This is a genomic window from Pseudomonas sp. IT-P395, assembly GCF_949767675.1.
Classification (GTDB): Bacteria; Pseudomonadota; Gammaproteobacteria; order Pseudomonadales; family Pseudomonadaceae; genus Aquipseudomonas.
Genome location: NZ_CATKPW010000058.1, coordinates 170121 through 285463, shown reverse-complemented (window position 1 = coordinate 285463; position 115343 = coordinate 170121). Strand labels below are relative to the sequence as shown.

The window sequence follows — 115343 nt, the reverse complement described above, 5'->3', positions numbered from 1 at the left end:
TGCAGGTGCAACCGCAGGTTTCCCTGAAACCGTTCAACAGTTTTGGCGTGGATGTTCGCGCGCAACTGTTCGCCGAGGCCCACAGCGACGCCGATGTCCGTGAGGCGTTGGCTTATGCGAAAACACATGACGTGCCAATGCTGGTGATCGGCGGTGGCAGCAACTTGCTGCTGACCGCAGATATCCCGGCGCTGGTGCTGCGCATGGCGACGCGGGGGATCCGCGTGGTCAGTGATGACGGCAATCGTGTGGTGATCGAAGCTGAAGCCGGCGAGCCTTGGCATCCCTTTGTGCAATACACGCTGGCGCAGGGTTTTTCCGGACTGGAAAACCTCAGCCTGATTCCCGGCACCGTCGGCGCTGCGCCAATGCAGAACATCGGTGCCTACGGTGTCGAGATCAAGGATGTGTTTGCCGGATTGACCGCGCTGGATCGCCAGACCGGCGAGCTGCGCGACTTCAGCCTCGAAGAGTGCAACTTTGCCTACCGCGACAGCCTGTTCAAGCAGCAGCCTGGGCGTTGGTTGATTCTGCGCGTGCGCTTCAAACTGGATCGCGTCGCGCATCTGCATCTGGAATACGGCCCGGTGCGTCAGCGCCTGACCGAGCAGGGTATCGAGCAGCCGACGCCAAGTGACGTCAGTCGCGCCATCTGCAGCATCCGCAGTGAAAAACTGCCGGACCCGGCGGTGCTTGGCAATGCCGGCAGCTTCTTCAAGAATCCGCTGGTGTCGGCGGCCGTCGTCGCGCAAATCAAAACGCAGCACCCGGACGTGGTGGCTTACGCGCAACCGGACGGGCAGATGAAACTGGCGGCGGGTTGGCTGATCGAGCGTGCCGGCTGGAAAGGTTTCCGTGAGGCCGATGCCGGCGTGCATAAATTGCAGGCGCTGGTGCTGGTCAACTACGGCGCGGCAACCGGTTTGCAACTGCTCGACCTCGCGCAACGCATCCAGAAAGACATTGCCGAACGTTTCGATGTCGAGCTGGAGATGGAGCCTAACCGCTATTGAGGCTACGCTTTCAAAAGCGCCATCCAAAGCCCTGCACTGATAAAAAAGTGCAGGGCTTTTTTGTTAACGCTGGGTTAACTTAGCGAGCTAACGATAACCGTCATTTGCTCCACCAAAGGCCCGGTGCAGACGTTCCCGTCGGCACGAGAGAGCCTGATTAGCCTGAGTCGATCTGCGTGAACCACACCGCTGATTTTCCGGCGGCAGATTGCTCGACCCCATAACCACTAAAAATATGCGGGCGTGCCCATGATTACCCTGAAGCTCAACGGTCAAGACTTTCCCCTCGATGTCACTGAAGACATGCCGCTGTTGTGGGCGATTCGTGATGTCGCCGGTTACAACGGCACCAAATTTGGCTGCGGCATGGGCCTGTGTGGCGCGTGCACCATTCATATCGATGGCTTGCCCGCGCGCAGTTGCATCACGCCGATCGGCTCGGTGGTCGGACAGAACGTCACCACCATCGATAACCTGCACGCCGACCCGGTGGGTCAGGTCGTCCAGCAAGCCTGGCTCGACACCGCTGTAGCCCAATGCGGTTTCTGTCAGGGCGGGCAAATCATGTCGGCCACCGCGTTGCTCAAGACCAACCCGAACCCGAGCGACGAGCAGATCGAAGAAGCCATGGTCGGCAATATTTGTCGCTGCGGCACCTACAACCGAATCAAAACCGCTATTCGTCAGGCCTCCACTCACTTGAAGGAGGCCAAGGCATGAGCCGTCTTCCGAATGATTTCGCCCTGAGCAATCTCAGCCGTCGCGGTTTTCTCAAAAGCGTCGGCGCCACCGGTGCGCTGGTGCTGGCGGCGAGTTGGGGCTGGCAGGATGCGTTGGCCGAGGACAAACCGAAACAGTTCGGCGCCGATGGCATGCCTAATGGCTGGATCGATGATCCGAAGGTCTACGTCAGCATCGCCGCTGACGGCACCGTCACCGTGGTCTGCAACCGTTCGGAAATGGGCCAGGGCGTGCGCACCAGTCTGACCATGGTCGTTGCCGACGAGTTGGAAGCCGACTGGGCGCACGTCAAAGTGCAACAGGCGCCGGGCGATGAAGTGCGTTTCGGTAACCAGGACACTGACGGTTCGCGCAGCATGCGTCATTGGTACGAGCCGATGCGTCGTTGTGGCGCGGCGGCGCGGACCATGCTCGAGCAAGCTGCCGCTGCGCAGTGGAAAGTGCCGGTCGGCGAATGCCACGCGCAGTTGCATAAAGTCATCCATAAACCGTCCGGCCGTGAACTGGGCTATGGCGAACTCGCCGCTGCCGCCAGTGCGTTGCCAGTGCCGGCGCGTGACAGTCTGCGCCTCAAGCAACCGTCGGAATTTCGCTACATCGGCAAGGAAGGCAGCAAAGCCATCGACGGTGACGACATCGTCAACGGTCGTGCCGTGTACGGCGCCGATGTGCATTTCGATGGCATGTTGTACGCGACCATCGCCCGTCCGGCGGTGTACGGCGGCAAGGTCAAATCGCTGGATGACAGCGCCGCGCTGAAAGTCCCTGGCGTACTCAAAGTGCTGCAGATCGAAAGTCGCCCGTTGCCTTCGGAATTCCAACCGTTGGGCGGTGTGGCCGTGGTGGCCAGCAATACCTGGGCAGCGATCAAGGGCCGCGAGGCGCTGAAAATCGAATGGGACGATGGGCCGAACGCCAGTTATGACTCGATCGCCTATCGCAAGGAACTGGAAGCTGCGTCGCTGAAGCCTGGCAAAGTGGTGCGCAACACCGGCGATATCGACAAGGCCCTGAGCGGCGCCGCGAGTACGCTCGAAGCTTCGTATTACCTGCCGCACTTGGCGCAGGCACCGATGGAGCCCATGGTCGCCATCGCCCGTTACAAGGATGGCGTTTGCGAAGCGTGGGCGCCGAGTCAGGCGCCACAAGTCACCCGCGAACGCATCGCCGAGCGTCTTGGGCTGCCGTTCGACAATGTCACGTTCAATGTCACGCTGCTTGGCGGCGGTTTCGGCCGCAAGTCGAAACCGGACTTCGTCGTTGAAGCAGCGATTCTCGCCAAAGAGTTTCCCGGTAAAGCCGTGCGGGTGCAGTGGACGCGTGAAGATGACATCCACAACTCGTATTTCCACACTGTGTCTGCTGAGTACCTCAAGGCGGGCGTGGCCAAGGACGGTATGCCGTCCGGTTGGCTGCATCGCACCGTGGCACCGAGCATCACTGCGTTGTTCGCGCCGGGCATGAACCATGAAGCGGCATTCGAACTGGGTATGGGCTTCACCAATATGGCCTACGCGATTCCCAATGTGCGTCTGGAAAACCCCGAAGCCACCGTGCACACGCGAGTCGGCTGGTATCGCTCGGTGTCGAACATTCCCCATGGTTTCGCGATCCAGAGTTTCGTCGATGAGCTGGCGCACAAGGCCGGCGAAGATCCGCTCAAATACCAGATCAAACTGCTCGGCCCGGATCGCCAGATCGACCCGCGCACCTTGAGCGAAGAGTGGAACTACGGCGAATCGCCCGAGCGTTATCCAATCGATACCGGGCGCATGCGCACCGTGCTGGAAACCGCCGCGAAAGCAGCCGGTTGGGGACGCAAACTGCCGAAGGGCCGTGGTCTGGGTCTGGCGGTGCATTACAGCTTCGTCACCTATGTGGCGGCGGTGATTGAGGTTGAAGTAAAAGACGACGGTACGCTGATCGTGCACAAGGCTGACATTGCCGTGGACTGCGGGCCGCAGATCAACCCCGAGCGCATTCGTTCGCAGTTCGAAGGCGCTTGCGTGATGGGCTTGGGCAACGCGGTGCTGGGCGAAATCAGCTTCAAGGACGGCAAGGTGCAGCAGGACAACTTCCACATGTACGAAGTGGCGCGCATGTCGCTGGCGCCGAAGGAAGTCGCCGTGCATCTGGTGACACCGCCGGGCGACGTGCCGTTGGGCGGCGTCGGCGAACCGGGCGTACCACCGATTGCGCCGGCACTGTGCAATGCGATCTTCGCCGCCACCGGCAAGCGTATTCGCAATCTGCCGGTGCGTTATCAGTTGCAGGGCTGGCAGAAGGCAGAGGCGTAATGGACAGCGTCGACCTCAATGTCCTGCGCAGCGTCCTCGAATGGCGCCGCGCCGGGCAGCGGGTGGTGCTGTTCAGCGTGGTGCAGACCTGGGGCACTGCGCCCCGGGCGCCCGGCGCCATGCTCGCCTTGCGCGAGGATGGCGTGGTGATTGGTTCGGTGTCGGGCGGCTGCGTCGAGGATGACTTGATCGCCCGCCTGCACGATGGACGGATCGCCACCGATGGGCCGCCGGTGCAGTTGATTACTTATGGCGTCACGCGTGAAGAGGCGGCGCGCTTTGGCTTGCCTTGCGGCGGCACGTTGCGCCTGACCGAAGAGCGCGTCGGCGACCCTGCCTGGGTTGCCGAATTGCTGGCCCGTTGTGAGGCTCACGAGATCGTTGCTCGCGAACTGAACATCGAAACCGGCGAAGTGCTTCTGTCACCGGCGAGCAAAAGCGATGCGCTGGAATTCGATGGCAAAACCCTGCGCGCCATTTACGGTCCGCGCTGGCGTCTGCTGTTGATCGGCGCCGGCCAGTTGTCCCGCTACGTCGCGGACATGGCTCGACTGCTGGATTTCGAGGTATTGATCTGCGATCCGCGCACCGAGTTTGTCTACGGTTGGGAGGAGCATCACGGGCGTTTCGTCCCGGGCATGCCAGATGACGCGGTGCTGAGCATCCAGACCGATGAGCGCACGGCGATTGTCGCGCTGACTCACGATCCGCGTCTGGATGACATGGCATTGCTGACGGCGCTGGATTCGCCAGCCTTCTATGTTGGCGCGCTCGGCTCGCGGGTCAACAGTCAGAAACGTCGGGAGAATCTCGCTCAGCTAGGCTTGTCGGTAAAGGCGATCAATCGACTGCACGGGCCGATCGGCTTGCACATCGGCAGTCATTCGCCGGCGGAAATTGCCTTGTCGTTGTTGGCGGAAATCGTTGCAATCAAGAACGGCGTTGCGTTGAAGCAGAAGAAAACCCTGGAGGGCACATGAGTCGATCCATTGCAGTGATTGTGCTGGCGGCGGGCGAGGGCAGTCGCTTTCGCCAGGTGGCGGGTGCCGACAAGGACAAGTTGCTGGCGGACTGCTCCGGGCGGGATGGTGCGGTGCGTTCGGTGATCGAGCAGGTGCTGGTGAATCTGCCGGCCAGTCTGGACAAGCGCGTGCTGGTGACGACCGAGGCACGGCCGCAGGTGATGCGCATGGCGCAGGCTTATGGTTGTGACGTGGTCTCGATCGAATCGACCGGGATGGGTGACAGTATTGCCGCTGGCGTTGCCGCGTGCCCGGATGCTGATGGCTGGTTGATTGTGCTGGGGGATATGCCGTTTATCTTGCCGTCGAGTATTGAGCGTGTGGTCGCGGCGATTGCTGACGATGCGGTGAGTGTACCGGTGCAGGATGGCGAGTTTGGTCACCCTGTGGGGTTTGGTCGATCGTTTGGTCCGGGGTTGCAGGGGTTGAGCGGTGATCGTGGGGCCAGGCCGTTGTTCACGCAGGGCAGGGTGGTGGAGATTGCTGTCGATGATCCAGGCGTTCTGTGGGATATCGATGTGCCTGAGGCTTTGGTTTTTGCCTCGTCTTGAGATCTGTGTGAATTCCTTAGAGGCCCTCACCCTAACCCTCCCGAAACGTCGGACCGCCCAGAGGGAGAGGGGACTGACCGACGTGTTCTTTCGAGGTGCACCGACCCAGACTTCGAGTCGAGCACCGGCCTTGAAGTACACGGAGATCGGCTCCCTTTTCCCCTCGCCCCCTGGGGGTGGTCCGACGTTTCGGGAGGGCTGGGGTGAGGTGGGAATCTAGAATCCACCACAAAAAATCGATGCATAAAAAAGCCCCGCCTGAATAATCAGGCGGGGCTTTTTAACGGCTTTGGGAATTACACGAGAGGTTTAGGCTCGTGCTCTTTTTCCTCGGCCTCTTGGTGTTGCTCGACCGCGTCCTGAACGGAGCGTGGTGCTTCAGCGATCACCGCTTCAACTACCGCTTCTTCAGCGACCGGGGCAGGAACTGCCTCGACCACGGCAGCGACTGGAGCAGCTGCGGCAGCCAGTTCGGCTTCCTTCTGCAGACGCTCTTCTTCACGCTTGCGACGACGCACTTCACGTGGATCGTTCGGCGCGCGGCCGCTTGGCGTCAGAGCGCTGACCGGAGCCGGTGCTTCAACCACCGGGGCTGGCGCTTCGGCAACCACTGGCGCTTCGACAACGGGCGCTGGTTCAGCAACGACCACTGGCTCGGCAACCTTGGTTTCTTCAACTACTGGCGCTTCGAACACTGGCGCTTCAACAACCGGTGCTTCAACCACAGGCGCAGGCTTTTCAGCGGTTGCTGGTTCGGCAACCCAGTTGAAAGCGGTCTGCTCTTCGCGAACTTCACGCACGGTTTCAGTCACGGTTTCAGCGACGGTTTCAACCACCGGCTCGGCAACCACGGCTGGAGCTGGCTCTACCTGAGGCAAGGTTTCCTGAACCGGTGCCACTTCGACTTCCGGAGCAGCAACCACTTCTACCGGAGTGGTCGCTTCAACTACCGGCGCTTCCACTGGAGCGGTTTCCTGAACAGCAGCGGTGGCGCGTTCGGCTTGCTCGTGAGCTTGTGCTTCAGCCGGGGCGCTGATCACGGTGCTGGCAACAGCGGCGGTCACCGCCAGGCCAGCAGCCAGATCGGCAGTGCCTGGGCCTTCGCCGTTTTCGCCGGCTTCGGATTCTTCCGAACCTTCGATCACGTTGCCGTTGGCATCACGCTGACGCTCACGACGGTTGCTGCGACGACGCTGACCGCGCGAACGACGACGTGGACGATCGCCTTCGGCGTTCTCCGAACCGTCTTCCGGCAGTTGCTCTTCGTTGCTGTTCACTTCTTCTTCAGCGACGGCAGCAGCGGCCTGTTCGGCGCGTGGCTGACGCTCTTCACGCGGCGGACGCGGTGCGCGCTCTTCACGTGGCTGACGGGCCGGGCGCTCTTCAGCGGTAACAACTGCGGTGTCTGCAGTCACTGGAGCGGCGTCCAGTGGCTCGCGCAGTTCACGTACACGCTCTTCGCGCTCGCCACGTGGCTTGCGGTCTTCGCGCGGTGCACGTGGCGCACGTTCTTCACGCGGAGCACGTGGTGCGCGCTCTTCGCGGGCAACTGGTGCTTCGGTGCGGGCTTCACGAGGCTCGCGGACTTCACGGGCTTCGCGTGGCGCACGCTCTTCGCGCGGTTCACGTGGGGCGCGTTCTTCACGCGGTGCACGTTCTTCACGCGGTTTGCGCTCTTCATCGCGGCGACCATTACGGTTGCGGCTCTGCTGACGACCGTTGCGACGTTCTTCGTTACGGGCCGGGCGCTCGGTGGCTGGTTTTTCAACCACAACCGGAGCGGCTGGCTCTTCTTTGGTGGCGAACAGGCTGACCAGCGATTTCACCAGGCCTTTGAACAGGCTTGGCTCTGGCGCGGCAACTGGCGCCGGTGCCGGAGCAACAGGCGCGGCGGCTTCGGTCGGAACCGGAGCGTTGGCGCGGGCCGGAGCAGTCTTGACCGCAGCTTCCTGGCGAACCAGGGTGCGGGTCGCAGCGGCTGGCTGAACTTCTTCGACTTCAGCAGCGGCAGCAGCGATTTCGTAGCTGGACTGGTTGGTCGCGGCTTCCGGGCTGTCGTCACGCAGACGCTGAACTTCGAAGTGCGGCGTTTCGAGGTGATCGTTCGGCAGGATGACGATACGAGCGCGGGTGCGCAGTTCGATCTTGGTGATCGAGTTGCGTTTTTCGTTGAGCAGGAACGCGGCGACCGGGATCGGCACCTGAGCGCGCACTTCGGCAGTGCGGTCTTTCAGGGCTTCTTCTTCGATCAGGCGCAGGATCGCCAGCGACAGCGATTCAACGTCACGGATGATGCCGGTGCCGTTGCAACGCGGGCAGACGATGCCGCTGCTTTCGCCCAGGGATGGACGCAGGCGCTGACGGGACATTTCCAGCAGGCCGAAGCGCGAGATGCGGCCGATCTGCACGCGAGCGCGGTCGGCTTCCAGGCATTCGCGGACTTTCTCTTCCACGGCGCGCTGGTTCTTGGCAGGGGTCATGTCGATGAAGTCGATGACGATCAGGCCGCCGATGTCACGCAGGCGCAACTGACGGGCGATTTCTTCGGCGGCTTCAAGGTTGGTCTGCAGAGCGGTTTCTTCGATGTCGCTGCCTTTGGTGGCGCGCGCCGAGTTGATGTCGATGGACACCAGAGCTTCGGTCGGATCGATAACGATGGAGCCGCCGGAAGGCAGTTCAACGACGCGCTGGAAAGCGGTCTCGATCTGGCTTTCGATCTGGAAACGGTTGAACAGCGGCACGCTGTCTTCGTACAGCTTGATCTTGCTGGCGTACTGCGGCATCACCTGGCGGATGAAGGTCAGGGCTTCGTCCTGGGCTTCAACGCTGTCGATCAGCACTTCGCCGATGTCCTGGCGCAGGTAATCGCGGATGGCTCGGATGATCACGTTGCTTTCCTGGTAGATCAGGAAGGGCGCGGAGCGATCCAGCGAGGCTTCTTTGATGGCGGTCCACAGTTGCAGCAGGTAATCGAGGTCCCACTGCATTTCTTCGCTGCTGCGGCCCAGGCCGGCAGTGCGCACGATCAGACCCATGTCGGCTGGCGCAACCAGACCGTTCAGCGCTTCACGCAGTTCGTTGCGCTCTTCGCCTTCGATGCGACGGGAGATGCCGCCGGCACGCGGGTTGTTCGGCATCAGCACGAGGTAACGACCGGCCAGGCTGATGAAGGTGGTCAGGGCTGCGCCCTTGTTGCCACGTTCTTCTTTTTCGACCTGAACGATGACTTCCTGGCCTTCGCTCAGGACGTCCTTGATGTTGACGCGGCCTTCAGGGGCTTTCTTGAAGTATTCGCGGGAGATTTCTTTGAGGGGCAGGAAGCCGTGGCGCTCGGAGCCGAAATCGACAAAGGCAGCCTCAAGGCTTGGTTCGATGCGAGTGATGCGGCCTTTATAGATGTTGGCCTTCTTCTGCTCGCGTGCACCGGATTCGATGTCCAGGTCGTAGAGGCGTTGGCCATCTACCAGTGCAACACGCAACTCTTCGGGTTGAGTTGCGTTAATCAGCATTCTTTTCATGTAGTACCGTCGGTTTCCGGGCTGCCGGAAACGGCGTTCGGCACACACGACTTCTCACGGTCGGTGTCAGGTGCGTCGGGAGTGGTTGGCCATTCCCGTGTCCAGCGATATGCGGCCAATTGGGCCGATATAGCGACGTACGCGTCCTGCTTGCTGTGGCTACTTAAGCACTCAGTCAGGAGGAGGAATCAACCAGCGGCTGTGGACGAGATGAAGCGTCTTGATAAAGCCTATTGCTACACAGTCCAGCGGTTGTGCATCTCCACCCTACACGTATCCCTGATAATTCGGGTGCTGCCGCGCGCAGAATCCGCAGCGGGTTGGCATTTACCGTGAGCTCCGAAAGGGGAGGTCACGCATCATGGCTAATTCAGGCGTTGTTTCCGAAGCATTCGCTCGGGGTCATCTGCAGCTGACTGCACTTTGTGAACTGGCCTTGAATGTGTGCCTGCCAGGCGAGTAAAAACTCTGCTCGGCGGTGTAATTCAGGCCTCATGTCACCTGCGCTTGTTACAACTGCAAACTCCACCGTTACGTAGCGAAAGCCCCGTAGGACGGCCTCGCGTCCTGGTGAATTGCGTTGGTCAGGGCCGGTTTTTGACCGTGGTTCCGCTGTCCAGGCCGCTTTTGGCGGCGTTCGCGACTATAGCAGCAATGATTAAGTGCTTCAATTCCATAAAAATTGTTATCATCCGCGGCATGACAACTACTGCCCCTTCGACTCCAGGCGTTCAATTGCTTGAAGTCTCGCCGGAGTATGCCGGCCAACGAATCGACAACTTTCTCCTCGCCCGGCTCAAAGGCGTGCCCAAGACCTTGATTTACCGCATTTTGCGTAAAGGCGAAGTGCGCGTGAACAAGGGTAGGATCAAGCCCGAATACAAGCTGCAGGCCGGTGATATCGTGCGCGTGCCGCCCGTTCGCGTGCCTGAGCGTGACGAACCGGTGCCACTTGCACAGGGTTTGCTGCAGCGCCTGGAAGCCTCGATTGTCTTCGAAGACAAAGCCCTGATCGTGATCAACAAGCCCGCCGGCATTGCGGTTCACGGTGGCAGCGGCCTGAACTTCGGCGTGATCGAAGCCTTTCGTCAGTTGCGCCCCGATGCCAAGGAATTGGAACTGGTTCACCGTCTCGACCGTGACACCTCCGGCCTACTGATGATCGCGAAAAAGCGCAGCATGTTGCGTCACTTGCATGAGCAGTTGCGCGGCGATGGCGTCGACAAGCGGTACATGGCGCTGGTACGCGGCAACTGGGCGACTTCGATCAAGAAAGTCAGTGCGCCATTGCTCAAGAGTAATCTGCGTTCCGGCGAGCGCATGGTCGAAGTCAATGACGAGGGCAAAGAAGCCCTGACCATGTTCAAGGTGCTGCGCCGTTTCGGTGATTTCGCCACCATGGTCGAGGCTAAACCGGTTACCGGTCGTACTCACCAGATTCGCGTGCACACCTTGCATGCCGGCCATTGCATTGCTGGCGACAGCAAGTACGGCGATGAGGATTTCACCAAGGAAATCCGCGATCTGGGCGGCAAGCGCCTGTTCCTGCACGCCTACATGCTGACCGTGCCGCTGCCCGATGGCGGCAAGCTGACCTTGCAGGCGCCGGTCGATGAAATGTGGGCCAAGACCGTGGAGCGATTGAGTGCGCCCATCTGATTACAAACTGCTGATTTTCGATTGGGACGGCACGCTGGCCGACTCCATTCACCGGATTGTCGAGGCGATGCACTCGGCGTCCGGGCGCTCCGGTTTCGAGTTGCGCGATGACTTTGCCGTCAAAGGCATCATCGGTCTGGGTTTGCCCGAGGCGATTCGCACGCTGTATCCCGAGATCAGCGATGCCGAAATGACCCTGTTTCGCGAGTATTACGCCGATCACTACATCGCCGCGGAAGCCGTGCCTTCGCCGTTGTTCGAAGGCGTTGTCGAGTCGATGGCGTCCTTTCGCGAGCAGGGTTATCACCTGGCCGTCGCCACCGGCAAGAATCGTCGCGGGCTGGATCGGGTGCTCAAGGCCAATGGCTGGGAAGATTATTTCGATATCACCCGTGCTGCCGATGAAACTGCGAGCAAGCCGCATCCTCTGATGCTGGAGCAGATCCTTGCTCACTGCGGTGTGCGTGCGGAGCAGGCGCTGATGGTCGGCGATTCGTCCTTCGATCTGCTGATGGCGCGTAACGCAGGGATGGACTCGGTGGCGGTCAGTTATGGCGCGCAATCGATCGAATCGCTGCAGCAGTTCGAGCCGCGTCTGTCGATCGACCGTTTTTGTGAATTGCATGCCTGGCTGGAACAGCAGGCTTAATACGTTTTTGCTGGGGTGGATGGCATGACCGACGAATGGAAAGCACCGGCCAAGGCAAGTGCCGACGGCGGTGACGAGAAAAGCTGGAAGCTGTTGGAGAAGACCCTGCTGGCGGGTGTGCAGGAACAGCGTCGTTCGCGGCGTTGGGGGATTTTCTTCAAGCTGCTGACGTTTGTTTATCTGTTTGTGGCGCTGATTCTGTTCACGCCACTGATGGACATGGAAAAAAGCGCCACGCGCGGGTCGAACTACACCGCGCTGATCGACGTCACTGGCATGATTGCCGATAAAGAGCCGGCCAGCGCCGACAACATCGTCGGCAGTCTGCGGGCGGCGTTCGAGGACAAGAAGGTCAAGGGCGTGATCCTGCGGATCAACAGTCCTGGCGGCAGTCCGGTGCAGTCGGGTTATGTATATGACGAGATCAAACGTCTGCGCGGTCTGCACCCGGAGATCAAGGTGTATGCGGTGATTTCCGATCTGGGTGCGTCCGGTGCTTATTACATCGCCAGTGCGGCGGACCAGATCTACGCCGACAAGGCGAGTCTGGTTGGCTCCATTGGTGTGACGGCGGCGGGTTACGGCTTTGTCGGCACCATGGAGAAACTTGGCGTTGAGCGTCGCACGTACACCTCGGGCGAGCACAAGTCGTTCCTTGACCCGTTCCAGCCGCAGAAGCCTGAAGAAACGGCGTTCTGGCAAGGCGTGTTGGATACCACGCACAAGCAGTTCATCAACAGCGTCAAGCAGGGTCGTGGCGATCGTCTGAAAGACAAAGAGCATCCGGAGCTGTTTTCCGGGTTGGTCTGGTCGGGCGAGCAGGCGCTGCCACTGGGTTTGATTGACGGTCTGGGCAATGCCAGCTCGGTGGCGCGGGATGTGATTGGTGAGAAGGAGTTGGTGGACTTCACTGTTCAGGAGTCGCCGTTCGATCGCTTCTCGAAGAAGCTCGGTGCCAGTGTGGCTGAGCAGTTGGCGATGTGGATGGGTTTCCACGGGCCTTCGTTGCGTTAACAAATCACTGCATGAAAAAACCGGCCTTGATGGCCGGTTTTTTGTGGGTCAGGGAATCTGCACGCCTTCATCCAAAAGCATGTCGATCAGGCGAATCAGCGGCAAGCCGATCAGGCTGGTGGCATCCGGGCCTTCTGTGGACTGGAACAGGCTCACGCCGAGGCCTTCAGCCTTGAAACTGCCCGCGCAGTCGTAGGGCTGCTCGATGCGCAGATAGCGCTCAACGCGCGCCTGATCGAGTTGGCGCATATGGACAGTGAATGGCACACAATCGACCTGGCACTCGCCCGTCTGGCTATTGAGCAAGGCCAGGCCGGTCATAAATGTCACGCTGGCGCCGCTGGCGGCCATTAGTTGTTCGCGGGCTTTCTCGAACGTGTGCGGCTTGCCGATAATCTGCTCGCCAAGCACGGCAACCTGGTCTGAGCCAATGATCAGGTGAGCGGGGTGGCTGTCGGCCAGTGCCCGGGCTTTTTGTTCGGCGAGGCGCTTGACCAGTTCGATGGCTGACTCGCCCGGGCGATGGCTTTCATCGATATCCGGCGAGCTGCAGACGAACGGCAGGTGCAGGCGGGCGAGCAATTCACGACGATAAGTCGAGCTTGAAGCGAGTAATAAAGGCAGCATTCGCGTCTCCTGAGGCAGGTGCGAATTCTAGCGGAGGCACGCAAGTGACGGACAGGGCACAATTTCCTTTGACATGGGTGGGTGCATCCCTATAATGCTGCGCCTATGTTGAATGACCCGATTCCACCTCACGTTGACCCGCGCAAATTGGCTGATCGTGGCACCACCCTTCAAGGTGAAATGCTGCTGGCCGATTTGGAGAGACTCTGCGACCCGCTTTCCGACAATGTCGGTACGGTGCAGGCGAAATTCGTTTTTGAACGAGATGAACGTAAATCTGTGGTAATCCACAGCTTTATCGACACCGAGGTCAAAATGGTTTGCCAGCGTTGTCTTGAGCTGGTCACCCTGCCGATCCACAGCGAATGCAGTTATGCTGTGGTGAAAGAGGGTGCGAATACCCAGTCGTTGCCGAAAGGTTATGACGTGCTGGAACTGGGCGAAGATCCATTGGATCTGCAGTCACTGATCGAGGAGGAGCTTCTGCTCGCCTTGCCCATTGTGCCTGCTCATCATCCGGAAGAATGCCAGCAGCCGGCGGGTCTCGATGAGCCCGAACCGAGCGAGGACGAGTCAACGCGGTCCAACCCGTTCAGTGTATTGGCGCAGTTAAAGCGTGACCCAAACGTTTAGGAGTTAATCAATTATGGCTGTTCAGCAGAACAAAAAATCCCGCTCTGCCCGTGACATGCGCCGTTCGCACGACGCTCTCGAGGCTAGCACTCTGTCTGTAGAAAAAACCACTGGTGAAGTTCACCTGCGTCACCACGTATCGCCAGAAGGCGTATACCGTGGCCGTAAAGTGATCGACAAGGGCGCTGACGAGTAATCACTTGTCCGCTCAAGTCATCGCGATTGACGCAATGGGCGGGGACTTCGGTCCCCGCAGCATTGTTCAGGCCAGCCTTGCTTGCCTGTCTACTACGCCCTCGCTGCACCTGACCCTCGTCGGTCAACCCTCCCTTCTTGAAGAATTGATCAACGGCCAATCGGCTGCCGATCGCGCGCGCCTGACGATTGTTGCGGCCAGCGAAGTCATCACCATGGACGAAAAACCGACCCAGGCCTTGCGCGGCAAGCCGGATTCGTCGATGCGTGTTGCTCTCGAACTGGTGCGTGACGGCAAGGCTCAAGCGTGTGTCAGCGCCGGTAATACCGGTGCGTTGATGGCGCTGTCGCGGTTCGTTCTGAAAACGTTACCGGGTATTGACCGTCCGGCCATGGTTGCCGCGATTCCGACGCAGAAGGGTTTTTGCCAGTTGCTCGATCTGGGCGCCAATGTCGATTGCAGTGCCGAGCATTTGCTGCAGTTTGCGGTGATGGGCTCGGTGGCGGCGCAGACGCTGGGCATCCATCGCCCGCGTGTCGCGCTGCTGAACATCGGCACCGAAGACATCAAGGGCAATCAGCAGGTCAAACTGGCTGCGACACTGCTGCAAGCTGCTCGCGGTATCAACTACATCGGTTTTATCGAAGGCGACGGGTTGTATCGCGGAGAGGCTGACGTGGTGGTTTGCGATGGTTTTGTCGGCAATATCCTGCTGAAGTCCAGCGAAGGCCTGGCGACGATGATTGCTGCACGTATTGAAGCGTTGTTCAAAAAGAATCTGGCTTCCCGTGCGGTAGGGGCTTTGGCGTTGCCACTGATGAAGCGCTTGCAGGCGGATCTGGCGCCGGCGCGACATAACGGCGCAAGCTTTCTCGGTTTGCAGGGTATCGTCGTGAAAAGTCACGGTTCGGCCGGGGTCCAGGGCTTTCAGAGCGCGATTCAGCGTGCGCTGATCGAGATTCAGGAGAATCTTCCCGAACGCCTCCACGGTCGTCTGGAGGATTTGTTGTCTTAGGCGTTTTCGTCGGACAATGCTTAAATGTGACCGCCCGGTTCAAAGGGCCATCCAACTGTCAGTTTCTTGCGTCCCCCAGGGGGCGTCATTTTCCGACGACAAGATCATTAGGGGCTTGTTACATGTCTGCTTCCCTCGCATTCGTCTTTCCAGGACAGGGTTCGCAGTCCCTCGGCATGTTGGCCGAGCTGGGCGCGGAATATCCGTTGATCCTCGAAACGTTCAAAGAAGCTTCTGAGGCTCTGGGCTATGACCTGTGGGCACTGACCCAGCAGGGTCCGGAGGAGCTGCTCAATCAAACCGATAAAACCCAACCGGCCATTCTGACCGCTTCTATCGCCCTGTGGCGTCTGTGGCTGGCTGAAGGCGGAGCGCGTCCGGCATTCGTTGCCGGACACAGCCTGGGCGAATACAGCGCGCTGGTCGCTGCCGGCAGCCTGACACTGGCTGACGCGGTCAAGCTCGTTGAGCGTCGCGGTCAGTTGATGCAGGAAGCTGTTCCGGCCGGGCAGGGCGGCATGGCTGCCATTCTTGGTCTGGAAGATGCCGACGTGCTGGCAGCCTGCGCAGAAGCTGCGCAAGGCGAAGTCGTCAGCGCCGTCAACTTCAATTCGCCAGGCCAGGTGGTAATCGCCGGGGCCAAGGCTGCTGTCGAGCGCGCCATCGAAGGCTGCAAGGCGCGTGGTGCCAAGCGCGCCATGCCGTTGCCAGTGAGCGTGCCTTCGCACTGTGAACTGATGCGTCCGGCTGCCGAGCGCTTTGCTGAATCCATCGCCGCCATCGACTGGCAGGCGCCGCAGATCCCGGTCGTACAGAACGTCAGCGCGCAAGTGCCGGCCGATCTGGAAACCCTCAAGCGCGATCTGCTCGAACAACTCTATAAGCCAGTACGCTGGGTCGAGTCGGTACAGACTCTGGCCGCCAAGGGCGCGACCAATCTGGTCGAATGCGGCCCGGGCAAAGTGCTGGCCGGTCTGAACAAACGTTGCGCCGAAGGCGTCGCGACTTCCAACCTCAATACCCCAGACGCTTTCGCTGCCGCCCGTGCAGCGCAAGCCTGAATCAGGAGAAACTTGCATGAGTCTGCAAGGTAAAGTTGCGCTGGTCACCGGTGCAAGCCGTGGCATTGGCCAGGCCATCGCACTGGAACTGGGTCGTCAGGGCGCCATTGTCATTGGCACCGCGACCTCCGCTTCGGGCGCTGAGCGTATTGCTGCCACCCTGAAGGAAAACGGTATCCAGGGCACGGGCCTTGAGCTGAACGTCACCAGCGATGAATCGGTCAGCGCGGTGCTGGCAAGCATTCAGGAGCAGTTTGGTGCGCCAGTGGCGATCCTGGTCAATAATGCTGGCATCACCCGCGATAACCTGATGATGCGCATGAAAGACGATGAGTGGTACGACGTGATCGATACCAACCTGAACAGTCTATTCCGCCTGTCCAAGGGCGTTCTGCGCGGCATGACCAAAGCGCGTTGGGGCCGAATTATCAGTATTGGCTCGGTGGTGGGTGCCATGGGCAACGCAGGCCAAGTAAACTATGCAGCCGCCAAGGCCGGTCTGGAAGGTTTCAGCCGTGCATTGGCGCGTGAAGTCGGTTCGCGTTCGATTACGGTCAACTCGGTAACCCCAGGGTTTATCGACACCGATATGACGCGCGAGCTGCCCGAAGCACAGCGTGAAACCTTGCAGACGCAGATTCCGCTGGGTCGTCTGGGGCAAGCTCAAGAGATCGCGTCTGTGGTCGCATTTCTTGCATCCGACGGTGCGGCATACGTCACTGGGGCTACAATCCCGGTGAACGGTGGGATGTACATGTAAGTAAAATGTGACGGATTGCTTCAAAAAAATGTCATACGAGCTGTCTAAAATCCGTTATAAAGCTGCAATCTATTTATAGGCAGAGGGCCGCAGGGTTTGAGGAGTGAAGCTTTCAGTTGAAAAGCTGAAAAGTCTTTCTATACACTTACCCACTGGCCAGCTGCCTGAATTTGTCCATTAGGAGTGAAAACAAGGTATGAGCACCATCGAAGAGCGCGTCAAGAAAATCGTTGCCGAGCAACTGGGTGTTAAAGAAGAAGAAGTGGTCAACACTGCTTCCTTCGTTGAAGACCTGGGTGCCGACTCCCTTGACACCGTTGAGCTGGTGATGGCTCTGGAAGAGGAATTCGAGACCGAAATCCCTGACGAAGAAGCTGAAAAGATCACTACTGTACAAGCTGCAATCGACTACGTTACTAGCCACCAGGCGTAATAGTTTGTAATCGTTGTTTGCTGTCATGGAAAAACCGCACTGCCATCATGGCGTGCGGTTTTTTCTTTAGGCCTGATGCAAAATCGTCATTTGAAAAAGGAGAGTGCTGTGTCGCGTAGACGCGTCGTAGTCACCGGTATGGGTATGTTGTCGCCACTGGGCACGGATGTGCCGAGCAGTTGGCAGGGCATTCTGGCTGGCCGCAGTGGCATTGGTCTGATCGAACACACCGACCTTTCTGCCTATTCCACCCGCTTTGGCGGCTCGGTAAAGGGCTTCAATGTCGAGGAATACCTGTCGGTCAAGGAAGCGCGCAAGCTCGACCTGTTCATTCAGTACGGCCTCGCCGCAGGCTTTCAAGCCGTGCGCAACGCCGGTCTGGAAGTCACCGACGCCAACCGTGAACGCATTGGCGTGGCCATGGGTTCGGGTATCGGCGGTCTGACCAACATCGAAGAAACCAGCCGTACTCTGCATGAGACGGGTCCGCGTCGAATCTCGCCATTCTTCGTGCCAGGCTCGATCATCAATATGATTTCCGGTTTCCTGTCCATCCACCTGGGCGCACAGGGACCTAACTACGCCATCGCCACGGCGTGTACCACCGGTACGCACTGCATCGGCATGGCGGCGCGCAACATCATGTACGACGAAGCCGACGTGATGATCGCCGGCGGTGCCGAAATGGCTGCATGCGGTCTGGGCATGGGCGGCTTCGGCGCGTCCCGTGCACTGTCGACCCGCAACGACGAGCCAACCCGTGCCAGCCGTCCATGGGACAAGGGCCGTGATGGCTTCGTCCTTTCCGACGGTGCCGGTGCACTGGTTCTCGAAGAACTGGAGCACGCCAAGGCGCGTGGCGCGACCATCTACGCCGAGCTGATCGGCTTTGGCACCAGTGGCGATGCGTTCCACATGACTTCGCCACCCGCCGACGGTGCCGGTGCGGCACGCTGCATCACCAATGCGTTGCGCGATGCGAAGATCAACGTCGATCAAGTGCAGTACATCAACGCCCACGGCACTTCGACCCCGGCCGGCGACCTCGCCGAAGCCAACGCGATCAAGTCGGTGTTCGGTGACCACGCCTATAAGCTGGCAGTCAGCTCGACCAAATCGATGACCGGTCACCTGTTGGGTGCGGCGGGCGCAGTCGAGGCGATCTTCAGCGTGCTGGCGATCAACAGCCAGGTCGCACCGCCGACCATCAACCTCGATGAGCCGGACGAAGGCTGCGATCTCGATTTTGTGCCGCACACCGCGCGCAACATGGACATCGATGTCGTGCTGTCCAACTCCTTCGGTTTTGGCGGCACCAATGGCACCTTGGCATTCCGCCGGTTCGCAGGCTGATGGACAGTTGGGTCGACGGTCAACCGGCTGACGCTCTGTCGCTGAAAGATCGCGGCCTGGCTTACGGTGATGGTCTGTTCGAGACTATCGCTGTGCGTAGCGGCCAGCCGATCCTGCTGGATCGGCACCTGACGCGTCTGGCCGATGGCTGTTCGCGTCTGGCCATTGCGGCCGATATCGAGCTGATTCGCCATGAGCTGCTGAGTTATGCAGCAGCGATGGGCGAGGGTGTGCTCAAGCTCATCCTCAGCCGTGGCGACGGTTTGCGCGGTTATGCGCCCGACCCGGCGGCGCCGGGCCGACGCATTCTGCAAGGCAATCCTGCGGCGACTTATCCGGCTGTGCATGCTGAACAAGGCGTTCGCCTGTTTCCCTGCAACACGCGACTGTCCAAACAGCCGCTTCTCGCCGGACTCAAACATCTCAATCGATTGGAGCAGGTTCTCGCCCGTGCCGAATGGCAGGACAGCGAGCACGCCGAAGGCTTGATGCTGGATCAGGTCGGTCGAGTGATCGAGGGCGTGTTCAGCAATCTGTTTCTGGTAAGCGACGGTGTGCTGATAACGCCGGACCTCAAGCGTTGCGGTGTCGCTGGGGTGATGCGCGCCGAAATATTGTTTCAGGCCGAGTCATTGGCCATCCCCACGCAAATCGCCGATATCAGCCTCGAACAGCTGCAATGGGCTGATGAAGTGTTTGTCTGCAACAGTGTTTATGGTGTCTGGCCGGTACGCGCCTGTGCTGCACTGAGCTGGCCGGTTGGCCCGCTCACCCGTAAACTGCAAACCATTGCCCGCGCCCTACTGGATGCCTGATTTGTGAGACGTAAACTTTTGCTGCTGCTGGAAACCGGACTGGTTCTGGCAGGGCTGTTGCTGGGCGCTAGCGCCTGGAAGATTCACTCCGCACTGGAGCAGCCGCTGAACATCACGCAGGAAGAGCTGCTGGATGTGCCGAAAGGCTCGACACCGACCCGTACTTTCCTTTCACTTGAAACCGATGGCGTCATCAAGGACGCCTTCTGGCTGCGCGTCTATTGGCGCTTCAACCTCGCCGGTACACCGATCCACAGCGGTGAATACCGCATGCAGCCGGGGATGACCGTCAACGGTCTGATCGACTTGTGGAAGCGCGGTGAAGTGGTGCAGTACAGCCTGACGCTGGTCGAGGGCTGGAATTTCCATCAGGTGCGCGCGGCGTTGGCCAAGGATGACAAGGTCGAGCAGACCCTGAACGGTTTGAGCGACAGCGACGTCATGGCGAAGATTGGTCATAAGGGCTTGTTCCCGGAAGGCCGTTTCTTCCCTGATACCTACCGCTTTGTGCGCGGCATGTCCGATGCTGAGTTGTTGAAGAAAGCCTTTGATCGCCTTGATGAAGTGCTGGCGAAAGAATGGGAAAGTCGTTCTGCCGATGTGCCGTACACCGAACCTTATCAAGCGCTGATCATGGCGTCGCTGGTCGAGAAGGAAACCGGCGTGCCGCAGGAGCGTGGGCAGATTGCCGGTGTCTTTGTGCGTCGCCTGGCCTTGGGCATGCAACTGCAGACCGATCCGACCGTCATCTATGGTCTGGGCGATCGCTATACCGGCAAGTTGACCCGCGCGCATCTGAAAGAGCCGACGGCGTATAACACTTACGTGATCCCCGGCTTGCCGCCGACGCCGATCGCGATGGTTGGCCGCGAAGCGATTCACGCCGCATTGAACCCGGTAGACGGTACCAGCCTGTACTTTGTTGCGCGTGGTGACGGTAGTCATGTGTTCTCTGACGATCTCGATGCACATAACAATGCGGTGCGTGAGTACCAGCTCAAGCGCCGTGCCGATTACCGCTCCAGCCCTGCGCCGGCGCAAACGCCTGAAGCGGCTCCCGCTGCCGAGGATGCGATTCCTGCGGCATCTCCGGATGTAACACCGGAGTCGGTGCCACAGGTGGCACCACAGGAGCCAGCGCCAACTCCAGAAGCCGCCGCCCCACAAAACACGCAATGACTTTGATTAAGGACTGCCTGTGACTGGCTTGTTTATTACCCTGGAAGGCCCGGAAGGCGCCGGCAAAAGCACCAACCGCGAATACCTCGCCGAGCGCCTGCGCGCCGCCGGTATCGAAGTGGTGCTGACCCGTGAGCCCGGTGGCACGCCGCTGGCCGAGCGAATTCGCGAGGTGCTGCTGGCGCCGGCCGACGAAGTCATGAATCCGGATGCCGAACTGTTGCTGGTATTCGCCGCACGTGCCCAGCATCTGGCCGAAGTGATTCGCCCGGCCATGGCCCGAGGCGCGGTGGTCCTGTGCGATCGCTTTACCGATTCCACTTACGCCTATCAGGGCGGCGGTCGCGGCTTGTCACTGGAGCGCATCGCCGCGCTGGAAACCTTTGTGCAAGGTGATCTGCGCCCGGACCTGACGCTGATTTTTGATCTGCCGGTGGAAATCGGTCTGGCCCGCGCCAGTGCCCGCGGTCGTCTGGATCGTTTTGAATTGGAAGGTCGGGCTTTTTTCGAGGCCGTGCGTAGCGCTTTCCTCAAACGTGCCGAAGCCGATCCTGCGCGCTATGTGCGCATCGATGCCGGTCAGCCATTGGCCAAGGTTCAACAATCGCTGGATACCCTGATTCCGAATCTGCTGGAGCTGGCCCGTGGCTGAGGCCTACCCGTGGCAGGACAGCCTCTGGCAGCAACTGGCCGGGCGTAAGCAGCACGCACACGCCTATCTGCTGCATGGCCCGGCCGGGATCGGCAAGCGCGCACTGGCCGAGCGTCTGATGGCGAGTCTGTTGTGCCAGCGTCCGACGCCGGAAGCCTGCGGCGAGTGCAAATCCTGCCTGCTGCTCAAGGCCGGTAGTCACCCGGATAATTACATCCTCGAACCGGAAGAAGCCGACAAGGCCATCAAGGTCGATCAGGTGCGTGATCTGGTCAGCTTCGTGGTGCAGACCGCGCAACTGGGCGGGCGCAAAGTGGTGCTGATCGAGCCAGTCGAGGCGATGAACATCAACGCCGCCAACGCCTTGCTGAAAAGTCTTGAAGAGCCGTCCGGCGATACCGTGTTGTTGTTGGTCAGCCATCAGACCAGCCGTTTGCTGCCGACGATCAAGAGCCGCTGCGTGCAACAGGCCTGTCCGCTGCCGGGCGAGGCGATGAGCCTGCAATGGCTGGCCCAGGCGCTGCCCGATTGCTCTGAAGAAGAACGTGTCGAATTGCTGACGCTGGCGGCCGGCTCGCCGTTGATGGCGGTCAGTCTGCAGTCTCAGGGCGTGCGCGAGCAGCGTGCACAAGTGGTCGAAGGCGTGAAAAAACTGCTCAAGCAGCAGCAGTCGCCGACGCAACTGGCCGAAGAATGGAAAAGCATTCCGATGCTGCGTCTGTTCGACTGGTTCTGCGATTGGTCGAGCCTGATTCTGCGTTATCAACTGACTCAGGATGAAGCCGGCCTCGGTCTGACTGATATGCGCAAAGTCGTGCAGTACCTGGCGCAGAAAAGTGCGCAAGGTAAAGTCCTCGATATTCAGGACTGGATCCTCGCCCAGCGCCAGAAAGTCCTGAGCAAGGCCAACCTCAATCCGGCCTTGCTGCTGGAAGCGTTGTTGGTGCAATGGGCGGGATTGCCTGGTCAAAGATAAGAATGTGTACCTAGACTCTGAACATCAGCAGTGGAGGTCAACATGAATGAACCCGTCAGCCCGGGGCCGCGCAACGGCATTTTGTCCCTGACCATCAAGGACAAGTCAGTGCTCTACGCCGCCTACATGCCGTTCATCAAGAACGGTGGCCTGTTCATCCCGACCAACAAGAGTTACAGGTTGGGCGATGAGGTGTTCATGCTGCTCAACCTGATGGACGAGGCCGAGAAGATCCCGGTGGCCGGCAAGGTTGCGTGGATCACCCCGAAAGGGGCGCAAGGCAATCGCGCTGCCGGCGTCGGCGTACAGTTCAACGATGGCGACAATACCGCGCGCAGTCGCATCGAAACCCATCTGGCCGGAGCGCTTAAATCCGACCGTCCCACTCATACGATGTAAGTAGCCGTCTTTTTATGCTTGTAGATTCCCATTGTCACCTTGATCGCCTTGACCTCGCCGCCCATGACGGCTCGCTGGATGCCGCGATGGATGCGGCCCGTGGGCGCGGAGTAGGGCACTTCCTGTGTATCGGCGTGAGTGCGGACAACGCCGCTGACGTCAAAGCCCTGGCTGAGCGTTATGACGACGTTGATTGTTCGGTTGGCGTGCATCCGCTCGATGTGCAGCCGGGCGCTACGCCTGCGCTGGATTGGCTGTTGCACGAGCTCAACCACCCGAAAGTGGTGGCGATCGGTGAAACCGGTCTGGATTATCACTACGAGCCGGAAGCGGCCGAGCTGCAGCAAGAGTCATTCCGTCTGCACCTGCAAGCGGCGCAGCAGACCGGCAAACCGGTGATCATCCACACCCGTGGCGCCCGTGCCGACACCCTTGAGTTGCTGCGCGAAGCGGCGTTGCCGCAGGCCGGTGTGCTGCATTGCTTCACCGAAGACTGGGACATGGCCAAGGCTGCACTGGACATGGGTTATTACATTTCCTTGTCGGGCATTGTCACATTCCGCAATGCCGATGCGTTGCGTGATGTCGCGAGCAAGGTCCCGGCCGATCGTTTGCTGGTGGAAACCGACTCGCCGTATCTGGCGCCGATACCTTATCGCGGCAAGCCCAATCTGCCGCAGTACGTGCGCGAAGTGGCGGAATTCCTGGCCATGCTGCGCGGGGAAAACTACGAGCGTTTTGCCGAGCAGACCACCGAGAACTTCAAGCGTCTGTTCCCGCTGGCCTCCGTTAAATCTGCCGTGTAGGAGCTGCCGAAGGCTGCGATCTTTTGATCTTGATTTTGACAGGCAAAGGCAAAAGATCGCAGCCTGCGGCAGCTCCTACAGTTGTGATGTGCAGGTAGCTGCGCCAAGCGTTAAATCGCAGGCAAAAAAAACCCGGGTTCTGGGGGGTGAATCCGGGTTAAGACCATTAGGAGTAAAACAAAGGCACGCGGTCCCTTGGTACCTTTACCGGCGCGACACTTGGGGGAGATGTCGCCCGACAGTTCAAGTATTGATCAGTCTGGCGTGCAGTCCAGTTAGCCGGTCGGGGTTTTTAAACAAATTTGGAATACGTTCGCTTCAGTTGAGTTCTCATTGCGCCCAAAACGTTCTCAAAATGAACAAGAAACACAGATATGGTCGGATGATCCGTGCATTTTTGCGCAAGTTAGGCATAATACGCGGCTTCGAATTTTGACCCTTCAGACCTTTTCTTATGCACAAAGAACCTCGTAAGGTCCGTGAGTTTCGTCGCCGCGAGCAAGAAATTCTCGATACCGCGCTCAAGCTGTTCCTCGACCAAGGTGAAGACAGTGTCACCGTCGAGATGATTGCTGATGCCGTGGGTATCGGCAAAGGCACGATCTACAAGCACTTCAAATCCAAGGCCGAGATCTATCTGCGCCTGATGCTCGATTACGAGCGTGATTTGAACGAGCTGCTGCATTCGGCCGATGTCGACAAGGACAAGGAAGCGCTGTCCCGCGCCTACTTCGAATTCCGCATGCGCGACCCGCAGCGCTATCGCCTGTTCGACCGTCTCGAAGAGAAGGTCGTAAAAGGCAATCAGGTGCCGGAAATGGTCGAGGAGCTGCACAAGATTCGCGCCTCGAACTTCGAACGCCTGACCCTGCTGATCAAAGGGCGCATCAGCGAAGGCAAGCTCGAAGACGTGCCGCCGTACTTCCACTACTGCGCGTCCTGGGCGCTGGTGCACGGCGCTGTCGCGCTGTATCACTCGCCGTTCTGGAGCAATGTGCTGGAAGATCAGGAAGGTTTCTTCCAGTTCCTGATGGACATCGGCGTGCGCATGGGCAACAAGCGCAAGCGTGATCCGGAAACCCCAAGCAGCTGAGCCATTCAGCTGCCTTATTGCGCCATGATTTAGCTACATGACGCAGTACCGCAGGAATATACTCAGGCATAGGGCTTGCTAAAACTTGATTTGTGAGTCAAGTTTTAGCGGCTCGAAATTCTTTCGCCGGAGTGATCATGATCGTTGACCGTCAAGGCAGGCGTTTTCGCAATTTGCGGATCAGCCTGACCTCAGCCTGCAATTACGCGTGTACCTACTGCGTGCCTAACGGCAAGCGGCTGGTGGCTGCGCAGGATGAGCTGTCGGCTGAAGCCATGGCGCGTGGCGTGGCGTATCTGATCGAAGCCGCCGGTATCGAGCGTCTGCGCATCACTGGCGGCGAGCCGCTGGTCAGTCCCAAGCTCGAATCGTTCATGACCGCTGTCGGCAAGATGGGCCTGGAAGACATCAGCCTGACGACCAACGGTCAACTCCTCGCGAAGAAACTCCCGTTGCTGGTAGATGCCGGTCTGCGTCGGATCAACGTGTCCCTCGATACCCTCGACGCCGGTGCTTTCCGCAGCATCGCCCGTGGCGGCGATCTGGCCACCGTGCTGGATGGCATGGATCAGGCGAAAGCGGCGGGGATGAAGATCAAGGTCAACATGGTGCCGTTGCGCGGGCAGAACCTCGATCAGGTTATGCCGCTGCTCGATTACTGCCTGGAACGCGGATACGAACTGCGCTTCATCGAATTGATGCGCATGGGCCACCTAGCCAAGGACAACAATGCGTTCCTGCAACAGTTTGTCAGTCTGCAGCAGCTGTTGGAGCTGATTGGCGAACGTTATGAGTACGCACAAACCGATGCGCCCGTAGACGCCACCGCCGTGCGTTACGCAATTCCCGGTCTTGGCAACTTTGGGGTGATCGCCAACGAAAGCGTGCCGTTCTGCCGGACGTGCTCGCGGTTGCGCTTGTCGTCGACCGGTTGGCTGCATGGCTGTCTGTCGTCGAGCAACCGCCACTATGTTGGTGATCTGCTCGACAAGCCGCGTCATCAGGCACTGCCGGCGCTTCAGCGTTTGCTGGTCAAAGCGTTGGGCGATAAACAGGAAGTGGCGTTCTCGGGCGGTGCTACCGTCATGAAGATTATCGGCGGCTGAACTTCCTTCATCGCTAGCAGGCTAGCTCCCACAGGTTGAACGCATTCCAAATGTGGGAGTGAGCTTGCTCGCGAAGGCGATCCATCATTCGCCAAAAATCCCGAGCTGGCGCAAAAGCTGCATCCAACGGCCATTCGCCGGTTTTCCGTCACCGGCCTCTGGAGGAATAGGATGCGTAGCCTGGTTTTGCTGCTGGCCGTTTTGGCGCTTGGCGGCTGTATGACTGTCAGCGATATGGCCGAAGGCACTCGCTACCAAATGAGCGACGCAGGCTTGCTGGACCACAGCGATAGCCGCCGCGTGAACAACTTCCGCATTCAGCCGGACTCGTTTATCTACATCGCTCAAGGCGCGTTCGCACCGCCGGGTGGTTCTTACCCACGGCCGAACGTTGTGGCTGAAGAAGCCTTCAAAGGCTTCGTCGAATACTTCCCGATGGTCCGCCGTGCCCGTGCGCCGGAAGGCCTCGATCAGGCGATGGGCGAAGCTCGCGATGCTGGCGCGCACTATCTGCTGTACACCCGCTTCGCCAAGGCTGACGACCGCATCGGCAACTCCGATGAATGGCTCGATGAAGAAGCGGTTGATCGTCTCGGCATCGACGGCGGCGTGATTCAGATCATGTTGATCGAGACCAGCACCCAGTATTTGATTGATACTGCACGGATCAAGAGTCGTGGCGGTTTACTGACGTTCCACGACAGCAAGCCCGAAGACCTGATCGGCCCGCCGCTGGCCCAGTACGCGCGCAGTCTGTTGGGAGTCGGCGACCAATAATTCAAGGAGAACGCCATGAGTGGCCCGCAAAAAGCCAATGACCTGTTGGGACAGATCCCGAAAACCAAAGGCTTGCCGCCGGTGCACTTGTGGAACCCGGACTTCTGCGGCGACATCGACATGCGCATCGCTCGCGACGGCACCTGGTATTACCTGGGCACGCCGATCGGGCGTAAGCCGATGGTCAAATTGTTCTCCACGATCATGCGCCGCGACGGCGATGATTATTTCCTGATCACTCCGGTCGAGAAGGTCGGGATCAAGGTCGACGACGCGCCGTTTGTGGCGATTGCCGTCGAGGTTGAAGGCGAAGGGGAGGCGCAGCTGTTGCGCTTCACCACCAACGTCGAGGAAACCGCCGAAGCGGGGCCGGAGCATCCGATCCGCGTCGAGATTGATCCGACAACGCAAGAACCCGCGCCTTACGTGCATGTGCGTACCAACCTTGAAGCGCTGATCCACCGAAATGTGTTCTATCAACTGGTGGAACTGGCGGTCAGCCGCGAAATCGACGGGCAGCGTTGGCTCGGTGTGTGGAGTGGCGGCGAGTTCTTCCGCATCGGCCTCGAACCTTAAAAGATCGCAGCCTTCGGCAGCTCCTACATGGCGTACATCTGTAGGAGCTGCCGAAGGCTGCGATCTTTTTTTGTCGTTGACACCTAATCATATGATGATTAGCTTAATCACCCATCGCAATCCGCTTTGAGGTGTTCATGTCCAGCAGCTTTCACGCGTCGACGGTCGACTGGCTCGGCAGCTGGATCGCCGCTGGCCAAGTCAAACCCGGGCAGACCATCAAGGTCGAGGCCGATCTGGGCGAACAGCTCGGTGTCAGCCGCACCGTGATCCGCGAAGCAATCAAAACCCTCGTCGCCAAAGGCATGCTCGAAGTCGGGCCGAAAGTCGGCACGCGCGTATTGCCGGTGCGGCGCTGGAACCTGTTTGATCCGCAAGTCGTCGGTTGGCTGTCGCGCAACGGGCTGCCGGAAAACTTTGTCGATGACTTGCTCGACCTGCGCCGCACTATCGAACCCATGGCTGTGCGCTGGGCGTGTGAGCGGGCGACGCTGGACCAGATCGAAGCGGTGCAACTGGCCTATAACGCCCTCGAGCGCGCGGTCGACAGCGGCACCGATTACAACCGCGCCGACCAGTTCTTCCACGAATGCATTCTCGCCGCCAGCCACAATCAATTCATCGAACAAATGGTCCCGGCCCTCGGCGCATTGCTGGCGGTGTCGTTCGAAGTCTCCGCCGCTGACCCGGATGAACTGCGCCGTACGCTACCCATCCACAAGGACATGGCCGATGCCATCGCCGCCCGCGATTCTGCGCGCGGCGTGTGGGCGTGCATGACCCTGATCGACAACGCGGACTTGGCGATCAAACGCTTCTACCCGAAAGTCATGGCCGACAAAAAAGCCAGCTGAATACACAGATCCACTGTAGGAGTGAGCCTGCTCGCGATAGCGTCGTATCAGGCAAAGTAGCTTCGACTGGTCCACCGCGATCGCGAGCAGGCTCACTCCTACAGTAAAAACAAGAACAATGGAGACCGTTATATGCCGTGGACCGCCCTGACCCAACACCGCGCCCAACTCGGTGAAGGCCCGTTCTGGGACGCGCCGACCCAGGCGTTGTACTGGGTCGATATCGCCGGCAAACAGGCGCTGCGCTTGATCGGTCAGAACGTACAGATCTGGCAGATGCCTGAACACGTTTCCGCGTTCATCCCCTGCGCCAGCGGTGACGCACTGGTGACCCTGAGTAGCGGCGTCTATCGCCTCGATCTCGACTCCCCAGGCCTCGAACCGCGACTGACGCTGTTCTGCGTCGCCGACCCGCAACCCGGCAATCGCCCCAACGAAGCGCGCTGCGATGGCCAGGGTCGTTTGTGGCTCGGCACCATGCAAAACAACATCGGCGAGAACGGCGAAGATCTGCCGATCACCCGTCGTTCCGGTGGCCTGTTCCGCATTGATCCGGATAAACGTGTCACGCCATTGCTGCGCGGCCTGGGCATTCCCAACACGCTGCTGTGGAGCGACGACGGCACCACAGTCCTGTTCGGTGACAGTCTCGATGACACGCTGTATCGCTATTTTATTCACGCCGACGGCAACCTTGATGCTGCGCAAGTCTGGTACGGCCCCGACCAGCAGGGTGACCCGGACGGTTCTGCGATGGACGCCGAAGGCTACATCTGGAATGCCCGTTGGGACGGCAGTTGCCTGCTGCGGCTGACACCTGATGGCAAGGTCGAGCGCAAAATCGATCTGCCTGTCAGCCGCCCGACCAGTTGTGTATTCGGCGGTGAAGACCTGAAAACCCTGTTCATCACCAGCGCCCAGAGCCCGCACAACCATCCATTGGATGGCGCAGTTCTGTCGATGCGCGTGGATGTTGCAGGAAAACTCTGTACGCGGTTTGCGGATTAAATCCCAAAATATGGGATGCAAAATTATATATTGAGATTATTCTGCGGTCGGGTTTATAGTCGGCTCCAGCAGTAACACGCACTCACACTTAAAAAGAACAAAACAGGTGAAGTGATGCAGCGAATGTCTATCGCACTCCCGCGTGGAGTCCGCGTCTCGCAACGGCTCGATGCCGTCGGCCGCGCCTGCCTGTTTCGTTCAAACCGCCTTCCAGACCGGACACCGGCAGATGCCCGGTTTTTTTGTGCCTGCGAAACAGGAGTCCTGATCCATGGCTGAACCTCTTTCCCTGCCGCCGGTGCCCGCGCCGCCGAAGGGCGAGCGTCTGAAAAACAAGGTCGTGCTGCTGACCGGCGCCGCGCAAGGTATCGGCGAAGCCATCGTCGCGGCCTTCGCTTCGCAGCAAGCGAAACTGGTTATCAGTGATATCCAGGCCGAGAAAGTCGAGCAGGTTGCCGGCCATTGGCGTGAGCAGGGTTACGATGTGCAAGCGCTGAAGGCGGATGTCTCGCATCAGCCTGATCTGCACGCCATGGCCAAACGCGCCGTTGCGCTACACGGACGCATCGATGTGCTGGTCAACTGCGCCGGGGTCAATGTGTTCCGCGATCCGCTGCAAATGACCGAAGAAGACTGGCATCGTTGTTTCGCCATCGATCTGGACGGTGCCTGGTTCGGTTGTAAAGCGGTACTGCCGCAGATGATCGAACAGGGCATTGGCAGCATCATCAATATCGCGTCGACCCATTCCAGTCACATCATTCCCGGCTGCTTCCCGTACCCGGTGGCCAAACACGGTTTGCTCGGCCTGACCCGCGCACTTGGCATCGAGTACGCCGCGAAAGGCATTCGCGTCAACGCCATCGCCCCGGGCTATATCGAAACGCAACTGAACGTCGATTACTGGAACGGTTTCGCCGACCCGCACGCCGAGCGTCAGCGCGCCTTCGATCTGCATCCGCCGAAACGCATCGGTCAGCCGCTCGAAGTGGCGATGACGGCGGTGTTTCTGGCCAGCGATGAAGCACCGTTCATCAATGCGTCATGCATCACCATCGATGGTGGTCGCTCGGTGATGTACCACGACTGAGCACAGTGGCTTTCACGCGGATAAATCCGTTTGCAATCCAATCATCATACGATATGACTATTGTCAGAAGATTTTGCAGGAACACGCTTTAACGTTTTTCAAACATTGCTCAAAAAAAATAACAAGGAGTCAGCTTATGAAACGTCGTTTCGGGATTCGTACCCTGTGCAGTACCGCTCTGGCGGTCACCGCGTTCAGCCTGAGCAGTGCGCTGCTCGCTGCCGATACTGTGAAAATCGGTTTTCTGGTGAAACAGGCTGAAGAACCGTGGTTCCAGACCGAGTGGGCTTTCGCCGAGAAAGCCGCCAAGGACAAGGGCTTCGAACTGATCAAGATCGCCGTGCCGGATGGCGAGAAGACCCTCTCGGCGATCGACAGTCTGGCGGCCAACGGCGCCAAAGGCTTCGTGATCTGCCCGCCGGATGTCTCGCTCGGCCCGGCGATCATGGCCAAAGCCAAACTCAATGACCTGAAAGTGATTGCCGTCGACGACCGCTTTGTCGACGCCAACGGCAAGTTCATGGAAGACGTGCCGTACCTGGGCATGGCCGCGTTCGAAGTCGGCCAGAAGCAGGGCAACGCCATGGTCGCCGAAGCGAAGAAGCGTAACTGGGACTGGAAAGACACCTACGCGGTGGTCAACACCTACAACGAACTCGACACCGGCAAGAAACGCACCGACGGCTCGGTGAAATCCCTTGAAGACGCCGGCATGCCGAAAGATCACATTCTGTTCGCCGCACTGAAAACCCTCGATGTACCGGGCAGCATGGACGCCACCAACTCGGCTTTGGTGAAACTGCCGAGCGGCGCAAAAAACCTGATCATCGGCGGCATGAACGACAACACCGTGCTCGGCGGTGTGCGCGCCACTGAAGCGGCCGGTTTCGCCGCCGCCAACGTGATCGGCATCGGCATCAACGGCACCGACGCCATCGGCGAGCTGAAAAAGCCTAACAGCGGTTTCTTTGGCTCGATGCTGCCAAGCCCGCACATCGAAGGCTACAAAACCGCAGAGATGATGTTCGAGTGGGTCACCACCGGCAAAGAACCGCCGAAGTACACCGCCATGGACGACGTCACCCTGATCACCCGCGAGAACTTCAAGCAAGAGCTGGAAAAAATCGGCTTGTGGAACTGATGCAGCGACGGCCCGGGCAGCCGGGCCGTTTTTCGGTGTGAAGAGGTGGCTTTATGCACGCGCAAGTACAAACACAACAACACAGCTCCGGCGGCAGCCTGCGCTTCAACGGGATCGGCAAAACCTTTCCTGGCGTGAAAGCGCTGGACGCAATCAGCTTTGTCGCCCATCCCGGCCAGGTTCATGCCTTGATGGGCGAGAACGGCGCCGGCAAATCGACCCTGCTGAAAATCCTCGGCGGCGCTTACATCCCGAGCAGCGGCGAGTTGCAGATCGGCGAGCAGACCATGGCGTTCAAGTCGACGGCTGACAGTATCGGCAGCGGCGTCGCGGTGATTCACCAGGAGCTGCATCTGGTGCCGGAAATGACCGTCGCCGAAAACCTGTTTCTCGGCCATCTGCCGGCCAGTTTCGGTTTGATCAATCGCGGTGCCCTGCGCCAGCAAGCGTTGAATTGCCTGAAAGGTCTGGCGGATGAAATCGATCCGCAAACCAAGGTCGGACGCTTGTCCCTCGGCCAGCGACAACTGGTGGAAATCGCCAAAGCGCTGTCGCGCGGCGCCCATGTGATCGCTTTCGACGAACCGACCAGCAGCCTCTCGGCCCGTGAGATCGACCGCTTGATGGCGATCATCGGGCGCCTGCGTGACGAAGGCAAAGTCGTGCTTTACGTCTCGCATCGCATGGAAGAAGTGTTTCGCATCTGCGACGCGGTGACGGTGTTCAAGGACGGCCGCTACGTGCGCACCTTCGACGACATGAGCCAGTTGACCCACGATCAACTGGTGACCTGCATGGTCGGGCGCGACATTCAGGACATCTACGATTACCGCCATCGTCCACGCGGCGCCGTCGCGCTGAAGGTCGCCGGCCTGCTCGGCCCGGGCCTGCGCGAGCCGATCAGTTTCGAGGCGCACAAAGGCGAAATCCTTGGCTTGTTCGGACTGGTCGGGGCAGGGCGCACCGAGCTGTTTCGCCTGCTCAGTGGCCTTGAGCGCATGACGGCCGGACGCCTCGAACTGCGCGGTCACGAACTGAAGTTGCGCTCACCGCGCGATGCGATTGCCGCCGGGGTTCTGCTGTGCCCGGAAGATCGCAAGAAGGAGGGCATCATCCCGCTCGCCAGCGTTGCCGAGAACATCAACATCAGTGCCCGCGGCGCCAACTCTGGCCTCGGTTGCCTGATTCGCGGTTTGTGGGAAAAGGGCAACGCCGACAAACAGATCAAGGCGCTGAAGGTGAAAACCCCGCATGCCGGTCAGCAGATCAAATTTCTGTCCGGCGGCAATCAGCAGAAGGCCATTCTCGGTCGCTGGCTGTCGATGCCGATGAAGGTCCTGTTGCTCGACGAACCGACGCGCGGCATCGATATCGGTGCGAAAGCGGAGATCTACCAGATCATCCATAACCTCGCTGCCGAGGGTATTTCGGTGATCGTGGTGTCCAGCGACCTGATGGAAGTGATGGGCATTTCCGACCGCATTCTGGTGCTCTGTGAAGGCGCTCTGCGCGGCGAAATCAGCCGTGACCAGGCCAATGAATCCAACCTGCTGCAAATGGCTTTGCCGCGCCACCGCGCTGACGGCGTGGCGAACTGAGAGGTGACTATGATGACAACCCAAAACGAAACCCTGCCCAAAGAGCGCAAACCTTTGGACATGCGCCGCTTCCTCGATGACTGGGTCATGCTGCTGGCGGCGATCGGCATTTTCATTGCCTGCACGCTGCTGATCGACAACTTCCTTTCGCCGCTGAACATGCGTGGCCTGGGCCTGGCGATTTCCACCACCGGGATCGCCGCGTGCACGATGTTGTACTGCCTGGCGTCGGGGCACTTCGACTTGTCGGTGGGCTCGGTGATTGCCTGCGCCGGCGTGGTCGCGGCGGTGGTGATGCGCGACACCAACAGCGTGTTTCTCGGTGTCAGCGCGGCGTTGGTAATGGGCCTGATTGTCGGGCTGATCAATGGGATCGTGATCGCCAAGTTGCGGGTCAACGCCTTGATCACGACGTTGGCGACCATGCAGATTGTTCGCGGTCTGGCATACATTTTTGCCAACGGCAAAGCGGTGGGCGTGTCGCAGGAATCATTCTTCGTCTTCGGTAACGGCCAGCTGTTTGGCGTGCCGGTGCCGATTCTGATCACCATCGTCTGCTTTCTGTTTTTTGGCTGGCTGCTGAATTACACCACCTACGGGCGCAACACAATGGCCATCGGTGGTAATCAGGAAGCGGCGTTGCTCGCGGGTGTGAACGTTGATCGGACCAAGATCATTATCTTCGCCGTGCATGGGGTGATTGGTGCGTTGGCCGGGGTGATTCTGGCGTCGCGGATGACCTCGGGGCAGCCGATGATTGGTCAGGGTTTTGAGCTGACGGTGATCTCGGCTTGCGTGTTGGGCGGGGTGTCGTTGAGCGGCGGGATCGGCATGATCCGGCATGTGATTGCCGGGGTGTTGATTTTGGCGATCATCGAGAATGCGATGAACCTGAAGAACATTGATACCTTCTACCAATACGTTATCCGTGGATCGATCCTTTTGCTGGCCGTGGTCATCGACCGTCTGAAGCAACGCTAGAATCAAGAGCCCCTCACCCCAGCCCTCTCCCGGTGGGAGAGGGGGCCGACCGAGGTGTCTTGCGTAATCCGTCGACCTGAAAGTTCTCGTCGACTATGGATTCGGAAAAGCACTGTCGGGTGGATTGTGGATTCGGCAAAGCACTTTCAGGTCGGCGTACCTCTTGAGCATCCCCCATTCAGTCCCCTCTCCCTCCGGGAGAGGGCTAGGGTGAGGGGCTTTTGATTCTCCCGCCTTTCGTCACTATCCCCAAATATTCCTTGCCCGCCCGTGCCCGTTTCGGGTATCAATTTGTACATGATTAGACAGGTACGATTTGACAAGAAACAACGGGTGGTCGACGAACTCGTCCGGCGCATCGAGAGCGGCCTCATGGAGGACGGCTTTCTGTTGCCCGGCGAGCATCAGTTGGCTCAAGAATTCCAAGTCAGCCGAGGCACGCTGCGCGAAGCGCTGGCCGAACTGAAACGGCGTAACTACATCGCAACGCAAAGCGGCGTCGGTTCCATCGTCACTTTCGACGGTGTCGCCCTCGACCAGCGCAGCGGCTGGGCACAGGCCTTGGCCGATAGCGGGGCGATGATCAACACCGAAGTGCTGCGCCTGGAAGCCGTGACCCGGCCAGACCTGCTATCGCGGTTTGGCACTGACCAATTCATCACCCTCGACCGTCGCCGCCGCTCCAACGAAGGTACGCTGGTGTCCCTCGAACGCTCTTTGATGCCAGCGACCGGCGGCCTGGAAAGCCTGCCGCGCGTCGGCCTGATCGACAACTCCCTGACCATCACCCTGGCCGCGTACGGCTACATCGGCGAGCGCGGCGATCAATGGATCGGCGCCGAGCCGCTGAATGCCGAAGATGCTGAACTGCTCGGGCGCCCGGTCGGCACCGTTTTCCTCAAAGCGCTGCGCACTACCTACGACCGCCAGAACCGTTTCATGGAGCTGGTCGAAAGCCTGCTCGACCCGGTGCATTTCCGTCTGCACCTGCAATTTGGAGAATCGAAATGACCGCGCTCAACCGTGCCCTCGGCGCTTTCTATGGCCTGGCCCTCGGTGATGCGCTGGGCATGCCGACGCAATCGCTGAACCGCGAAACCATCAAGACCCGTTTCGGCCAGATCACCGATCTGCAGGACGCCGGTCCGTTGCAACCGATCGCCGCGAACATGCCCAAAGGTTCGATCACCGACGACACCGAACAGGCGATTCTGGTCGGCGAGTTGCTGATCGAAGGCAAGGGCCGCATCGAGCCGGCGATCCTCGCGCAACGCTTGATCGAGTGGGAAGCCGAGATGCAGGCCAAGGGCTCGCAGGATTTGCTCGGGCCGTCGACCAAGCGCGCCATTGAAATGATTCTCGCCGGCCATTCGCCGGAAGAAGCCGGGCGCTACGGCACCACCAACGGCGCGGCCATGCGCATCACGCCGGTGGGGATCGCGGCAGATGTTGCCGATCCTGAGCGCTTTATTGCGGCAGTGGTGCAGGCCTGTCAGGTGACCCACAACACCACGCTGGGGATTTCCAGTGCGGCGGCGGTAGCGGCGGTAGTGTCTGCTGGCATCAATGGCGTGGACTTGGGCGAGGCGCTCAACCTCGGCCAGCAAATCGCTCAGCAAGCCGAGGCGCACGGGCACTGGGTCGCCGGCGGGCGTATTGCCTCGCGGATCAGTTGGGCGCGCACCATCAGTGTTGATAGCGACAAGGCTTTACTGGCCGATCTGCTCTACGACGTGATCGGCACTTCGGTGGCGTCGCAGGAGTCGGTGGTGGTCTCGTTCGCACTGGCGCAGCAAGTGGCCGTCGGTGAGATGAGTGCGTTCGATGCGCTGTGCATGGCGGCGAGTCTGGGCGGCGACACTGACACCATCGCGGCGATTCTCGGGGCGATGCTGGGGGCCTGCCTGGGTCTTGAGTGTTGGCCTGGCGCGATGATCGAGACGGTGAAGGCCGTTAATCATCTGGAGCTTGAGCCGTTGGTGCAGGGGCTGTTGGCTTTGCGCTGATTGAACTGACGCCATCGCTGGCAAGCCAGCTCCCACAGGTTTTTGCTGTGAACACACTTTTGTGTACACCCCCGATCCCTGTGGGAGCTGGCTTGCCAGCGATAGGCGCAGCGCAATTTTCGAATTTTCAACCCGCAATGGATCGCGCAGACAGGCCGAGGAAGGCCGCGATGTCTTGTCGTTTTGCATCATTGCCACAACCACAAAAAAGGCAAACAGGAGCACCTTCATGAGTTCATCATCCGCCGGGCAAAGCGCCGGGCAACTGGAAACCCGCGGCATCGAGCCGGTGCCGGAAGCCGAGTGCAACGGCCATCCGCTGCAATTGTTCTGGGTCTGGTTCGCTGCCAACATCTCCATCCTCGGTCTGCCGCTGGGTGCCACGTTGGTCGCGTTTCGCGGGTTGGCGATCTGGCAGGCAATCATCGTCGCAATCATCGGTGCCGCCGGTTCGTTTGCCGTGGTCGGGATCATCTCGATTGCCGGCCGTCGTGGCCGCGCACCGAGCCTGACGTTGTCGCGAGCGATCTTCGGCGTGCGCGGCAATATCGGCCCGACACTGGTCTCGCTGATGTCGCGTCTGGGCTGGGAAACGGTCAACACCACCACCGCTGCATTCGTGCTGCTGTCGTTGTGCTCGATCCTGTTCGGCTCGCCGGTCGAAGCGAAAAGCGCGCCGATACTGACGCTGATCTTCATCGCCATTTTCGTTCTGCTGACCCTGTCGGTGTCCGGCCTCGGCCATGCGACCTTGCTGGTGATTCAGAAGTGGGCGACCTACGTCTTCGGTGCGCTGAACATTCTGGTCGGTGGCTTCCTCTGCGCGACCATCGACTGGAGCGCGGTGTTCAACGCCACGCCCGCGCCGATGAGCGCAATGATCATCGGTATCGGTACCATGGCTGCCGGCACCGGGATTGGTTGGGCCAATGCTGGCGCCGACATGTCGCGCTATCAGCATCGCAGCGTCAAGGCTGTGCGTCTGGTTGCGTCCGCCGCGTTCGGTGCGGGGATTCCGCTGGTGTTGCTGATCACCCTCGGCGGTTTGCTGTCGGTGGGCAATAACGATCTTGCTTCGGCGACTGACCCGATCGTGGCAATCCGCGACATGCTGCCAACCTGGATGGCGGTGCCGTACCTGATCACCGCATTCGGTGGCCTGTTGCTGTCGAACAACCTGTCGGTGTATTCCGCCGGTTTGACCACGCTGACCCTCGGCCTGAAGGTCAAACGCGTCTACGCGGTGGTGGTCGACATCGTTGCGATCTTCGCCGGTTCGATCTACTTCATGCTGATCGCCGACAGCTTCTACGGCCCGTTTATCACGTTCATTTCCCTGCTGGCGGTGCCGATCACCGCGTGGGTCGGGATCTTTGTCGTCGACTTGATTCACCGTCACTACTACAGCCCGAAAGACCTGCTCGACGTCAGCCCGAGCAGCGCCTATTGGTATCGCGGCGGCATCGAGTGGCGCGCGTTCGGCGCGTGGGCGATTGCCATCGTCCTCGGCTTCAGCTTCACCACCATCGGCACCACTGCCGAGAACGTCTGGTTCAAAGGCTTTCTGTCTGATTCGTGGCTGGGCCACAACGGCCTCGGCTGGATTGTGACCTTCGTCGTCGCTGGTGGGATTTACTTTGTACTGGGCGGGGCGAAAGATCGCCGCGCCACGCCAACCGAGAATGCTCATGCCTAAGATGTTGCACACCGGCCAGGTCATCATCGACCTGGTCATGGCCGTGGATAAACTGCCGCAGATTGGCGGTGACGTGCTCGCGCAGTCGGCCGGTTTCGAAGCCGGTGGCGGTTTCAATGTAATGGCAGCGGCGGTACGTAATGGCTTGCCGGTGGTTTATCTTGGCCGGCATGGCACCGGACGTTTCGGCGATCTGGCGCGTCAGGCGATGAATGCCGAGGGGATTCACATCGGCATCACCGAACCCGCAATGAAAGACACCGGTTTGTGTGTGGCGCTGACCGATGCGTCGGCCGAGCGCAGCTTTATTTCCTATATCGGCGCTGAAGGTGAAGTGACTGAAGAGGATTTGAACAGCGTCGCGGCCGAGGCGGGCGATTACGTTTATCTGAGCGGCTACAGCCTGCTCCACGAGGGTAAGGCGCAGGCGTTGCTCGATTGGACATTGGCGTTGCCGGCGACAATCAACGTGGTGTTCGATCCGGGCCCGTTGGTTGAATCACCGGACTCGCCGCTGATGAAAGCGTTGCTGCCGCGCATCGATGTGTGGACCAGCAACAGTGTTGAAGCGCTGCGGTTTACCGGCGCTGAGGATATTGGCGTGGCGCTGGATCGTCTCGCTGAGCATCTGCCCAACGAGGTGTTGATGGTGGTGCGCGACGGGCCGCAGGGTTGCTGGATTCAACAGGCCAACGAGCGTCGGCATGTGCCGGGGTTTGTCGTGAAAGCCGTGGACAGCAATGGCGCCGGTGATGCCCATGCCGGGGTGTTCGTCGCCGGATTGGCGCAGGGCTTGTCTGCCCATGAAGCAGCGCGGCGGGCGAATGCTGCAGCGGCGCTGGCGGTGACGCGCTGGGGGCCGGCGACTTCACCGGGTGCGACTGAAGTGGATGCGTTTTTCCGCGAGTCCGGCGGCGCCTGATCTACCGCCATCGCTGGCAAGCCAGCTCCCACAAGTTTTTTTGGTGAACACACATTTGTGTACACCCCGGTTCCTGTGGGAGCTGGCTTGCCAGCGATTAGGCCATCAGCCTCAAGTCAAAACTTGAATTGGCCGCTCGCCGCATCGGCAACGAGCGACCGCAGGACTACTGCAGATCCAGCTTGCGCGCCGCCTCAACGCCGGCGGCACTGAGCTTGATCGGCAGGTTCAACGAATGTTCGCCGGCCTCGTTGCAGGTCACATGACCATGGTGAATCAATCCGCGATCCTGCAGGGCGGCGAGGGCGCTGGCCACGACTTTCTCGCCCCGGTAATTGTCCAGCACCTCCTTGCCCAGACCACTCGGATGGGCGTGCAACAGACGGGTGAGGACTTCTTTTTCCAGGTTTTTATCGACGTTCATGGTTACCTCTTCATTGGATTGAATAGGACGCTCGCGTCGGCGAACTACTGGCCGGAGCCTTCGGAACCGGAGCCACCGGTGGTGGTTTTGGAACCGACGCCGGGGCCCGCGTTGTCTGGCGTGGCGGGGGCGTCGGGGGTGTTCATGCCGCCCTGACGACCCGGGTCACTGCCCTGAGTGCGCGGATCGGTGCCGGTGGCGGGCGGTTGATTGATCAACGGCACGCCCGAGCCATCGGTGTTCATGCCGGGGGCACTGTTGATGGCGGGTGCGCGGGGTGGGGTAGGATCGGTAGGGCCGGTGCCCGCAGCGGTGGCGGATGCGGCGAAAACCGCAGGGCAGAGCAGGGCGCTGAATATGAAAGCGGTCAACCTTGACGGGATCATAGGGCTTCTCCAGTGATTGGAATCCTTACCTGTCGTTGGTCTGCCCTCGGATTGGATTGGTGCCTGATGAACGACGAACGGTCTGGATTGCCTGCGCCGATTTCAGACTGATCCGTCGCCAGAGCAAGCGGCCAAGGGTGATCAGCCAGTTGGCCAACGCGACGAGCAATACCGTCAAAAGCAGCGTGCTCATGCCGTGCTCGACGATGATTTTCCCGGCCAATAGCGGGAAACCAAATACACCGATGAAGTACGAAAGACTGAACAGCAACAACGCCTGCGATGTGGTGCCGGCCGGTGCTTCGTTGGCGGCGAGGCCGTTGATCACCGAATAGGTCAGGCCATAACCGACGCCGAGCATCAGCGCCGCCAACAGATAGCTGAATCCGCTGTGCACACCGAACGCGAACAGCACAATCGAACCCAGCATCAGTCCCGACAGCAGGCACGATGCGCGTAATGGATCACGCTTGACGACATATCCCGAGATCAGCATCCGACTGCTGATCGCGGCACTCATGAAACCGAGAAAGAACAACGAATAATCCAGCGAGCGCGCCGCCGCGTAACTGGTCTGAAAACTCGACAGACCGCCGAATACGCAGCCGCCGAGACCAACCATGATGATCGCAAACAGCGCTCGTGAACCGAGCACTTGAGTGGTCGCTTGCCAGGTGATTCTCGCGGCAGACGTGGCTTGTGTGCTTTTCAATCGAGCACCGAGATGCCAGAACAGCAGCACACCGATCAGGCTTGCCAGCGCCGCCAGATAAAACGCCGAGGTCACTGGCAACCCCAAGGCACTGGCTGCACGCCCGAGTAATGGGCCGCTGCCAATGCCGGTCATCATGCTGCCCGAGAGCAGCGCGAACTACTTGGCCCGCTGCGCCGGCGTCACCAGACTGGCGACGATGATCGGCCCCAGGGTGTAGAAAACACCCCAGCCCAATCCCAGTAACAAACCGTAAAACAACAACAGATGACCAAACCCCGGCGTCAGCGCAAAGCCCAGACTCGCCGCGACCAGCAACAGCCCGAACAGTGCAATCGAGCGCGCCGCGCCGAGCCAGTCCGACAGATGCCCGGACATCAGCACCGCGACAAATGTACTGAGCATCGCCGCCGAAATCACACTGCCGGCATCGTGCTCATTGCCGCCGCGAGAGCCGATCAACAACGACAGCAAAAACGTCGAACCATAGGACAGCGACAGCAGATAACTGGCGAGACAGAACAGGCCGAACAGCTTGCCTGGCACGGGGGTTGGGGCTTGGGACATGACGCGGTTCCTTGACCGGAAAAATCAGCGTCGTCTGTTTAACATGTCGGGCCGGCGGGTTAGGTCTGAGCTTGGCGAAGTCAGGATCACTGCACGCCGGAGTAATGCTCAAGCGATGCCGATCTCCTCCTTGAATTGCTCCATGAAACCCTTCAGACGATGATGACGGACCTGCGCCAGACGCTGGCCGGCGGCAGTCTGGAAACCGTCGGCGAGGTGCAGCAGTTTGGTCTGAAAATGATCGAGGCAAAACCGCTTGTCGTCGTAGTCGCGCTGTTTCGCTTCGGGATCCTGCGGGTCGTACAGCGCCGAGCCCATGCGCCCGGCGATGTAGAACGTACGGGCGACGCCGAGCATGCCCAGCGAGTCGAGGCGGTCGGCGTCCTGGACGATTTTCGCTTCGAGGGTGCGCGGAGTGATGTTGGCGGAGAAGCTGTGGGCTTCGATGGCGTGGGCGACGGCCGCGATTTTTTCTTCGGGCCAGTTCAGATCGGCCAGCACTGACGAAGCTTTATCTGCCGCCAGCCGCGAAGCCTGCGAACGCAGCGGTGAATTCTTCTCGACGGACACGCAATCGTGCAAGAGCACGGCGGCCAACAGCACCTCAAGATCTCCACTTTCTTCTTCATGCAACGTACGCACGTTGTGCCAGACGCGCTGCAAGTGGGCGAGGTCGTGGGCGCCGTCGTCGGACGGCTCCAATGCATGCGGCAGCAACTCTGCTGCCAGTGCCTCCACGGGTGTAAAAAACTCACGGTTCATAAGCATCCTTTCAGATTGTCGAAGTCCCTGTGTGGGAGCGAGCCTGCTCGCGAATGCTGTCTGTCAATCAACAATGCAGCTGACTGAAAGGACGCTTTCGCGAGCAAGCCCCCACAGGGAACTGCAATGTTTGTAACAGTGCGCAGGGTAGTGTGTGTTTTGCCATGTGACGAGCGCCGCGCACGGCCTTAGTATGGCGTTTTCCTTTTCCGACAAGGCCCGTCCATGACGATCGAAATCCGCCCGGCGACCCCCAGCGATGCCCCGCAAATCCTCGCCTTCATCACTGAACTCGCCGATTTCGAAAAGGCCCGCCACGAAGTCATCGCCAGCGTTGCCGACATCGAACGCAGCCTGTTTGGCGAAGGCGCCACCGCCCACGGTTTGATCTGCCTGCGCGACGAGCTGCCAATCGGTTTTGCCGTGTTCTTCTTCAGCTACTCGACCTGGCTGGGCAGCAACTGCCTGTACCTCGAAGACCTCTACATCACCCCGGATCAACGCGGCGGCGGTGCCGGCAAAACCTTGTTGCGCCATCTGGCGAAAATCGCCTGCGACAACGACTGCGGCCGCTTCGAATGGAGCGTGCTCGACTGGAACACGCCGGCGATCGAATTCTACAAATCCCTCGGCGCGCAACCTCAGGAAGAGTGGGTGCGCTATCGCATGGATGGCAAGGTCTTGCGCGAGTTCGCCGAGGGCTGATCAACAATGATGGCGATTCAGTGTTAATTCGATTGTCGGTACCGCTCTAGTTCGGCATTCTACGCGCCATTTTTGCGCACTCACGGACGACACCTGCAATGCCTCTGGCACAATTTCTCCACGCCCGTGGAGCCTTCGCTGCGTCAACGAGTGACCGGCGATGAGCGGACTACGGGCGTCAATGCGTCTGTATGGCCTGGTGAAGAACTCAGGCTCAAGCGACAACCCCCAGCGTCAACCGGTCGATATTCTCTGTACGACGAACAGCACGGGTGGCACTGCCATTCGTGCGTTCGTGTCACGCCTTGATGCCGAGTTGATGAGCCGCAGTGCCGGGCTCGCCGATTACCGCGTGATACCGCTGCGCACCTTCGATCCGACGGCGTTTATCGACGCTCATCAAGGCTGGCTGACGCTGCACGTCTGTTGCGGTTTCGTCGCCCCTGTCGGGCATTCGCTGCTCAAGGACCGCGGGTTGATGCCGATGGGCTGGTACGTCTATTCCGAGATCGGCCAGTGGACGGCCCAGCATCATCTCGACCTCGGCGCACAGATGGCTGAACTGCTGCAATCGACTTACGAGCGTAATCACCTGCGCCACTACAACGCCTGGCTCAACGAACTCGACGACGCCTCGCCGGCTGAACTGGCATGGCAAACCGACGAAGCCTGGCGACACCTGCAAACCGCCGCATCACCCGCCAGCCGTGAGCATTGCCACGCCCTGTTCGACCCCGTCGACAACCGCTGGCGCTTCGCCGCGACCGACATCGATATTCATCAGCTGCACCCGGAACCTCTGAAGCAAGGAGCTTTGAATTGAGTGGTAAACCCGCTGCACGCGTCACCGACCCGACCGCCTGCCCATTGCCAGGCCATAGCACCAACCCGATTGTTTCCGGCTCGCCGAACGTCTTCTTCGACGGCCTCGCCGCCGCGCGCATGACCGATAAATCGGCGTGCGGCAGTCCGATTACCGGGGCCGTTTCCGGCACCGTTTTCATCAACGGCTTGAATGCCGCGACGCTCGACAGCACCGGCGGCCACGGCAATGTTGTGGTCGGTGGTTCGGGGACTGTGATTATTGGCCAGAGTGGCGGCGGGGCAGCGTTTAGCGGGTTGTTGCCGATGCCAGTGCATTTTACGGACAGGTTGCAAGTGGTTAATGAAGCAACTGGCGAGCCCGTGCCCGATCATCCCTATGTGATTCAACGGGGCGATGGCAGCATGGAACATGGGATCACCAATGAGCAGGGCTTTACTCATATGGTCAGCTCTCATTTGGCCGAAACCATAAAACTGTTTGTAGAGTGATCGAAATGGAAGTCGCAAACCCTGCACTCAAAGATTGCAAAAACGAGGTGGTGAGTCATGAGTTGACTTGCAAAACCGACCAGACTGTAAAAGCTGTGGCAATCAAAATCAAAAAAATCGTCGTGTTTTTCATCGGCGGTGCTGGAGACAAGGAACCGTATTATCAAGATCAACCACCTCACGGTAACGTAACCAGTGCGCAGGTTTTATTGCCTAAAAAATTCAGCGACGCGCAAATTGGAAAAATAAAGTCGGTGTACCTTAGTTATAAGGATGTGCGCGGCAAGAAAGACATAGAAAAGTATGTGCTGAGTTATCTGAAAGGTGATAAATCAATTTATATAAGTATCGTCGGTCACAGTCTGGGAGGATGGAACGGCGCTCATCTGGCAGCCATACTCAAAGAACAGGGATTTACGGTTAAGTCCTTGGTCACGCTTGATCCAGTGGGCGGCGGACTGGGTGTCTGGCTGATTTCAGACATTTACGCCACCACCCCGAAGCCTGGTGCAGAGTACTGGATCAATATATTGGCTGCACCGGCGAAACCCAATCAGTCCGATGATGTCGCCGAGATGGGAGAACGCTGGGTCATGAGCTCGGGTCCTGATATCAATAAAGCGGTAGACACCAACCACGAAGATGCAGGCGTAATGTTCAAGGCGAGGATTCTTGGCGAACAGTCCGCATGTGATCTCATCGCTGAAAAAATGATCAAATATCTGGAGTCTTGACATGCGAGTGTTGCTTGCAATTCTAGTTCTTTGTTTGTGTGCTTCGTGCGCAAAAAGAGTGCCATTACCAGAGACCGAAATTGAATTTGTTTCTGTTACCAAGTCTGGACACAGTGCTCTTCTGGATGTTCGCTTCAGTTCAATGACTGATCTGTTGCGATTCTTCGAGATCAATGCCGGCCAACATCAGGTCGGCAATGCCTTGATCTGTTCAATGGATGAGAGTGGCTTCTTCGAAACAAAACAGGACCTGACCCGGTATCTCGAAGGGGAGGTCGTCGCGGTATTAAATGAATCTGCTGCGGGGCCATATGTGTATTCGGCTGAGGTCTCTGCGGTGCATACACCGGACGGTGGAACGCTGAGTACGTACTTCAATAAAAAACAACTGTTGATGGTATTGAGCGCGCGTCAGGTCGTGGCATGTAAATTCAGGACTGCTGCCTACGCTTACGGTCCGTATTACTCAAAATCAATGAATATTCCTGCCAGTGTTTTCGTTCAGGCGATAGAGCGTCAGTAGTGATATTGATAACGGTGAATCACGGATCTGTTCGAGGAGAGTGGGTAGATGTGATCATCCCAAAATATGGGATGTAAAATTACATATTGAGATTTAGCGCCTGAGAGGTCTATAGTCCGTCGCACTCACTGCCAAAAACAAAACAGGTGAAGCGATGCTGGCGCAATTGATCGCGCTCGACTGGGGGACGACCTCATTACGTGCTTACAAACTCGCGACGGGCGGTGTGGTGCTGGAGCAGCGCGCGCTGTCGTCCGGGATCATGCAGCTGCCCAAGACCCCGCGAAACATCAACGGTGGCGAATGCACCGATGGTTTTGAATTGGCGTTCGACGAGGCGTGCGGCGACTGGCTCGATGCGCAGCCGGACCTGCCGGTGATTGCCTGCGGGATGGTCGGTAGTGCGCAGGGCTGGCGTGAAGCAGCCTACTGCGAGACGCCGGCGAACGTCGCCAATCTCGGAAATTCCCTACAAATAGTTGTCAGCCTGCGCGGCACCGTGGTGCATATCGTGCCGGGGGTGATCCAGCGTTCGCGTCTACCGAACGTGATGCGTGGCGAAGAAACCCAAGTGCTCGGTGTGCTGCAGAATCTGCCGATTGAGGCGGGTGCCGATCTGTTGATCGGTCTGCCGGGCAGTCACTCGAAATGGGTCGACGTGGTCGATGGCTGCATCACTCATTTCGATACCTTCATGACCGGTGAAGCGTTCGCCGTGCTCAGTGAACACAGCATTCTCGGTCGCACCCAAAAACACAGTGCGACATTCGATGCTCTGGCGTTTGACCGTGGCGTGCAGGTTGCGCAGTCTGCAGATGGCGAGCTCGGCGTGCTGTCGACCTTGTTCAGCGCCCGTACCCTGGGCCTGACCGGCGAACTCAGCCCGACCGCGCAGGCGGATTATCTGTCCGGCCTGATGATCGGCCATGAACTGGCGGCGCTCGCCACGGTTCAGCGACGTCGTCGCAACAACCCGAATCTCCCTTCGATCATCCTCATCGGCAACGCGCAACTCTGTGCGCGATACAGCCGTGCCCTCGATGCCTGCGGTTTCGCCAACGTGACGCTGGCCGAGCAGGCCACCGAGCGTGGCCTGTGGCAACTGGCGCTGGCCGCCGGACTGATCGATTCCTCATCCCGTTAACCCTGACTGGAGGCCTGACATGCTCAAGCAAGCATTGGCGCAAAACGGTCTGATCGCGATTCTGCGTGGCCTGCATCCGCAGGAAGCTGCCGCTGTCGGAGAAGTCCTGTATGCGGCCGGATTTCGCGTCATCGAAGTACCGCTCAATTCCCCTTCGCCGTACGAAAGTATCCGCATTTTGCGTACGACCTTGCCCGCCGATTGCCTGATTGGTGCCGGCACAGTGTTGACCCCGGAACAGGTCGAGTTGGTGAAAGAGGCCGGCGGGCAAGTGATCGTCATGCCGCACAGCGACGCCAAAGTGTTGCGCGCGGCGAAAGCGGCGGGGCTGTTCCTGTCGCCGGGCGTTGCCACACCGACCGAAGCGTTCGCGGCGCTGGCGGAGGGCGCGGACATTCTCAAGCTGTTCCCGGCCGAGCAGATGGGCCCGGCGGTCGTCAAAGCCTGGCTTGCGGTGTTGCCGGCGGGGACGGTGCTGGCGCCGGTCGGCGGTATCACGCCGGACAACATGCAGGCGTTTATCGACGCTGGCGTGAAGGGTTTCGGTCTCGGCTCCGGTCTGTTCAAACCAGGCATGACGGCGGAGCAGGTGGCGGTGAATGCCAAGGCCTACGTGGCCGCGTGGAAGGCCCTTCGCTAAGACTTTTTTGGCGCTGCGTGCGCTACATCTATAAGAGAGACAAAAAGATGAAAATCACCAAACTCACCACCTTCATCGTCCCGCCGCGCTGGTGCTTTCTCAAGGTCGAAACCGATGAGGGCGTGACCGGTTGGGGCGAGCCTGTGGTCGAAGGCCGCGCCCACACCGTTGCGGCTGCCGTCGAAGAATTGTCCGACTACCTGATCGGCAAAGACCCACGCAACATCGAAGACATCTGGACCGTGCTGTATCGCGGCGGTTTCTACCGTGGCGGCGCCATCCACATGAGCGCACTGGCCGGTATCGATCAGGCGCTGTGGGACATCAAGGGCAAGGCCCTCGGGGTGTCGGTGAGTGATCTGCTCGGTGGTCAGGTGCGCGACAAGATTCGTGTGTATTCATGGATCGGTGGTGACCGTCCAGCCGATACCGCGCGTGCGGCGAAAGAGGCGGTGAGCCGTGGTTTTACTGCGGTGAAAATGAACGGCACCGAAGAACTGCAATTCCTCGATACCTTCGAGAAAGTCGATCTGGCGCTGGCTAACGTTGCCGCCGTGCGTGACGCGGTCGGGCCGAACGTCGGTATCGGCGTCGACTTCCATGGCCGGGTGCACAAGCCGATGGCCAAGGTGCTGATGAAGGAACTCGATCCGTACAAATTGATGTTTATCGAAGAGCCGGTGCTCAGCGAAAACTACGAAGCGTTGAAAGAGCTGGCGCCGCTGACCAGCACGCCGATTGCTCTCGGTGAGCGGCTGTTCTCGCGTTGGGACTTTAAACGCGTGTTGAGCGAAGGCTACGTCGACATCATCCAACCGGATGCTTCCCACGCCGGCGGCATCACCGAAACCCGCAAGATCGCCAACATGGCCGAAGCCTACGACGTCGCGCTGGCGCTGCATTGCCCGCTGGGGCCGATTGCGCTGGCGGCGTGTTTGCAACTGGACGCGGCTTGTTACAACGCGTTTATCCAGGAGCAGAGCCTGGGCATCCATTACAACGAGAGCAATGACTTGCTCGACTACGTGAAGGATCCGCGGGTGTTCGATTACGACAAAGGTTTTGTGAAGATTCCGAACGGACCGGGCCTGGGTATCGAGATCAACGAGGAATACGTGATCGAGCGCGCGGCGGTCGGCCACCGCTGGCGCAACCCGATCTGGCGTCATGCCGATGGCAGCTTTGCCGAGTGGTGAGTACTGCCTGACACACCCGATGAGATCGTCCCCACGCTCTGCGTGGGAATGCCTCAATGGACGTTCTGCGTCCGCTTTGGGACGCAGAGCGTCCCGGGCTGCATTCCCACGCAGAGCGTGGGAACGATCAGGCCTCAGGCCGACCTCAATAAACATAAAAAGAGGCTCTCCCCATGCAACCGCAAACCCTCACCGGGCAGGCGTCTTTAGTCACGCCTAGCCGTAAGCGGTTTTTCATCATGGTGTTGCTGTTTATCACCGTGGTCATCAACTACCTCGACCGCAGCAACCTGTCGATTGCCGCACCCGCGCTGACCAGTGATCTGGGTATCGACCCGATTCACGTCGGCCTGATTTTCTCCGCGTTCGGCTGGACCTACGCCGCCATGCAGATCCCCGGCGGCTGGCTGGTTGATCGTGTGCCGCCGCGCATTCTTTACAGCGTCGCATTGCTGCTCTGGTCGATTGCTACGGTGATGCTCGGTTTCGCCGCCAGTTTCATTGCTTTGTTCGTATTGCGCATGGCGGTCGGAGCGCTGGAAGCGCCGGCCTATCCGATCAACAGCCGCGTGGTGACGACGTGGTTTCCCGAACGCGAGCGTGCCACGGCGATTGGTTTTTACACGTCGGGGCAGTTCGTCGGTCTGGCATTTCTGACCCCGGTACTCGCTTGGCTGCAACACGAATTTGGCTGGCACATGGTCTTCGTTGCCACCGGCGCGGTCGGCATCATCTGGGCAGCAATCTGGTACGCGGTGTATCGCGAGCCACGGGATTTCAAAGGCGCCAACGAAGCGGAAATCGACTTGATCCGCGAGGGCGGTGGCCTCGTTGATATTCAGCAGGAAACGGCCAAGGTCAAAGCCAAATTCAGCTGGACCGATCTCGGTATCGTTCTGACCAAACGCAAGTTGTGGGGCATCTACCTCGGCCAGTTCTGCCTGAACTCAACGTTGTGGTTTTTCCTGACGTGGTTCCCGACTTATCTGGTGAAGTATCGCGGCATGGACTTCATCAAGTCAGGCCTGTTGGCGTCGCTACCGTTTCTCGCCGCGTTCATTGGTGTGCTGTGTTCAGGGTTCTTTTCCGACTTCCTGATTCGTCGCGGCTACACCGTCGGCTTTGCGCGCAAGTTGCCGATCATTGGCGGGCTGCTGATTTCCACCTCGATCATCGGTGCCAACTTCGTTGAATCGACGCCGCTGGTGATTGCCTTTCTGGCGCTGGCCTTTTTTGGCAACGGCCTGGCTTCGATCACTTGGTCGCTGGTCTCGACCTTGGCACCGGCGCGTTTGCTCGGGCTGACCGGAGGAGTGTTCAACTTCATCGGCAACCTGTCGGCAATTGCCACGCCGATCGTCATCGGCTTCCTCGCCAGCGGCGATTCGTTCGCGCCGGCGATCACCTACATCGCGGTTCTCGCATTGATCGGTGCCTTGTCCTACGTGTTGCTGGTCGGCAAGGTCGAGCGTATCGAGTTGTAGTGGTCTGCGTCGGGCGACCATAATGCCGCCCGTTCCCTCGCTCAACGGTAAAAGGCTGGATATGCAGGAAGACGCTCCGGAAAAAACCAAGGACGCCGCGCCCACCGGCACGCAGACGCTATTGCGCGGCCTCGGTGTGGTGCAAGCGGTGGCCAGTGGCGCCCGCGATCTCAAGGAGATTGCCCGGCTGATCGGCACCACGCGCAGCACCACCCATCGTCTGGCCAGTTGTCTGGTCGATGAGCGCTATCTGCGCGTGGTGCCGCAAGTCGGTTATCTGCTCGGGCCGAAGCTGATCGAGCTGGGTTTTCAGGCCCGCGAAGAGTTGCCGCTGGTGACCTTGGCCGGGCCGTATCTGGACGAGTTGTCGGCGCTGACCGGCGATACCGTGCACCTGGGGATTCGTGAAGGCGATGAAGTGCTGTATCTGCTGAAGAATCCGGGGCGCAATGGCCCGGAAATGCGTTCGCGGGTCGGCCATCGCATGCCGCTGGCACGCACCGGGATCGGCAAGGCGTTGATGCTCGATGATTCGCCGAAAGATTGGCAACGGCTGTACGACATCAGTCTGCCGGCGGGTGGGAAAAGTCAGTTCTGGCCGCAGCATCCCCAGCAGTCCTGGGAACAGCTGGAGCAGCGCATGACCGAGTACGTCGCCGGCGGCTACGCCTTCGATCTGGAGGACAACGAACCGTCGATCCGCTGCGTGGCGGCGCCGATTCGCGATGCGAGCAAGGGCATCGTGGCGGCGATCAGTATCGCCAGCACCGTGCCGTACATGCCGCTGGAAAAAATGGCCGAGCTGATTCCCCTGATCAAAGGGGTCACAGCCCGGCTGTCGGCGGAACTCGGTCTGAAGATTTAAACCTTGAGCGTCGCCATGTCGATCACGAAACGGTACTTCACATCGCCGGCAATCATCCGGGCGTAAGCCTCGTTGATCTGGCGGATGTCGAGCATTTCGATGTCGCAGGTGATGTTGTGTTCGGCGCAGAAATCCAGCACTTCCTGGGTTTCAGCGACGCCACCGATCAACGAGCCGGCCAATACACGACGGCTCATCACCAGTTTGCCGGCGTGTACCGGTGGATCGATCGGCTCGATCAGACCGACCAGAATGTGCACGCCGTCGAAGCGCAGGGTGTCGAGGTACGGGTTGAGATCGTGCTGCACCGGAATGGTGTCGAGCAGGAAGTCGAAGTAACCGGCAGCGGCTTTCATCTGTTCGGCGTCGGTGGAAACGATCACATGATCGGCACCCTGACGGCGGCCTTCTTCAGCCTTGCTTGCCGAACGGGTGAACAGCGTCACTTCGGCGCCCATCGCTTTGGCGAACTTGATGCCCATGTGGCCCAGACCGCCCATGCCGAGAATCCCGACCTTGTCGCCAGCCTTGACGCCGTAGTGCTTGAGCGGCGAGTAGGTGGTGATGCCGGCGCAGAGGATCGGCGCGGCGCTGGCCAATGCGAGTTTTTCCGGGATGCGCACAACGAAGTGCTCGCTGACGACGATGCTGTCGGAATAACCGCCCATGGTGTTGCTGCCATCGACCCGATCCGGGGTGGCGTAGGTCATGGTCGGGCCTTCGAGGCAATATTGCTCAAGGTTCGACTGGCAGGCTTCGCAGGTGCGGCAAGAGTCGACCATGCAGCCAACCCCGACCAGATCGCCTACTTTGTGTTGGGTGACATTCGCACCAATCGCGGTGACTTTTCCGACGATCTCGTGGCCGGGCATCAACGGGTAAACGGCGATGCCCCATTCGTTGCGCGCTTGGTGGATGTCGGAGTGGCAGACGCCGCAATACAGAATCTCGATCGCTACGTCGTCGGCGCGCGGGCTGCGACGTTCGAACTTCATCGGGGCGAGGGGGGTGGTGGCCGATTGGGCGGCATAGCCGATGGCGGTGTACATGATGAACCTCGCGAAAGCAGTGACAGTTGAGGCGGCGCATTCTGGGCGTCGAGTGACGGTCCGGCCATGACGATTCCTCCGGGTCTCATGCCTAATCCTCCGGCATGCGGGTTTGATCGGTCGCATTGGCAAAAGGATCTGCCATGATGTTTTCATCCCCTGTTTTCGTGATTTTTTGTGAAGAACAATTCGATGCAATTGACCCGTCATCTTGATGCCAATGCCCGGCTGGTTTCGCTGATCGAACCGCTGGCGCTGCGCGATGGTTACAGTCAGACCGGGTTGCCCGGTGTGCAGGTGTTGCGCGCCAGTTGCGACGTCGCCCGCGGCCCGCACATTTATGAGCCGAGCCTTATGATCATCGCCCAAGGCAGCAAACTGGCGTTTCTGGGGCCGCGCACCATGGAGTACGGCGCCGGGCATTACCTTATTCAGGCGCTGCCGGTGCCGTTCGAGTGCGAGACGTTTGCCTTGCCGGATGCGCCGTTGCTCGGGGTGTCGGTGGCGATTGATCGGGTGTTGCTCGGTGAACTGGTGCTGGCCATGGGGCTGGCGCCGGGCCGGCACATCCCGGCGCAGACGCCGGAGTCGATGACCTCGGTGGTGCTCGACGATGACATGCGTGGCTGTGTCGAACGCTTGCTCAGTTGCCTGCACGATCCGCTGGAATGCCAGATTCTCGGGCCGGCGCGGGTGCGCGAGTTGTTGTTCACCGCGTTGCGCGGGCCGCAGGCCGATGTGTTGCGCGCGCTGGTCGAGCAGCAGGGGCAGTTCGCGCGGGTGGCGGCGTCGATCAGCCATCTGCATGCACATTACACCGAGCCACTGAATGTCGAGACCCTGGCCGGTTGCGCGAACATGAGCGTGTCGACCTTTCATGAGCACTTCAAACGCAGCACGTTGTTGTCGCCGGTGCAGTATTTGAAGCGCTTGCGTTTGTTGAAGGCGCAGACGTTGTTGGTCGCCGAAGGGCTGGGTGTGGCGCAGGTGGCGCATCGGGTGGGGTATCAGAGTACGTCGCAGTTCAGCCGTGAGTACAAGCGCTACTTTGAGCGCAGCCCGGGTGATGAGCGCGCTGCCTGAGGATTGACACAATCCCTGTGGGAGCTGGCTTGCCAGCGGTGAGGCCGGCACATTCAACATAGATGTCGCCTGATCCACCGCCATCGCTGGCAAGCCAGCTCCCACAGGGGGTGATGCGATGCACTAAATTTTGGGCAACAAAAAGGCCCCCAAATCGGGAGCCTTGATGTTCAGCGGGTCGACTTACATGTTCGGATAAGTCGGGCCACCAGCGCCTTCCGGCGTGACCCAGGTGATGTTCTGCGCAGGGTCCTTGATGTCACAGGTCTTGCAGTGCACGCAGTTCTGCGCATTGATCTGGAAGCGCTTCTCGCCGTCTTCCTTGGTGATCACTTCGTACACACCGGCCGGGCAGTAGCGCTGTGCCGGTTCGTCGTACAGCGGCAGGTTCTTGCTGATCGGGATGCTCGGGTCGGTCAGCTTCAAGTGGCAAGGTTGTTCTTCTTCATGGTTGGTACCGGAGATGAACACCGAGCTGAGCTTGTCGAAGCTGAGTTTACCGTCCGGCTTCGGATAATCGATCTTCTTGCAGTCGGCCGCGAGCTTGAGGCAAGCGTAATCCGGCTTGGTGTCGTGCAGGGTGAACGGCAGTTTGCCGCCGAAGATGTTTTGATCGAGCCAGTTGAAACCGCCGCCAACGATGGCGCCAAACTTGTGGATCGCCGGGCCGAAGTTGCGGCTGGCAAACAGTTCATCGTAGAGCCAGCTCTTCTTGAACGCGTCCACATAAGTGGTCAGCTCTTCAGTGCCGTCCTTTTCCGCGAACAGCGCGTCAGCCACCGATTCAGCGGCGAGCATGCCGGACTTCATCGCGGTGTGGCTGCCTTTGATCTTGGCGAAGTTCAGGGTGCCGAGGTCGCAACCGATCAGCGCGCCACCCTTGAAGACCATTTTCGGCAGCGAGTTCAGGCCACCTTTGCAGATCGCGCGGGCGCCGTAGCTGATGCGCTTGCCGCCTTCCAGATACTGCGCCAGCACCGGGTGATGCTTGAGGCGCTGGAACTCGTCGAACGGCGACAGGTAGGTGTTGCTGTAGGAAAGATCGACGATCAGACCAACCACCACTTGGTTGTTTTCCAGGTGATAAAGGAACGAACCGCCGGTGTTCTCGGTGCCCATGATGTCCAGCGGCCAACCGGCGGTGTGCACCACCAGGCCTGGCTGGTGTTTGGCCGGGTCGATCTCCCAGATTTCTTTCAGGCCGATGCCGTAGTGCTGAGCGTCGGCATCGCTGTCGAGGTTGTAGCGCTTGATCAGCTGCTTGCCGATGTGGCCACGGCAACCTTCGGCGAACAGCGTGTATTTGCCACGCAGTTCCATGCCCGGGGTGTACAGGCCTTCTTTCGGATTGCCTTCGCGGTCGACGCCCAGATCACCGGTGATGATCCCGCGCACCACGCCTTGCTCGTCGATCAGTGCTTCCTGAGCGGCGAAGCCCGGGTAGATTTCTACGCCGAGGTTCTCGGCCTGCTGGGCGAGCCAGCGGCAGAGGTTGCCGAGGGAAATAATGTAGTTGCCTTCGTTGTGCATGGTCTTGGGCACAAAGAAGTCAGGAATTTTCTGCGCGCTTTCGGCGTTTTTCAGGACAAAAATATCGTCGCGGGTGACCGGAGTGTTCAGCGGCGCGCCGAGTTCTTTCCAGTCCGGGAACAACTCGTTCAGAGCGCGTGGTTCGAACACGGCACCGGACAGGATGTGTGCGCCGACTTCGGAGCCTTTTTCGACCACGCAGACGCTGATTTCCTTACCGGCTTCGGCGGCCTTCTGCTTCAGACGGCAGGCGGCGGACAGGCCAGCGGGGCCGGCACCGACGATGACCACGTCGAATTCCATGTATTCGCGTTCCACAGGCTATCTCCTACTCAAGGCTCAACAGTTTTTTTTCTAATTTGGAGGTTTGATGTCGCATCCGCTATTCCTTTACGTTAACGTCAAGGGGAATATTGGAGAACAGACCTTTCTCTCTAGGCGGCGCATTATATCTACACCACTCCGAGCGTCCAATACAAACGTTTGTTTGAATCGGCTCCAGCCCAGAGAAATCAAAGAAGCGCGGCTTATGAATGGTCATTTTGCTGTATTGACCGGAATAGGCGTTCCGGTCAAGATACGGTCGGTTTTGCGCTCGTCGTAGGCAGACTGGCGGTTTCAAGAGCACGTCTAAAGGCAGGGCACAGGTGGTCGAGAGTGCTGCGCAGCGCAGTCTGGCGCGCAGTTTACACAGCGTGAGGATCAATGACTTGTCGGTCACCACTGACGAACGGTCGCACCCCCTTCACATCGTGGAATCACTTCGCACCCCGGTCGGCGTTTTTAGAGGTGCCCTTTTAGCCTGATGAGCATCAACCGCCAGGTTCGCCTAGGCGACTTTCTTTTCACCGGAGAGTAACGAGGAATCCATGAAGGTTCTTGTAGCTGTCAAACGCGTTGTGGATTACAACGTCAAGGTTCGCGTCAAGGCGGACAATTCCGGCGTCGATCTCGCCAACGTCAAGATGTCGATGAACCCGTTCTGCGAAATCGCAGTGGAAGAAGCCGTACGCCTGAAAGAGAAAGGTGTTGCGACTGAAATCGTCGTCGTCTCCATCGGCCCGACCACCGCTCAGGAGCAGCTGCGTACCGCACTGGCTCTGGGGGCCGACCGTGCCATCCTCGTCGAATCCGCTGAAGATCTGACCTCGCTCGCCGTGGCCAAGCTGCTCAAGGCTGTGGTCGACAAGGAACAGCCGCAACTGGTGATCCTTGGCAAACAGGCCATCGACAGCGACAACAACCAGACCGGCCAGATGCTCGCTGCACTGAGCGGCTACGGTCAGGGCACGTTCGCCTCGAAAGTCGAAGTCTCCGGCGACAGCGTTGCCGTGACTCGCGAAATCGACGGCGGCGCGCAGACTGTTTCGCTGAAACTGCCGGCAATCGTCACCACCGACCTGCGTTTGAACGAGCCGCGCTACGCGTCCCTGCCAAACATCATGAAAGCCAAGAAGAAGCCTCTCGAAGTGCTGACTCCGGACGCTTTGGGCGTTTCCACCGCCTCCACCAACAAGACCCTGAAAGTCGAAGCGCCGGCTGCACGCAGCGCAGGTATCAAGGTCAAGTCGGTGGCTGAACTGGTCGAGAAACTGAAAAACGAAGCGAAGGTAATCTAAATGACTATCTTGGTTATTGCTGAACACGACAACAAAGTGCTGGCCCCGGCCACACTGAACACCGTGGCTGCTGCGGCCAAAATCGGCGGCGACATCCACGTTCTGGTTGCCGGCCAAGGCGCTGGCGCCGTGGCTGAAGCCGCTGCGAAAATCGCAGGCGTGAGCAAAGTCCTCAACGCTGATAACGCCGCTTACGCGCATCAGCTGCCGGAAAACGTTGCTCCACTGGTAGCTGAGCTTGGCGCTGGTTACAGCCACATCCTGGCTGCCGCTACCTCCAACGGCAAAAACATCCTGCCGCGCGTTGCTGCGCAGCTCGACGTTGACCAGATCTCCGAGATCATCTCGGTTGAAAGCGCTGATACCTTCAAGCGTCCGATCTACGCCGGTAACGCCATCGCTACCGTGCAGTCCACCGCTGCGATCAAAGTGATCACCGTGCGTGCTACCGGTTTCGATCCGGTAGCTGCTGAAGGTGGTTCGGCTGCTGTTGAAGCCGTTGGCGCTGCACACGACGCGGGCACTTCGAGCTTCGTTGGCGAAGAACTGGCCAAATCCGATCGTCCAGAGCTGACCGCAGCCAAGATCGTCGTTTCCGGCGGCCGCGGCATGCAGAACGGCGACAACTTCAAACACCTGTACGCTCTGGCCGACAAGCTGGGCGCTGCGGTGGGTGCTTCGCGCGCCGCCGTCGACGCAGGTTTCGTACCGAACGACATGCAGGTCGGTCAGACCGGCAAGATCGTTGCGCCACAGCTGTACATCGCCGTCGGTATCTCCGGCGCGATCCAGCACCTGGCCGGTATGAAAGACTCCAAAGTGATCGTTGCGATCAACAAGGACGAAGAAGCGCCGATCTTCCAGGTGGCCGATTACGGCCTGGTGGCGGATCTGTTCGAAGCCGTACCTGAGCTGGAGAAGCTGGTCTAATCCAGCGGCTTCACTTATAAAGAGCCCGACCTTTTGGTCGGGCTTTTTTTTGTTTCGGATTTGAGTGGGAGCTTTTTGCCATGGATCTGCGCTGCGGATTGCATTACTCGGCATTGCTGGGATTGGCCCTGTTGTCAGGTTTGGCCACGGCCGCGGGCAAGTGCGAGCGCCTCGTCGTCACCGGCAGCCCGGATGCGCCGCCGTACCTGTGGCAGGACCCGCAGAATCCCAAGCAGTTGATCGGCGCCAGTGCCGACCTGTTGCAACAAGTCGCCAAAGACCTCGGCATCAAAGTCGAACTGCTCTACGCCGGCAAACGCTCGCAAGCCCTCGATGAAGTGCGCAGCGGGCGCATGGACATGCTGGCCGATGCGCCGCTGACCTTCAATGAACTGGAAAACTTCGACTACATCTATCCACCGCTGCTGGAAAACGACTATCTGGTGTGGACGCGTAAAGGCTCGACACTGGTCTATAGCGAGGCCAAAGACTTGCATGGCCACACCGGTGCGATGTCGGAAAAGTCTCGCATGACCCAGGCATTCGGCGTTTTCGCCGAGCAGAATCTGACCCTGACACGGACAGCCAACCTCACTCAGGCCCTGCAGAAATTGCTCCTCGGTGAAGTGGAATATGTACTCGCCGGCCGCTACTCAGGCATGGCCGCCGCGCAGGCATTGGGCATGACCAATGACCTGCTGGCGTTCGAGCACCCCGTCGACCGCCCGGGGCTGTTTCTTGCGGTTTCGCATAACTCGGCATGTAACGATCCGTGGTTGCGCGGACAGTTGGCCAAAAAGATGACAGAATTGCCCGCGTCCGGACTGACGGAAGCCGCGCTGCAACGCAACATCGAGCGCTGGAAGGCGCAGCAGCAACAGCCGCAACAACCCGTCAGTGCCCCAAAACAGTAGGGATTCTTAGTGAGTATTCGACCTCTTTTCGCGGCGATGGCCGTTCTGGCCCTGGCCGGTTGCGCGACCGATCCGGCACCCGTTGAACAAATGCGCCTGACCGAGCAAGCCATAATCCAGGCCAAGGCTGTCGGCGCCACTGCCGACGAAGTGCCGGAAATGAAACTGGCCGAAACCAAGTACAACCGCGCCAAAGGCAACATGGTGGACGAGTCCTACCGCAACGCGCGCATGCGTTCGGAACAGGCTGAACTGGATGCTCGTCTGGCCGAAGCCAAAGTGTTGACGCAAAAAAGTGAAGAACAGCTGAATGTGCTCAACACCCGCATCGTCCGTCTGCGCAAGCAACTGGGAGATGCCCAATGAGCCTCAAATCCAAAGTCCTCGGCGGTCTGATACTTGCCGGTTGCGCCAGCCTGTACGGCTGCGCCGGTCAACACAGCGAATCCGCACTGCAAGAGGCCAGCGCCGACTTCCAGAAGGTCAAGGAAGATTCCAACGTGCTGCGCATTGCGCCGAAAGACGTGATCCGTGCCGGTGAGTCGCTGGCCCGTGCTGATCGCCTGTCGACCTACTGGGGCAGCGGCTCCGACGTTGTGCATTACGCCTACCTGAGCCAGCGTTACAGCGAAATCGCCCGCGAGCACACCAATCAGGTGCTCAACGAAGAGCGCGCAGCCAAACTGGAGCTAGAGCGTCAGCGCTTGCAACTGGCCCTGCGTGAATCCAAGTTGCTCAGCGTGCAGCAGCAGGGCAAATGGCTGGAAGAACAGATCGTCGCACTGGCCACCACGCAGACCGACCGTGGTCTGGTAATGACCCTCGGTGATGTGCTGTTCGACACCGGTGAAGCGGAGCTGAAAAACTCGGCCAACCGCGTGGTGCTGAAGATCGTCCAGTTCCTGCAATTGAACCCGAAACGCGTGGTGCGTATCGAGGGGTACACCGACAGTACCGGTGGCAAACAGGAAAACCTCAAGTTGTCTCGTGATCGCGCGCAATCGGTCGCGGATGTGTTGATAGATCTGGGCATCGACGACAAGCGCATTCAGGTCGAAGGCTACGGCGACGAATACCCGGTGGACGCCAATGCTTCCGAGCGTGGGCGGGCGCAGAATCGTCGTGTGGAAATTGTCTTCTCCGATGAAAAAGGCCAGCTCGGCGCCGCCCGCTGAGGGCTGCGTCTCTGGAAAGCCCGGACTGTCATGCAGTGCCGGGCTTTTTTACGTCTGTCGAATAGCCCGCAAATCAGTACAGTCAGGGGCAGATACCGCACTGTATGGTCGAGTAATGTGACAACTGTCCCAGTACACTTCTAAACTGTTCCGGTATTGTTTCACACAAGAATAAAATGCCCGTGAAATCGAGTGCTGCGTCATGACCAATCTCTTGCTCTACCAACGTATTGCTCAGCAACTGGCCGAAGACATCCGCCGTGGCGTCTATCAACCGGGGGAGCGCGTGCCTTCGGTGCGCAAGATGAGTTCGCAGCTCAACGTCAGCCATGCGACGGTGTTGCAGGCTTACGCCAATCTCGAAGATCAGGGCTTGATTAGGGCGCGCCCGCAGTCCGGGTATTACGTGCACCAGACACCTGCACTGACGGCGCCGACGCCGGACATTGCCCGGGTCGAACGGCCAGGCTTGGTTACCCGCAGCAGCATCATTCAACAGGTGTTGGTCGAATCACGCCGAGAAGGCGTGTTTCCGCTCGGCGCGGCTGTGCCGAGTGTCGACTACTTGCCGGTGCGCGCACTGCATCAGCAACTGGCCAAGGTCACGCGCTTCCATAGCCCGCGTGCTTTCAGTTACATGTTCAGCCCCGGTTTTGAGCCGCTGCGCCGCCAGGTGGCGATCCGCATGCGCGATGCTGGTGTGGTGGTCGATCCGTCAGAAGTGGTGATCACCCATGGTTGTGTCGATGCCTTGCAGATGTCGTTGCGCGTACTGACCCGCCCGGGTGATCTGATCGCCGCCGAATCGCCGACCTATTACGGATTGCTGCAACTGGCCGATCTGCTCGGCCTGAAAGTCATCGAGATTCCGAGCGATCCCGCGACTGGCATGAGCCTCGAAGCCCTGCAACTGGCGGCCAACCAATGGTCGATCAAAGCGCTGGTGCTGACCACGCGGCTGAGCAATCCGCTGGGCGGCACCATGCCCGAAGAGCGGCAGAAACAGTTGCTGCGCCTGGCTTCTGATTTCGATATTCAGATTGTCGAAGATGATATCTATGGCGAACTGATGTTCGAGCAAGGCAAGACCAAAGCGCTCAAGGCGTATGACCGACTGGATCGGGTGATTTACTGCTCGAGTTTCTCCAAAACCTTGTCACCCGGTGTGCGCATCGGCTGGATGATCGCCGGCAAGTATCAGCAGGAAATCCAGCGCTTGCAGACCTTCAGCACCCATTCGGCGTGCAGCGTGACGCAGATGGCGATTGCCGCTTATCTGGAAAACGGCGGTTATGACCGGCATTTACGGTACATCCGCCAGGAATACCGGAAAAACCTCAGCGCCTTCCAGTTGGCGGTGCAGCAGTACTTCCCCGAAGGCACGCAAATGACCCGGCCCACGGGCGGTTTCATCCTTTGGGTGAGTCTGCCGGGCAGGGTCAATACGCAAGAATTGCATGTGCGTGCGTTGCAGCAGGGCATCAGTATTGCCCCGGGGCTGATCTTCAGTAATACCGAGCAGTTTAACCACTGTATTCGCCTGAACTGCGGGATTCCGTGGAATCGCGAGGCGGAGCGGGCGCTGATGACCCTGGGCATGCTGGCGACGCAACTGTGTCAGGAAACCGCTGGCGGATTCTGAACGAGCGGTGGGTGACGCTTGTCTTGTCGCGTCCAACAAGCGAGCATATGGCCCTCTGCCGTTAGTGTCGTTGGGTCCATGAAAGCGATTTTTCCTGCCGCTTGGGTGTTGCTGGGTTTGCTGATGATCGGTCATGCGCCTGGAGCCGTGGCCGCTGCAGTTCAGGAAAAACCGGCTGCGACGAGTGCCGCTAAAAAAGCCACGTCTGCGCCAAAGGCTGTTCCCGCCAAGAAAGCCCAGCAAAAAGTCATCAAGAAACGCAAGCCGATCGCTTCCAAATCGAAGCCTGCCAGCGAAGTGGTGAAAGCCAAGTTGCCGCCGGCAAAACTCGATTTGAGCCTGCCCAAGGACATGGTCCAGGAACTGAAGCCCAAGGGCACGGTTGAATTGCCCAAGCGCGAGCCGATCCTGCCGCAGATGTTTGGCGAGAAAAACAACGGATTCCAGCTCAACGGCCGCTTGCTCAGCAACGAAATGCAGTTGCAACTGCGCAACGAAGAGCGCCGCGAAGTCGAAGGCGCGGCGCTGGATTTCGAATTCAAACAGTAAAACCAGCCCATCTGTGACCCGCAGACCAGACGCTTTGTCGGAGACTGGTCAGTCATATTCAGTTATCGCTAAAAACCCCGGTTCCGGGAATTTGAAACAGCCGTTTTAGCGGTTACTCTGTTCCGCGTCCCTTTTACACATCGCCCGTCGCGAGGAATTGTTCGTCATGAAATGCCGTGAAGGCTGTGGCGCTTGCTGCATTGCCCCATCCATCAGTTCGCCGATTCCCGGCATGCCTGATGGCAAACCTGCCGGCGAACGTTGCGTGCAGCTTTCGGTCGAAAACCTGTGCAGCATTTTCGGCCGCCCGGAGCGCCCGGCAGTCTGTTCGGGCTTTGCTGCGGATGTCGAGGTCTGCGGCAGCAGCTCGGAAGAAGCGATCAGGCTGATCGGCTGGTGGGAGCAAATGACGGCGGCGTGATGTGTCAAACGAACGGAACTTCAACAATAAGGAATAAGACTATGGGTTCGCTGCATCGTATCGCTGTGTTGTGTGGTTTGACCGCTGTGCTGGCCACGTCCGTCGCTCAGGCTGAAGACTGGAAAGTCGCCAAGAACGAAGACGGTATCAAGATTTCCCTCAGTGAAGTGCCGGGTTCGGACTACAAGTCCTACCAGGGCGTTGCGCTGATGAAAACCACCGTCGCCAAACTGCGCGCACTGCAGGAAGATGTCTCCGGCGCGTGCGCCTGGATTCACGAGTGCAAGACCCAGAAACTGCTCAAGCACGAAGGCGATCAGAGCTGGACCTACACCCAGTTCAACACGCCTTGGCCAGTTACTCCGCGTGACTCGGTGCTGAAGGTGACCACCGTTGAAGGCGCCGATGGCAGCCTGACCCGCAATCTGGAAGGCTTGCCGACGTACATGCCGGAAGAAAAGGGCTTTGTCCGCGTTCAGCAGGTCAAAGGCTTCTGGAAGTTCGTGCCCAAGGGCGACCAGGTTGAAGTGACTTATCAGGTGCACACCGAGCCAGGCGGTAGCGTGCCGGCAATGGTGGCCAACAAGTTCGTCGTCGATGCGCCGTTCAACACCTTGAAAGCTCTGAAAGAACGCGCCGAGAAGTAATAAGCGCGCTCTACACAAAACGCCCCGACCGATACGGGGCGTTTTGTTTTCTCGCAATATTGTGTTTCCAGATATGCGTTGCACGAAATTTTCACAAAGTGTTCCTGACAATTCGCCCGCGCTGTTTGCACGCTTTCCCGGTTTGCCATGGCTCTAGATGAAAGTGTCTGGCGGCGGGGCAGTAATCAATGGCAATGGTGCAGGTGATCGTGCAACATTTGCGCACCGCGCACGCCCCGGGGTCTGGAATGACCAATAGAGGGCATGGCGCCGCTGTATTTTTTGCAACTTCAACTTCCAATGGGTCCTAAAACGACATGGCAAACCCGGACGCCCTGAATCAGCAGCGATCTTCTGCTCGCCTGCTGCAACCGACCGTCAAATCGCATCTGGCCTACACGCTGCTTTGCGCGCTGGTCATGATGGTGATGTTTTCCGTGCTGCGCCTCGCGCTGCTGGTCTACAACCGCGAGATGATCCTCGACACCCCGGCTTCGACCTTCCTCGAAGCCTTCGCCAACGGCCTGCGTTTCGACCTGCGCCTGGTGGTTTACGTGTGCATTCCGCTGGTGCTGGCACTGTTCAGTGCCCGCGCCATGGCCGCTCGCGGTTTCTTCCGCCTGTGGCTGACCATCGCCTCAAGCATCGCGCTGTTCCTTGGCCTGATGGAGATGGACTTCTATCGTGAGTTCCACCAGCGCCTCAATGGTCTGGTGTTCCAGTACGTGAAAGAAGACCCGAAAACCGTGATGAGCATGCTCTGGTACGGTTTCCCGGTGGTGCGCTACCTGTTGGCGTGGGGGATCGGCACCGTAATCCTGGCGCTCGCGTTCAAAGGCGCCGACCGTGCCACGCGTCCGCGCGGACCGTTCAGTGGCGGCAGCGTCAGCACCCGTCAAGTTGCGCCGTGGTACACCCGTCTTGCGGTGTTCGTGGTCTGCTTGCTGATTTGCGTGGTTGCCGCTCGTGGCACTCTGCGTCAAGGCCCGCCGATGCGTTGGGGTGACGTCTACACCACCGATTCCAACTTCGCCAACCAGCTTGGCCTCAACGCCACGCTGTCGCTGATCGAGGCTGCCAAGTCGCGCATGGGCGAAGATCGCGACAATATCTGGAAAGCGACGTTACCGCAGGAGCAAGCGCAGAAAGTCGTGCGCGATATGCTGCTGATGCCTGACGACAAACTGGTCGATGCCGATATTGCCGCCGTGCGCCGTGATTACACGCCGCCGGCCGACAAGACCCTGCCGATCAAGAACGTTGTAGTGATCCTGATGGAAAGCATGGCCGGTCACTCGGTCGGTGCATTGGGCGCGCCAGGCAACATCACGCCATACCTGGACAAACTGTCGAAGGAAGGTCTGCTGTTCGACCGCTTCTTCTCCAACGGTACGCACACCCATCAGGGCATGTTCGCGACCATGGCCTGCTTCCCCAACCTGCCAGGTTTCGAATACCTGATGCAGACCCCGGAAGGCAGCCACAAACTGTCCGGCTTGCCGCAGGTGCTCAGCGCCCGCAACTACGACGACGTATACGTCTACAACGGCGACTTCGCCTGGGACAACCAGTCGGGCTTTTTCAGCAACCAGGGCATGACCAACTTCGTTGGCCGTAACGACTTCGTCAACCCGGTGTTCTCCGATCCGACCTGGGGCGTGTCCGACCAGGACATGTTCGACCGTGGTCTGCAGGAGCTCAAGGCGCGGGAAAACGGCAAGCCGTTCTACGCGCTGCTGCAAACCCTGTCCAACCACACGCCGTACGCCTTGCCGACGCCATTGCCGGTCGAGCGCGTGACTGACCGTGGCAGCCTCAACGAACACTTGACCGCCATGCGCTACTCCGACTGGGCACTGGGTCAGTTCTTCGAGAAGGCGCGCAAAGAGCCGTACTTCAAGGAAACCCTGTTCGTCATCGTCGGCGACCACGGCTTCGGCAACGAGCGCCAGATCACCGAAATGGACCTGGGCCGCTTCAACGTACCGATGCTGATGATTGCACCGGGCATCCAGGAGAAGTTCGGTACCCGTGACCACACCGTGGGCACGCAGATCGACATCGTGCCGACCATCATGGGCCGTCTCGGTGGCGAAGTGCGTCATCAGTGCTGGGGCCGCGATTTGCTCAATCTGCCGGAAGGCGACACCGGTTTCGGTGTGATCAAACCGTCGGGCAGTGAGCAGACGACCGCCATCGTCACCGCCGACCAGATCCTGGTGTTGCCAAGAGACAAGGACATGGGGCCGAAGATGTGGCAGTACCAGCTAGGTGCCAACCCGCACGCCGAAGTCATTCCAAATGCACCGCGCACTGCCGAGTTGAAACTCAAACTCGAAGCGTTCCTGCAAACGGCGACCAAAAGCCTGATGGATAACACCGCTGGCGTCATTCACGGCAAACCGGATTGATCGCTCACTGCCAGTAAAATCCGCGCAATAAAAAGAGGCCCTGAACAGGGCCTCTTTTTTTTGCCGGTTACATCGTTATATCCGACCGAGTAACAGCAGCACCAACAGCACCACCAACACCACGCCGATAATGCCCGATGGACCGTAACCCCAACTTCTGGAGTGCGGGAAGACCGGCAGACCACCGATCAGCAACAGGATCAGGATAATGATAAGAATTGTGCCCATGTCGATTTCCTTGTTGATAGTGTTCGAGAAGTCTTGGTATTCAAGGGCGACTGGAGACTAAGTAATTCCAGACGGCTTACAAATTCCGACCGGTGCGCGTGAAAGAAAATTCAATGTTTTTTTAATGTATTTGGATTGCTTGTTTATTTCCTTTGAAGCACAAGATCAAAAGATCGCAGCCTTCGGCAGCTCCTACAGGAGTTCGATGCAGGAGCTGCCGAAGGCTGCGATCTTTTGATCTTGCATTCAGCAACTTGATGGAGCGTGGGCGCGCGCCGATCCTTCGCTACACTCGGCGCATCTTCCCCGGAACAACAAGGCTGTTTGCTATGCAAAATCGCATGATGATCACTGGTGCGGGCTCGGGCCTGGGTCGCGAAATCGCGCTGCGCTGGGCGCGTGAAGGCTGGCAACTGGCCTTGTCCGATGTCAGCGAACCCGGCCTGCAGGAAACCCTGAAAATGGTCCGCGAGGCCGGTGGCGACGGGTTCATTCAGCGCTGCGATGTGCGTGATTACAGCCAGCTCACCGCGTTCGCCCAGGCCTGCGAAGAGAAGCTCGGCGGCATCGACATCATCGTCAACAACGCCGGTGTTGCCTCGGGCGGTTTCTTCAGCGAGCTGTCGCTGGAAGACTGGGACTGGCAGATCGCGATCAACCTGATGGGCGTGGTCAAGGGCTGCAAGGCGTTCCTGCCGCTGCTGGAGCAAAGCAAAGGCAAGATTATCAACATCGCCTCGATGGCGGCATTGATGCAAGGCCCGGCCATGAGCAACTACAACGTGGCCAAGGCCGGGGTGGTGGCGTTGTCGGAAAGCTTGCTGATCGAGCTGGCGCAACAGGAAGTTGGCGTGCACGTGGTGTGTCCGTCGTTCTTCCAGACCAACTTGCTGGATTCGTTCCGTGGTCCCACCCCGGCGATGAAAGCGCAGGTCGGCAAGTTGCTGGAAAGTTCGCCGATCAGCGCGGCGGACATCGCCGATTACATCTATCAGCAAGTGGCCGCCGGCGAGTTCATGATTCTGCCCCACGAACAAGGCCGGATGGCTTGGGCGCTCAAGCAGAAGAACCCGCAACTGCTCTATAACGAAATGACCTCCATGGCGGAAAAAATGCGCGCCAAAGCCAAACAGAACAACGGCTGAGCTTGCCCGTAGCAGACCGCGTCGTTAGGGTGGCCGCAATGGTCACCCTGTCGAGACGCATCAATGCTCAATTACTTGTGGTTCTTCCTCGCGGCGCTGTTTGAAATCGCCGGTTGCTTCGCCTTCTTCATGTGGCTGCGCCAGGGCAAAAGTGCGTTGTGGGTGATTCCTGCGCTGCTCAGTCTGACCCTGTTCGCACTGCTGCTGACCCGCGTTGAAGCTAACTACGCGGGGCGTGCCTATGCCGCGTATGGCGGGATCTACATCGTCGCGTCGATTGGCTGGCTGATGGTGGTCGAGCGGGTGCGTCCTTTGAGTTCGGACTGGATCGGCGTGGCGCTGTGCGTGATCGGCGCTAGCGTGATTCTGTTCGGGCCGCGATTTTCTGCGGCGTGAGGGGTATTTGTCGGAAACGTCTGACGGCTTGATGCGAGCATGGCTGTAAGGCAAAACTGATTTGCCCGCCATGCATTGTAGAGCCGCGGCAAGCCGCGCATCTTCAGGGTTCGCTAACCCTGAAGGACGAATCTCATGCTTGTACTCAGCCGTGTCGTTGGTGAGTTGATTTCAATCGGCGACGACATTTCCCTGCGCGTGCTGTCGGTGAACGGCTCCAGCGTGCGCTTTGGCGTCGAGGCCCCGCAAAAGGTCAATGTGCACCGCGCGGAGGTCTATGACCGGATCAAGCGCAAGCAGGCCACCGAAAAGCTCCGCTAGGCATTCAATCGAACAGATGCTTGGGCACCTCGTGTTTGAGCATCAACTGACATTGCTCGCTTTCCGGGTCGAAGACGATCAGCGCCTGGCCTTTGGTCAAGGCCTGACGCACGCGCAGCACACGGGTTTCCAGCGGCGTGTCATCGCCGTTGTCGGTGCCGTCGCGGGTGACGAAATCTTCGATGAGGCGGGTGAGGGTGTCGACTTCAAGTTGGTCGTGGGGAATGAGCATGGGCACCTCGGCTGAATCAATGGCGGGATGCTACGGCGATTGCGGTTTGCCTGCCAGTTTTGTGTTGCCTATGCCGACCTCATCGCTGGCAAGCCAGCTCCCACAGTAATTGGGGCAACACAAATTTGTGTACACCTCCGATACCTGTGGGAGCTGGCTTGCCAGCGATGGGGCCAGTCCTGTCATCACAAAGCCGGATCAACTATCGGAACGCTGCCCCACCAGACTGTCCACCGACGGCACCCGCGTATCGCTCTCCATTTGCGTGTCATGTTCAATCTGATGACTGAAGCGATCCAGCGAAGCATTCGCCGGCGCTGCATCACTGGCAAACACCGGCGGACTCAAGATGTAAGCCCCCAGCAAGCGACTGAGTGCCGCCAGGCTGTCGATGTGCGTACGCTCATAACCATGGGTCGCATCGCAACCAAACGCGAGCAGGGCAGTGCGGATGTCGTGGCCTGCAGTCACCGCCGAATGCGCATCGCTGAAGTAATAGCGGAACAGGTCGCGGCGCACCGGCAACTCGTTCTCGCTGGCCAATTTCAGCAAATGTCGCGACAGGTGATAGTCGTACGGCCCGCCGGAATCCTGCATCGCCACACTCACCGCATGCTCGCTGGAGTGCTGCCCCGGAGCGACCGGTGCGATGTCGATGCCGACGAATTCGCTGACGTCCCACGGCAATGCCGCTGCCGCGCCGCTGCCGGTCTCTTCGGTGATGGTAAACAGCGGATGGCAGTCGATCATCAGTTCCTGGCCGCTGTCGACGATGGCTTTGAGTGCCGCCAGCAGCGCTGCAACCCCGGCCTTGTCATCGAGGTGACGGGCGCTGATGTGACCGCTTTCTGTGAATTCCGGCAGCGGATCGAAGGCGACCACGTCACCGATGCTGATGCCCAGCGAGTCGCAGTCAGCCTTGGTCGCACAGTAAGCGTCCAGGCGCAGTTCAACGTGATCCCAACTGATTGGCATCTCGTCCACGGCGGTGTTGAACGCGTGCCCGGAGGCCATCAGCGGCAACACACTGCCGCGAATCACGCCGTTGTCGGTGAACAGGCTGACACGGCTGCCCTCGGCAAAACGGCTCGACCAGCAGCCGACCGGGGCGAGGGTCAGACGCCCGTTGTCTTTGATTGCACGAACCGCCGCGCCGATGGTGTCGAGGTGCGCCGAGACGGCGCGATCGGGGCTGTTCTTCTTGCCTTTGAGCGTGGCGCGAATGGTGCCGCGCCGGGTCATTTCGAACGGAATGCCGAGTTCTTCCAGACGCTCGGCGACATAGCGCACGATGGTGTCGGTAAACCCGGTAGGGCTGGGAATGGCGAGCATTTCCAAGAGGACTTTTTGCAGGTAGTTGAGATCCGGTTCGGGGATTTGCGTGGTCATGGAAACTCCTGATGGGTTGAGCACACCGATGGTTTCGATGAGGAAAGTTTTGTGTTGCTTGATCGGGCCTCATCGCTGGCAAGCCAGCTCCCACAGTTTTTGTGTGTACCGCAAAACTTGTGGGAGCAGGCTTGCCAGCGATGGCGTCGGTTCAGTCACTAGAGAATCAAGAGACAACCGGCTGACTGTGCGGAAACAACAAATCGACAAATCGCTCCGCCGTCGGCTGCGGTTCATGGTTGGCCAGCCCGGCGCGCTCGTTGGCCTCGATAAACACGTACTCGGGCTGATCCGCCGCCGGCACCATCAGATCGAGGCCGACCATCGGAATATCCAGCGCCCGTGCCGCGCGCACGGCGGCATCGACCAGCGTCGGGTGCAGAATCGCCGTGACATCTTCCAGCGTGCCGCCGGTGTGCAGATTCGCCGTACGCCGCACAAACAAATGCTCACCGGCCGGCAGAATGCTGCTGCAGTCATAACCCGCGGCATGCAAGGTGCGCTGGGTCTCGTGGTCCAGCGGGATCTTGCTCTCACCGCTGGTGGCCGCTTGCCGACGCCGACTCTGCGCCTCGATCAACGCGCCCACCGAATGCTGACCATCGCCTACCACTTCGGCAGGCTTGCGAATCGCCGCGGCCACCACTTCAAAGCCAATCACCAGAATCCGCAGATCAAGGCCTTCATGGAAGCTTTCCAGCAGCACGCGGCTATCAAACTGCTTCGCCGTTTCGATGGCTTGCTGCACCTCTTCGATGCTTTGCAAATCCACCGCCACGCCTTGACCTTGTTCTCCGTCGAGCGGCTTGACCACCACCCGTTGATGCTCGTCGAGGAAGGCCAGATTGTCGTCGGCATTGCCCGCCAATTGCTGCGAGGGCAGGTTCAACCCGGCGCCTTTGAGCACTTTGTGCGTGAGGCTTTTGTCCTGACACAGACTCATGCTGATCGCGCTCGTCAGGTCGCTCAACGATTCACGGCAACGCACCCGGCGCCCGCCATGGCTGAGGGTGAACAGCCCGGCATCGGCGTCATCGACCTGCACATCGATGCCGCGCCGATGCGCTTCTTCAACGATGATCCGCGCATACGGATTGAACTGCGCCTCCGGCCCCGGGCCGAGAAACAGCGGCTGATTGATGCCGTTCTTGCGCTTGATGGCGAAGGTCGACAGATTGCGAAAACCGAGCTTGGCGTAGAGGTTTTTCGCCTGCCGGTTGTCGTGCAACACCGACAGGTCGAGATAGCTCAGGCCGCGACTCATGAAGTGTTCGATCAGATGCCGCACCAGCACTTCGCCGACACCCGGGCGCGAGCACTGCGGATCAACCGCCAGGCACCACAGGCTGCTGCCGTTTTCCGGGTCGTTGAAGGCTTTTTGATGGTTCAGGCCCATGACGCTGCCGATCACCGCGCCGCTGTCTTCGTCCTCGGCCAGCCAGTACACCGGGCCGCCCTGATGATGCGGAGTCAGCCGCGTGGCATCGATCGGCAACATGCCGCGCGCCTGGTACAACTGATTGATCGCCTGCCAGTCCGCTTCACTTTGCGCGCGGCGAATACGAAAGCCGCGAAACACTCGGGTGGCCTGGCGGTAATCGCTGAACCACAGGCGCAAGGTGTCGGACGGGTCGAGAAACAGTTGCGTCGGTTCCAGGCCGAGAATCTGCTGGGGGGCGGCGACATACAAGGCAATGTCGCGCTCGCCGGGCTGCTCTTTCAGCAGTTCCTGCGCCAGTGATGCCGGGTCGGGAAAGGTATGGCCGATCAGCAACCGGCCCCAGCCGCAATGCAGCGCAATCGGCTCGGCGGCCAGCGTGCTGCCGTCTTCGGCCAGACGTGCCTGCAAGCGTTCATAGGACGGTGTCTGACCGCGTATCAGCCGTTGGTTGATGGCCGTGGCGTGGGGTTTCATCAATCAGATTCCTTGTTCACTGAGCCACAGGTTCAGGGCAGCCAGTTGCCACAACTTCGAACCGCGCAACGGCGTCAGTTGGCCTTGCGGATCGGTCAGCAATTTGTCGAGCATGGCCGGGTTGAACAGGCCGCGATCCTGACTCGGATCGAGCAGCAGTTCGCGCACCCAGTTCAGCGTGTCGCCCTGCAAGTGCTTGAGGCCCGGCACCGGGAAGTAGCCTTTTTTACGGTCGATCACCTCACTCGGGATGACTCGGCGCGCGGCTTCTTTGAGCACTTGTTTGCCGCCGTCAGGCAGCTTGAATTGGCCAGGCACTCGGGCCGAGAGTTCAACCAGTCGATAGTCCAGAAACGGCGTACGCGCTTCCAGGCCCCAGGCCATGGTCATGTTGTCGACGCGTTTGACCGGATCGTCGACCAGCATCACCGTGCTGTCCAGACGCAGGGCTTTGTCCACCGCCGCCTCGGCGCCGGGCTGGGCGAAATGCTCTTTGACGAAGTCACCGGCCGCGTCATGCGCAGTCAGCCACTGCGGTTGCACGGTGGCGGCGTAGTCGTCGTAGCTGCGGTCGAAAAACGCGTTGCGATAAGCCGCGTAAGGATCGGCAGCGCCGTCGACTTGCGGGTACCAGTGATAACCGGCGAACAATTCGTCTGCGCCTTGGCCGCTCTGCACAACCTTGCAGTGCTTGGCCACTTCACGCGACAGCAGATAGAACGCAATACAGTCGTGACTGACCATCGGTTCGCTCATCGCGCGGAACGCGGCGGGCAATTGCTCGATGATTTCTTTCTCGTCGATACGCAATTGGTGATGCTGAGTGCCGTAGTGCTTGGCAATCAGATCGGAATACTGAAACTCGTCACCGCGTTCGCCGCCGGCATCCTGGAAACCGATGGAGAACGTCGAGAGGTTCTCGACGCCGACTTCACGCAACAGGCCGACGAGCATGCTCGAGTCGACACCGCCGGACAGCAGCACACCGACATCCACAGCGGCACGTTGACGAATCGCCACCGCTTCGCGGGTGCTGTCGAGGACGCGGTCGACCCAGTCTTCCAGCGTCAGATTTTTTTCGTCGTCGTGTGGGCCGTAGGGCAGGGTCCACCAGGTTTTCTGCTCGGTGCTGCCGTCGGCTTCAACGCGCATCCAGGTCGCTGGCGGCAGCTTTTCGATGCCGGCCAGCAAGGTGCGCGGCGCCGGGACCACGGCATGGAAATTCAGATAGTGATTGAGCGCCACCGGATCGAGAATCGGGTTGATGTCGCCGCCCTTGAGCAACGCCGGCAAGGCCGATGCAAAACGCAGGCGCTGGCCGGTGCGCGACAGGTACAACGGCTTCACGCCGAGACGGTCGCGGGCGATGAACAGGCGTTTGGCGTCGCGTTCCCAAATGGCGAAGGCGAACATCCCGTTGAGCTTGGGCAGCAGCGCTTCGCCCCAAGCGTGGTAGCCCTTGAGCAACACTTCGGTGTCGCCACCGGAATAGAACGCGTAACCCAGCGCTTCGAGTTCGGCGCGCAGCTCGGGGAAGTTGTAGATCGCACCGTTGAAGGCCAGGGAAAGGCCAAGTTGACTGTCGATCATCGGCTGCGCCGAGCCGTCCGACAGGTCCATGATTTTCAGGCGACGGTGGCCCAGGGCAATCGGCCCTTGGGCATGGAAGCCCCACGCGTCGGGGCCGCGAGGGGCCAGGTGATGGGTGATTCTCTCGATCGCTGCAAGGTCTGCAGGTTGTTGATCAAAGCGTAACTCGCCAGCTAATCCGCACATAAAGTCCTTACCGGTTTTTCCGTTGGGGAGGGGTCAAGCCGTACCTCGCCAGAAGAGCGGGTACTCAGAAACTGACCCGCCCCGGTAAGTGGAGTTTTAGAACGATAAGTTATAAGGCAACAGGTTCCAGCTTGTGCAGCAGAGTGCCCGGTTGTTCGCGCAAATGTTTCTGCACCTCAAACTGCCCGAAGTAGTCGTCCGCCATTTCACTGTTTATGGGGGCACCGGGCTTCGCGGAGTCTGTTGCGGTCAGGCGTTTTTTCAGATCCACCAGTCGAGACAGCGCATCGTGTTTTTCGATGGCGGTCCAACGATCGAGGCTGGCGAAAACGAGGGCCAGCAATTCATCCGTGGCATAAATACGCAAGCGCCTGTTGAAGTCCTCGTTCGGGCTGTTGAGATGGGCTGCGCTTATAAGTGACGCCTGATTCTCCCGGCGATTGGCGTAGGCGGCCTCGTTGACATTGGCAACCGCCACCGCGAGTTCCCCGGCATCTGCTGTCAACTTATCGAGATGGCGATCGAAAAGATGTTTGTACAGGCCTGTCTCCAGCGGGATGAACGCGATGTCTTCCAGGAACGAAAGGCTTTCCAGGTTCAATGTCCGGAAGTCACTTTGTTCGCGGTGGGTCAATTGCGAAATGAACAGTTCTTGCAGTTCTTTACTTGCAACGAAGTTGACGGCCAGGCGATACCTGCACTGGTCTTCACTGTCGTCCTGGTAAAAGCTGTCGCCAGCATCATTGGGAATGTAAACGTAGTAGCTGTCTTTCGTCGATTGATCGGTCTGGCGACAGGTTATCAATACGGCATCTGTCATGTATTTGCCAAATAGTTGTATCGAATACAGCTTGATTCTGGAGTTGTTGAACAGGTCACCATAAACAATGTCTTCGTTGCCTTTGGCGAGGTTCAACAGGGTGACAAGCCGAGAAAGAGGGAAGTTCGGTTTGCTGAAATATTTTCCGTAGGCGGCGAGCTTCATGTTTGTTTTATGCATTCGCAGGCTGATCAATTCGAGACTTGAGACTCTGAACGTTCTGGATATGTGTTTCTTGTATTCGCCCCCGAGATCAAGCTGGCGACTCAACAGCGCAAACGCTTGTGCGGTTATCTGAGTAGGCGTTGAGCCGTCGGGCGCTTCTTCGTCGACTTTGGTTAAGGTCTCGCTGTCGTCCGAGAAGTAACCGGCAGCCGCTTCCTGTTGCGTAAAATTCAGCATCGCTGCCTGCAACAAGGTGTAGGTGTGGGAGCCATCGTCCACGGCTGTCGCGGGTTTGAGCTTGATGCTGTCGTTGATACTGAATCGTCCTCCATACTGTTGCTGCAGCGCCTGTCGCAGCTTTCGCTTGCAGAGATCCTCCAGCGTTTCCAGTTTGCCCAGCAATTGATCAATGTAGTACTGGTAGGGCAGCGCCTCATCGAACAATGCACGGAATCCGTCAAGTCTGACCGGGTCGGCTTTGAGCAATCCGTCACTGATGAATCGGGCAACGACGGTTGCCTTGTCCCGGTTGCCCATTACATTGAGCAGTTTTTTCAGCGTGGCTTCATGGGTCAAAACGCTTGCTTGTTGTTGCGTCTGGATAATCATGTTGGAAATCTCGTGTTGAAGAAGAGACTTGATCCTAGGCCGTCGAAACGAAAAAAAATAACGTGTTTATTTGATCGCTTGAGCCATGAAGTCAGCGGTATTTTGATTGAAATATATACATATCTATCGCCACGGAAAGGTCTGAGTGTGTGTGCGGTATTTGCAGGGGAGATGGCACTCGGGGCACCCTGAAGTTACCGGAAAAGTGGTGGTAGATATCTATGTTATTGATGAGGGTTGTTATGGTTTTATGCGTGCAGGAACATCAGGTCTTGGATTGTTAATTGTTCTTCGATTCCGATATGTTCAAACCTCCACTTCGCAATAAAGGACTATTGCCGATGTCAACCAAAGCAAAGCTTTCACAAAAAACAATCCTCAGCACATTGCTCGATGCCACAGAGGATCTCGATACCGCCCAGACTCTGCAAGAAAGCCTACCGGCGCATTTATTGAAAGCGACGGTGGCCGCTTTGTCAGCCCTTGATCAGACAAGCCGTGATCTGCACCAGATTCAGGCGACCGTGGCGGCGGATCTGCTCGCATTGAAGCCCTTGCAGACGTTCTGCATCAGTGAACTGAGCGATGCCTTGAGTCGCAAATGGTCGGTGGTTTTTGATGTCGAGAAAGACTTTCTGAGTCTGCCGGGCGTTGATTGCGGTTGCCCTGCGACCTCTACCGACGAGAACGGTATTCAGACGTTCCCGCACGCTACAACGACGCTGTTGCAAGCGGCGATGCAGAACTTCAGCGAAGACGAGGCGGCTGAGAGCTTTCCGCAAGGCAGTTTTATTCGAGTGCACAGTGCCCCAGACGGTGTCACCGGGCTGACCCCGGCCACGTTTGCCGCTTTTTGCCGAGAGCTGGATTTGGGCAAGCGCTATCAGGAGCATTTCCAGCTGGTGTTCGGCTTGCGCGACAGCGATGACAAGGTGATCGCCACCAGCACCATGACCGCTGATATCGCGAAAATGAAAAAGCTGCTGTTGCAATTCGACATGCACCAGGCCGCTCTTAAAAGCCATATCACCTTGTCCGGTCAGCAAATGCTGCAGAAGCTGATCGACTTCGATGGCGTGGTGTCGGCGCAAACACTGCTCTATGGCAACCGAACGCTGATCATGCAAGGCATTGAAATTTTCGACAGTTGCGTCTGGGGTGTGGTGGTGTTTTCTGCCCGTTCGGTGGAGTTGTACCCCGATGAGTGGTGCCTGGTGTACATGGCGGGTGAGCCCGAGCGACCACTGTACGAATACAGCAGTTTTACCGCGTTCAAGCAGTACCTGACGCAGCAGTTGAAGGTTAAAAGTTACAAGGATTATTTCGCCAACAGCATTGATGAAGACGACAAGGCCGATTTTTTCAAATCACTCGCTGACAGCGCTGATCTGGGCCACATCAAGCAATTGCCGATCGCCGTGCCACTCTTTGAGTTCATGCTGCAAAGCCATGTCGGCAAGCTTCAACTCGACGCGCGCAAACTGGCGGTGCCGACCGCTGATATCGATGAGGATGTCCGCCGGAAACGCTTGCTGGATTTTCTTCAGTTGGGTGTGACCGTTGCGTCCGTGGCGGGGTTCGTCGTGCCGGTGCTCGGGCAATTGATGATGGGCGTTGCAGTCGGGCAGTTGCTCAGTGAAGTTTACGAAGGGGTCGAGGATTGGCGCCGCGGTGATCATCAGAAAGCCCTGTCGCATCTGTTGAGCGTCGTGGAAAACATTGCGCTGACGGTTGCCTTTGCCGGGGGACAAAAAGCCTTGGGAGCGCTGGGTAAGAAACTGCTGCAGTCACACCCGGCGTTCTTCGGTGAATTCACCGCCATTATCAATCACGCTGGCCAGCCGCGCCTGTGGAAACCTGACCTTTCGCGCTATGAGCATTTCCTGCCGACGGGATTGACGGTCGCGCCGAGTTCCGAGGAGTTTTATCAGATCGGTGCGAAAACCATGGCTCGCGTCGATCATCGGTTCTTCGCCGGACCTTATGATTCCGCCGCGAAAGTCTGGCGCCTGGAACATGCCGAACGCGCGCAAGCTTATGTGCCGGAGCTTGTCCGGCACGTCGAAGGTGGCTGGCGGCTGCCTGCTGAAGAACCGCAAGAGTGGGGCAGTTCCGCGTACACGCTCAAACGTATTGATCCGCAATTGAGCGAGTTCGTGGATACCGACCTGGACATGATGCGGCGACTCAGCGACACCTCGCCAGAAACCTTGCATCAGGCCTTTACTGACAATCTGAGTTTGCCTGTGCGGCTGCGCGAAACCGTGGAGCGCGCGCGCGTCGTGCGTCAGCTGCGGCAATTGACCCGCGAACTGCAGAACGGCGAAACCCATTCCGGCCAGCCTGTTGAAGCGCAATTGCACGCCTTGCCGAAAATGTCCGGTTGGCCGACCGACCGCTACATTGAGGTGACCGACGCAGAAGGCACAGTGACGGCGACCTATCCGCAAACCAAAGTGCTCGACGAATCGCTGGCGGTGGTGGTCAGCGAAAAACAACTGGCGCAGGGCCAGTTGCTGCAATCCGTAGTCGATGGCCTGTATCAGAAAGAGGTGGACACTTTGCTCGGCGGCAAAGTCGCGCAAAGTGTTGAAGAGTCGACGTTGGCAAAGAAACTCGGTGCGGTTTTGCAGGCGGATCATCGCGCGGCTTTCGAGCGTATGTATCAACGCTACGATAAAAGTGACGTCGATGATGTTCTGAAGCTGCGCCGTGTTTTTCCCGATATCCCGGCGCGTTATGCGAAAGCACTCATCGAGCGCGCGTCGAGTGTGCAGCGCCTGCATCTGCGTAAAACCGGTCGAGTACCGCTGCGGCTGGGGCAGGAGGTCAGCGATGGTATTGGCAAAGTGCGACTGGATCGCGCACTGGCGGGGTTTCATTGGCCGAGGCTCGCCAACGCCGACACCGACAGGCTGGCGATTCAGTTGTTGCCTCGTCTGAGCGGCTGGGATTCCCGACTGCGTCTGGAACTGCGCGACAAAACGCTCAGCGGGCCGATTCTGCAAGCCGTTGGCGACACCTCGGCGCTCCCCGCCGATACGTGCTCGCTGGTGAAGTCGGCCGAGGGGTATGAGGCTTTTGGCGGCGACGGCAAAACCTTGGGAAAAGTGGCATTCGGCCCTGACGCGCTGTACGAAGCCATCCTCAAGGCCCTGCCGCGACGCCAGCGAACAGCCATTGGCTTTGCAGACCCGAAGCAGGCCAGCGCGGCAAAGCTGCGCAGCCAGTTGCTCAACGCTGCACTGGATGAGCGCGAGGCCACGGCGCGCACGCTGGTCAATGGCAAGCCTGAGCCGCAGGTTGTCGAACCAGTCTGTAATCAGGGTGATCAGCCGCCTGCGGTGCAACATCCACCGGCGTTGCTGCGCAAAGTGCGCAAACTCTTTCCGCGCTTGAGTGAAACGCAGGCCAGTGAGTTCATCGATGGCCTGGGAGACGATCAGTTGACTCGTGCGACACGGGTCAATGCCTTGCGCCAGGATCTGCAAAGCTTGCGTGAAGCGCTGTTCCTCTGGAGTGAGGATACTGGCGCAATGAACAAACTCGGAGGGGATCTGGCGGAAGTGCGGCACAGCCGCAAAACCATGGCCGAGCTGATCGAAAACGGATTCCGCCGGTATTACTCCGTCACCAATGAAAACGGGAAATGGGTGGGGGTCCTGAATTTTGATGGCATGCGGGTCGGAAAACTGCCGACGCTGCCCCCGGGGATCAGCTTTGACCACATCCAGAAACTGTTCATGAATGACATGGCACTGGATGATGATGTCGCGTACTTCCTCAAGTCATTCAAAAAGCTTGAGACGCTCGAGCTCGACCGCAATGCCATTACCCGCCTCCCTGAGGTGCTGTCGCATATGCCCGATATCACTCGCTTGTGTCTGGCGGGCAACAAGCTCCAGCTGACCGAGTATACGCTGGCCAAACTCAGCGGTTTGCGCTCGCTGCATCACCTGAACCTCAACGAAAATCCGCTGAATGCCACACCGGATGTCAGACAGATGTTCAATCTGCGTCGTCTGTTACTGCAAGACACCGGCCTCACGGAAATCCCCAAGGGACTTGAGTATCTGCTGTATCTGGACTGGGTGGACTTGCGCAGCAACAAGATCAAGAACCTGCCTGACTGGTTGTTCAAGACACCGCGAAGTTTCAGCCAGGCGCTGGACCTGGGACTCAATCCCTTGGCCGATCCGAGCAAAACGCACCTGGAGAATTATCGCGACAATTTCGGTATCGGTATGGGGTATCTGGAAAACGACATCGCTCGAATGAACGAGCAACAGGCACGCTCGCTTTGGCTTGCTGATAAAACGGCTGAGACGGGGGCCGGGCGTGAACGGATCTGGAACGCATTCAAGGATGATCCACGCGCCGAGAGCCTGTTCCATCTGCTCGCTGAGCTGGGTGATACCGCCGATTCGGAAAAGGTCAACAAGGACATGCAGCGGCGAGTCTGGGCCGTGCTGGAAGCAGCCGAAGCCGATACAGCGCTGTGTGATCAGATACTGAGTCTGGCCGCCACCCCGATCAATTGCACCGACAGTGCGGCAATGAACTTCAGTTATCTGGAGATCGCCGTGGAGGTCGATCGGGTGACCCGGCTGGCCGGAAACCGGATCGCCAGTGGCAAGCCGTTGCTTGAGCTGGGACGTGGCCTGTTCCGGTTGGAACAATTGAATGAAATTGCTCGGGCGCATGCCGCCAAGGTCCCGAAGGTGGATCCACTGGAGGTAAACCTCGCCTATCGCATCGGCCTGGCCGAGACACTGGAGTTGCCCGGCCAGCCGCGCAATATGCTTTTTGGCACACTGGGCGGGGTCACCGCAGCCGATCTGGACGTCGCGAAAAACCAGGTCGCCACGGCGGAACTCTCGCCCAAATGGCTGCAGTTCATGAGTGAGCGGACATTCTGGAGAGACTATCTGGAGCGCACACTTGCGCATCAGTTTTCCTCTGTCCGAGATATGTACGACCAGCGCATGACTGCCTTGGACGCGAAGAAAGACACGATGTCCAGTGTCGATTACGTTAGCCAGTCCGGAGTCCTCAAGGTCGAGCGCCAAAACGCCATGGACGAGGTCATGACGCGTCTGACCACCGATGCGCTGCGCGACGCGGATCTGGGCATCTGCACCCTGGCTGACGGATAAGTGCTACTTGCCGCGAATCAGCTTGCGCAACGCGAAACGGTTGGGATGACAGGCTTCGGCGACGCTTCTTGGTACGGGCAGCGGCTCATCGTCCAGCCAGGCAGCCAGCAGCTCGCCCGACAGCGGCGCGGTGATCAGTCCTCGCGAGCCGTGGCCACTGTTGATGTACAGGCCGTCGAGCCACGGACAGGCGATGTCCGGAATCTGACGGGCGTCCTTGCTCAGCAGCGCATAAGCGTCAAGAAACGCTTTGCGGTCGGCGAGGGGACCGACCATCGGTAAATAGTCAGGGCTGGTGCAGCGAAAGGCTGCGCGGCCCTGCAGGTTTTCGACAGGCTGTTCGCTGATTTTCAGGCGTGCGACAAGGTCAGAGGAAATCTCTGCAAGCATCGCCAGATTGCCTTGGTGTTCGGCGGTGGTCGGTGTCAGATCATCGCTGTTGAAATCGAAACTGGCGCCGAGGGTGTGTTCGCCCAAGCGGGCAGGAGCGACGTAGCCTTCGGCACAGACCACGGTGGCCAGTGTCTGACTGGCTGCGGTTTCGGCGAGACGGGTGATCTGCCCGCGAATGCGCTTGAGCGGCAACTCGGCACTCTGGGCAAAGCGTTGGATCTCGGCGGCACCGGCCAGCACCACGACCGGTGCGCTGGCGAGCAAACGCTCACCGTCCAGCGCCTGCCATTGATCATCGACCTTGCGCAGTTGCAGCGCTTCGCAATGGCTGAGCAGTTCGATGTTCGGCTGCGCCGCTTGCGCCTGACACAGCGCCGGCGGATGCACCCAACCCCCTTCGGGATAGTACAAGCCGCCGTGGGCTACTCCGACTCCGGCACGGGCCTGCGCCTCGGGTTGATCCAGCCACTGCAACAGGTCTTCCGGGAAGGCTTCAGCCAACTGCGCGTGACGCTCGGCTTCCTTGGTATTGAACGCCAGTTGCAGCACGCCACAATCGTCCCAGTCAGTGCCGCGTTGCAGGGTTTCCAGCAGGCGCCGGGTGTAACCGAAACCGCTGACGATCAGCTGCGACAGCGCCGTGCCGTGGGCGGACAACTTCAGGTACAGCACGCCCTGCGGATTGCCCGAGGCTTCTTGCGCGACGGCCTCATGGCGCTCCAGCAAAGTGACCTGCCAGCCGCGTGCGGCCAGGCTGGACGCCGTGGCACATCCGGCGAGACCGGCGCCAATCACCAGTGCTCGACGGTCACTGGTGATCGGCGCAGGGCGAGCAAACCAGGGTTTTTCCGGCGCCGGCGGCGTCACCTCTGTCGGCCAGCCGAGGAATTCGCCACGGAGGATTTCCCACTTGTGGCCGATGCCCGGCGTGCGCTTCATTTTGAACCCGGCGGCGTTCAGCAATCGGCGAACCCAACCAGTGCTGGTGAAGGTGCTGATGGTCGAGCCGGGCGCTGCCAGTCGCGCCAGTTCGACAAACAGTTCGGCGGTCCACATGTCGGGGTTTTTCGCCGGGGCGAAACCGTCGAGAAACCACGCGTCGATCTGTGCGTCAAGCTGCGGCAGTTGCTCCAGTGCATCGCCGATCAACAGCGTCAATGTCACGCGGCCTTTGGCCAGGGTGATGCGCTGGAAGCCGGCATGGATTGCCACGTAATGGCGCAGCAACTGATCGGCCAACGGTTTGAGTTCCGGCCAGAGTGCCAAGGCACGCTTGAGGTCGGCGGGGCTCAACGGGTATTTTTCGACGCTGACAAAATGCAGTCGCGCACCGGCCACGGCGTGTTGCTCGAACAACTGCCAGGCGCAGAGAAAATTCAGCCCGGTGCCAAAACCGGTTTCACCAATAACCAGACGACCAGTTGCCGGCAGTGCGGCAAAACGCTCGGCCAGGCGATTCTGTTCGAGGAACACATAACGGGTTTCTTCCAGACCTGATTTGTCGGAAAAATACACGTCATCGAACACCCGCGAATGCGGGCGTCCCTGGTCATCCCAGTCGAGTTGGGCGTGGGGCAATACAGGTTTCATGGCAGGCTCGGCAACGACAAGGCGGCCATTCTAGCCGATCGCGCAGGCGCTGCTTGATCCATGGCAAGGCTTGCGCCCGACGACTCGCGGACAATCCGCGACCTGCGGGAATTTCTGCGCCGTTGCTGTGCCCAATCCGCTAGTCTTGCTGAATCCTGGAAGGAGCCGTCCCATGTTTGAATCCGCTGAAATCGGTCACGCCATCGACAAAGACACCTATGAGGCGGCCGTCCCGGCATTGCGTGAAGCCTTGCTCGAAGCCCAGTTCGAACTGCAACAGCAGAAGCGTTTTCCGGTGATCATCTTGATCAACGGTATCGAAGGTGCGGGCAAGGGCGAGACGGTCAAGTTGCTCAACGAGTGGATGGACCCGCGCCTGATCGAAGTGCGTACTTTCGATCAACAGACCGATGAAGAGTTGTCCCGGCCACCGGCCTGGCGTTACTGGCGGATGCTCCCGGCCAAGGGCCGCATGGGGATTTTCTTCGGCAACTGGTACAGCCAGATGCTCCAGGGGCGGGTGCATGGCTTGTTCAAGGATCCGCGTCTGGATCAGGCGATCGCCGGTGCCGAGCGCCTGGAAAAGATGCTCTGCGATGAAGGCGCGCTGATCTTCAAATTCTGGTTTCACTTGTCCAAGAAACAGATGAAAGCGCGGCTCAAGGCGCTGGCCGATGACCCGTTGCACAGCTGGCGCATCAGCCCGCTGGACTGGCAGCAGTCGGAAACCTACGACAAGTTCGTCAAGTACGGCGAGCGCGTGCTGCGCCGTACCAGCCGTGATTACGCGCCGTGGCATGTGATCGAAGGCGTCGACGCCAACTACCGCAGCCTGGCGGTCGGCAAGATTCTCCTCGAGGGTTTGCAAAATGCGCTGAAACGTCCGGACGTACATCCCCACGATGTCAGCGCCGCGCCGTTGGGTACGCCGGTCGATCAGTTGAACCTGCTCGACAGCCTCGACCTGACCCAGCGCCTGGAGAAGAAAGACTACGAAGAACAACTGATCACCGAGCAGGCGCGATTGTCCGGGCTGATGCGCGACAAACGCATGCGCCGCCACGCGCTGATCGCGGTATTCGAAGGCAACGACGCGGCAGGCAAGGGCGGGGCGATCCGTCGGGTCGCGGCGGCGCTCGATCCGCGCCAGTACAACATCGTGCCGATTGCCGCGCCGACTGAAGAGGAGCGTGCGCAGCCGTACTTGTGGCGCTTCTGGCGGCACATTCCGGCGCGCGGCAAGTTCACCGTGTTCGACCGCTCCTGGTACGGCCGGGTCTTGGTCGAGCGGGTCGAAGGCTTTTGCACGCCAGCCGACTGGCTGCGCGCCTATGGCGAGATCAACGATTTCGAAGAGCAACTGGCCGATGCCGGCGTGATCGTTGTGAAGTTCTGGCTGGCCATCGACAAGGACACGCAGATGGAGCGTTTCCAGGAGCGCGAAGAGATCCCGTTCAAGCGTTTCAAGATCACCGAAGACGACTGGCGCAATCGCGACAAATGGGACGCCTACCGGGCCGCCGTGGGCGATATGGTCGACCGCACCAGTTCGGAGATCTCGCCATGGACGCTGGTCGAAGCCAATGACAAACGCTGGGCCAGGGTCAAAGTGTTGCGCACGATCAACCGCGCGCTGGAAGACGCCTTCGAGAAATCCGACAAGCGCGCAAAGAAACACAAGGATTGAGCCGATAGACGCGCATACGCGGGGTGAATGATTGTCGCGGTCGTTGATGCAGTGGACTTATGCTCGGTCCACTCTCAACTGACCACAACAATGAGGTATGCCATGCGTGAAGTGGTGATCGTCGACAGCGTGCGGACTGGCCTGGCCAAATCCTTTCGCGGCAAGTTCAACCAGACCCGTCCCGATGACATGGCGGCTCATTGCGTCAACGCCCTGCTTGAGCGCAACGATATCGACCCGGCGAGCGTCGAGGATTGCATCGTTGGTGCGGGCTCCAACGAAGGTGCGCAGGGTTACAACATCGGCCGTAATGTCGCGGTGCTGTCGCGCTTGGGCACCGGCACCGCCGGCATGACTCTCAACCGTTTCTGCTCGTCTGGCTTGCAGGCTATCGCGATTGCCGCCAACCAGATTGCCTCGGGTTGCAGCGACATCATCGTTGCCGGCGGCGTCGAGTCGATCAGCCTGACGATGAAAAGCGTCAACACTGATCACTTGATCAACCCGCTGCTCAAGCAACAGTCGCCGGGCATCTATTACACGATGGGCCAGACCGCCGAAGTGGTCGCGCGACGTTATGGCGTCAGTCGTGAAGCGCAGGATCGATATTCGCTGCAAAGTCAGGTTCGCACTGCGGCAGCGCAGGCCGCAGGGCTGTTCAACGATGAAATCGTGCCGATGGCGGTCAAGTATCGTGTCGAGGACAAGAACACCGGTGAGGTGCAGATTCTCGATGGCGTGGTCGACCGCGACGACTGCAACCGTCCGGACACCACCTATGAAAGCCTCGCTGGACTGAAACCGGTATTCGCCGAGGACGGTTCGGTGACGGCGGGCAACTCGTCGCAACTGTCTGACGGTGCGTCGATGACGCTGGTGATGAGCCTTGAGAAAGCGTTGCAGCTGGGCCTCAAGCCGAAAGCGTTTTTCCGTGGCTTCACCGTGGCCGGCTGCGAGCCGGACGAGATGGGCATTGGCCCGGTGTTCTCGGTGCCGAAACTGCTCAAGGCCAAGGGCCTGCAAGTGGCGGATATCGATCTGTGGGAGCTGAACGAGGCGTTCGCTTCGCAGTGCCTGTACAGCCGTGATCGGCTGGAGATCGATAACGACAAGTACAACGTCAATGGCGGCTCGATTTCCATTGGTCACCCGTTTGGCATGACCGGATCGCGGCAGGTCGGGCATCTGGTGCGTGAGTTGCAGCGGCGGAATTTGCGTTACGGCATCGTGACCATGTGCGTGGGCGGCGGGATGGGTGCGACGGGGTTGTTTGAGGCGGTGCGTTAAGCCAGAACATTTTTGTTGTCTGCTCCATTGCTATCGCTGGCAAGCCAGCTCCCACAGGTTTCGGAGCGTTCGCAAAATCTGTGTACGCCACCAATCCTGTGGGAGCTGGCTTGCCAGCGATTGGATCACCACCACTTAGCGGTTGGAATCCTGCAGCTGCATCCGCGCGATATAAGCTTTTATCTCCAGCTCAGCCTTCTTGGCACTCTCAAACGGCCCCTCAAGGGTATTTTCCCGAGTGCTGAAAAAAAGTTCGCCATTGACCCGGCACAACCGTTCGCTGCGAAAGCGCATGGCGGGGGCGCTGTCCTGCGCGCGCATTCCTAACATGATCGGTCTCCTCGGCTGATGTGCTGAAAGGGATCCAATGAGCTTATGCCTGAAGCACTTGGCGCGCCCGCTCAGCCGATCAACGGCGGCGCGTCAATTTACTGCTGCGACCTGCACAGTTTCATTCGCGTCCTGACCGCAACTGTCCCTGTGTCGCGCCCGGTGGCACGCCTAGAATGAGCGCACTTGTCAGCAGGCTTTGGGGTTTCCATGCACATATCATCCGGTCGCTGGGTCTACGGCTTGTTCCTGGCACTGCTGACTGCGTTTTTGTGGGGCATCCTGCCGATCAAACTCAAACAGGTATTACTGGTGATGGACCCGGTGACGGTGACCTGGTTTCGCCTGCTGGTGTCCGGCGGCTGCCTGTTCATCTATCTGGCGGCGGTAAAACGCCTGCCCAGCCGCAAAGTGCTCGGGCCCAAGGGTGGTTGGCTGGTGTTGATGGCGGTGCTCGGGCTGGTCGGCAATTATGTGCTGTATCTGATGGGCCTTAACCTGCTCAGCCCCGGCACCGCGCAACTGGTGGTGCAGATGGGCCCGATCATGTTGCTGGTCGCCAGCCTGTTTGTGTTCAAGGAACGCTTCAGTATTGGCCAGGGGATTGGTCTGGCGGTGTTGTTGATCGGTTTTGTGCTGTTCTTCAATCAGCGGCTGGCCGAACTGCTGACCTCACTGTCGGATTACACCGCTGGGGTTTTGCTGGTGCTGTTGGCGTCGACGGTGTGGACCTTCTACGCGCTGGGCCAGAAGCAATTGCTGACGGTGTGGAATTCGTTGCAGGTGATGATGGTGATCTACCTGTTCTGCGCGCTGTTGCTGACACCGTGGGTGCACCCGCTCGAGGCGCTGAACCTGAATCCCTTGCAGGGCTGGCTGCTGCTGGCGTGCTGCATGAACACGCTGATTGCCTATGGCGCGTTCGCTGAAGCGTTGGCGCATTGGGAGGCGTCGCGGGTCAGTGCGACGTTGGCGATTACGCCATTGGTAACGTTTGGCGCAGTGGCGATTGCGGCCGGGATCTGGCCCGAGTACGTACATGCCGAGCAGATCAATGCGCTCGGCTATGGCGGGGCGGTGCTGGTGGTGCTGGGTTCGGCGCTGGTGGCGTTGGGGCCGTCGTTGATCGCCGGTTTGAAGGCGCGGCGGATGAAGATGGCCGCCAGTTAAACCGCGCCGCTGCCATTCGCGAGCAGGCTCACTCCTACAGGGGGAATGCGTTCCAAATGTAGGAGTGAGCCTGCTCGCGATGACTTACTAAGAAACGCTACAAATCTCAGCCCTTGGCGCCAGCCTCGATCATATTCTCCGGCCGCACCCACGCATCAAACTCTTCATCGGTGAGATACCCCAGCGCCAACGCCGCCTCACGCAAGGTCAGCCCTTCGCTGTAGGCTTTCTTGGCGATCTCCGCCGACTTGTCATAACCGATATGCGGATTCAGTGCGGTCACCAGCATCAGCCCACGCTCCAGATGTCTGGCCATGACTTCGGCATCCGGCTCCAGCCCGGCAATGCAGTGCTGCTGGAAGTTGCTGCAACCGTCGGCAAGCAAGCGAATCGATTGCAGCAGGTTGTGGATGATCACCGGTTTGAACACGTTCAACTGCAAGTGACCCTGACTGGCGGCAATGCCGATGGTCACGTCATTGCCCAGCACCTGACAAGCGAGCATCGACAGCGCTTCGCATTGGGTCGGGTTGACCTTGCCGGGCATGATCGAACTGCCCGGCTCGTTCGCCGGCAGCCGCACTTCGGCAAACCCTGCGCGTGGCCCGGAGCCAAGCAGACGCAGGTCATTGGCGATTTTCATCAGCGCCACGGCGAGGGTTTTCAGCGCGCCGGAGAGGCTGGTGAGCGGTTCGTGGCCGGCGAGGGCGGCAAACTTGTTCGGCGCAGTGACGAAGGGCAGGCCTGAGAGCGCCGCCAGTTCGGCGGCAATCGCCTCACCAAAACCGTGTGGCGAATTCAGCCCGGTACCGACCGCGGTGCCACCCTGGGCCAGTTCACACACCGCCGGCAGTGCCGCGCGGATTGCGCGTTCGGCGTAATCCAGCTGCGCGATGAACCCGGACAACTCCTGACCGAAGGTGATCGGCGTCGCATCCATCATGTGCGTACGCCCGGTCTTCACCAGTTTCATGTGCCGCGCGGCCAGTTCGGCGAGGCCGCCGGACAACTCGGCAATCGCCGGCAGCAGTTGTTCCTGCACCGCTTGCGCGGTGGCGATGCTCATGGCGGTAGGGAAGCAGTCGTTGGAGCTTTGCGAGCGGTTGACGTGATCGTTGGGGTGCACCGGCGTCTTGCCGCCGCGCGGGTTGCCGGCCAGTTCGTTGGCGCGACCGGCGATCACTTCGTTGACGTTCATGTTGCTCTGCGTGCCGCTACCGGTCTGCCAGACCACCAGTGGAAACTGGTCGTCGTGCTGGCCGTCGAGCACTTCGTCAGCGGCCTGTTCGATCAGGCGGGCGATGTCGGCGGGCAGGTCACCGTTGCGGTCGTTGACCCGGGCCGCGGCTTTCTTGATCAGGGCCAGGGCGTGCAATACCGGCAGCGGCATGCGTTCCTGACCAATGGCGAAGTTGATCAGCGAGCGTTGCGTCTGAGCACCCCAGTAGGCGTCGTCCGGGACTTCGATCTGGCCCAGGCTGTCGGTTTCGATACGGCTCATCGTGCACACTCCTGTTGGTCTGTTTGCGCAGTTTAGGCCCGGTCGGGCCCAGGTGGTTCCCTCGATCCGATTGTTGACCGGTAAAACCCCGCCAATCAAGCGCGGCAAGGCTCGGGGGTTGAGCGACGAGGTTTTTTAGGCGCAGAATGGTCGCCCTTGGGGTTTTACCTCGCCTAGCTGAAAAGGAAACTCGATGACTCGTCTTCGTGCCATCTGCACCGCGGTTGCACTGGTTTGCGCCAGCGGCCAGGTGCTTGCCGATACCGCCAGCCACAACGCCAGTGCTGAAGCTTTCCTGACCCTGGCGCACGCTGACAAGCTGGGCACTCCGGTGTACATGCAAGTGCAGCAAATGTTCGCTCAGCGTTTCGAACAGACCAAAGCCCCGGAAGCCAAAAAAGCCGTACTGGAAACCTACCAGGCCAAGGCCAACGCCGCGCTCGACCAGGCCATCGGCTGGAACAAGCTCAAGCCTGACATGGTCAAGCTCTACACCAGCAACTTCAGCGAATCCGAGCTGAAAGACCTGGTCGCGTTCTACCAGTCGCCACTGGGCAAGAAAGTCCTGGAAAAAATGCCGCAGCTGACTCAGCAATCGGCCCAGATGACCCAGGCCAAACTGGAAAGCGCCGTACCGGTCGTCAACAAGCTGCTCGACGACATGACCAAAGAGCTGACCCCGGCAGCGCCTGCGGCCAAGAAGAAGTAAGCGGAGTTCGTGATGACCATGCAACAACGCATCGAATCGACGCTGGCCCTGCTTCAGCCTGAGCACCTGCAAGTGCTGGATGAAAGCCACATGCACAGTCGCGGGTTACAGACGCACTTCAAGGCCGTGGTGGTCAGCGCGCAGTTCGACGGCCTGAACCGGGTCAAGCGCCACCAGAAAGTCTACGGCACGCTTGGCGAGCTGATGGGCGAGTTCCATGCGTTGGCGCTGCACACCTACACCCCGCAGGAATGGGCAGAGATCGGCGCCGCTCCGGCATCGCCGACCTGTGCTGGCGGCAGCAAGCATTAAGCTTCGGTTTTTTGCTAGAATCCGCAACGCGCCGCTCACCCGGCGCGTTTTTTTTTGAATCCGGTTCACCCTTTGCGAGGGTAGCCACCTGGAGAAATACCCATGACACAACCGATTGTCGTGGCGGCACTGTATAAGTTCGTCACCCTCGAAGATTACGTCAACCTGCGCGAGCCCCTGCTGCAAGCGATGGTCGACAACCAGATCAAAGGCACGCTGCTGATCGCCGAAGAAGGTATCAACGGCACGGTCTCCGGCAGCCGCGAAGGCATCGACGGCCTGCTCGCCTGGCTGAAGAACGACCCACGCATGATCGACATTGATCACAAAGAGTCGTACTGCGACGAGCAGCCGTTCTATCGCACCAAGGTCAAACTGAAGAAAGAGATCGTCACCCTCGGTGTCGAAGGCGTCGACCCGAACAAGAAGGTCGGCACCTACGTTGATCCGCAAGACTGGAACGCGTTGATCAGCGACCCGGAAGTGCTGTTGATCGATACACGTAACGATTACGAAGTGTCGATCGGCACCTTTGAAGGCGCCATCGATCCGAAAACCACCAGTTTTCGCGAATTTCCCGACTACATCAAAGAACACTTCAACCCGGCCGTGCACAAGAAAGTCGCGATGTTCTGCACCGGTGGCATTCGCTGCGAGAAAGCCTCGAGCTACATGCTCAGCGAAGGCTACGAAGAGGTTTACCACCTCAAGGGTGGCATCCTGAAGTACCTTGAAGAGGTGCCGCAGGAAGAAACCAAGTGGCAGGGCGACTGCTTTGTGTTCGACAACCGCGTGACCGTGCGTCACGACCTCAGCGAAGGCGACTACGATCAATGTCATGCCTGCCGCACGCCGGTCAGTGTTGAAGATCGTGCGTCCGAGCACTATGTGGCCGGTATCAGCTGCCCACATTGCTGGGACAAACTCAGCGAGAAAACTCGCCGCAGCGCGATCGATCGGCAGAAGCAGATCGAACTGGCCAAGGCGCGCAACCAGCCGCACCCGATCGGCTACAACTACAAGCAAGCATCCACCGAGGCTTAACCATGTCTGCGCGCCTGCTCTATGTGATGGATCCGATGTGTTCGTGGTGCTGGGGGTTTGCTCCGGTGGCCAAGGCATTGGTCGAGCAGGCGCAAGCAGCCGGTGTGGAGTTGCATCTGGTGGTTGGCGGTTTGCGCACCGGCAGTGGCTCGGCGCTGGAGCCGACCACGCGTCGCTACATTATCGAGCATTGGCAAGCGGTCACTGAAGCCACCGGCCAGCCGTTCAAGTTTGACGGTGCGTTGCCCGACGGTTTTGTCTACGACACTGAGCCTGCCTGCCGGGCGATCGTTACTGCGCGCAGTCTGGCGCCGGATTGCGCGTGGAGATTGGTCGGACTGATCCAGCAGGCGTTTTATGCTGAAGGTCGCGACGTTACCCAGGCCAGCGTGCTGGTCGAGCTGGCAGAAAAGGCCGGTGTACCGCGTATCGAATTCGCTGCCTTGTTCGATCATGCCGACCAGCACAAAGCGACTCAGGCCGATTTCAGTTGGGTGCAGGATCTGGGCATCGCCGGTTTCCCGACCCTGCTCGCCGAGCGCAACGGTCAACTGGCGCTGCTGACCAACGGCTACCAACCGCTCAGCGAGCTGTCGCCATTGCTCGGCCGCTGGCTGGAACGCGCGGCCTGTGTCTGATCGGGCCGATGACACGCCAGCCGTAAAGCGTGTCGACCGGCTGAGCTGGGCAGAAGTCCGGCGACTGGCATTGAGGCACAAAAAATCCCTGTGGATCGCTAACGGTGTCGCCGTGCTGGCGACGCTGTGCAGCGTGCCGATTCCGTTGCTGCTGCCGCTGCTGGTGGACGAAGTGCTGCTCGGCCATGGCGACGCTGCGCTGAAAGTCATGAATCACGTGCTGCCCGGTATGTGGCAGCAAGCGGCGGGTTACATCGGCTTGATGCTGGTAGTGACGCTGACCCTGCGTTGCGGCTCGCTGTGCTTCGGCGTGTTGCAGTCGCGGCTGTTCGCACGGCTGGCCAAAGACATCGTTTATCGCATTCGCGTGCGCCTGATCGAACGCCTGAAGCGGATTTCCCTCGGCGAATACGAAAGCCTCGGCAGCGGCACCGTGACCACGCACCTGGTCACCGACCTGGACACCCTCGACAAATTTGTTGGCGAAACCCTCAGCCGCTTTCTGGTGGCGATGCTGACGCTGGTCGGCACCGCGAGCATCCTGATGTGGATGCACTGGAAACTGGCGCTGTTGATTCTGTTGTTCAATCCGTTGGTGATCTACGCCACGGTGCAGTTGGGCAAACGCGTCAAACACCTGAAGAAACTCGAGAACGACAGCACCTCGCGCTTCACCCAGGCGTTGAGTGAAACCCTCGATGCGATTCAGGAAATCCGTGCCGGCAACCGCCAGGGCTTCTTTCTCGGTCGGCTCGGCCTGCGCGCGCAGGAGGTGCGCAACTACGCGGTCAATTCGCAGTGGAAAACCGACGCTTCCAACCGCGCCAGTGGCTTGTTGTTTCAGTTCGGCATCGACATTTTCCGCGCGGCGGCGATGCTCACGGTGTTGTTCTCCGACCTGTCGATCGGCCAGATGCTCGCGGTGTTCAGTTACCTGTGGTTCATGATCGGCCCGGTCGAACAACTGCTCAATCTGCAATACGCCTATTACGCGGCGGGCGGGGCGCTGGCGCGGATCAACGAGTTGTTGGCGCGCGCCGATGAGCCGCAATATCCCGGTGGCGTCGATCCGTTCAAGGGCCGCGACACCGTCGGCATTCAGGTGCAAGGCCTGAGCTTCGGCTACGGCGATGAGCTGGTGCTGGATCAGTTGAATCTGTCGATTGCTCCCGGTGAGAAAGTCGCGATTGTCGGTGCCAGTGGCGGCGGTAAAAGTACCCTCGTGCAGTTGTTGCTCGGGCTTTATACACCGCTGGCCGGCACCATCCGGTTCGGCGGTTCGACCCAGCAGGACATCGGCCTGGAAACGGTTCGCGAAAATGTCGCGGTGGTGTTACAGCACCCGGCGCTGTTCAACGACACCGTGCGCGCCAACCTGACCATGGGCCGCACCCGCAGTGACGAAGCCTGCTGGCAGGCGCTGGAAATCGCTCAGCTGGACGCGACCATCCGCGCTTTGCCCAATGGCCTCGACAGTATTGTCGGTCGCTCCGGCGTGCGTCTGTCGGGCGGGCAGCGCCAACGGCTGGCCATCGCGCGGATGATCCTCGCCGAGCCGAAAGTAGTCATCCTCGACGAAGCCACGTCTGCCCTCGACGCCGCCACCGAGTACAACCTGCATCAGGCCATGGCGCGCTTCCTCAATGGCCGCACCACGCTGATCATTGCCCACCGACTGTCGGCGGTGAAACAGGCTGATCGCGTGCTGGTGTTCGATGGTGGTCAGGTCGCTGAAGACGGCGATCACCAGCAGCTGATCGCCGATGGCGGTCTGTATGCCAAGCTCTATGGTCACCTGCAGCAGATCCAGCGCCCTTGAGTTTCGTTCCGGTTTCTGTGCTTAGTGCTTGAATTGCATTGAGTAAATTCAACCGGAACGCGCAAGCAGCACAGCCATTTGCACAATCGGCCTAGAGGACGGCAGAGCTGTCCCTTTGACTTGTCGAAAACTAGCCTAGGCTGAGCTGTCAGGAGCGGGATTTTCCGGTGTTCATCTGGCAGTGCTTGCGCAAGGGATCTCATGAAGCAAAAGCGGACTCTCGGAACGCCACGGTTGTTGGGCATCGTCTGGCCATTTATTGCCGTCGTGTTGTTTCAAGCGTTACTGGGTGGCGTGAGTCTTTACGTGCTCTCGGCCGTTCGCGGTTATGTCGCTGGCGAAAGTCTCTGGTCCAAGGGCCAGAAAGACGCGATCTATTACCTCAATCTATACGCCGACAGCCGTGACGAGGCGATCTTCCTCAAATACCGCAACGCGATTGCCGTGCCGCAAGGCGGGCATCAGTTGCGTCTGGCGCTGGATCATCAACCGCCGGATCTGGCCGCGGCACGCGAAGGTATTCTCAAGGGTGGCAACCACCCGGACGACGTCTCCAGCCTGATCTGGCTGTACCTCAACTTCCGTCATTTCAGTTATCTGGAAACTGCCATTGACCGCTGGACGGTCGGCGATGCCTATCTGGTCGAACTGGATGACGTGGCGCAGGAGATGCACCGCAGCATTTTAGATAGCACCGCCAGCAGCGCCGATATCCAGCGCTGGAAGGCGCGGATTTTCGCCATCAACGATGCCGTGACTCCGGCGGCGAAAGCTTTCAGCGATGCCTTGGGCGAAGGCTCGCGGATGATTCTGCGGCTGCTGCTGTTAACCAATCTGGCCACGGCACTGGGGCTGATCGTGCTGGCCCTGTGGCGCACGCACAAACTGCTCAAGCAGCGTCACGCCTTTGCCGAGGCGCTGCAACTTGAGAAGGATCGGGCGCACGTCACCTTGCATTCGATCGGTGATGGCGTCATCACCACCGATGTCAGTGGTGCCATCGATTACATGAACCCGGCCGCCGAAGCCATGACCCACTGGAAGGCCGAGCAGGCGGCGGGATTGCCGCTGGCAGCGTTGTTCAATTTGCTCGACGACAACGCCCAGGCCGAGGGGCTGACCCTGATCGAGCACATTCTCAGTGGCCAGCTCAGTGGCGGCAGCGAGCATTCGAAACTGATCCAGCGCCTGGATGGCACGACGTTGTCAGTGACGCTGGTCGGCGCACCGATCCGCAATGCCGGCAAGGTCAGCGGCACGGTGCTGGTGCTGCACGACATGACTCAGGAGCGGCAATACATCGCCAACCTGTCGTGGCAGGCGACCCATGATGCGCTGACCGGGTTGGCCAACCGTCGCGAGTTCGAATATCGGCTGGAGCAGGCACTGAATAAGCTAACGCGGCATTCCGGGCGGCATGCGCTGATGTTCCTCGACCTCGATCAATTCAAACTGGTCAACGATACCTGTGGTCACGCCGCCGGCGATGAACTGTTAAGGCACATTTGTACGCTGTTGCAATCGGGGCTGCGCGAAGGCGACACGCTGGCGCGCCTGGGCGGTGATGAGTTCGGCATTCTGCTGGAGAACTGCGCGCCAGACGCGGCCGAGAAAATCGCCGAGGCGCTACGCCAGACTGTGCAGAACCTGCATTTTGTCTGGAAAGGGCGGCCGTTCCTGACCACGGTGAGCATTGGTCTGGTGCATATCGCGCAGACCCCGACGACCCTCGAAGCCTCACTGCGCGCGGCCGATATGGCCTGTTACATGGCCAAGGAAAAGGGCCGCAACCGGGTGCAGGTCTACCACGCCGACGATTCCGAGCTGTCGCTGCGCTTTGGCGAAATGGCTTGGGTGCAACGGCTGCACATGGCACTGGAAGAAAACCGCTTTTGTCTGTACGCCCAGGAAATCGCCCCGCTCAAGCCGGGTGACAACAAGGGTGGGCACATCGAGATTCTGCTGCGTCTGCATGATGAAGCCGGGCGGATGATTCTGCCGGACAGTTTCATTCCCGCTGCCGAGCGTTATGGTTTGATGAGTCAACTGGATCGCTGGGTAGTTCAGAACGTATTCAAGGTTATTGCTCAATGTATTGCACAAGAACATCAAGAGCCTTTAGCAATGTGTGCGATTAATCTGTCAGGCATTACTATAGGAGATGACGCGTTTTTGCACTTTCTGCGAGAGCAGTTTGTTAACTACGCAATACCGCCTGAAATGATTTGTTTTGAAATTACAGAAACCAGTGCAATTGCAAATCTGGGCAGCGCAATAAGATTTATTAATGAACTCAAAGGCTTAGGTTGCTATTTTTCATTAGATGACTTTTGTGCCGGAATGTCTTCATTCGCTTATCTGAAACATTTGCCTGTAGACTTCCTGAAGATCGACGGGAGTTTCGTAAAGGATATGCTGGACGACCCGATTAACCGCGCAATGGTCGAAGTGATCAATCACATCGGGCATGTCATGGGTAAGCAGACAATTGCCGAGTTTGTTGAAACAACTCAGATCGAGCAGGCATTGCTCGAAATTGGTGTGGATTACGCTCAGGGTTATGTTATAGAACGCCCACAGTTGTTTACCTGTGACAGTTTGCAAAGTCGGCCCGCCAGACCGCAACCGCTGTTATTCAAAGCGCCTGGCACGTTCCGTTGAAGTCTCTCGCCGATCCTTACAATCACAAATCAAAAGGAGCCGAACAGTGATCGACACATTCAACCGAACCGGACCACTCATGGAAGCTGCAAGTTATCCTGCCTGGGCGCAACAGCTCATTGAGGATTGCAGCGAGAGCAAGCGCCGGGTTGTCGAACATGAACTTTACCTGCGCATGCGTGATAACAAGCTCAGCGCCAGAACCATGCGTCAGTACCTGATCGGGGGCTGGCCGGTGGTTGAGCAGTTTGCGTTGTACATGGCGCAGAACCTCACCAAAACCAGATTTGCCCGGCATCCGGGTGAAGACATGGCGCGGCGCTGGTTGATGCGCAATATCCGCGTTGAACTCAATCACGCCGATTACTGGGTGCATTGGAGCCGGGCACATGGCGTCAGTCTGGAAGACCTTCAGGCTCAACAGGTGCCGCCTGAGTTGCATGCCTTGAGTCATTGGTGCTGGCACACCAGTTCTGCCGATTCGCTGATCGTGGCCATTGCCGCCACCAACTATGCCATTGAAGGCGCGACCGGGGAGTGGTCGGCGCTGGTCTGCTCCACCGGCGTATATGCCGCAGCGTTTCCCGAAGAGGATCGCAAGCGGGCGATGAAGTGGTTGAAGATGCATGCCCAGTACGACGATGCTCATCCCTGGGAGGCACTGGAAATCATCTGCACGCTCGCGGGGATGAACCCGAGCAAGGCCTTGCAGGCCGAACTGCGTCAGGCGGTGTGCAAGAGCTATGACTACATGTATCTGTTTCTGGAGCGCTGCATGCAACTGGAGACGTCGGAGCGCTTGTTGGTCAACCGAGAGCGCAGGGCGGTAGTCGAGAGCTGATTCAAGTCTCACGCAATACCAATGTGGGAGCGAGCCTGCTCGCGAAGGGGTCATGTCAGTCAGCATTGCTTTGACTGAATCACCGCTTTCGCGAGGAGGCTCGCTCCCACACTGTTTTGTGTTGGTTGAACAGCTCAGCCCGCCATGGCCAAGCGATTACGCCCTTCGCGCTTGGCCACGTACAGCGCACTGTCAGCGCGGCGCAGCAAGCTGTCGGCCGATTCGCCGGGCAGTAACGTCGAGCATCCCAGGCTCACGGTCAGCTCGATCAACTGGCCATCGGCGTAGTACTCAGCCGCCTGTGTCGCATAACGCAGCCGTTCGCCGACCATTGCCGCCGCTTCGCGGCTGGTGTTGGACAGCAGAATCAGAAACTCTTCCCCGCCGTAACGGAACACCATGTCGACGTTGCGCAATTGTGCCTTGATCGTCGCGGCGATGGCTTTAAGCACGTCATCGCCGGCACTGTGACCATGGCTGTCATTGACCCGTTTGAAGTGGTCGATATCGAGCATCAACAGCGACAACGGTTGCAGGTGGCGACGGGACATTTCGATTTCCCGTTGCAGGGTCTGCTCCATTGCGATGCGGTTGCCGGCGCCGGTCAGCGGATCGCGCAGAGCGCTCTGGGTCGCCTCACGGTAAAGCAGGGCGTTGCGCATCGGGTACAGCAAGGATGACAGCAGCGACTCCAGCTGGCCTTGTTCCTTGTCGTTGAAGCGCTGATTGCGGCGGAACACCAGTTCGCCCATGTGCTCGCCTTCGTGGCTCAGGCTGTAGCTGACCGAGTGATGGCCGCGGCTGCCGAACTCCAGGCGCAAATCGCTGCCTTGGTGCACGTAACTCAGCGCGTCCAATGGCACGAGGCGCTGAACTTCGCGGAAAAACAGACCGAGGATGCGTTGCGGTTCGAGGCTGGTTTGCAGTTGCAGGCTCATTTGCTGGCGCAATTGCGCCAGACTGGCCGGTCGCTCCAACAAGGGAGGCAATTGACCAAAGCCCAGGCGTTGCAATTTGGCACTGTCAAAGTCAATTGCATTGGTCTGGGAGGGTGATTTCATATGGCGTGAACCCTTAGCAGTAAGTCTGTCTTACAGGCTGGGTGAGAGCGGCTATGGGCTGCGCGTCATACTGATCCATCAGTCCCGTAGGACGTTTGGCGTAAGTTTAGTCTGCCGGATGACGATTAGTCAGCTATCGAAATCGGCCTCGCCCCATTGCCTTCACGTGGCTTGCTTTGAGGAAAATTAGAGCGAAAGTCGTGCCATTCGGTTCGGTTTTATTTAAACCGTTTGGAATCAATGGTTTGGATATCTGGGTGCGAGGTGTGCGCTGGAAATTTGACTGAAATGTGACGGTCGCCAGCGGCAAATGCATGCCGCGACAGGAATCTGCCGCGGCAACAAATGCGACGTATGGCAGTTATTGCGCGTTGAATGCCTGGCCGTTGATGCCGGTACTGTCCGGGCCCATCAGGTACAGGTACACCGGCATGATTTCTTCCGGCGTCGGATTGTTCAGCGGATTTTCTCCCGGATAAGCTTGCGCGCGCATACTGGTGCGCGTACCGCCCGGGTTGATGCTGTTGGAACGCACTGGCGCCACACCATCGACTTCATCGGCCAGGGTTTGCATCAGGCCTTCGGTGGCGAACTTCGACACGCCATAGGCGCCCCAGTACGCCCGGCCCTTACGCCCGACACTGCTGGAGGTGAACACTACCGAGGCATCCTGCGACAGCTTGAGCAACGGCAGCAGGGTGCTGGTCAGCATGAACATGGCGTTGACGTTGACCTGCATGACGCGCATGAAGTTTTCACCGGACAACTGCTCGATCGGTGTGCGTGGGCCGATGATCGAAGCGTTATGCAGCAAGCCGTCGAGGTGGCCGAATTCGGCCTCGATCATCGCGGCCAGCTCATCGTATTGATGGGGCAGGGCGGTTTCGAGGTTGAACGGAATCACCGCCGGCTGAGGGTGGCCTGCCGCTTCGATTTCGTCATAGACCTGCGTCAGGTTCGCTTCGGTCTTGCCCAGCAGCAATACGGTGGCGCCGTGGGCGGCGTAGGTTTTCGCCGCAGCCGCGCCAATGCCCCGACCGGCACCGGTGACCAGAATGACCCGATCCTTGAGCAATTCGGGGCGAGCGGAATAATCAAACATAAAAACCTCATCATGGAGTCAGATCGTTCCCCACGCTCCGCGTGGGAATGCAGCCAATGACGCTCTGCGTCAGGTCTCAGCAGCTGCAAAGCGCGCTATCGAGTACCTTGCGCAATTCCGACGGATGATCCACCACCACATCCGCGCCCCAATGACGCGGATTATCGTCCGGGTGGATATAGCCAAACGTCACCGCAGCGGTTTTCGTCCCGGCATCGCGCCCCGATTCGATATCGCGCAGATCATCGCCTACAAACAGAACCGTCGACGGATCCAGATCAAGCATCTTGCACGCAAGGATCAACGGTTCCGGATCCGGCTTGCTGTTTTTCACGTGATCCGGGCAGATCAGCAGCGCCGAACGCTCGGCCAGTCCCAACTGTTGCATGATCGGCTCGGCAAAGCGCAACGGTTTGTTGGTGACCACGCCCCAGATCAGCTTGGCCTTTTCGATATCAGCTAACAGTTCGCCCATGCCGTCGAACAGTTTGCTGTGCACGGCGCAGCCAACCAGATAGCGCTCAAGGAACTCCAGGCGCAGTTCTTCGAAGCCCGGTGATTCCGGGTCCATCGAAAACGTCACCGCAACCATGGCTTTAGCGCCACCGGAGATCTCGTCGCGGATGTGCTTGTCGTTCATCGGCGGCAAACCACGATCCGCGCGCATTGCCTGGCAGATGGCGATGAAGTCCGGCGCCGTGTCGAGCAGGGTGCCGTCCATGTCGAAGAGAACTGCTCTGATGGCCATCGGCTTATTCCTCGCGCAGGGTCTGGATCATGTAGTTGACGTCAACGTCGTTGGCCAGCTTGTAGTGCTTGGTCAGCGGGTTGTAGGTCAAGCCGATGATGTCCTTGACGGTCAGGCCGGCCATGCGGCTCCACGCGCCGAGCTCGGAAGGGCGGATGAATTTCTTGAAGTCGTGGGTGCCGCGCGGCAGCAGCTTCATGATGTATTCAGCGCCGATAATGGCGAACAGGTATGCCTTCGGGTTGCGGTTGATGGTCGAGAAGAACACCTGGCCACCCGGTTTGACCATGCGGAAGCAAGCACGAATGACCGACGATGGATCCGGTACGTGCTCGAGCATTTCCAGGCAGGTCACCACGTCGAACTGCTCAGGCATTTCTTCGGCCAGGGCTTCGGCGGTGATCTGGCGGTATTCGACGCTGACGCCGGATTCCAGTTGATGCAGTTGCGCGACCGCCAGTGGCGCCTCGCCCATGTCGATACCCATCACGGTGGCACCGCGTTGCGCCATGGCTTCGCTGAGGATGCCGCCGCCGCAACCGACGTCGAGGACTTTCTTGCCGGCCAGATTGACCCGCTCATCAATCCAGTTGACCCGCAAAGGGTTGATGTCGTGCAGCGGTTTGAATTCGCTTTCGCGGTCCCACCAGCGATGGGCCAGGGCTTCGAATTTGGCGATTTCGGCGTGGTCGACGTTGCTCATGTTCAATTCCTCTAAAACTTTAAAAGGGCTGTAGCCCCGGCGTGGGCGCCGGGGTGTTTACGATTCGGTGTGGCCGCTGATGCGTTGGCCCCAGGTACGGGCGGTGGCGCCCAGTTGCGCTTCGTCCATGCGCGTCAGGCGTCGGTCGTCGAGCAGTTGTTTGCCGGCGACCCACAGGTGTTTCACGCAATCGCGGCCGGTGGCGTATATAAGCTGCGATACCGGGTCATACACCGGTTGCTGGGCCAGGCCGGACAGGTCGAAAGCGACGATGTCGGCGGCTTTGCCGATTTCCAGCGAGCCAACTTGCGTCTCGATCCCCAGTGCGCGCGCACCATTCAGGGTGGCCATGCGCAGTGCCCGATGAGCGTCCAGCGCCGTGGCCGAGCCGGCAACGGCTTTGGCCAGCAGGGCGGCAGTGCGGGTTTCGCCGAGCAGATCGAGATCATTATTACTGGCGGCGCCATCGGTGCCGACCGCGACATTCACCCCAGCCTGCCACAAACGCTCGACCGGGCAGAAACCGCTGGCGAGTTTCAGGTTCGATTCCGGGCAATGAATGACGCTGGTGTTGCTTTCTACCAGCAACGCCAGGTCGTCATCGCTGATCTGGGTCATGTGCACGGCCTGGAAGCGCGGGCCGAGCAGGCCCAGACGACCGAGTCGAGCGAGCGGGCGTTCGCCACGCTGCTCCAGCGCTTGTTGGACTTCGAACGCGGTTTCATGCACGTGCATGTGGATCGATGCGTCCAGCTCCTCGGCAATCACGCGGATTTTCTCGAGATTCTCGTCGCCGACGGTGTACGGTGCATGAGGGCCGAAGGTGATCTTGATGCGTTCGTGATGCTTCAAGTCGCCAAACAATTCGACGCCCTGACGAATGGCTTCATCGGCACTGCTGGCGCCCGGGATCGGGAAATCAAGGATCGGAATGGCGATCTGCGCGCGAATGCCGCTGTTGTGCACGCGCTCGCTGGCGACTTTTGGAAAGAAATACATGTCCGAGAAGCAGGTGATGCCGCCCTTGATCTGCTCGGCGATGGCCAGGTCGGTGCCATCACGAACGAAATCTTCATCGACCCACTTGGCCTCGGCCGGCCAGATATGGTTTTCCAGCCAGGTCATCAGCGGCAGATCATCGGCCAGGCCACGGAACAGCGTCATCGCCGCATGGCCGTGGGCGTTGATCAGACCGGGGGCGAGCAGCACGTCCGGCAGTTCGCGGACTTCAGTGGCGTTACACTTCAATGCTTCGGCGCGCGGGCCGATAAACACGATGCGACCGTCGCGGATGCCCAGGCCGTGCTCCTTGAGCACAACGCCTGCAGGTTCGACGGGTACCAGCCAGGTCGGCAGCAATAATAAGTCGAGCGCAATGGCAGGTTTCGGCATCGAGGGTCGGTTCCAGTGCTTTTGTAAAGGATGGCGAAGTATACCCGAGCGTCTTCGCGGGGGGATCGCTATAATCGGCGGCTTTTGTTCATGAGTGCGGGGTGTAGGATGCGCGATCGACTGTTGGCTGCGGAAAAAGTGAAGGCCATCGATTGGCGTGACGGCGCGCTGCACCTGCTGGATCAGCGTATTTTGCCGTTCGAAGAAACCTGGATTGCCTACACCAACGCCGCCGGCGTGGCCGAGGCGATTCGCTCGATGGTGGTACGTGGCGCGCCGGCCATTGGCATCAGTGCCGCGTATGGCATCGTCCTCGCGGCCCGTGCGCGGATCGCCGAAGGTGGCGATTGGTACGTGGCGCTGGAAGAGGACTTTGCCTTGCTGGCCGATTCCCGTCCGACAGCGGTTAACCTGTTTTGGGCCTTGGGTCGCATGCGCGATCGCCTTGATCGCTTGAAAGAGAACGCCGATCCGCTGGCCGCGCTGGAAGCCGAAGCCATCGCCATTCACGAAAGCGACCGCGAAGCCAACCTGACCATGGCCCAGTTGGGCGTTGATCTGATCCGCAAGCATCAGGGCAATGCCCAGGCGATTCTGACTCATTGCAATACTGGCGCGCTGGCCACCGGTGGTTTCGGTACGGCGTTAGGGGTGATTCGTGCAGCCTTCATTGAAGGCATGGTCGAGCGCGTCTATGCCGACGAGACCCGCCCATGGTTGCAAGGCTCGCGTTTGACTGCGTGGGAACTGGCCAACGAAGGCATCCCGGTTACGTTGAATGCCGACTCCGCCGCTGCACACATCATGAAAACCAAAGGCGTGACCTGGGTGATCGTCGGGGCTGACCGAATCACCGCCAATGGTGACGTGGCGAACAAGATCGGCACCTATCAACTGGCGGTCAACGCCATGCACCACGGTGTGCGCTTCATGGTCGTGGCACCGAGTTCCACCATCGACATGAATCTGGCCAGCGGTGACGACATTCCGATCGAGGAGCGTGACGGCGCCGAGTTGCTGGAAGTCGGCGGCAAGCGTGTCGGTGCGGACGTTGAAGCGTTCAATCCGGTGTTTGACGTGACGCCGGCGGATCTCATCGACGCGATCGTCACCGAAAAAGGCATCGTCGAACGCCCGGACACCGCGAAAATGGCCCAGTTGATGTGCCGCAAACGCCTGCATTAATGCGGTGATACTCAATGTAGGAGCTGCCGAAGGCTGCGATCCTTTGATCTTGCTTTTTAGAGGGCAGGATCAAAAGATCGCAGCGTTCGGCAGCTCCTACAGGTGTTTGTACCCCTAAATGTCAATAAACATCCGCAAATCAGCCCTCAAATCTGCATTCAAAGAAGCTCTGAGCTTCTCTCGTCCCCGTTAAGCCTGTCACCGGTCAACTAACTATGCTCCATGCGCATCTGGGGGATAGGTGCGTGGCGGCCTTTGTGATAACATCCGGCGTTTTCCGAGGCAGCTCCACGGAGCTGTCTTTACTGCGCAAATCCGCGATCCAATGTTGATTTGTCGTAAGTCGGCGCATGGCACTCGGCCTGCCCCGGCGAGCTTCGTTGCTCCCACATGGATATGACGAAGTTTCACCAGAAAAAGGAATCAGGCTTCTCATGGGCGAACTGGCCAAAGAAATCCTCCCGGTCAATATCGAAGACGAGCTGAAACAGTCCTACCTCGACTACGCGATGAGCGTAATCGTCGGCCGTGCACTGCCGGATGCGCGCGATGGCCTCAAGCCCGTGCACCGTCGCGTACTGTTCGCGATGAGCGAGCTGGGCAACGACTTCAACAAGCCGTACAAGAAATCTGCCCGTGTTGTCGGCGACGTGATCGGTAAGTATCACCCGCACGGTGACACTGCCGTGTACGACACCATCGTTCGTATGGCTCAGCCTTTCTCCCTGCGCTACCTGCTGGTAGACGGTCAGGGCAACTTCGGTTCGGTCGACGGCGACAACGCTGCGGCGATGCGATACACCGAAGTGCGCATGACCAAGCTGGCGCACGAGCTGCTGGCTGACCTGCACAAAGAAACCGTGGACTGGGTGCCGAACTACGACGGCACCGAAATGATCCCGGCGGTCATGCCGACCCGTATCCCCAACCTGCTGGTCAACGGCTCCAGCGGTATCGCCGTGGGCATGGCGACCAACATTCCGCCACACAACCTCGGTGAAGTCATCGACGGTTGCCTGGCACTCATCGACAACCCTGAGCTGACCGTCGACGAGTTGATGCAGTACATCCCCGGTCCGGACTTCCCGACCGCCGCGATCATCAATGGTCGCGCCGGCATCATCGAAGCCTACCGCACCGGTCGCGGGCGCATTTATATGCGCGCCCGCTCGATCATCGAAGACATCGACAAGGTCGGTGGCCGTCAGCAGATCGTCATCACCGAACTCCCTTACCAGCTGAACAAGGCGCGTCTGATCGAGAAGATCGCCGAGCTGGTCAAAGAGAAGAAGCTGGAAGGCATCACTGAACTGCGCGACGAGTCCGACAAGGACGGTATGCGCGTCGTGATCGAACTGCGTCGCGGCGAAGTGCCTGAGGTGATCCTCAACAACCTCTACGCCCAGACCCAGCTGCAATCGGTATTCGGCATCAACATCGTTGCGCTGATCGATGGTCGTCCACGCATCCTGAACCTCAAGGATCTGCTGGAAGCCTTCGTCCGTCACCGTCGCGAAGTCGTTACCCGCCGTACCGTGTTCGAACTGCGCAAGGCGCGCGAGCGTGGTCATATCCTCGAAGGTCAGGCCGTTGCCCTGTCGAACATCGATCCGGTTATCGCGCTGATCAAGGCTTCGCCGACGCCGTCGGAAGCAAAAGAAGCCCTGGTCAGCACGCCGTGGGAATCCTCGGCAGTGGTGGCGATGGTGGAACGTGCCGGTGCCGATTCGTGCCGTCCGGAAAACCTCGACCCGCAATACGGTCTGCGCGAAGGCAAGTACTTCCTGTCGCCAGAACAGGCGCAAGCCATTCTGGAACTGCGTCTGCACCGTCTGACCGGTCTGGAACACGAAAAACTGCTGGCCGAGTATCAAGAGATCCTTAACCAGATCGGCGAGCTGATCCGCATCCTCAACAGCGCCGTGCGCCTGATGGAAGTGATCCGCGAAGAGCTGGAAGTGATCCGCGCCGAATACGGCGACCAGCGTCGCACCGAAATTCTCGATGCCCGTCTTGATCTGACCCTGGGTGACATGATCCCGGAAGAAGAACGCGTCGTGACCATCTCCCACGGGGGCTACGCCAAGACCCAGCCTCTGGCTGCGTATCAGGCTCAGCGTCGTGGCGGTAAAGGCAAATCGGCCACCGGCGTCAAGGATGAGGACTACATCGCTCACCTGCTGGTTGCCAACAGTCACACCACGCTGCTGCTGTTTTCCAGCAAGGGCAAGGTGTACTGGCTCAAGACCTACGAGATTCCGGAAGCGTCCCGCGCCGCCCGTGGCCGTCCGCTGGTCAACCTTCTGCCATTGAGCGAAGGCGAGTACATCACCACCATGCTGCCGGTCGATCTCGAAGCCATGAAGCGTCAGGCTGATGAAGAAGAAGCCGAAGGCGTCGAGGCTGATGTAGAAGAGATCGAAAACAGCAACGAAACCGATGAAGAGCGTCGCGCTCGCATCAAGGCTGCCGATCGCAAGAAAGCGCCGTTCATCTTCATGTCGACTGCCAACGGTACCGTGAAGAAGACTCCGCTGGTGGCCTTCAGCCGTCAGCGCAGCGTTGGTCTGATCGCGCTGGAACTGGACGAAGGCGACATCCTGATCTCCGCAGCCATCACCGATGGCGAGCAGGAAATCATGCTGTTCTCCGACGGCGGCAAAGTGACGCGCTTCAAGGAATCCGAAGTTCGCGCCATGGGCCGTACCGCCCGCGGTGTGCGTGGCATGCGTCTGCCGGAAGGGCAGAAGCTGATCTCCATGTTGATTCCGGAAGAGGGCAGCGAAATCCTCACCGCCTCCGAGCGCGGCTACGGCAAGCGCACGGCGATCACCGAGTTCCCTGAATACAAACGTGGCGGTCAGGGCGTTATCGCCATGGTCAGCAACGAGCGTAACGGTCGTCTGGTCGGCGCAGTTCAGGTGCAGGACGGTGAAGAAATCATGCTGATCTCCGATCAGGGCACCCTGGTGCGTACCCGTGTCGACGAAGTGTCGAGCCTGGGTCGTAACACTCAAGGTGTAACGCTGATCAAGCTGGCCAAGGATGAAACCCTGGTCGGGCTGGAGCGGGTTCAGGAGCCTTCGGAAGTTGAGGGTGAAGAGCTTGAGGGTGAAGAGGGCGAGGAATTCGAAGGCACTGTCGTAAACGACGATGCCGGTGAAGACCAGCAACTCGACGCCGCAGCAGACGAAGAACCGCAAGAATAAGCGGACAAACGAGGGGGCGGATGAGAATTCGCCCCCTTGTTATTTGTCCGGTATGAATTTCCCCTGTAGGAGTTGCCGAAGGCTGCTACAGAGGTAGGCCTATCAGATTTACAGATTTTTTGTGTATCACCAAGTCAGAGCGAGATTGGATGTGAGCAAGCGAGCCTATAACTTCTGCGCCGGTCCTGCGGCGCTTCCTGAAGCTGTCCTGCAGCGCGCCCAGGGTGAACTCCTTGATTGGCATGGCAAGGGTCTGTCGGTCATGGAAATGAGCCATCGCAGCGATGAGTTCGTGTCCATCGCCACCCAGGCCGAGCAGGATCTGCGTGACCTGCTGAATATCCCGTCGAACTATAAAGTGCTGTTTCTGCAAGGTGGCGCCAGCCAGCAATTCGCGCAGATCCCACTGAACCTGCTGCCTGAAGGCGGTTCTGCCGACTATATCGACACCGGTATCTGGTCGCAGAAAGCCATTGAAGAAGCTTCGCGCTACGGCCACGTCAATGTTGCCGCCACCGCCAAGCCATACGACTATTTCGCTATCCCGGGCCAGAACGAGTGGAAGCTGTCGAAAGACGCCGCTTATGTTCACTACGCGCCGAACGAAACCATCGGTGGTCTGGAATTCCAGTGGATTCCTGAAGTCGGTGATGTACCGCTGGTAGCCGACATGTCTTCGGACATCCTCTCGCGCCCGGTCGATATCTCGCGTTTCGGCATGATCTACGCCGGCGCACAGAAGAACATCGGCCCGAGCGGTATTGTGGTCAACATCATCCGCGAAGACCTGCTCGGCAAGGCGCGCGCGCTGTGCCCGACCATGCTCGACTACAAAGTCGCAGCGGATAACGGCTCGATGTACAACACCCCGCCGACCCTGGCCTGGTACCTGTCCGGCCTGGTGTTCCAGTGGCTGAAAGAGCAGGGCGGTGTCGAAGCGATCGCCAAGCTCAACGACGTCAAACAGCGCACGCTGTACGACTTCATCGACGCCAGCGGCCTCTACAGCAACCCGATCAACAAATCGGATCGCTCGTGGATGAACGTGCCGTTCCGTCTGGCCGATGATCGTCTGGACAAGCCGTTCCTCGTCGGTGCCGAAGAGCGCGGCTTGCTCAATCTGAAGGGCCACCGCTCCGTGGGCGGCATGCGCGCCTCCATCTACAACGCCGTCGACATCACCGCGGTTAATGCGCTGGTGGCGTACATGGCTGAATTCGAGAAGGAACACGGCTGATGTCCGAGCAAGAACTCAAGGCGCTGCGCGTTCGCATTGACGCTCTGGACACCAAAGTCATGGAGCTGATCAGTGAGCGTGCGCGTTGCGCCCAGGAAGTCGCGCGAGTAAAGATGGCCTCGCTGGCCGAAGGCGAAGTGCCGGTGTTCTATCGTCCTGAGCGCGAAGCTCAGGTGCTCAAGCGGGTGATGGAGCGCAATCAGGGGCCGCTGGGCAACGAAGAGATGGCGCGGTTGTTCCGTGAAATCATGTCGTCGTGCCTGGCGCTGGAGCAGCCACTGAAAGTGGCTTATCTCGGTCCTGAAGGCACCTTCACCCAAGCCGCAGCGATGAAACACTTCGGTCACGCGGTGATCAGCAAGCCGATGGCGGCGATCGACGAAGTGTTTCGTGAGGTGGCGGCCGGTGCGGTGAATTTTGGCGTGGTGCCGGTGGAAAACTCCACCGAAGGCGCGGTCAACCACACGCTGGACAGCTTCCTCGAACACGACATGGTGATCTGTGGCGAAGTCGAGCTGCGCATTCACCATCACCTGTTGGTCGGTGAAAATACCAAGACCGACAGCATCAGCCGCATCTATTCCCACGCGCAATCGCTGGCCCAGTGCCGCAAGTGGCTGGACGCGCATTACCCGAATGTCGAGCGCGTGGCGGTGTCGAGCAATGCCGAAGCGGCCAAGCGGGTTAAAGGCGAGTGGAATTCGGCGGCGATTGCCGGCGACATGGCGGCAGGGCTGTATGGCCTGACGCGTCTGGCCGAGAAGATCGAAGACCGTCCCGACAACTCGACGCGCTTCCTGATGATCGGTAACCAGGAAGTGCCGCCGACCGGCGACGACAAGACTTCGATCATCGTGTCGATGAGCAACAAGCCCGGCGCGCTCCATGAGTTGCTGGTGCCGTTCCACGACAACGGGATCGACCTGACCCGTATCGAAACCCGTCCGTCGCGCAGTGGCAAATGGACCTACGTGTTCTTCATCGACTTCGTCGGCCATCACCGTGATCCGTTGATCAAAGGTGTATTGGAAAAGATCAGTCAGGAAGCAGTAGCACTCAAAGTGCTGGGTTCCTACCCGAAAGCAGTTCTCTAAGGGGCGGTAGCAAATGAGTGGCAACTTCCTCGCTCTGGCACAGCCGGGCGTGCAACAACTTTCGCCGTACGTTCCAGGCAAGCCTGTGGACGAACTGGCGCGCGAGCTGGACCTGGATCCGGCAAAAATCGTCAAACTGGCGAGCAACGAAAACCCGCTGGGTGCCAGTCCGAAAGCCTTGGCGGCGATCCGCGAAGAGCTGGCCGAGTTGACGCGTTACCCGGACGGCAACGGTTTCGCGCTGAAATCCCTGCTGGCCGAGCAATGCCGCGTCGAGCTGAATCAGGTCACGCTGGGCAACGGTTCCAACGACATTCTTGAACTGGTCGCGCGCGCCTATCTGGCGCCGGGTCTGAATGCCGTGTTCAGTGAGCATGCTTTCGCTGTGTACCCGATTGCCACCCAGGCAGTCGGCGCCCAAGCCAAAGTGGTGCCGGCGAAAGATTGGGGGCATGACCTGCCTGCAATGCTCGCGGCCATCGATGCCAACACCCGTGTGGTGTTTATCGCCAACCCGAACAACCCGACCGGTACCTGGTTCGGTGCTGAAGCGCTGGACGAGTTCCTGCAGGACGTTCCGGAGCATGTGCTGGTGGTGCTGGACGAGGCTTACATCGAGTACGCCGAAGGCAGCGATCTGCCGGACGGTCTGGATTTCCTCGCCGCTTACCCGAATCTGCTGGTCTCGCGCACCTTCTCCAAAGCCTATGGCCTGGCGGCATTGCGCGTTGGCTACGGTCTGTCGACTGCGGTTGTGGCTGACGTGCTGAACCGCGTTCGCCAGCCGTTCAACGTCAACAGTCTGGCCCTCGCGGCAGCCTGCGCAGCGCTGAAGGATGAGGAATATCTGGCGCAAAGCCGTCAGCTCAATGAGTCGGGTATGCAGCAGTTGCAGGCCGGCTTCCGTGAGCTGGGGCTGAGCTGGATCGAATCCAAAGGCAATTTCATCTGCGTCGACCTCGGTCAGGTCGCGGCTCCGGTGTTCCAGGGCTTGCTGCGCGAAGGCGTGATCGTGCGTCCGGTAGCCAACTACGGCATGCCGAACCACCTGCGGGTGACCATCGGTCTGCCGGCGGAAAACAGCCGCTTCCTCGAAGCGCTGCGCAAGGTTCTGGCTCGTGGGTGATGTCACTGCACTGCAATCTGCTGCACCTATGATCGGTCGCCTTGTGGTGGTCGGTCTGGGGTTGATCGGTGGTTCGTTTGCCAAAGGCTTGCGTGAAAGCGGTATCTGCCGCGAAGTGGTCGGGGTCGATCTCGACCCGCAGTCGCGCAAGTTGGCGGTTGAGTTAGGCGTTGTGGATCGCTGTGAAGATGACTTGGCAACCGCATGCCAGGGCGCTGACGTGATTCAGTTGGCGGTGCCGATTCTGGCCATGGAGAAAGTGCTCGCGCGGTTGGCGAACATGGATCTGGGCTCGGCGATTCTGACCGATGTCGGCAGCGCCAAAGGCAATGTGGTGCGCGCGGCGACCGAAGCGTTTGGCGCTATGCCGCCGCGATTCGTTCCGGGTCATCCGATTGCCGGTTCCGAGCAGAGCGGGGTGGAAGCCTCCAATGCCGAACTGTTCCGTCGCCACAAAGTCATTCTCACGCCGCTTGAGCAAACCGATCCGGCGGCGCTGGCTGTGGTTGATCGTCTGTGGCGCGAATTGGGCGCCGACGTCGAGCACATGCAGGTCGAGCGTCACGATGAAGTGCTGGCCGCGACCAGTCATCTGCCGCATCTGCTGGCCTTCGGTCTGGTCGATTCGTTGGCCAAGCGCAATGAAAATCTTGAGATCTTCCGTTACGCTGCGGGCGGTTTCCGCGATTTCACAAGAATCGCCGGAAGCGACCCGGTGATGTGGCACGACATCTTCCTCGCCAACCGCGAGGCTGTCCTGCGCACACTCGATACATTTCGCAGCGACCTCGACGCCTTGCGCGACGCGGTCGATGCAGGGGATGGGCACCAATTGTTGGGCGTTTTCACTCGCGCCCGGGTTGCCCGCGAGCATTTCAGTAAAATCCTGGCCCGCAGGGCCTATGTGGACGCTATGAATTCCAACGATCTGATCTTCCTGGCTCAACCTGGTGGCCGCCTGTCCGGTCGGATTCGCGTACCGGGTGACAAATCGATTTCCCACCGCTCGATCATGCTCGGCTCGCTGGCCGAAGGCGTCACCGAAGTCGAAGGCTTCCTCGAGGGCGAAGATGCTCTGGCGACCTTACAGGCATTCCGCGACATGGGCGTGGTCATCGAAGGCCCGCACCACGGCCGCGTGACCATCCACGGTGTCGGCCTGCATGGCTTGAAACCTGCGCCGGGCCCGATCTATCTGGGCAACTCCGGCACTTCGATGCGTTTGCTGTCCGGCCTGCTGGCTGCGCAGAACTTCGATAGCGTTTTGACTGGCGATGCCTCGCTGTCCAAGCGTCCGATGAATCGCGTGGCCAATCCACTGCGTGAAATGGGCGCCGTGATTGAAACCGCTGCTGAAGGTCGTCCACCGATGACCATTCGTGGCGGACACAAGCTCAAAGGCCTGACTTACACCATGCCGATGGCCAGTGCTCAGGTGAAGTCCTGCCTGCTGCTCGCCGGTCTGTACGCTGAAGGCAAGACCACCGTGACCGAGCCGGCTCCGACTCGCGACCACACCGAGCGCATGCTGCGTGGTTTCGGTTATCCGGTGAGTGTTGATGGCGCTACGGCATCGGTCGAGTCCGGCGGCAAGCTGGCTGCAACCCACATTGAAGTGCCGGGCGACATCTCGTCGTCGGCATTCTTCCTTGTAGCGGCCTCGATCGCCGAAGGTTCCGAGCTGGTGCTTGAGCACGTCGGCATCAACCCGACCCGCACTGGCGTGATCGACATCCTGCGCCTGATGGGCGCGGACATCACTCTGGAAAACCAGCGTGAAGTCGGCGGCGAGCCGGTGGCTGACCTGCGCGTGCGAGCAGCTAAACTCAAAGGTATCGAGATTCCTGAAGCGCTGGTTCCACTGGCGATCGACGAATTCCCGGTGTTGTTCGTCGCCGCTGCCTGTGCCGAAGGGCGCACCGTGCTGACCGGCGCCGAAGAGCTGCGGGTCAAGGAATCGGATCGCATTCAGGTCATGGCAGACGGTTTGCTGGCGCTGGGCGTCAAATGCCAGCCGACTCCGGACGGCATCATCATCGACGGCGGCCAGATTGGCGGCGGCGAAGTGCATGGTCATGGCGATCACCGTATCGCGATGGCATTCAGTGTGGCGTCGCTGCGCGCTACTGCACCGATCCGCATCCATGATTGCGCCAACGTCGCGACGTCGTTCCCGAACTTCCTCGCACTGTGCGGGCAGGTCGGTATTCGTGTGGCACAAGAGGCTCAGTCGTGAAATACATTGCACCGGTCATCACCATTGATGGGCCAAGCGGCTCGGGCAAAGGCACCGTAGCCGGGATTCTGGCCAAGCGTCTGGGCTGGAACCTGCTGGATTCCGGTGCGTTGTACCGCTTGCTGGCATTTGCTGCGCACAACCACGGTGTGGATCTGACCAATGAAGAGCTGCTGAAGAAACTCGCCGCTCATCTGGATGTTCAGTTCATTGCGGCGACCGATGGTCAGTTGCAACGGATCATTCTGGAAGGCGACGAAGTCAGCGATGTCATTCGCACCGAAAGCGTCGGTTCCGGCGCTTCGCAAGTGGCGGCATTGCCGGCCGTACGCGAGGCACTGCTGCAGCGCCAGCGTGCTTTTCAGGAGGCGCCGGGTCTGGTGGCCGATGGTCGCGACATGGGCACGGTGGTTTTTCCTGATGCGCCGCTGAAGATTTTCCTGACCGCCAGTGCCGAGGAGAGGGCGCGCCGTCGATATTTGCAGTTGAAGGGCAAAGTCGAGGGTGTTAGTCTGTCGAGTCTGCTAGATGAGATCCGTGCACGCGACGAGCGTGACACCCAGCGAGCGGTAGCCCCGCTTAAGCCGGCGGCTGACGCCATACAGCTGGATTCCACGGAGTTGTCCATCGATCAGGTGCTTGAACGCATCATGAGCGAGATCGCCATTCGCGATATCGCCGGGTGACCAAGAAGGCGGCAGGGGACCAGTCATAGTCCTGCAGCGCTTCTTTTTAATGAAACTAACCCACACCGTCTGGGGTGTGGAGATGGGCGTATCCTTCGCCCTCATTTACAGGAATTAAAATGAGCGAAAGCTTTGCGGAACTCTTTGAAGAAAGCCTAAAAACCCTGAACCTTCAGGCAGGCTCCATCATCACCGGTGTTATCGTTGATATCGATTACCAGGCTCGCTGGGTAACCGTTCACGCTGGCCTGAAGTCTGAAGCACTCATCCCGCTTGAGCAGTTCTACAACGACGCTGGCGATCTGACTATCAATGTCGGTGACGAAGTTCACGTTGCTCTGGACTCGGTTGAAGACGGTTTCGGTGAAACCAAGCTGTCCCGTGAAAAAGCCAAGCGCGCTGAGTGCTGGATCGTTCTGGAAGCGGCCTTCGCAGCTGAGGAAGTGGTCAAGGGCGTTATCAACGGTAAGGTTAAAGGCGGCTTCACTGTCGACGTTAACGGCATCCGTGCGTTCCTGCCAGGTTCCCTGGTTGACGTCCGTCCAGTGCGCGACACCACGCACCTGGAAGGCAAAGAGCTGGAATTCAAGGTCATCAAGCTGGACCAGAAGCGCAACAACGTTGTCGTTTCCCGTCGCAGCGTCCTGGAAGCCGAGAACTCCGCCGAGCGTGAAGCTCTGCTGGAATCCCTGCAGGAAGGCCAGCAAGTCAAAGGTATCGTCAAAAACCTCACCGATTACGGCGCATTCGTCGATCTGGGTGGCGTGGACGGCCTTCTGCACATCACCGACATGGCCTGGAAGCGCATCAAACATCCTTCCGAGATCGTCAACGTTGGTGACGAAATCGACGTCAAGGTTCTGAAATACGATCGCGAACGCAACCGTGTTTCCCTGGGCCTGAAGCAACTGGGCGAAGATCCATGGGTTGCTATCAAAGCCCGTTACCCAGAAAGCACTCGCGTTACCGCTCGTGTAACCAACCTGACCGACTACGGCTGCTTCGCTGAGCTGGAAGAAGGCGTTGAAGGTCTGGTACACGTTTCGGAAATGGACTGGACCAACAAGAACATCCACCCTTCGAAAGTCGTACAAGTCGGCGACGAAGTGGAAGTTATGGTTCTGGACATCGACGAAGAGCGTCGTCGTATCTCCCTGGGCATCAAGCAGTGCAAATCTAACCCATGGGAAGATTTCTCTGGCCAGTTCAACAAGGGCGATAAAATCTCCGGCACCATCAAGTCGATCACCGATTTCGGTATCTTCATTGGTCTGGACGGCGGCATCGACGGTCTGGTTCACCTGTCCGACATCTCTTGGAACGAAGTTGGCGAAGAAGCTGTTCGTCGTTTCAAGAAAGGCGACGAGCTGGACACCGTTATCCTGTCGGTTGACCCAGAGCGCGAGCGTATCTCCCTGGGTATCAAGCAACTGGAAAGCGATCCGTTCTCCGAGTACGTCTCGGTTAACGACAAAGGCGCAATCGTTACTGGCACCGTGAAAGAAGTTGACGCCAAAGGCGCCATCATCGTTCTGGCCGACGATATCGAAGCGACTCTGAAAGCCTCCGAAATCAGCCGTGACCGCGTTGAAGACGCGCGCAACGTTCTGAAAGAAGGCCAGGAAGTAGAAGCCAAGATCATCAGCGTTGATCGTAAGAGCCGTGTAATTCAGCTGTCGATCAAATCGAAAGACGATGCTGAAGAGAAAGAAGCTATCCAGAGCCTGAAAACTGCTCCGGAAGGTGAAGCTGCTGACACCACCATGGCTGGCCTGCTGCGCCAAGCAATGGCGGCCAAACAGAACTAAGTTCTGATTGATCGTAAAAAAGGGCGACTTCGGTCGCCCTTTTTTGTGCCTGCGATTTAGTGCTCACGGTTTGTGTGAGGGGTTTGGTGAAACCAATCTTGCTTCCGGGTGGTCTGTTTCTTTAATCGGATCAATCGCCTATTCACGACTAAGCTTGGTCTTAAGCGTGTAGTCGTCGGGCAGTTGCCTGGCATAAGGAAGTGGATGAACAAGTTTATTGTCCTCATGGCTGTACTGGTTCTGGCTGGCTGTACGACCAGTGCCAAGACCCATGCTGTGCGTGGTGTCAGTGGTATAGAGGTCGACTGCTCTGGGTTGGGTTCTGGCTGGGAGAAATGTCAGAAGCGTGCGGCAAAGGAGTGCAAGGGGGCGGGGTACAAGGTGATCACCCGATCGGATGATGCCAAGGATGAAGATGAGTTTCCTTTTGGCTTCAATCCGGCGGGCTACTTGACGCGAACCATGCTGGTGATATGTCGTTAAGCATGCCGTGCCCTGTTTGTTGCTGTGATGCCCTGAAAACGGGCGTTTCGACGCGGTGGAAGATATGTCAATCCCTGGGCTGTTCAAAATCTTCCGGGCGTGCTAAAACCTTTCAAGCGCTGATCTAGCTGCTTGAAAAAGAAGGGAAAAATATGACGAAGTCGGAGTTGATCGAACGAATTGTCACCCATCAAGGGCTGCTCTCATCCAAGGATGTGGAGCTGGCCATCAAGACCATGCTTGAGCAAATGTCCCAGTGCCTTGCCACCGGTGATCGCATCGAGATCCGTGGGTTTGGCAGTTTCTCCCTGCACTACCGTGCGCCGCGCGTCGGTCGTAACCCGAAGACCGGCCAATCCGTCAGTCTTGACGGTAAATTCGTTCCGCATTTCAAGCCGGGCAAAGAGTTGCGTGATCGGGTGAATGAGGAAGAGGAGGAGGGGGTTTGACAGTCGCTATCTCTCAAGGGGTTCCTCATGCGTAACCTTAAGCGCATATTTCTTGGCGTTTTTATTCTTTTACTGATTCTGGTGGTTCTAGCGTTTGTGCTCGAAAACCAGCAATCGGTATCGTTATTGTTTCTAGGTTTGAGCGGGCCGCAGTTGCCAGTTTCACTGATCGTAGTCTTGGCGTTGCTGATTGGTATGTTGATGGGGCCAGTGCTCGGTTGGTTTTTGGGGCGCTCCTCCAGAGCGGCGCGCAAACGCCTTGTCTGAAAGCGGCAGGTGCAGGGCGTCTGTCGAAATTGCGCCTCTCCCTGTTTATATCCATTAGTAAAACGTTCGTTAAGCTGTAAAATGCAGCCCTTGTTCGACAATGCTTTATTGCGCGTCGATTCAGACTGACTTTGACGGAAGCCTCATGTTTGGTGGCTTCTGCATTCATGGATTAGACAGTGCTCGTTGATGGCGCTGTCCGCAGCTCAAGGGTATGGTTCCGCGTGAAAATTCTAGTAACCGGCGGCGCCGGGTTTATCGGCTCGGCAGTCATCCGTCACATCATCGCCAACACCACCGATTCTGTCGTTAACGTCGATAAACTGACTTACGCCGGCAATCTGGAGTCGCTGGCCGAGGTTAGTCAAGACGAGCGTTACGCATTCGAACGCGTTGATATCTGTGATCGCGAGCAGGTTGATCGTGTTCTGCGTGAGCACCAGCCGGATGCGATCATGCATCTTGCCGCTGAGTCCCATGTTGATCGCTCGATCTCGGGCCCGTCCGAGTTCATTCAGACCAATATCATCGGTACTTACACTTTGCTCGAGTCCGCACGCCACTATTGGTCGGCGCTGGACGATACCCGCAAGAGCAACTTCCGCTTCCACCATATCTCCACTGACGAAGTGTATGGTGATCTTGAAGGCCCGGAAGATCTGTTCACCGAGACTACGCCTTACCAGCCAAGCTCGCCATACTCGGCCAGCAAGGCCAGTTCCGATCACCTGGTTCGTGCCTGGGCTCGCACCTATGGTTTGCCAACATTGGTCACCAATTGCTCGAACAACTACGGCCCTTGCCACTTCCCCGAGAAACTGATCCCGCTCATCATTCTCAATGCGCTGGAAGGCAAGCCGCTGCCGGTTTATGGCAAAGGTAATCAGGTTCGCGACTGGCTTTATGTAGAAGACCATGCTCGTGCGCTGTACAAGGTCGTGACCGAGGGTGTTATCGGCGAGACCTACAACATTGGTGGTCATAACGAAAAGCAGAACATCGAAGTGGTCCATACACTTTGCGCCCTGCTTGACGAACTGCGTCCGGATTCTGCACATCGCCCGCATGCCAGTCTGATCACCTATGTCCAGGATCGCCCGGGCCATGATCAGCGTTACGCAATCGATGCCAGCAAGATCCAGCGTGAGCTGGGCTGGACGCCTGAAGAAACCTTCGAAACGGGTATTCGCAAGACCGTCGAGTGGTATCTGACCAACACCGAATGGGTAGAGCACGTGAAGAGCGGCAGCTACCAGCAGTGGATCGATCAGAACTACGCGGATCGATCGAACAAGGCATGAAGATCCTTCTTCTAGGAAAGGATGGTCAGGTGGGATGGGAGTTGCAACGCTCCCTCCGGCCGCTTGGCGAATTGATCGCACTGGGTCGGCATGGCGTTGACGGGTTGTCTGGTGACTTGACCGACCTGGCGGCCTTGCGCGAGACAATCCGCAAGGTCCAGCCTGACGTGATCGTCAATGCGGCAGCTTACAATGCCGTCGACACTGCCGAGTCCGAGCCAGATCAGGCTAATCTGGTGAATGCGCAAGCTATCCAGGTTCTTGCCGACGAAGCTCGTGAAGTGGGTGCCTGGTTGGTCCACTACTCGACTGATTACGTGTTTGACGGTCAGGGGCAAGTGCCCTGGCTGGAAGGCGACGAGCCGCAGCCGCTGAATCGCTACGGCGAAAGCAAGTTGGCAGGGGAGCGCGCCGTCCAGGTCTCCGGTTGCCGTTACTTGCTGTTTCGTACCAGTTGGGTTTACAGCGCTCGTGGCGGCAACTTCGCCAAGACCATGCTGCGTCTGGGTAAAGAGCGCGAAAAGCTCAATGTCATCGTTGATCAGGTGGGAGCGCCGACAGGTGCCGATCTGATTGCGGATATAACCGCACTGGCGCTGCAGCAAGCGCTCAAGCGCCCGGAGCTGTCCGGTTTGTATCATCTGGCGGCCGCTGGGGAAGTGTCATGGTACGGCTATGCTTGTCATGTGCTGGATTTTGCCAAGGCCAATGGCGAGTCGCTTGCCGTACAGGCAATTGAACCCATTGAGGCAACGGCTTATCCAACTGCCGCACGTCGACCGTTGAACTCGCGCTTGAATACACAAAAGCTGCGCGACAATTTTTCTCTACACTTGCCGGATTGGCAAAGTGGTGTAACTCGAATGCTTAGGGAAGTTCTGAACAAATGACCACCAATAATCGTAAAGGCATCATCCTCGCCGGCGGTTCGGGCACTCGCCTGCATCCGCTGACCCTCGGCGTGTCGAAGCAGATGCTGCCGATTTACGACAAACCGATGATTTTCTACCCGCTTTCGGTACTGATGCTTGCCGGCATGCGCGAGATCCTGATCATCTCCACGCCGGAAGATCTGCCGAACTTCCGCAAATTGCTGGGTGATGGCAGCCTTTACGGTATCGAGCTGACTTATGCCGAGCAGCCGAGCCCGGATGGACTTGCACAAGCGTTCATCATCGGTGAAGAGTTCATCGGCAAGGACCCTTGCTGCCTGATCCTGGGTGACAACATCTTCTACGGCCAGCACTTCTCGGACAATCTGCGCTCCGCCAACGAGCAGAAGAGTGGCGCCACTGTGTTTGGTTATCACGTTTCCGATCCGGAGCGTTTTGGCGTGGTCGAGTTCGACGCGACAGGCCGTGCCCTGAGCATCGAAGAAAAGCCGTTGAAGCCGAAATCCAACTACGCGGTGACCGGTCTGTATTTCTACGATAACGAGGTCGTGGAAATCGCCAAGAATATCAAGCCGTCGGAGCGAGG

At 59.1% G+C, this 115343-nt stretch carries 105 protein-coding genes and 1 pseudogene (2 of these 106 cut by a window edge); 84 read left to right on the top strand and 22 right to left on the bottom strand.

Features of this window, described 5'->3' with window-relative positions:
* From murB to ACM6IN_RS25000, 5 genes are all read left to right on the top strand, one after another.
* On the top strand, positions 1–1013 hold the 3' portion of the coding sequence (murB, locus tag ACM6IN_RS25020) for a UDP-N-acetylmuramate dehydrogenase (RefSeq protein WP_414916876.1). It extends 7 nt beyond the left edge of the window; only the last 1013 of its 1020 coding nucleotides appear in the window; its start codon lies beyond the left edge, outside the window; the stop codon is at positions 1011–1013.
* Positions 1014–1262: 249 nt separating this feature from the next.
* Positions 1263–1733 (top strand): (2Fe-2S)-binding protein, encoded by a 471-nt coding sequence (locus ACM6IN_RS25015; protein WP_414916875.1) that lies wholly within the window; start codon positions 1263–1265, stop codon positions 1731–1733.
* On the top strand, positions 1730–4051 hold the full coding sequence (locus ACM6IN_RS25010) for a molybdopterin cofactor-binding domain-containing protein (protein WP_414916874.1): 2322 nt from the start codon (positions 1730–1732) through the stop codon (positions 4049–4051). The genes ACM6IN_RS25015 and ACM6IN_RS25010 overlap by 4 nt, the downstream gene beginning before the upstream one ends.
* Positions 4051–5031, top strand: coding sequence for an XdhC family protein (locus ACM6IN_RS25005; protein ID WP_414916873.1), 981 nt, complete (start codon positions 4051–4053; stop codon positions 5029–5031). Before ACM6IN_RS25010 ends, ACM6IN_RS25005 begins: the two co-directional genes overlap by 1 nt.
* Complete coding sequence (locus tag ACM6IN_RS25000) at positions 5028–5624, top strand: nucleotidyltransferase family protein (protein ID WP_414916872.1); 597 nt, start codon at positions 5028–5030, stop codon at positions 5622–5624. The genes ACM6IN_RS25005 and ACM6IN_RS25000 overlap by 4 nt, the downstream gene beginning before the upstream one ends.
* Before the next feature lie 296 nt (positions 5625–5920).
* On the opposite strand, the gene rne is transcribed toward ACM6IN_RS25000, so the two are convergent.
* Positions 5921–9142 carry a ribonuclease E gene (gene rne / locus ACM6IN_RS24995; RefSeq protein ID WP_414916871.1) on the bottom strand — a complete coding sequence of 1074 codons (3222 nt, stop codon included), beginning with the start codon at positions 9140–9142 and terminating at the stop codon, positions 5921–5923.
* Between the two features lie 699 nt (positions 9143–9841).
* On the opposite strand from rne, the gene rluC reads away from it, so the two are divergent.
* Genes rluC through sppA form a run of 3 tightly spaced genes read left to right on the top strand, consistent with a single transcriptional unit; the run spans position 9842 to position 12464 of the window.
* Complete coding sequence (gene rluC, locus ACM6IN_RS24990) at positions 9842–10801, top strand: 23S rRNA pseudouridine(955/2504/2580) synthase RluC (RefSeq protein WP_034155359.1); 960 nt, start codon at positions 9842–9844, stop codon at positions 10799–10801.
* A complete protein-coding gene (locus tag ACM6IN_RS24985) occupies positions 10788–11450 on the top strand; it encodes an HAD-IA family hydrolase (protein ID WP_007908241.1) in 663 nt (220 codons plus the stop codon). The genes rluC and ACM6IN_RS24985 overlap by 14 nt, the downstream gene beginning before the upstream one ends.
* Before the next feature lie 24 nt (positions 11451–11474).
* Positions 11475–12464, top strand: a complete 990-nt coding sequence (gene sppA, locus ACM6IN_RS24980) for a signal peptide peptidase SppA (protein ID WP_007908243.1) — start codon at positions 11475–11477, stop codon at positions 12462–12464.
* 48 nt (positions 12465–12512) lie between these two features.
* Here sppA and ACM6IN_RS24975 read toward each other — a convergent pair whose 3' ends face one another.
* Positions 12513–13091, bottom strand: a complete 579-nt coding sequence (locus ACM6IN_RS24975; RefSeq protein WP_414916870.1) for a Maf family protein — start codon at positions 13089–13091, stop codon at positions 12513–12515.
* Positions 13092–13196: 105 nt separating this feature from the next.
* Here ACM6IN_RS24975 and ACM6IN_RS24970 point away from each other — a divergent pair, with 105 nt between their 5' ends.
* The 27 genes from ACM6IN_RS24970 to ACM6IN_RS24840 all read left to right on the top strand — a co-directional run bounded on the left by ACM6IN_RS24970 (position 13197) and on the right by ACM6IN_RS24840 (position 38217).
* Entirely contained in the window at positions 13197–13724 is a 528-nt protein-coding gene (locus ACM6IN_RS24970; RefSeq protein ID WP_007908248.1) for a YceD family protein, read from the top strand.
* 13 nt (positions 13725–13737) lie between these two features.
* A complete protein-coding gene (gene rpmF, locus ACM6IN_RS24965) occupies positions 13738–13920 on the top strand; it encodes a 50S ribosomal protein L32 (protein ID WP_003179396.1) in 183 nt (60 codons plus the stop codon).
* A 4-nt stretch (positions 13921–13924) separates the two neighbouring features.
* Complete coding sequence (gene plsX / locus ACM6IN_RS24960; RefSeq protein WP_414916869.1) at positions 13925–14935, top strand: phosphate acyltransferase PlsX; 1011 nt, start codon at positions 13925–13927, stop codon at positions 14933–14935.
* A gap of 122 nt (positions 14936–15057) precedes the next feature.
* Entirely contained in the window at positions 15058–15996 is a 939-nt protein-coding gene (gene fabD / locus ACM6IN_RS24955; protein ID WP_034155355.1) for an ACP S-malonyltransferase, read from the top strand.
* Between the two features lie 16 nt (positions 15997–16012).
* Positions 16013–16756 carry a 3-oxoacyl-ACP reductase FabG gene (gene fabG, locus ACM6IN_RS24950; protein ID WP_414916868.1) on the top strand — a complete coding sequence of 248 codons (744 nt, stop codon included), beginning with the start codon at positions 16013–16015 and terminating at the stop codon, positions 16754–16756.
* Positions 16757–16952: 196 nt separating this feature from the next.
* Complete coding sequence (acpP, locus tag ACM6IN_RS24945; RefSeq protein ID WP_003175607.1) at positions 16953–17189, top strand: acyl carrier protein; 237 nt, start codon at positions 16953–16955, stop codon at positions 17187–17189.
* A 108-nt stretch (positions 17190–17297) separates the two neighbouring features.
* Positions 17298–18542, top strand: coding sequence for a beta-ketoacyl-ACP synthase II (gene fabF, locus ACM6IN_RS24940; protein ID WP_007908259.1), 1245 nt, complete (start codon positions 17298–17300; stop codon positions 18540–18542).
* Positions 18542–19357, top strand: a complete 816-nt coding sequence (gene pabC / locus ACM6IN_RS24935) for an aminodeoxychorismate lyase (RefSeq protein WP_007908266.1) — start codon at positions 18542–18544, stop codon at positions 19355–19357. The genes fabF and pabC overlap by 1 nt, the downstream gene beginning before the upstream one ends.
* 3 nt (positions 19358–19360) lie before the next feature.
* Positions 19361–20536, top strand: a complete 1176-nt coding sequence (gene mltG / locus ACM6IN_RS24930) for an endolytic transglycosylase MltG (RefSeq protein ID WP_414916867.1) — start codon at positions 19361–19363, stop codon at positions 20534–20536.
* 19 nt (positions 20537–20555) lie between these two features.
* On the top strand, positions 20556–21188 hold the full coding sequence (gene tmk, locus ACM6IN_RS24925) for a dTMP kinase (RefSeq protein WP_007908268.1): 633 nt from the start codon (positions 20556–20558) through the stop codon (positions 21186–21188).
* A complete protein-coding gene (locus tag ACM6IN_RS24920; protein WP_414916866.1) occupies positions 21181–22164 on the top strand; it encodes a DNA polymerase III subunit delta' in 984 nt (327 codons plus the stop codon). Before tmk ends, ACM6IN_RS24920 begins: the two co-directional genes overlap by 8 nt.
* A 42-nt stretch (positions 22165–22206) precedes the next feature.
* Positions 22207–22563: a PilZ domain-containing protein gene (locus tag ACM6IN_RS24915; RefSeq protein WP_007908272.1), complete on the top strand. Its 357-nt coding sequence runs from the start codon at positions 22207–22209 to the stop codon at positions 22561–22563.
* A 14-nt stretch (positions 22564–22577) separates the two neighbouring features.
* Positions 22578–23369, top strand: a complete 792-nt coding sequence (locus ACM6IN_RS24910; RefSeq protein WP_414916865.1) for a TatD family hydrolase — start codon at positions 22578–22580, stop codon at positions 23367–23369.
* A gap of 454 nt (positions 23370–23823) precedes the next feature.
* On the top strand, positions 23824–24462 hold the full coding sequence (locus tag ACM6IN_RS24905) for a TetR/AcrR family transcriptional regulator (RefSeq protein WP_007908276.1): 639 nt from the start codon (positions 23824–23826) through the stop codon (positions 24460–24462).
* 137 nt (positions 24463–24599) lie between these two features.
* Positions 24600–25568, top strand: coding sequence for a GTP 3',8-cyclase MoaA (locus ACM6IN_RS24900; RefSeq protein ID WP_007908278.1), 969 nt, complete (start codon positions 24600–24602; stop codon positions 25566–25568).
* Between the two features lie 171 nt (positions 25569–25739).
* On the top strand, positions 25740–26345 hold the full coding sequence (locus ACM6IN_RS24895) for a DUF4823 domain-containing protein (protein ID WP_007908280.1): 606 nt from the start codon (positions 25740–25742) through the stop codon (positions 26343–26345).
* 15 nt (positions 26346–26360) lie between these two features.
* Complete coding sequence (locus tag ACM6IN_RS24890) at positions 26361–26921, top strand: DUF1285 domain-containing protein (protein ID WP_095112887.1); 561 nt, start codon at positions 26361–26363, stop codon at positions 26919–26921.
* 137 nt (positions 26922–27058) lie between these two features.
* Positions 27059–27775: a FadR/GntR family transcriptional regulator gene (locus tag ACM6IN_RS24885; protein ID WP_007908284.1), complete on the top strand. Its 717-nt coding sequence runs from the start codon at positions 27059–27061 to the stop codon at positions 27773–27775.
* Between the two features lie 132 nt (positions 27776–27907).
* A complete protein-coding gene (locus tag ACM6IN_RS24880; protein WP_414916864.1) occupies positions 27908–28783 on the top strand; it encodes an SMP-30/gluconolactonase/LRE family protein in 876 nt (291 codons plus the stop codon).
* Positions 28784–29054: 271 nt separating this feature from the next.
* Positions 29055–29873 (top strand): SDR family oxidoreductase, encoded by an 819-nt coding sequence (locus ACM6IN_RS24875; protein WP_414916863.1) that lies wholly within the window; start codon positions 29055–29057, stop codon positions 29871–29873.
* A 136-nt stretch (positions 29874–30009) separates the two neighbouring features.
* Positions 30010–31014 (top strand): substrate-binding domain-containing protein, encoded by a 1005-nt coding sequence (locus ACM6IN_RS24870; RefSeq protein ID WP_007908290.1) that lies wholly within the window; start codon positions 30010–30012, stop codon positions 31012–31014.
* A 53-nt stretch (positions 31015–31067) separates the two neighbouring features.
* Positions 31068–32612, top strand: a complete 1545-nt coding sequence (gene araG / locus ACM6IN_RS24865; protein WP_007908292.1) for an L-arabinose ABC transporter ATP-binding protein AraG — start codon at positions 31068–31070, stop codon at positions 32610–32612.
* A gap of 12 nt (positions 32613–32624) precedes the next feature.
* The gene (gene araH / locus ACM6IN_RS24860) at positions 32625–33593 is read left to right on the top strand and encodes an L-arabinose ABC transporter permease AraH (protein ID WP_042704903.1); all 969 of its coding nucleotides are present in this window, start codon (positions 32625–32627) and stop codon (positions 33591–33593) included.
* A 297-nt stretch (positions 33594–33890) separates the two neighbouring features.
* Complete coding sequence (locus ACM6IN_RS24855; RefSeq protein WP_007908297.1) at positions 33891–34604, top strand: GntR family transcriptional regulator; 714 nt, start codon at positions 33891–33893, stop codon at positions 34602–34604.
* On the top strand, positions 34601–35599 hold the full coding sequence (locus ACM6IN_RS24850; protein WP_414916862.1) for an ADP-ribosylglycohydrolase family protein: 999 nt from the start codon (positions 34601–34603) through the stop codon (positions 35597–35599). The genes ACM6IN_RS24855 and ACM6IN_RS24850 overlap by 4 nt, the downstream gene beginning before the upstream one ends.
* 229 nt (positions 35600–35828) lie before the next feature.
* On the top strand, positions 35829–37295 hold the full coding sequence (locus ACM6IN_RS24845; RefSeq protein WP_414916861.1) for a purine-cytosine permease family protein: 1467 nt from the start codon (positions 35829–35831) through the stop codon (positions 37293–37295).
* Positions 37288–38217, top strand: a complete 930-nt coding sequence (locus ACM6IN_RS24840) for a PfkB family carbohydrate kinase (RefSeq protein ID WP_123375479.1) — start codon at positions 37288–37290, stop codon at positions 38215–38217. The genes ACM6IN_RS24845 and ACM6IN_RS24840 overlap by 8 nt, the downstream gene beginning before the upstream one ends.
* Positions 38218–38383: 166 nt before the next feature.
* On the opposite strand, the gene ACM6IN_RS24835 is transcribed toward ACM6IN_RS24840, so the two are convergent.
* From ACM6IN_RS24835 to ACM6IN_RS24820, 4 genes and pseudogenes are all read right to left on the bottom strand, one after another.
* The gene (locus tag ACM6IN_RS24835; RefSeq protein WP_016986009.1) at positions 38384–38641 is read right to left on the bottom strand and encodes a hypothetical protein; all 258 of its coding nucleotides are present in this window, start codon (positions 38639–38641) and stop codon (positions 38384–38386) included.
* 44 nt (positions 38642–38685) lie between these two features.
* Positions 38686–39027, bottom strand: a complete 342-nt coding sequence (locus tag ACM6IN_RS24830) for a hypothetical protein (protein ID WP_123375480.1) — start codon at positions 39025–39027, stop codon at positions 38686–38688.
* 25 nt (positions 39028–39052) lie between these two features.
* A pseudogene (locus tag ACM6IN_RS24825) lies at positions 39053–40306 on the bottom strand (MFS transporter).
* A gap of 108 nt (positions 40307–40414) precedes the next feature.
* Complete coding sequence (locus ACM6IN_RS24820; RefSeq protein ID WP_414916860.1) at positions 40415–41068, bottom strand: HD domain-containing protein; 654 nt, start codon at positions 41066–41068, stop codon at positions 40415–40417.
* A 225-nt stretch (positions 41069–41293) separates the two neighbouring features.
* Here ACM6IN_RS24820 and ACM6IN_RS24815 point away from each other — a divergent pair, with 225 nt between their 5' ends.
* The 10 genes from ACM6IN_RS24815 to ACM6IN_RS24770 all read left to right on the top strand — a co-directional run bounded on the left by ACM6IN_RS24815 (position 41294) and on the right by ACM6IN_RS24770 (position 49673).
* On the top strand, positions 41294–41773 hold the full coding sequence (locus ACM6IN_RS24815; protein WP_414916859.1) for a GNAT family N-acetyltransferase: 480 nt from the start codon (positions 41294–41296) through the stop codon (positions 41771–41773).
* 160 nt (positions 41774–41933) lie between these two features.
* Complete coding sequence (locus tag ACM6IN_RS24810; protein ID WP_414916858.1) at positions 41934–42596, top strand: hypothetical protein; 663 nt, start codon at positions 41934–41936, stop codon at positions 42594–42596.
* Positions 42593–43087, top strand: a complete 495-nt coding sequence (locus tag ACM6IN_RS24805) for a PAAR domain-containing protein (RefSeq protein ID WP_414916857.1) — start codon at positions 42593–42595, stop codon at positions 43085–43087. Before ACM6IN_RS24810 ends, ACM6IN_RS24805 begins: the two co-directional genes overlap by 4 nt.
* A gap of 5 nt (positions 43088–43092) precedes the next feature.
* Positions 43093–43821: a hypothetical protein gene (locus tag ACM6IN_RS24800; protein WP_007908319.1), complete on the top strand. Its 729-nt coding sequence runs from the start codon at positions 43093–43095 to the stop codon at positions 43819–43821.
* 1 nt (position 43822) lies between these two features.
* Positions 43823–44344 (top strand): hypothetical protein, encoded by a 522-nt coding sequence (locus ACM6IN_RS24795; protein ID WP_007908321.1) that lies wholly within the window; start codon positions 43823–43825, stop codon positions 44342–44344.
* Positions 44345–44498: 154 nt separating this feature from the next.
* On the top strand, positions 44499–45488 hold the full coding sequence (locus tag ACM6IN_RS24790; protein WP_414916856.1) for a 2-dehydro-3-deoxygalactonokinase: 990 nt from the start codon (positions 44499–44501) through the stop codon (positions 45486–45488).
* Between the two features lie 19 nt (positions 45489–45507).
* Positions 45508–46128, top strand: a complete 621-nt coding sequence (locus ACM6IN_RS24785; protein WP_095112896.1) for a 2-dehydro-3-deoxy-6-phosphogalactonate aldolase — start codon at positions 45508–45510, stop codon at positions 46126–46128.
* 47 nt (positions 46129–46175) lie between these two features.
* Positions 46176–47324 (top strand): galactonate dehydratase, encoded by a 1149-nt coding sequence (gene dgoD / locus ACM6IN_RS24780; protein ID WP_007908327.1) that lies wholly within the window; start codon positions 46176–46178, stop codon positions 47322–47324.
* Between the two features lie 173 nt (positions 47325–47497).
* The gene (locus tag ACM6IN_RS24775) at positions 47498–48808 is read left to right on the top strand and encodes an MFS transporter (RefSeq protein ID WP_123375485.1); all 1311 of its coding nucleotides are present in this window, start codon (positions 47498–47500) and stop codon (positions 48806–48808) included.
* Between the two features lie 61 nt (positions 48809–48869).
* Positions 48870–49673, top strand: coding sequence for an IclR family transcriptional regulator (locus tag ACM6IN_RS24770; RefSeq protein ID WP_007908330.1), 804 nt, complete (start codon positions 48870–48872; stop codon positions 49671–49673).
* On the opposite strand, the gene ACM6IN_RS24765 is transcribed toward ACM6IN_RS24770, so the two are convergent.
* On the bottom strand, positions 49670–50722 hold the full coding sequence (locus ACM6IN_RS24765; RefSeq protein ID WP_007908332.1) for an NAD(P)-dependent alcohol dehydrogenase: 1053 nt from the start codon (positions 50720–50722) through the stop codon (positions 49670–49672). The genes ACM6IN_RS24770 and ACM6IN_RS24765 overlap by 4 nt on opposite strands.
* 192 nt (positions 50723–50914) lie before the next feature.
* Between ACM6IN_RS24765 and ACM6IN_RS24760 the strand changes: the two genes are divergently transcribed.
* A complete protein-coding gene (locus tag ACM6IN_RS24760) occupies positions 50915–51805 on the top strand; it encodes an AraC family transcriptional regulator (RefSeq protein WP_110720362.1) in 891 nt (296 codons plus the stop codon).
* 183 nt (positions 51806–51988) lie between these two features.
* Here the strand turns inward: ACM6IN_RS24760 and ACM6IN_RS24755 are convergent, their stop codons facing one another.
* A complete protein-coding gene (locus tag ACM6IN_RS24755) occupies positions 51989–53653 on the bottom strand; it encodes an electron transfer flavoprotein-ubiquinone oxidoreductase (RefSeq protein ID WP_007908336.1) in 1665 nt (554 codons plus the stop codon).
* Positions 53654–54204: 551 nt separating this feature from the next.
* Here ACM6IN_RS24755 and ACM6IN_RS24750 point away from each other — a divergent pair.
* The 10 genes from ACM6IN_RS24750 (at position 54205) to ACM6IN_RS24705 (ending at position 63643) form a co-directional block, all read left to right on the top strand.
* Positions 54205–54954, top strand: coding sequence for an electron transfer flavoprotein subunit beta/FixA family protein (locus tag ACM6IN_RS24750; RefSeq protein ID WP_007908338.1), 750 nt, complete (start codon positions 54205–54207; stop codon positions 54952–54954).
* The gene (locus tag ACM6IN_RS24745; RefSeq protein WP_007908340.1) at positions 54955–55884 is read left to right on the top strand and encodes an electron transfer flavoprotein subunit alpha/FixB family protein; all 930 of its coding nucleotides are present in this window, start codon (positions 54955–54957) and stop codon (positions 55882–55884) included. It begins immediately after the preceding gene.
* Between the two features lie 80 nt (positions 55885–55964).
* Entirely contained in the window at positions 55965–56798 is an 834-nt protein-coding gene (locus tag ACM6IN_RS24740) for a substrate-binding periplasmic protein (RefSeq protein WP_414916855.1), read from the top strand.
* Positions 56799–56807: 9 nt separating this feature from the next.
* On the top strand, positions 56808–57164 hold the full coding sequence (locus ACM6IN_RS24735) for a DUF4398 domain-containing protein (RefSeq protein WP_414916854.1): 357 nt from the start codon (positions 56808–56810) through the stop codon (positions 57162–57164).
* A complete protein-coding gene (locus tag ACM6IN_RS24730) occupies positions 57161–57973 on the top strand; it encodes an OmpA family protein (protein WP_007908346.1) in 813 nt (270 codons plus the stop codon). The genes ACM6IN_RS24735 and ACM6IN_RS24730 overlap by 4 nt, the downstream gene beginning before the upstream one ends.
* A 202-nt stretch (positions 57974–58175) precedes the next feature.
* Positions 58176–59615, top strand: a complete 1440-nt coding sequence (locus ACM6IN_RS24725) for a PLP-dependent aminotransferase family protein (protein ID WP_007908347.1) — start codon at positions 58176–58178, stop codon at positions 59613–59615.
* A gap of 78 nt (positions 59616–59693) precedes the next feature.
* Complete coding sequence (locus ACM6IN_RS24720) at positions 59694–60164, top strand: translation initiation factor 2 (RefSeq protein WP_414916853.1); 471 nt, start codon at positions 59694–59696, stop codon at positions 60162–60164.
* 166 nt (positions 60165–60330) lie between these two features.
* Complete coding sequence (locus ACM6IN_RS24715) at positions 60331–60585, top strand: YkgJ family cysteine cluster protein (RefSeq protein WP_007908349.1); 255 nt, start codon at positions 60331–60333, stop codon at positions 60583–60585.
* A gap of 41 nt (positions 60586–60626) precedes the next feature.
* Entirely contained in the window at positions 60627–61232 is a 606-nt protein-coding gene (locus tag ACM6IN_RS24710) for an START domain-containing protein (protein ID WP_095112901.1), read from the top strand.
* 317 nt (positions 61233–61549) lie between these two features.
* Positions 61550–63643: an LTA synthase family protein gene (locus ACM6IN_RS24705; protein ID WP_414916852.1), complete on the top strand. Its 2094-nt coding sequence runs from the start codon at positions 61550–61552 to the stop codon at positions 63641–63643.
* A gap of 75 nt (positions 63644–63718) precedes the next feature.
* On the opposite strand, the gene ACM6IN_RS24700 is transcribed toward ACM6IN_RS24705, so the two are convergent.
* On the bottom strand, positions 63719–63877 hold the full coding sequence (locus ACM6IN_RS24700) for a DUF3309 family protein (protein WP_169432680.1): 159 nt from the start codon (positions 63875–63877) through the stop codon (positions 63719–63721).
* 323 nt (positions 63878–64200) lie between these two features.
* On the opposite strand from ACM6IN_RS24700, the gene ACM6IN_RS24695 reads away from it, so the two are divergent.
* The 3 genes from ACM6IN_RS24695 (at position 64201) to csrA (ending at position 65733) form a co-directional block, all read left to right on the top strand.
* Positions 64201–65016, top strand: a complete 816-nt coding sequence (locus ACM6IN_RS24695; RefSeq protein ID WP_007908355.1) for an SDR family oxidoreductase — start codon at positions 64201–64203, stop codon at positions 65014–65016.
* Between the two features lie 63 nt (positions 65017–65079).
* Positions 65080–65412, top strand: a complete 333-nt coding sequence (locus ACM6IN_RS24690) for a YnfA family protein (RefSeq protein WP_007908357.1) — start codon at positions 65080–65082, stop codon at positions 65410–65412.
* A 135-nt stretch (positions 65413–65547) separates the two neighbouring features.
* Positions 65548–65733: a carbon storage regulator CsrA gene (gene csrA / locus ACM6IN_RS24685; protein ID WP_007908359.1), complete on the top strand. Its 186-nt coding sequence runs from the start codon at positions 65548–65550 to the stop codon at positions 65731–65733.
* A 4-nt stretch (positions 65734–65737) separates the two neighbouring features.
* On the opposite strand, the gene ACM6IN_RS24680 is transcribed toward csrA, so the two are convergent.
* The 5 genes from ACM6IN_RS24680 to ACM6IN_RS24660 form a co-directional block, all read right to left on the bottom strand.
* Positions 65738–65965: a YheU family protein gene (locus ACM6IN_RS24680; protein ID WP_414916851.1), complete on the bottom strand. Its 228-nt coding sequence runs from the start codon at positions 65963–65965 to the stop codon at positions 65738–65740.
* Between the two features lie 198 nt (positions 65966–66163).
* Positions 66164–67354 carry an osmoprotectant NAGGN system M42 family peptidase gene (locus tag ACM6IN_RS24675; RefSeq protein WP_095125188.1) on the bottom strand — a complete coding sequence of 397 codons (1191 nt, stop codon included), beginning with the start codon at positions 67352–67354 and terminating at the stop codon, positions 66164–66166.
* A 166-nt stretch (positions 67355–67520) separates the two neighbouring features.
* Complete coding sequence (gene ngg, locus ACM6IN_RS24670) at positions 67521–69269, bottom strand: N-acetylglutaminylglutamine synthetase (protein ID WP_414916850.1); 1749 nt, start codon at positions 69267–69269, stop codon at positions 67521–67523.
* 3 nt (positions 69270–69272) lie between these two features.
* On the bottom strand, positions 69273–71045 hold the full coding sequence (locus ACM6IN_RS24665) for an N-acetylglutaminylglutamine amidotransferase (protein WP_095112905.1): 1773 nt from the start codon (positions 71043–71045) through the stop codon (positions 69273–69275).
* A gap of 109 nt (positions 71046–71154) precedes the next feature.
* Complete coding sequence (locus ACM6IN_RS24660) at positions 71155–72639, bottom strand: dermonecrotic toxin domain-containing protein (RefSeq protein WP_414894777.1); 1485 nt, start codon at positions 72637–72639, stop codon at positions 71155–71157.
* A gap of 341 nt (positions 72640–72980) precedes the next feature.
* On the opposite strand from ACM6IN_RS24660, the gene ACM6IN_RS24655 reads away from it, so the two are divergent.
* A complete protein-coding gene (locus tag ACM6IN_RS24655) occupies positions 72981–77795 on the top strand; it encodes an NEL-type E3 ubiquitin ligase domain-containing protein (protein ID WP_414916849.1) in 4815 nt (1604 codons plus the stop codon).
* 3 nt (positions 77796–77798) lie between these two features.
* Here the strand turns inward: ACM6IN_RS24655 and mnmC are convergent, their stop codons facing one another.
* The gene (gene mnmC / locus ACM6IN_RS24650) at positions 77799–79778 is read right to left on the bottom strand and encodes a bifunctional tRNA (5-methylaminomethyl-2-thiouridine)(34)-methyltransferase MnmD/FAD-dependent 5-carboxymethylaminomethyl-2-thiouridine(34) oxidoreductase MnmC (RefSeq protein ID WP_414916848.1); all 1980 of its coding nucleotides are present in this window, start codon (positions 79776–79778) and stop codon (positions 77799–77801) included.
* 172 nt (positions 79779–79950) lie between these two features.
* On the opposite strand from mnmC, the gene pap reads away from it, so the two are divergent.
* Both pap and ACM6IN_RS24640 read left to right on the top strand, forming a co-directional pair.
* Positions 79951–81465 (top strand): polyphosphate:AMP phosphotransferase, encoded by a 1515-nt coding sequence (gene pap, locus ACM6IN_RS24645; protein ID WP_007908377.1) that lies wholly within the window; start codon positions 79951–79953, stop codon positions 81463–81465.
* 102 nt (positions 81466–81567) lie between these two features.
* A complete protein-coding gene (locus tag ACM6IN_RS24640) occupies positions 81568–82752 on the top strand; it encodes a thiolase family protein (RefSeq protein WP_095112909.1) in 1185 nt (394 codons plus the stop codon).
* A gap of 135 nt (positions 82753–82887) precedes the next feature.
* Here ACM6IN_RS24640 and ACM6IN_RS24635 read toward each other — a convergent pair whose 3' ends face one another.
* Positions 82888–83082, bottom strand: a complete 195-nt coding sequence (locus tag ACM6IN_RS24635) for a DUF6316 family protein (protein WP_007908380.1) — start codon at positions 83080–83082, stop codon at positions 82888–82890.
* 210 nt (positions 83083–83292) lie between these two features.
* On the opposite strand from ACM6IN_RS24635, the gene ACM6IN_RS24630 reads away from it, so the two are divergent.
* Positions 83293–84252: a DMT family transporter gene (locus ACM6IN_RS24630; protein WP_414916847.1), complete on the top strand. Its 960-nt coding sequence runs from the start codon at positions 83293–83295 to the stop codon at positions 84250–84252.
* A 106-nt stretch (positions 84253–84358) separates the two neighbouring features.
* On the opposite strand, the gene ACM6IN_RS24625 is transcribed toward ACM6IN_RS24630, so the two are convergent.
* Entirely contained in the window at positions 84359–85753 is a 1395-nt protein-coding gene (locus ACM6IN_RS24625; protein ID WP_007908383.1) for a class II fumarate hydratase, read from the bottom strand.
* Between the two features lie 193 nt (positions 85754–85946).
* Here ACM6IN_RS24625 and ACM6IN_RS24620 point away from each other — a divergent pair, with 193 nt between their 5' ends.
* The 7 genes from ACM6IN_RS24620 (at position 85947) to ACM6IN_RS24590 (ending at position 93777) form a co-directional block, all read left to right on the top strand.
* Positions 85947–86462: a DUF2059 domain-containing protein gene (locus ACM6IN_RS24620; protein ID WP_007908385.1), complete on the top strand. Its 516-nt coding sequence runs from the start codon at positions 85947–85949 to the stop codon at positions 86460–86462.
* Between the two features lie 12 nt (positions 86463–86474).
* Entirely contained in the window at positions 86475–86774 is a 300-nt protein-coding gene (locus ACM6IN_RS24615; protein WP_007908388.1) for a BolA family protein, read from the top strand.
* A gap of 102 nt (positions 86775–86876) precedes the next feature.
* Positions 86877–87818: a rhodanese-related sulfurtransferase gene (locus ACM6IN_RS24610; protein WP_414916846.1), complete on the top strand. Its 942-nt coding sequence runs from the start codon at positions 86877–86879 to the stop codon at positions 87816–87818.
* A 35-nt stretch (positions 87819–87853) separates the two neighbouring features.
* Complete coding sequence (locus ACM6IN_RS24605) at positions 87854–88456, top strand: DsbA family protein (protein WP_176472332.1); 603 nt, start codon at positions 87854–87856, stop codon at positions 88454–88456.
* A complete protein-coding gene (locus ACM6IN_RS24600; RefSeq protein ID WP_007908392.1) occupies positions 88449–90275 on the top strand; it encodes an ABC transporter ATP-binding protein in 1827 nt (608 codons plus the stop codon). The genes ACM6IN_RS24605 and ACM6IN_RS24600 overlap by 8 nt, the downstream gene beginning before the upstream one ends.
* A gap of 201 nt (positions 90276–90476) precedes the next feature.
* Positions 90477–92936, top strand: coding sequence for an EAL domain-containing protein (locus ACM6IN_RS24595; protein ID WP_414916845.1), 2460 nt, complete (start codon positions 90477–90479; stop codon positions 92934–92936).
* A 79-nt stretch (positions 92937–93015) separates the two neighbouring features.
* On the top strand, positions 93016–93777 hold the full coding sequence (locus ACM6IN_RS24590; RefSeq protein ID WP_409212648.1) for a TenA family transcriptional regulator: 762 nt from the start codon (positions 93016–93018) through the stop codon (positions 93775–93777).
* A gap of 134 nt (positions 93778–93911) precedes the next feature.
* Here the strand turns inward: ACM6IN_RS24590 and ACM6IN_RS24585 are convergent, their stop codons facing one another.
* From ACM6IN_RS24585 to ACM6IN_RS24565, 5 genes are all read right to left on the bottom strand, one after another.
* Positions 93912–94838 carry a GGDEF domain-containing protein gene (locus ACM6IN_RS24585; RefSeq protein ID WP_007908395.1) on the bottom strand — a complete coding sequence of 309 codons (927 nt, stop codon included), beginning with the start codon at positions 94836–94838 and terminating at the stop codon, positions 93912–93914.
* A 361-nt stretch (positions 94839–95199) separates the two neighbouring features.
* Positions 95200–95940: a YciK family oxidoreductase gene (locus ACM6IN_RS24580; RefSeq protein ID WP_007908397.1), complete on the bottom strand. Its 741-nt coding sequence runs from the start codon at positions 95938–95940 to the stop codon at positions 95200–95202.
* 76 nt (positions 95941–96016) lie between these two features.
* Positions 96017–96688, bottom strand: coding sequence for an N-acetylmuramic acid 6-phosphate phosphatase MupP (gene mupP / locus ACM6IN_RS24575; protein WP_007908398.1), 672 nt, complete (start codon positions 96686–96688; stop codon positions 96017–96019).
* A 4-nt stretch (positions 96689–96692) separates the two neighbouring features.
* Positions 96693–97391 (bottom strand): bifunctional 2-polyprenyl-6-hydroxyphenol methylase/3-demethylubiquinol 3-O-methyltransferase UbiG, encoded by a 699-nt coding sequence (ubiG, locus tag ACM6IN_RS24570; RefSeq protein WP_007908399.1) that lies wholly within the window; start codon positions 97389–97391, stop codon positions 96693–96695.
* A 57-nt stretch (positions 97392–97448) separates the two neighbouring features.
* Positions 97449–98783 (bottom strand): TRZ/ATZ family hydrolase, encoded by a 1335-nt coding sequence (locus ACM6IN_RS24565; RefSeq protein WP_095112913.1) that lies wholly within the window; start codon positions 98781–98783, stop codon positions 97449–97451.
* Positions 98784–98891: 108 nt separating this feature from the next.
* Here ACM6IN_RS24565 and mtnA point away from each other — a divergent pair, with 108 nt between their 5' ends.
* From mtnA to rfbA, 14 genes are all read left to right on the top strand, one after another.
* Positions 98892–99968 (top strand): S-methyl-5-thioribose-1-phosphate isomerase, encoded by a 1077-nt coding sequence (gene mtnA / locus ACM6IN_RS24560; RefSeq protein WP_414916844.1) that lies wholly within the window; start codon positions 98892–98894, stop codon positions 99966–99968.
* A 434-nt stretch (positions 99969–100402) separates the two neighbouring features.
* Positions 100403–103177, top strand: coding sequence for a DNA gyrase subunit A (gene gyrA / locus ACM6IN_RS24555; RefSeq protein ID WP_007908402.1), 2775 nt, complete (start codon positions 100403–100405; stop codon positions 103175–103177).
* A 151-nt stretch (positions 103178–103328) separates the two neighbouring features.
* On the top strand, positions 103329–104414 hold the full coding sequence (gene serC / locus ACM6IN_RS24550; RefSeq protein WP_007908403.1) for a 3-phosphoserine/phosphohydroxythreonine transaminase: 1086 nt from the start codon (positions 103329–103331) through the stop codon (positions 104412–104414).
* Positions 104414–105508: a prephenate dehydratase gene (gene pheA / locus ACM6IN_RS24545; RefSeq protein ID WP_007908404.1), complete on the top strand. Its 1095-nt coding sequence runs from the start codon at positions 104414–104416 to the stop codon at positions 105506–105508. The genes serC and pheA overlap by 1 nt, the downstream gene beginning before the upstream one ends.
* 13 nt (positions 105509–105521) lie before the next feature.
* Complete coding sequence (hisC, locus tag ACM6IN_RS24540) at positions 105522–106634, top strand: histidinol-phosphate transaminase (protein ID WP_007908418.1); 1113 nt, start codon at positions 105522–105524, stop codon at positions 106632–106634.
* A gap of 28 nt (positions 106635–106662) precedes the next feature.
* Positions 106663–108870 (top strand): bifunctional prephenate dehydrogenase/3-phosphoshikimate 1-carboxyvinyltransferase, encoded by a 2208-nt coding sequence (locus ACM6IN_RS24535; protein WP_414916882.1) that lies wholly within the window; start codon positions 106663–106665, stop codon positions 108868–108870.
* Positions 108867–109556, top strand: coding sequence for a (d)CMP kinase (gene cmk / locus ACM6IN_RS24530; protein WP_007908422.1), 690 nt, complete (start codon positions 108867–108869; stop codon positions 109554–109556). The genes ACM6IN_RS24535 and cmk overlap by 4 nt, the downstream gene beginning before the upstream one ends.
* A 119-nt stretch (positions 109557–109675) precedes the next feature.
* A complete protein-coding gene (gene rpsA / locus ACM6IN_RS24525) occupies positions 109676–111364 on the top strand; it encodes a 30S ribosomal protein S1 (RefSeq protein ID WP_123375503.1) in 1689 nt (562 codons plus the stop codon).
* Positions 111365–111568: 204 nt separating this feature from the next.
* Complete coding sequence (locus tag ACM6IN_RS24520) at positions 111569–111847, top strand: hypothetical protein (protein WP_095112916.1); 279 nt, start codon at positions 111569–111571, stop codon at positions 111845–111847.
* Positions 111848–111999: 152 nt separating this feature from the next.
* Positions 112000–112296, top strand: coding sequence for an integration host factor subunit beta (gene ihfB / locus ACM6IN_RS24515; protein ID WP_003189779.1), 297 nt, complete (start codon positions 112000–112002; stop codon positions 112294–112296).
* A gap of 27 nt (positions 112297–112323) precedes the next feature.
* Positions 112324–112563: a LapA family protein gene (locus tag ACM6IN_RS24510; protein ID WP_007908448.1), complete on the top strand. Its 240-nt coding sequence runs from the start codon at positions 112324–112326 to the stop codon at positions 112561–112563.
* Positions 112564–112787: 224 nt separating this feature from the next.
* Positions 112788–113864, top strand: a complete 1077-nt coding sequence (gene rfbB, locus ACM6IN_RS24505; protein WP_176472320.1) for a dTDP-glucose 4,6-dehydratase — start codon at positions 112788–112790, stop codon at positions 113862–113864.
* On the top strand, positions 113861–114754 hold the full coding sequence (gene rfbD / locus ACM6IN_RS24500) for a dTDP-4-dehydrorhamnose reductase (protein WP_414916843.1): 894 nt from the start codon (positions 113861–113863) through the stop codon (positions 114752–114754). The genes rfbB and rfbD overlap by 4 nt, the downstream gene beginning before the upstream one ends.
* Positions 114751–115343, top strand: partial view of a glucose-1-phosphate thymidylyltransferase RfbA gene (rfbA, locus tag ACM6IN_RS24495; RefSeq protein ID WP_007908453.1) — the 5' portion only. 298 nt of this gene lie beyond the right edge of the window; the window shows 593 of its 891 coding nt (coding positions 1–593); it begins with the start codon at positions 114751–114753; its stop codon lies off the right edge, out of view. Before rfbD ends, rfbA begins: the two co-directional genes overlap by 4 nt.

Bases quoted from the DNA above. Each gene is read 5' to 3' on its own strand.
- ACM6IN_RS24730 (WP_007908346.1), top strand. From the start codon at position 57,161: ATGAGCCTCAAATCCAAAGTCCTCGGCGGTCTGATACTTGCCGGTTGC.
- ACM6IN_RS25005 (WP_414916873.1), top strand. From the start codon at position 4,051: ATGGACAGCGTCGACCTCAATGTCCTGCGCAGCGTCCTCGAATGGCGC.
- ACM6IN_RS24705 (WP_414916852.1), top strand. From the start codon at position 61,550: ATGGCAAACCCGGACGCCCTGAATCAGCAGCGATCTTCTGCTCGCCTG.
- ACM6IN_RS24660 (WP_414894777.1), bottom strand. From the start codon at position 72,639: ATGATTATCCAGACGCAACAACAAGCAAGCGTTTTGACCCATGAAGCC.
- ACM6IN_RS24905 (WP_007908276.1), top strand. From the start codon at position 23,824: ATGCACAAAGAACCTCGTAAGGTCCGTGAGTTTCGTCGCCGCGAGCAA.
- ACM6IN_RS24535 (WP_414916882.1), top strand. From the start codon at position 106,663: ATGATCGGTCGCCTTGTGGTGGTCGGTCTGGGGTTGATCGGTGGTTCG.
- ACM6IN_RS24595 (WP_414916845.1), top strand. From the start codon at position 90,477: ATGAAGCAAAAGCGGACTCTCGGAACGCCACGGTTGTTGGGCATCGTC.
- acpP (WP_003175607.1), top strand. From the start codon at position 16,953: ATGAGCACCATCGAAGAGCGCGTCAAGAAAATCGTTGCCGAGCAACTG.
- ACM6IN_RS24680 (WP_414916851.1), bottom strand. From the start codon at position 65,965: ATGCTCATTCCCCACGACCAACTTGAAGTCGACACCCTCACCCGCCTC.
- ACM6IN_RS24870 (WP_007908290.1), top strand. From the start codon at position 30,010: ATGAAACGTCGTTTCGGGATTCGTACCCTGTGCAGTACCGCTCTGGCG.
- sppA (WP_007908243.1), top strand. From the start codon at position 11,475: ATGACCGACGAATGGAAAGCACCGGCCAAGGCAAGTGCCGACGGCGGT.
- ACM6IN_RS24895 (WP_007908280.1), top strand. From the start codon at position 25,740: ATGCGTAGCCTGGTTTTGCTGCTGGCCGTTTTGGCGCTTGGCGGCTGT.
- rne (WP_414916871.1), bottom strand. From the start codon at position 9,142: ATGAAAAGAATGCTGATTAACGCAACTCAACCCGAAGAGTTGCGTGTT.
- ACM6IN_RS24970 (WP_007908248.1), top strand. From the start codon at position 13,197: ATGTTGAATGACCCGATTCCACCTCACGTTGACCCGCGCAAATTGGCT.
- ACM6IN_RS24585 (WP_007908395.1), bottom strand. From the start codon at position 94,838: ATGAAATCACCCTCCCAGACCAATGCAATTGACTTTGACAGTGCCAAA.
- ACM6IN_RS24615 (WP_007908388.1), top strand. From the start codon at position 86,475: ATGACCATGCAACAACGCATCGAATCGACGCTGGCCCTGCTTCAGCCT.
- ACM6IN_RS24665 (WP_095112905.1), bottom strand. From the start codon at position 71,045: ATGTGCGGATTAGCTGGCGAGTTACGCTTTGATCAACAACCTGCAGAC.
- ACM6IN_RS25000 (WP_414916872.1), top strand. From the start codon at position 5,028: ATGAGTCGATCCATTGCAGTGATTGTGCTGGCGGCGGGCGAGGGCAGT.
- ACM6IN_RS24745 (WP_007908340.1), top strand. From the start codon at position 54,955: ATGACTATCTTGGTTATTGCTGAACACGACAACAAAGTGCTGGCCCCG.
- ACM6IN_RS24855 (WP_007908297.1), top strand. From the start codon at position 33,891: ATGATTAGACAGGTACGATTTGACAAGAAACAACGGGTGGTCGACGAA.
- gyrA (WP_007908402.1), top strand. From the start codon at position 100,403: ATGGGCGAACTGGCCAAAGAAATCCTCCCGGTCAATATCGAAGACGAG.
- pheA (WP_007908404.1), top strand. From the start codon at position 104,414: ATGTCCGAGCAAGAACTCAAGGCGCTGCGCGTTCGCATTGACGCTCTG.
- ACM6IN_RS24885 (WP_007908284.1), top strand. From the start codon at position 27,059: ATGTCCAGCAGCTTTCACGCGTCGACGGTCGACTGGCTCGGCAGCTGG.
- csrA (WP_007908359.1), top strand. From the start codon at position 65,548: ATGCTTGTACTCAGCCGTGTCGTTGGTGAGTTGATTTCAATCGGCGAC.
- ACM6IN_RS24725 (WP_007908347.1), top strand. From the start codon at position 58,176: ATGACCAATCTCTTGCTCTACCAACGTATTGCTCAGCAACTGGCCGAA.
- ACM6IN_RS24750 (WP_007908338.1), top strand. From the start codon at position 54,205: ATGAAGGTTCTTGTAGCTGTCAAACGCGTTGTGGATTACAACGTCAAG.
- ACM6IN_RS24760 (WP_110720362.1), top strand. From the start codon at position 50,915: ATGCAATTGACCCGTCATCTTGATGCCAATGCCCGGCTGGTTTCGCTG.
- mtnA (WP_414916844.1), top strand. From the start codon at position 98,892: ATGCGCGATCGACTGTTGGCTGCGGAAAAAGTGAAGGCCATCGATTGG.
- ACM6IN_RS24910 (WP_414916865.1), top strand. From the start codon at position 22,578: ATGCTTGTAGATTCCCATTGTCACCTTGATCGCCTTGACCTCGCCGCC.
- ACM6IN_RS24655 (WP_414916849.1), top strand. From the start codon at position 72,981: ATGTCAACCAAAGCAAAGCTTTCACAAAAAACAATCCTCAGCACATTG.
- ACM6IN_RS24830 (WP_123375480.1), bottom strand. From the start codon at position 39,027: ATGATCCCGTCAAGGTTGACCGCTTTCATATTCAGCGCCCTGCTCTGC.
- ACM6IN_RS24770 (WP_007908330.1), top strand. From the start codon at position 48,870: ATGCAGGAAGACGCTCCGGAAAAAACCAAGGACGCCGCGCCCACCGGC.
- ACM6IN_RS24710 (WP_095112901.1), top strand. From the start codon at position 60,627: ATGGGTTCGCTGCATCGTATCGCTGTGTTGTGTGGTTTGACCGCTGTG.
- fabG (WP_414916868.1), top strand. From the start codon at position 16,013: ATGAGTCTGCAAGGTAAAGTTGCGCTGGTCACCGGTGCAAGCCGTGGC.
- ACM6IN_RS24720 (WP_414916853.1), top strand. From the start codon at position 59,694: ATGAAAGCGATTTTTCCTGCCGCTTGGGTGTTGCTGGGTTTGCTGATG.
- ACM6IN_RS24795 (WP_007908321.1), top strand. From the start codon at position 43,823: ATGCGAGTGTTGCTTGCAATTCTAGTTCTTTGTTTGTGTGCTTCGTGC.
- araG (WP_007908292.1), top strand. From the start codon at position 31,068: ATGCACGCGCAAGTACAAACACAACAACACAGCTCCGGCGGCAGCCTG.
- ACM6IN_RS24635 (WP_007908380.1), bottom strand. From the start codon at position 83,082: ATGTTAGGAATGCGCGCGCAGGACAGCGCCCCCGCCATGCGCTTTCGC.
- ACM6IN_RS24840 (WP_123375479.1), top strand. From the start codon at position 37,288: ATGCCTAAGATGTTGCACACCGGCCAGGTCATCATCGACCTGGTCATG.
- ACM6IN_RS25015 (WP_414916875.1), top strand. From the start codon at position 1,263: ATGATTACCCTGAAGCTCAACGGTCAAGACTTTCCCCTCGATGTCACT.
- ACM6IN_RS24890 (WP_095112887.1), top strand. From the start codon at position 26,361: ATGAGTGGCCCGCAAAAAGCCAATGACCTGTTGGGACAGATCCCGAAA.
- ACM6IN_RS24630 (WP_414916847.1), top strand. From the start codon at position 83,293: ATGCACATATCATCCGGTCGCTGGGTCTACGGCTTGTTCCTGGCACTG.
- rfbD (WP_414916843.1), top strand. From the start codon at position 113,861: ATGAAGATCCTTCTTCTAGGAAAGGATGGTCAGGTGGGATGGGAGTTG.
- ACM6IN_RS24620 (WP_007908385.1), top strand. From the start codon at position 85,947: ATGACTCGTCTTCGTGCCATCTGCACCGCGGTTGCACTGGTTTGCGCC.
- dgoD (WP_007908327.1), top strand. From the start codon at position 46,176: ATGAAAATCACCAAACTCACCACCTTCATCGTCCCGCCGCGCTGGTGC.
- fabD (WP_034155355.1), top strand. From the start codon at position 15,058: ATGTCTGCTTCCCTCGCATTCGTCTTTCCAGGACAGGGTTCGCAGTCC.
- ACM6IN_RS24715 (WP_007908349.1), top strand. From the start codon at position 60,331: ATGAAATGCCGTGAAGGCTGTGGCGCTTGCTGCATTGCCCCATCCATC.
- mnmC (WP_414916848.1), bottom strand. From the start codon at position 79,778: ATGAAACCTGTATTGCCCCACGCCCAACTCGACTGGGATGACCAGGGA.
- ACM6IN_RS24580 (WP_007908397.1), bottom strand. From the start codon at position 95,940: ATGTTTGATTATTCCGCTCGCCCCGAATTGCTCAAGGATCGGGTCATT.
- ACM6IN_RS24785 (WP_095112896.1), top strand. From the start codon at position 45,508: ATGCTCAAGCAAGCATTGGCGCAAAACGGTCTGATCGCGATTCTGCGT.
- ACM6IN_RS24815 (WP_414916859.1), top strand. From the start codon at position 41,294: ATGACGATCGAAATCCGCCCGGCGACCCCCAGCGATGCCCCGCAAATC.
- pap (WP_007908377.1), top strand. From the start codon at position 79,951: ATGTTTGAATCCGCTGAAATCGGTCACGCCATCGACAAAGACACCTAT.
- ubiG (WP_007908399.1), bottom strand. From the start codon at position 97,391: ATGAGCAACGTCGACCACGCCGAAATCGCCAAATTCGAAGCCCTGGCC.
- ACM6IN_RS24800 (WP_007908319.1), top strand. From the start codon at position 43,093: ATGGAAGTCGCAAACCCTGCACTCAAAGATTGCAAAAACGAGGTGGTG.
- ACM6IN_RS24675 (WP_095125188.1), bottom strand. From the start codon at position 67,354: ATGACCACGCAAATCCCCGAACCGGATCTCAACTACCTGCAAAAAGTC.
- ACM6IN_RS24975 (WP_414916870.1), bottom strand. From the start codon at position 13,091: ATGCTGCCTTTATTACTCGCTTCAAGCTCGACTTATCGTCGTGAATTG.
- ACM6IN_RS24875 (WP_414916863.1), top strand. From the start codon at position 29,055: ATGGCTGAACCTCTTTCCCTGCCGCCGGTGCCCGCGCCGCCGAAGGGC.
- ACM6IN_RS24565 (WP_095112913.1), bottom strand. From the start codon at position 98,783: ATGCCGAAACCTGCCATTGCGCTCGACTTATTATTGCTGCCGACCTGG.
- rluC (WP_034155359.1), top strand. From the start codon at position 9,842: ATGACAACTACTGCCCCTTCGACTCCAGGCGTTCAATTGCTTGAAGTC.
- ACM6IN_RS25010 (WP_414916874.1), top strand. From the start codon at position 1,730: ATGAGCCGTCTTCCGAATGATTTCGCCCTGAGCAATCTCAGCCGTCGC.
- araH (WP_042704903.1), top strand. From the start codon at position 32,625: ATGACAACCCAAAACGAAACCCTGCCCAAAGAGCGCAAACCTTTGGAC.
- ihfB (WP_003189779.1), top strand. From the start codon at position 112,000: ATGACGAAGTCGGAGTTGATCGAACGAATTGTCACCCATCAAGGGCTG.
- ACM6IN_RS24625 (WP_007908383.1), bottom strand. From the start codon at position 85,753: ATGAGCCGTATCGAAACCGACAGCCTGGGCCAGATCGAAGTCCCGGAC.
- ACM6IN_RS24835 (WP_016986009.1), bottom strand. From the start codon at position 38,641: ATGAACGTCGATAAAAACCTGGAAAAAGAAGTCCTCACCCGTCTGTTG.
- ACM6IN_RS24640 (WP_095112909.1), top strand. From the start codon at position 81,568: ATGCGTGAAGTGGTGATCGTCGACAGCGTGCGGACTGGCCTGGCCAAA.
- ACM6IN_RS24740 (WP_414916855.1), top strand. From the start codon at position 55,965: ATGGATCTGCGCTGCGGATTGCATTACTCGGCATTGCTGGGATTGGCC.
- ACM6IN_RS24790 (WP_414916856.1), top strand. From the start codon at position 44,499: ATGCTGGCGCAATTGATCGCGCTCGACTGGGGGACGACCTCATTACGT.
- hisC (WP_007908418.1), top strand. From the start codon at position 105,522: ATGAGTGGCAACTTCCTCGCTCTGGCACAGCCGGGCGTGCAACAACTT.
- ACM6IN_RS24850 (WP_414916862.1), top strand. From the start codon at position 34,601: ATGACCGCGCTCAACCGTGCCCTCGGCGCTTTCTATGGCCTGGCCCTC.
- ACM6IN_RS24765 (WP_007908332.1), bottom strand. From the start codon at position 50,722: ATGTACACCGCCATCGGCTATGCCGCCCAATCGGCCACCACCCCCCTC.
- ACM6IN_RS24915 (WP_007908272.1), top strand. From the start codon at position 22,207: ATGAATGAACCCGTCAGCCCGGGGCCGCGCAACGGCATTTTGTCCCTG.
- mupP (WP_007908398.1), bottom strand. From the start codon at position 96,688: ATGGCCATCAGAGCAGTTCTCTTCGACATGGACGGCACCCTGCTCGAC.
- pabC (WP_007908266.1), top strand. From the start codon at position 18,542: ATGGACAGTTGGGTCGACGGTCAACCGGCTGACGCTCTGTCGCTGAAA.
- ACM6IN_RS24900 (WP_007908278.1), top strand. From the start codon at position 24,600: ATGATCGTTGACCGTCAAGGCAGGCGTTTTCGCAATTTGCGGATCAGC.
- ACM6IN_RS24690 (WP_007908357.1), top strand. From the start codon at position 65,080: ATGCTCAATTACTTGTGGTTCTTCCTCGCGGCGCTGTTTGAAATCGCC.
- ACM6IN_RS24695 (WP_007908355.1), top strand. From the start codon at position 64,201: ATGCAAAATCGCATGATGATCACTGGTGCGGGCTCGGGCCTGGGTCGC.
- ACM6IN_RS24605 (WP_176472332.1), top strand. From the start codon at position 87,854: ATGTGTTCGTGGTGCTGGGGGTTTGCTCCGGTGGCCAAGGCATTGGTC.
- ACM6IN_RS24590 (WP_409212648.1), top strand. From the start codon at position 93,016: ATGGAAGCTGCAAGTTATCCTGCCTGGGCGCAACAGCTCATTGAGGAT.
- ACM6IN_RS24610 (WP_414916846.1), top strand. From the start codon at position 86,877: ATGACACAACCGATTGTCGTGGCGGCACTGTATAAGTTCGTCACCCTC.
- ngg (WP_414916850.1), bottom strand. From the start codon at position 69,269: ATGAAACCCCACGCCACGGCCATCAACCAACGGCTGATACGCGGTCAG.
- ACM6IN_RS24510 (WP_007908448.1), top strand. From the start codon at position 112,324: ATGCGTAACCTTAAGCGCATATTTCTTGGCGTTTTTATTCTTTTACTG.
- ACM6IN_RS24820 (WP_414916860.1), bottom strand. From the start codon at position 41,068: ATGAACCGTGAGTTTTTTACACCCGTGGAGGCACTGGCAGCAGAGTTG.
- ACM6IN_RS24845 (WP_414916861.1), top strand. From the start codon at position 35,829: ATGAGTTCATCATCCGCCGGGCAAAGCGCCGGGCAACTGGAAACCCGC.
- rpmF (WP_003179396.1), top strand. From the start codon at position 13,738: ATGGCTGTTCAGCAGAACAAAAAATCCCGCTCTGCCCGTGACATGCGC.
- rpsA (WP_123375503.1), top strand. From the start codon at position 109,676: ATGAGCGAAAGCTTTGCGGAACTCTTTGAAGAAAGCCTAAAAACCCTG.
- ACM6IN_RS24810 (WP_414916858.1), top strand. From the start codon at position 41,934: ATGAGCGGACTACGGGCGTCAATGCGTCTGTATGGCCTGGTGAAGAAC.
- ACM6IN_RS24775 (WP_123375485.1), top strand. From the start codon at position 47,498: ATGCAACCGCAAACCCTCACCGGGCAGGCGTCTTTAGTCACGCCTAGC.
- ACM6IN_RS24520 (WP_095112916.1), top strand. From the start codon at position 111,569: ATGAACAAGTTTATTGTCCTCATGGCTGTACTGGTTCTGGCTGGCTGT.
- ACM6IN_RS24880 (WP_414916864.1), top strand. From the start codon at position 27,908: ATGCCGTGGACCGCCCTGACCCAACACCGCGCCCAACTCGGTGAAGGC.